The 112,638-nt window shown below is 70.1% G+C and carries 103 protein-coding genes (1 of these 103 running past the window's edge); 56 read left to right on the top strand and 47 right to left on the bottom strand.

All coding sequences use genetic code 11. From position 1 onward, the window contains the following. The 4 genes from nifN to fdxB all read left to right on the top strand — a co-directional run. A protein-coding gene (gene nifN, locus YU1_RS0112500) for a nitrogenase iron-molybdenum cofactor biosynthesis protein NifN (protein WP_029004366.1) crosses the window boundary here: on the top strand, positions 1-670 show its end. It extends 701 nt beyond the left edge of the window; only the last 670 of its 1,371 coding nucleotides appear in the window; its start codon lies beyond the left edge, outside the window; its stop codon occupies positions 668-670. 26 nt (positions 671-696) lie between these two features. Further along, positions 697-1,092, top strand: coding sequence for a nitrogen fixation protein NifX (gene nifX, locus YU1_RS0112495; RefSeq protein WP_029004365.1), 396 nt, complete (start codon positions 697-699; stop codon positions 1,090-1,092). A gap of 8 nt (positions 1,093-1,100) precedes the next feature. Further along, a complete protein-coding gene (locus tag YU1_RS0112490; RefSeq protein WP_029004364.1) occupies positions 1,101-1,565 on the top strand; it encodes a NifX-associated nitrogen fixation protein in 465 nt (154 codons plus the stop codon). A 340-nt stretch (positions 1,566-1,905) separates the two neighbouring features. After that, a complete protein-coding gene (fdxB, locus tag YU1_RS0112485) occupies positions 1,906-2,193 on the top strand; it encodes a ferredoxin III, nif-specific (protein WP_029004363.1) in 288 nt (95 codons plus the stop codon). Positions 2,194-2,214: 21 nt separating this feature from the next. Here the strand turns inward: fdxB and YU1_RS0112480 are convergent, their stop codons facing one another. Both YU1_RS0112480 and YU1_RS0112475 read right to left on the bottom strand, forming a co-directional pair. Then, positions 2,215-2,406 carry a hypothetical protein gene (locus YU1_RS0112480; RefSeq protein ID WP_029004362.1) on the bottom strand — a complete coding sequence of 64 codons (192 nt, stop codon included), beginning with the start codon at positions 2,404-2,406 and terminating at the stop codon, positions 2,215-2,217. A 26-nt stretch (positions 2,407-2,432) separates the two neighbouring features. Then, the gene (locus YU1_RS0112475; protein ID WP_156922102.1) at positions 2,433-3,368 is read right to left on the bottom strand and encodes a hypothetical protein; all 936 of its coding nucleotides are present in this window, start codon (positions 3,366-3,368) and stop codon (positions 2,433-2,435) included. 474 nt (positions 3,369-3,842) lie between these two features. Here YU1_RS0112475 and YU1_RS29220 point away from each other — a divergent pair, with 474 nt between their 5' ends. After that, complete coding sequence (locus YU1_RS29220; protein WP_198018911.1) at positions 3,843-4,676, top strand: DUF1217 domain-containing protein; 834 nt, start codon at positions 3,843-3,845, stop codon at positions 4,674-4,676. Positions 4,677-5,003: 327 nt separating this feature from the next. On the opposite strand, the gene YU1_RS34835 is transcribed toward YU1_RS29220, so the two are convergent. Next, positions 5,004-6,149, bottom strand: a complete 1,146-nt coding sequence (locus YU1_RS34835; RefSeq protein ID WP_342446992.1) for an NUDIX hydrolase — start codon at positions 6,147-6,149, stop codon at positions 5,004-5,006. Between the two features lie 324 nt (positions 6,150-6,473). Here YU1_RS34835 and egtB point away from each other — a divergent pair, with 324 nt between their 5' ends. Further along, the gene (egtB, locus tag YU1_RS0112460) at positions 6,474-7,799 is read left to right on the top strand and encodes an ergothioneine biosynthesis protein EgtB (protein WP_156922100.1); all 1,326 of its coding nucleotides are present in this window, start codon (positions 6,474-6,476) and stop codon (positions 7,797-7,799) included. Positions 7,800-7,816: 17 nt separating this feature from the next. Further along, complete coding sequence (gene egtD / locus YU1_RS0112455; protein WP_029004359.1) at positions 7,817-8,773, top strand: L-histidine N(alpha)-methyltransferase; 957 nt, start codon at positions 7,817-7,819, stop codon at positions 8,771-8,773. A 52-nt stretch (positions 8,774-8,825) separates the two neighbouring features. Here egtD and YU1_RS0112450 read toward each other — a convergent pair whose 3' ends face one another. After that, positions 8,826-10,025, bottom strand: a complete 1,200-nt coding sequence (locus YU1_RS0112450; protein ID WP_029004358.1) for a DUF1501 domain-containing protein — start codon at positions 10,023-10,025, stop codon at positions 8,826-8,828. Between the two features lie 27 nt (positions 10,026-10,052). Further along, entirely contained in the window at positions 10,053-11,603 is a 1,551-nt protein-coding gene (locus YU1_RS0112445; RefSeq protein ID WP_029004357.1) for a DUF1800 domain-containing protein, read from the bottom strand. Positions 11,604-11,832: 229 nt separating this feature from the next. On the opposite strand from YU1_RS0112445, the gene YU1_RS0112440 reads away from it, so the two are divergent. After that, positions 11,833-12,654, top strand: coding sequence for an alpha/beta fold hydrolase (locus tag YU1_RS0112440; RefSeq protein WP_051356798.1), 822 nt, complete (start codon positions 11,833-11,835; stop codon positions 12,652-12,654). A 52-nt stretch (positions 12,655-12,706) separates the two neighbouring features. Here the strand turns inward: YU1_RS0112440 and YU1_RS0112435 are convergent, their stop codons facing one another. Next, positions 12,707-13,669 (bottom strand): ring-cleaving dioxygenase, encoded by a 963-nt coding sequence (locus YU1_RS0112435; RefSeq protein ID WP_029004355.1) that lies wholly within the window; start codon positions 13,667-13,669, stop codon positions 12,707-12,709. A 335-nt stretch (positions 13,670-14,004) separates the two neighbouring features. Here YU1_RS0112435 and queE point away from each other — a divergent pair, with 335 nt between their 5' ends. Both queE and queD read left to right on the top strand, forming a co-directional pair. Then, entirely contained in the window at positions 14,005-14,643 is a 639-nt protein-coding gene (gene queE, locus YU1_RS0112430) for a 7-carboxy-7-deazaguanine synthase (protein WP_029004354.1), read from the top strand. A gap of 11 nt (positions 14,644-14,654) precedes the next feature. After that, positions 14,655-15,011, top strand: a complete 357-nt coding sequence (queD, locus tag YU1_RS0112425; RefSeq protein WP_029004353.1) for a 6-carboxytetrahydropterin synthase QueD — start codon at positions 14,655-14,657, stop codon at positions 15,009-15,011. Positions 15,012-15,137: 126 nt separating this feature from the next. On the opposite strand, the gene YU1_RS0112420 is transcribed toward queD, so the two are convergent. The 8 genes from YU1_RS0112420 to YU1_RS33435 all read right to left on the bottom strand — a co-directional run bounded on the left by YU1_RS0112420 (position 15,138) and on the right by YU1_RS33435 (position 21,622). Then, entirely contained in the window at positions 15,138-15,686 is a 549-nt protein-coding gene (locus tag YU1_RS0112420; protein WP_029004352.1) for an NADPH-dependent FMN reductase, read from the bottom strand. A gap of 92 nt (positions 15,687-15,778) precedes the next feature. Further along, positions 15,779-16,513, bottom strand: coding sequence for a hypothetical protein (locus YU1_RS0112415; protein ID WP_029004351.1), 735 nt, complete (start codon positions 16,511-16,513; stop codon positions 15,779-15,781). Continuing rightward, complete coding sequence (locus tag YU1_RS0112410) at positions 16,510-17,607, bottom strand: alkene reductase (RefSeq protein ID WP_029004350.1); 1,098 nt, start codon at positions 17,605-17,607, stop codon at positions 16,510-16,512. Before YU1_RS0112410 ends, YU1_RS0112415 begins: the two co-directional genes overlap by 4 nt. A 260-nt stretch (positions 17,608-17,867) precedes the next feature. Next, positions 17,868-18,764 carry a PhzF family phenazine biosynthesis protein gene (locus YU1_RS0112405; RefSeq protein ID WP_029004349.1) on the bottom strand — a complete coding sequence of 299 codons (897 nt, stop codon included), beginning with the start codon at positions 18,762-18,764 and terminating at the stop codon, positions 17,868-17,870. A gap of 49 nt (positions 18,765-18,813) precedes the next feature. After that, positions 18,814-19,662, bottom strand: coding sequence for a pyridoxal kinase PdxY (gene pdxY, locus YU1_RS0112400; RefSeq protein ID WP_029004348.1), 849 nt, complete (start codon positions 19,660-19,662; stop codon positions 18,814-18,816). 107 nt (positions 19,663-19,769) lie between these two features. After that, on the bottom strand, positions 19,770-20,552 hold the full coding sequence (locus tag YU1_RS0112395) for an SDR family NAD(P)-dependent oxidoreductase (protein WP_029004347.1): 783 nt from the start codon (positions 20,550-20,552) through the stop codon (positions 19,770-19,772). A 1-nt stretch (position 20,553) separates the two neighbouring features. Further along, on the bottom strand, positions 20,554-20,946 hold the full coding sequence (locus YU1_RS0112390) for a DUF2852 domain-containing protein (RefSeq protein WP_029004346.1): 393 nt from the start codon (positions 20,944-20,946) through the stop codon (positions 20,554-20,556). A gap of 85 nt (positions 20,947-21,031) precedes the next feature. After that, positions 21,032-21,622: a TetR/AcrR family transcriptional regulator gene (locus tag YU1_RS33435; RefSeq protein ID WP_051356796.1), complete on the bottom strand. Its 591-nt coding sequence runs from the start codon at positions 21,620-21,622 to the stop codon at positions 21,032-21,034. A 198-nt stretch (positions 21,623-21,820) separates the two neighbouring features. On the opposite strand from YU1_RS33435, the gene YU1_RS32660 reads away from it, so the two are divergent. From YU1_RS32660 to phnE (YU1_RS0112355), 6 genes are all read left to right on the top strand, one after another. Continuing rightward, positions 21,821-22,786 carry a polysaccharide deacetylase family protein gene (locus YU1_RS32660; protein ID WP_198018909.1) on the top strand — a complete coding sequence of 322 codons (966 nt, stop codon included), beginning with the start codon at positions 21,821-21,823 and terminating at the stop codon, positions 22,784-22,786. Between the two features lie 77 nt (positions 22,787-22,863). After that, the gene (locus YU1_RS0112375) at positions 22,864-24,117 is read left to right on the top strand and encodes an amidase (RefSeq protein ID WP_029004345.1); all 1,254 of its coding nucleotides are present in this window, start codon (positions 22,864-22,866) and stop codon (positions 24,115-24,117) included. Between the two features lie 1,123 nt (positions 24,118-25,240). Beyond that, positions 25,241-26,062 (top strand): phosphonate ABC transporter ATP-binding protein, encoded by an 822-nt coding sequence (gene phnC, locus YU1_RS0112370; protein ID WP_029004344.1) that lies wholly within the window; start codon positions 25,241-25,243, stop codon positions 26,060-26,062. 126 nt (positions 26,063-26,188) lie between these two features. Then, complete coding sequence (gene phnD / locus YU1_RS0112365) at positions 26,189-27,118, top strand: phosphonate ABC transporter substrate-binding protein (RefSeq protein WP_029004343.1); 930 nt, start codon at positions 26,189-26,191, stop codon at positions 27,116-27,118. A 53-nt stretch (positions 27,119-27,171) separates the two neighbouring features. Further along, positions 27,172-28,053: a phosphonate ABC transporter, permease protein PhnE gene (gene phnE / locus YU1_RS0112360; RefSeq protein ID WP_029004342.1), complete on the top strand. Its 882-nt coding sequence runs from the start codon at positions 27,172-27,174 to the stop codon at positions 28,051-28,053. 62 nt (positions 28,054-28,115) lie between these two features. Then, positions 28,116-28,934: a phosphonate ABC transporter, permease protein PhnE gene (gene phnE, locus YU1_RS0112355; protein WP_051356808.1), complete on the top strand. Its 819-nt coding sequence runs from the start codon at positions 28,116-28,118 to the stop codon at positions 28,932-28,934. Between the two features lie 76 nt (positions 28,935-29,010). Here phnE (YU1_RS0112355) and YU1_RS0112350 read toward each other — a convergent pair whose 3' ends face one another. Both YU1_RS0112350 and phnF read right to left on the bottom strand, forming a co-directional pair. Next, positions 29,011-29,619: a pyridoxamine 5'-phosphate oxidase family protein gene (locus tag YU1_RS0112350; protein WP_029004340.1), complete on the bottom strand. Its 609-nt coding sequence runs from the start codon at positions 29,617-29,619 to the stop codon at positions 29,011-29,013. 64 nt (positions 29,620-29,683) lie between these two features. After that, on the bottom strand, positions 29,684-30,448 hold the full coding sequence (phnF, locus tag YU1_RS0112345) for a phosphonate metabolism transcriptional regulator PhnF (RefSeq protein WP_084539832.1): 765 nt from the start codon (positions 30,446-30,448) through the stop codon (positions 29,684-29,686). Positions 30,449-30,601: 153 nt separating this feature from the next. Between phnF and phnG the strand changes: the two genes are divergently transcribed. From phnG to phnN, 9 genes are all read left to right on the top strand, one after another. Continuing rightward, a complete protein-coding gene (phnG, locus tag YU1_RS0112340) occupies positions 30,602-31,069 on the top strand; it encodes a phosphonate C-P lyase system protein PhnG (RefSeq protein ID WP_245263306.1) in 468 nt (155 codons plus the stop codon). Next, positions 31,069-31,662, top strand: coding sequence for a phosphonate C-P lyase system protein PhnH (gene phnH / locus YU1_RS0112335; RefSeq protein WP_029004337.1), 594 nt, complete (start codon positions 31,069-31,071; stop codon positions 31,660-31,662). Before phnG ends, phnH begins: the two co-directional genes overlap by 1 nt. 3 nt (positions 31,663-31,665) lie before the next feature. Further along, a complete protein-coding gene (locus tag YU1_RS0112330; protein ID WP_029004336.1) occupies positions 31,666-32,781 on the top strand; it encodes a carbon-phosphorus lyase complex subunit in 1,116 nt (371 codons plus the stop codon). 86 nt (positions 32,782-32,867) lie between these two features. Continuing rightward, complete coding sequence (locus YU1_RS0112325) at positions 32,868-33,746, top strand: alpha-D-ribose 1-methylphosphonate 5-phosphate C-P-lyase PhnJ (protein ID WP_029004335.1); 879 nt, start codon at positions 32,868-32,870, stop codon at positions 33,744-33,746. Next, positions 33,743-34,270 carry a GNAT family N-acetyltransferase gene (locus tag YU1_RS29200; protein WP_051356794.1) on the top strand — a complete coding sequence of 176 codons (528 nt, stop codon included), beginning with the start codon at positions 33,743-33,745 and terminating at the stop codon, positions 34,268-34,270. The genes YU1_RS0112325 and YU1_RS29200 overlap by 4 nt, the downstream gene beginning before the upstream one ends. A gap of 301 nt (positions 34,271-34,571) precedes the next feature. Further along, positions 34,572-35,351, top strand: a complete 780-nt coding sequence (gene phnK / locus YU1_RS0112315; RefSeq protein ID WP_029004334.1) for a phosphonate C-P lyase system protein PhnK — start codon at positions 34,572-34,574, stop codon at positions 35,349-35,351. Continuing rightward, positions 35,348-36,106, top strand: coding sequence for a phosphonate C-P lyase system protein PhnL (phnL, locus tag YU1_RS0112310; RefSeq protein ID WP_084539831.1), 759 nt, complete (start codon positions 35,348-35,350; stop codon positions 36,104-36,106). Before phnK ends, phnL begins: the two co-directional genes overlap by 4 nt. 23 nt (positions 36,107-36,129) lie before the next feature. Next, on the top strand, positions 36,130-37,284 hold the full coding sequence (locus YU1_RS0112305) for an alpha-D-ribose 1-methylphosphonate 5-triphosphate diphosphatase (protein ID WP_029004332.1): 1,155 nt from the start codon (positions 36,130-36,132) through the stop codon (positions 37,282-37,284). Next, a complete protein-coding gene (gene phnN / locus YU1_RS0112300) occupies positions 37,281-37,856 on the top strand; it encodes a phosphonate metabolism protein/1,5-bisphosphokinase (PRPP-forming) PhnN (protein ID WP_029004331.1) in 576 nt (191 codons plus the stop codon). The genes YU1_RS0112305 and phnN overlap by 4 nt, the downstream gene beginning before the upstream one ends. Before the next feature lie 344 nt (positions 37,857-38,200). Here phnN and sciP read toward each other — a convergent pair whose 3' ends face one another. The 4 genes from sciP to YU1_RS0112280 all read right to left on the bottom strand — a co-directional run bounded on the left by sciP (position 38,201) and on the right by YU1_RS0112280 (position 44,234). Next, entirely contained in the window at positions 38,201-38,476 is a 276-nt protein-coding gene (gene sciP, locus YU1_RS0112295) for a CtrA inhibitor SciP (protein WP_012169564.1), read from the bottom strand. A 767-nt stretch (positions 38,477-39,243) separates the two neighbouring features. Next, a complete protein-coding gene (gene glyS / locus YU1_RS0112290; protein ID WP_029004330.1) occupies positions 39,244-41,478 on the bottom strand; it encodes a glycine--tRNA ligase subunit beta in 2,235 nt (744 codons plus the stop codon). 122 nt (positions 41,479-41,600) lie between these two features. Then, positions 41,601-42,938 (bottom strand): MFS transporter, encoded by a 1,338-nt coding sequence (locus YU1_RS29195; protein ID WP_051356793.1) that lies wholly within the window; start codon positions 42,936-42,938, stop codon positions 41,601-41,603. 363 nt (positions 42,939-43,301) lie between these two features. Continuing rightward, on the bottom strand, positions 43,302-44,234 hold the full coding sequence (locus YU1_RS0112280) for a glycine--tRNA ligase subunit alpha (protein WP_029004329.1): 933 nt from the start codon (positions 44,232-44,234) through the stop codon (positions 43,302-43,304). A gap of 254 nt (positions 44,235-44,488) precedes the next feature. Between YU1_RS0112280 and YU1_RS0112275 the strand changes: the two genes are divergently transcribed. Continuing rightward, a complete protein-coding gene (locus YU1_RS0112275) occupies positions 44,489-44,893 on the top strand; it encodes a hypothetical protein (protein WP_029004328.1) in 405 nt (134 codons plus the stop codon). Positions 44,894-45,384: 491 nt separating this feature from the next. After that, complete coding sequence (locus YU1_RS29190) at positions 45,385-45,936, top strand: hypothetical protein (protein ID WP_051356792.1); 552 nt, start codon at positions 45,385-45,387, stop codon at positions 45,934-45,936. Positions 45,937-46,052: 116 nt separating this feature from the next. Here YU1_RS29190 and YU1_RS0112265 read toward each other — a convergent pair whose 3' ends face one another. Then, complete coding sequence (locus YU1_RS0112265) at positions 46,053-47,144, bottom strand: TRAP transporter substrate-binding protein (RefSeq protein WP_029004327.1); 1,092 nt, start codon at positions 47,142-47,144, stop codon at positions 46,053-46,055. A gap of 255 nt (positions 47,145-47,399) precedes the next feature. Here YU1_RS0112265 and YU1_RS0112260 point away from each other — a divergent pair, with 255 nt between their 5' ends. After that, complete coding sequence (locus YU1_RS0112260; protein ID WP_029004326.1) at positions 47,400-49,406, top strand: hypothetical protein; 2,007 nt, start codon at positions 47,400-47,402, stop codon at positions 49,404-49,406. Between the two features lie 6 nt (positions 49,407-49,412). Here YU1_RS0112260 and YU1_RS0112255 read toward each other — a convergent pair whose 3' ends face one another. From YU1_RS0112255 to YU1_RS0112245, 3 genes are all read right to left on the bottom strand, one after another. Next, positions 49,413-50,552 (bottom strand): Mrp/NBP35 family ATP-binding protein, encoded by a 1,140-nt coding sequence (locus YU1_RS0112255; RefSeq protein ID WP_035715133.1) that lies wholly within the window; start codon positions 50,550-50,552, stop codon positions 49,413-49,415. Between the two features lie 90 nt (positions 50,553-50,642). Then, entirely contained in the window at positions 50,643-51,350 is a 708-nt protein-coding gene (locus tag YU1_RS0112250) for a uracil-DNA glycosylase family protein (RefSeq protein ID WP_084539830.1), read from the bottom strand. Between the two features lie 72 nt (positions 51,351-51,422). Then, on the bottom strand, positions 51,423-52,040 hold the full coding sequence (locus YU1_RS0112245) for a glutathione S-transferase family protein (protein WP_029004323.1): 618 nt from the start codon (positions 52,038-52,040) through the stop codon (positions 51,423-51,425). Positions 52,041-52,261: 221 nt separating this feature from the next. Between YU1_RS0112245 and YU1_RS0112240 the strand changes: the two genes are divergently transcribed. Then, positions 52,262-53,320, top strand: coding sequence for a patatin-like phospholipase family protein (locus YU1_RS0112240; RefSeq protein ID WP_029004322.1), 1,059 nt, complete (start codon positions 52,262-52,264; stop codon positions 53,318-53,320). A 13-nt stretch (positions 53,321-53,333) separates the two neighbouring features. Here YU1_RS0112240 and YU1_RS0112235 read toward each other — a convergent pair whose 3' ends face one another. Then, entirely contained in the window at positions 53,334-55,073 is a 1,740-nt protein-coding gene (locus YU1_RS0112235; RefSeq protein WP_029004321.1) for a WcbI family polysaccharide biosynthesis putative acetyltransferase, read from the bottom strand. Positions 55,074-55,326: 253 nt separating this feature from the next. Between YU1_RS0112235 and YU1_RS29185 the strand changes: the two genes are divergently transcribed. The 3 genes from YU1_RS29185 to YU1_RS0112220 all read left to right on the top strand — a co-directional run bounded on the left by YU1_RS29185 (position 55,327) and on the right by YU1_RS0112220 (position 58,104). After that, positions 55,327-57,072: a fatty acyl-AMP ligase gene (locus YU1_RS29185; RefSeq protein WP_051356791.1), complete on the top strand. Its 1,746-nt coding sequence runs from the start codon at positions 55,327-55,329 to the stop codon at positions 57,070-57,072. A 35-nt stretch (positions 57,073-57,107) separates the two neighbouring features. Continuing rightward, complete coding sequence (locus tag YU1_RS0112225; RefSeq protein ID WP_035715130.1) at positions 57,108-57,350, top strand: acyl carrier protein; 243 nt, start codon at positions 57,108-57,110, stop codon at positions 57,348-57,350. Positions 57,351-57,552: 202 nt separating this feature from the next. Next, entirely contained in the window at positions 57,553-58,104 is a 552-nt protein-coding gene (locus YU1_RS0112220) for a hypothetical protein (RefSeq protein ID WP_029004319.1), read from the top strand. Positions 58,105-58,264: 160 nt separating this feature from the next. On the opposite strand, the gene YU1_RS0112215 is transcribed toward YU1_RS0112220, so the two are convergent. Beyond that, the gene (locus tag YU1_RS0112215; protein WP_029004318.1) at positions 58,265-58,828 is read right to left on the bottom strand and encodes a hypothetical protein; all 564 of its coding nucleotides are present in this window, start codon (positions 58,826-58,828) and stop codon (positions 58,265-58,267) included. Between the two features lie 302 nt (positions 58,829-59,130). Between YU1_RS0112215 and YU1_RS0112210 the strand changes: the two genes are divergently transcribed. Continuing rightward, positions 59,131-60,579, top strand: coding sequence for an MFS transporter (locus tag YU1_RS0112210; protein ID WP_035715127.1), 1,449 nt, complete (start codon positions 59,131-59,133; stop codon positions 60,577-60,579). A 6-nt stretch (positions 60,580-60,585) separates the two neighbouring features. On the opposite strand, the gene YU1_RS0112205 is transcribed toward YU1_RS0112210, so the two are convergent. The 4 genes from YU1_RS0112205 to YU1_RS0112190 form a co-directional block, all read right to left on the bottom strand. Continuing rightward, positions 60,586-61,308, bottom strand: a complete 723-nt coding sequence (locus tag YU1_RS0112205; RefSeq protein ID WP_029004316.1) for an RlmE family RNA methyltransferase — start codon at positions 61,306-61,308, stop codon at positions 60,586-60,588. Continuing rightward, on the bottom strand, positions 61,305-62,354 hold the full coding sequence (locus YU1_RS29180; RefSeq protein ID WP_051356806.1) for a Ppx/GppA phosphatase family protein: 1,050 nt from the start codon (positions 62,352-62,354) through the stop codon (positions 61,305-61,307). Before YU1_RS29180 ends, YU1_RS0112205 begins: the two co-directional genes overlap by 4 nt. 399 nt (positions 62,355-62,753) lie before the next feature. Beyond that, complete coding sequence (locus YU1_RS0112195) at positions 62,754-63,503, bottom strand: transaldolase family protein (protein ID WP_029004315.1); 750 nt, start codon at positions 63,501-63,503, stop codon at positions 62,754-62,756. Positions 63,504-63,546: 43 nt separating this feature from the next. Next, positions 63,547-64,368, bottom strand: a complete 822-nt coding sequence (locus YU1_RS0112190) for a chorismate mutase (RefSeq protein WP_029004314.1) — start codon at positions 64,366-64,368, stop codon at positions 63,547-63,549. Between the two features lie 169 nt (positions 64,369-64,537). Here YU1_RS0112190 and YU1_RS0112185 point away from each other — a divergent pair, with 169 nt between their 5' ends. Beyond that, the gene (locus YU1_RS0112185) at positions 64,538-64,891 is read left to right on the top strand and encodes a hypothetical protein (protein ID WP_029004313.1); all 354 of its coding nucleotides are present in this window, start codon (positions 64,538-64,540) and stop codon (positions 64,889-64,891) included. On the opposite strand, the gene pncB is transcribed toward YU1_RS0112185, so the two are convergent. Further along, on the bottom strand, positions 64,892-66,184 hold the full coding sequence (gene pncB / locus YU1_RS0112180) for a nicotinate phosphoribosyltransferase (RefSeq protein WP_029004312.1): 1,293 nt from the start codon (positions 66,182-66,184) through the stop codon (positions 64,892-64,894). A 138-nt stretch (positions 66,185-66,322) separates the two neighbouring features. On the opposite strand from pncB, the gene YU1_RS29175 reads away from it, so the two are divergent. The 6 genes from YU1_RS29175 to serA all read left to right on the top strand — a co-directional run bounded on the left by YU1_RS29175 (position 66,323) and on the right by serA (position 78,411). Next, complete coding sequence (locus YU1_RS29175; RefSeq protein ID WP_035715124.1) at positions 66,323-66,550, top strand: DUF2934 domain-containing protein; 228 nt, start codon at positions 66,323-66,325, stop codon at positions 66,548-66,550. A 200-nt stretch (positions 66,551-66,750) separates the two neighbouring features. Further along, positions 66,751-68,232, top strand: coding sequence for a sensor domain-containing diguanylate cyclase (locus YU1_RS29170; protein WP_051356790.1), 1,482 nt, complete (start codon positions 66,751-66,753; stop codon positions 68,230-68,232). Positions 68,233-68,672: 440 nt separating this feature from the next. Continuing rightward, complete coding sequence (locus YU1_RS0112165; protein ID WP_156922090.1) at positions 68,673-69,341, top strand: hypothetical protein; 669 nt, start codon at positions 68,673-68,675, stop codon at positions 69,339-69,341. Positions 69,342-69,444: 103 nt separating this feature from the next. Continuing rightward, entirely contained in the window at positions 69,445-70,542 is a 1,098-nt protein-coding gene (locus YU1_RS0112160; protein WP_029004310.1) for a helix-turn-helix domain-containing protein, read from the top strand. 261 nt (positions 70,543-70,803) lie between these two features. Beyond that, complete coding sequence (locus tag YU1_RS34735) at positions 70,804-76,896, top strand: autotransporter domain-containing protein (RefSeq protein WP_029004309.1); 6,093 nt, start codon at positions 70,804-70,806, stop codon at positions 76,894-76,896. 246 nt (positions 76,897-77,142) lie between these two features. Beyond that, positions 77,143-78,411, top strand: a complete 1,269-nt coding sequence (gene serA / locus YU1_RS0112150) for a phosphoglycerate dehydrogenase (RefSeq protein ID WP_051356789.1) — start codon at positions 77,143-77,145, stop codon at positions 78,409-78,411. Positions 78,412-78,476: 65 nt separating this feature from the next. Here serA and YU1_RS29155 read toward each other — a convergent pair whose 3' ends face one another. Beyond that, a complete protein-coding gene (locus YU1_RS29155; protein WP_051356788.1) occupies positions 78,477-79,157 on the bottom strand; it encodes a class I SAM-dependent methyltransferase in 681 nt (226 codons plus the stop codon). Positions 79,158-79,693: 536 nt separating this feature from the next. On the opposite strand from YU1_RS29155, the gene gcl reads away from it, so the two are divergent. From gcl to YU1_RS0112110, 7 genes are all read left to right on the top strand, one after another. Then, positions 79,694-81,469, top strand: a complete 1,776-nt coding sequence (gene gcl, locus YU1_RS0112140) for a glyoxylate carboligase (protein WP_029004307.1) — start codon at positions 79,694-79,696, stop codon at positions 81,467-81,469. A 144-nt stretch (positions 81,470-81,613) separates the two neighbouring features. After that, entirely contained in the window at positions 81,614-82,393 is a 780-nt protein-coding gene (gene hyi, locus YU1_RS0112135) for a hydroxypyruvate isomerase (protein ID WP_029004306.1), read from the top strand. A 92-nt stretch (positions 82,394-82,485) separates the two neighbouring features. After that, complete coding sequence (gene glxR / locus YU1_RS0112130; RefSeq protein WP_280790715.1) at positions 82,486-83,406, top strand: 2-hydroxy-3-oxopropionate reductase; 921 nt, start codon at positions 82,486-82,488, stop codon at positions 83,404-83,406. A gap of 165 nt (positions 83,407-83,571) precedes the next feature. Beyond that, the gene (pyk, locus tag YU1_RS0112125; RefSeq protein ID WP_029004304.1) at positions 83,572-85,047 is read left to right on the top strand and encodes a pyruvate kinase; all 1,476 of its coding nucleotides are present in this window, start codon (positions 83,572-83,574) and stop codon (positions 85,045-85,047) included. A 188-nt stretch (positions 85,048-85,235) separates the two neighbouring features. Further along, positions 85,236-85,709, top strand: coding sequence for a CYTH domain-containing protein (locus tag YU1_RS0112120; RefSeq protein ID WP_029004303.1), 474 nt, complete (start codon positions 85,236-85,238; stop codon positions 85,707-85,709). A 162-nt stretch (positions 85,710-85,871) separates the two neighbouring features. Beyond that, positions 85,872-86,912 (top strand): zinc-binding metallopeptidase family protein, encoded by a 1,041-nt coding sequence (locus YU1_RS0112115; RefSeq protein ID WP_029004302.1) that lies wholly within the window; start codon positions 85,872-85,874, stop codon positions 86,910-86,912. 263 nt (positions 86,913-87,175) lie between these two features. After that, positions 87,176-87,454 (top strand): hypothetical protein, encoded by a 279-nt coding sequence (locus tag YU1_RS0112110; RefSeq protein ID WP_029004301.1) that lies wholly within the window; start codon positions 87,176-87,178, stop codon positions 87,452-87,454. 246 nt (positions 87,455-87,700) lie between these two features. Here the strand turns inward: YU1_RS0112110 and YU1_RS0112105 are convergent, their stop codons facing one another. After that, positions 87,701-88,597, bottom strand: coding sequence for a uracil-DNA glycosylase (locus tag YU1_RS0112105; protein ID WP_029004300.1), 897 nt, complete (start codon positions 88,595-88,597; stop codon positions 87,701-87,703). 194 nt (positions 88,598-88,791) lie between these two features. Between YU1_RS0112105 and YU1_RS0112100 the strand changes: the two genes are divergently transcribed. After that, the gene (locus tag YU1_RS0112100; protein WP_029004299.1) at positions 88,792-90,462 is read left to right on the top strand and encodes an electron transfer flavoprotein-ubiquinone oxidoreductase; all 1,671 of its coding nucleotides are present in this window, start codon (positions 88,792-88,794) and stop codon (positions 90,460-90,462) included. A 71-nt stretch (positions 90,463-90,533) separates the two neighbouring features. Here the strand turns inward: YU1_RS0112100 and YU1_RS0112095 are convergent, their stop codons facing one another. After that, the gene (locus YU1_RS0112095) at positions 90,534-91,064 is read right to left on the bottom strand and encodes an adenine phosphoribosyltransferase (protein WP_156922104.1); all 531 of its coding nucleotides are present in this window, start codon (positions 91,062-91,064) and stop codon (positions 90,534-90,536) included. 214 nt (positions 91,065-91,278) lie between these two features. On the opposite strand from YU1_RS0112095, the gene YU1_RS0112090 reads away from it, so the two are divergent. Further along, the gene (locus tag YU1_RS0112090) at positions 91,279-91,680 is read left to right on the top strand and encodes a thioredoxin family protein (RefSeq protein WP_029004297.1); all 402 of its coding nucleotides are present in this window, start codon (positions 91,279-91,281) and stop codon (positions 91,678-91,680) included. 181 nt (positions 91,681-91,861) lie between these two features. Here the strand turns inward: YU1_RS0112090 and YU1_RS0112085 are convergent, their stop codons facing one another. The 3 genes from YU1_RS0112085 to petA are packed head-to-tail and all read right to left on the bottom strand — an operon-like array spanning position 91,862 to position 94,550. Then, the gene (locus YU1_RS0112085) at positions 91,862-92,692 is read right to left on the bottom strand and encodes a cytochrome c1 (protein WP_029004296.1); all 831 of its coding nucleotides are present in this window, start codon (positions 92,690-92,692) and stop codon (positions 91,862-91,864) included. Between the two features lie 23 nt (positions 92,693-92,715). Next, positions 92,716-93,987 (bottom strand): cytochrome b, encoded by a 1,272-nt coding sequence (locus YU1_RS0112080; protein WP_029004295.1) that lies wholly within the window; start codon positions 93,985-93,987, stop codon positions 92,716-92,718. Between the two features lie 38 nt (positions 93,988-94,025). After that, on the bottom strand, positions 94,026-94,550 hold the full coding sequence (gene petA, locus YU1_RS0112075) for a ubiquinol-cytochrome c reductase iron-sulfur subunit (protein WP_029004294.1): 525 nt from the start codon (positions 94,548-94,550) through the stop codon (positions 94,026-94,028). Between the two features lie 255 nt (positions 94,551-94,805). Between petA and YU1_RS0112070 the strand changes: the two genes are divergently transcribed. From YU1_RS0112070 to YU1_RS0112060, 3 genes are all read left to right on the top strand, one after another. Continuing rightward, complete coding sequence (locus tag YU1_RS0112070; protein WP_029004293.1) at positions 94,806-95,276, top strand: tRNA (cytidine(34)-2'-O)-methyltransferase; 471 nt, start codon at positions 94,806-94,808, stop codon at positions 95,274-95,276. Positions 95,277-95,337: 61 nt separating this feature from the next. Beyond that, positions 95,338-96,222 carry an oxygen-dependent coproporphyrinogen oxidase gene (hemF, locus tag YU1_RS0112065; protein WP_029004292.1) on the top strand — a complete coding sequence of 295 codons (885 nt, stop codon included), beginning with the start codon at positions 95,338-95,340 and terminating at the stop codon, positions 96,220-96,222. A gap of 71 nt (positions 96,223-96,293) precedes the next feature. Beyond that, positions 96,294-96,500 (top strand): YodC family protein, encoded by a 207-nt coding sequence (locus tag YU1_RS0112060; RefSeq protein WP_029004291.1) that lies wholly within the window; start codon positions 96,294-96,296, stop codon positions 96,498-96,500. Between the two features lie 15 nt (positions 96,501-96,515). Here the strand turns inward: YU1_RS0112060 and YU1_RS29150 are convergent, their stop codons facing one another. Genes YU1_RS29150 through YU1_RS0112040 form a run of 4 tightly spaced genes read right to left on the bottom strand, consistent with a single transcriptional unit; the run spans position 96,516 to position 99,356 of the window. Next, positions 96,516-97,769, bottom strand: a complete 1,254-nt coding sequence (locus tag YU1_RS29150) for a CCA tRNA nucleotidyltransferase (protein WP_035715117.1) — start codon at positions 97,767-97,769, stop codon at positions 96,516-96,518. After that, positions 97,766-98,026 carry a DUF6111 family protein gene (locus YU1_RS0112050; RefSeq protein ID WP_029004290.1) on the bottom strand — a complete coding sequence of 87 codons (261 nt, stop codon included), beginning with the start codon at positions 98,024-98,026 and terminating at the stop codon, positions 97,766-97,768. The genes YU1_RS29150 and YU1_RS0112050 overlap by 4 nt, the downstream gene beginning before the upstream one ends. After that, positions 98,026-98,706: a CoA pyrophosphatase gene (locus tag YU1_RS0112045; protein WP_051356787.1), complete on the bottom strand. Its 681-nt coding sequence runs from the start codon at positions 98,704-98,706 to the stop codon at positions 98,026-98,028. Before YU1_RS0112045 ends, YU1_RS0112050 begins: the two co-directional genes overlap by 1 nt. Then, a complete protein-coding gene (locus YU1_RS0112040; RefSeq protein ID WP_029004288.1) occupies positions 98,703-99,356 on the bottom strand; it encodes a DUF1285 domain-containing protein in 654 nt (217 codons plus the stop codon). Before YU1_RS0112040 ends, YU1_RS0112045 begins: the two co-directional genes overlap by 4 nt. 238 nt (positions 99,357-99,594) lie before the next feature. On the opposite strand from YU1_RS0112040, the gene YU1_RS0112035 reads away from it, so the two are divergent. From YU1_RS0112035 to YU1_RS0112020, 4 genes are all read left to right on the top strand, one after another. After that, positions 99,595-100,599, top strand: coding sequence for an AAA family ATPase (locus tag YU1_RS0112035; RefSeq protein ID WP_029004287.1), 1,005 nt, complete (start codon positions 99,595-99,597; stop codon positions 100,597-100,599). A 64-nt stretch (positions 100,600-100,663) separates the two neighbouring features. Continuing rightward, positions 100,664-101,569: a DUF58 domain-containing protein gene (locus tag YU1_RS0112030; protein ID WP_035715173.1), complete on the top strand. Its 906-nt coding sequence runs from the start codon at positions 100,664-100,666 to the stop codon at positions 101,567-101,569. A gap of 52 nt (positions 101,570-101,621) precedes the next feature. After that, complete coding sequence (locus tag YU1_RS0112025; protein WP_029004285.1) at positions 101,622-104,507, top strand: DUF4159 domain-containing protein; 2,886 nt, start codon at positions 101,622-101,624, stop codon at positions 104,505-104,507. A gap of 55 nt (positions 104,508-104,562) precedes the next feature. Continuing rightward, positions 104,563-106,629 (top strand): membrane protein, encoded by a 2,067-nt coding sequence (locus YU1_RS0112020; protein WP_029004284.1) that lies wholly within the window; start codon positions 104,563-104,565, stop codon positions 106,627-106,629. Between the two features lie 75 nt (positions 106,630-106,704). Here the strand turns inward: YU1_RS0112020 and YU1_RS0112015 are convergent, their stop codons facing one another. The 6 genes from YU1_RS0112015 to YU1_RS0111990 form a co-directional block, all read right to left on the bottom strand. After that, complete coding sequence (locus YU1_RS0112015; protein WP_035715114.1) at positions 106,705-107,034, bottom strand: DUF6968 family protein; 330 nt, start codon at positions 107,032-107,034, stop codon at positions 106,705-106,707. A gap of 36 nt (positions 107,035-107,070) precedes the next feature. Next, positions 107,071-107,400: a DUF6968 family protein gene (locus tag YU1_RS0112010; protein ID WP_029004282.1), complete on the bottom strand. Its 330-nt coding sequence runs from the start codon at positions 107,398-107,400 to the stop codon at positions 107,071-107,073. Between the two features lie 94 nt (positions 107,401-107,494). Further along, positions 107,495-109,438, bottom strand: coding sequence for an acyltransferase family protein (locus tag YU1_RS29145; RefSeq protein WP_051356786.1), 1,944 nt, complete (start codon positions 109,436-109,438; stop codon positions 107,495-107,497). Positions 109,439-109,710: 272 nt separating this feature from the next. Further along, positions 109,711-110,745 carry a TRAP transporter substrate-binding protein gene (locus tag YU1_RS0112000; RefSeq protein ID WP_051356785.1) on the bottom strand — a complete coding sequence of 345 codons (1,035 nt, stop codon included), beginning with the start codon at positions 110,743-110,745 and terminating at the stop codon, positions 109,711-109,713. 162 nt (positions 110,746-110,907) lie between these two features. Beyond that, positions 110,908-111,726 (bottom strand): ABC transporter permease subunit, encoded by an 819-nt coding sequence (locus tag YU1_RS0111995; protein ID WP_029004280.1) that lies wholly within the window; start codon positions 111,724-111,726, stop codon positions 110,908-110,910. Next, the gene (locus tag YU1_RS0111990) at positions 111,723-112,634 is read right to left on the bottom strand and encodes an ABC transporter permease subunit (protein WP_029004279.1); all 912 of its coding nucleotides are present in this window, start codon (positions 112,632-112,634) and stop codon (positions 111,723-111,725) included. Before YU1_RS0111990 ends, YU1_RS0111995 begins: the two co-directional genes overlap by 4 nt. Positions 112,635-112,638: the final 4 nt, after the last annotated feature.

Raw genomic sequence — 112,638 nt, 5'->3', positions numbered from 1 at the left:
CCAGGCGGCCTGGACCATCGCCATCGGCGCGCAGATGCGCCGCGCCGCCGAGGCCATGGAGAAGAAGGCCGGCGTGCCCTTCCGCCTGTTCGAGCGGCTGTGCGGGCTGGACGCCAATGACGAATTCCTGATGTTCCTCAGCACCATCTCCGGCCGCCCGGTGCCGCTGAAATACCGCCGCCAGCGCGGCCAGCTGGTGGACGCCATGCTGGACGCCCATTTCCACATCGGCGGCCGCAAGCTGGCCATCGGCGCCGAGCCGGACCTGCTGTTCGACCTGTCCTCCATGCTGCACGAGATGGGCGCGCATGTGATGGCCGCCGTCACCACCACCCATTCGCCAGTGCTGGCGCGGGTGGAGACCGGCGACGTGCTGATCGGCGACCTGGAGGATCTGGAGCGCCTCGCCAGGGAGAAGGACTGCGACCTGCTGGTGACGCACTCGCATGGCCGGCAGGCGGCGGAGCGGCTCGCCATCCCGTTCTACCGGGCGGGCATGCCCATGTTCGACCGCCTCGGCGCCGGGCACCAGCTCCAGGTGGGCTATCGCGGCACGCGCGACACCATCTTCACCATCGCCAACCTGCTGATCGCCGACCACGAGGACAATCACGACGCCACGCCCGACACCTGGCGGACCGACGGCGGGCACGCCGCCGCCGTCCACTGATCGGCCCCACCGGAAGGACGCTTGCCATGAAGATCGCCTTCGCCACCCAGGACCTGAAGCGCGTGGATGCCCATTTCGGCTGGGCCAAGAACATCGCCATCTATGAGATCAGCCCGGAAGGGCACCACTTCGTGGAAGCCATCCAGTTCGACGGCGACCTGAAGGAGGACGGCAACGAGGACAAGCTCGGGCCGAAGATCGACGCGATCAAGGATTGCGCCATCCTCTATGTGGCCGCCATCGGCGGCTCGGGCGCGGCGCGGGTGGTGGCCAACAACATCCACCCCATGAAGGTCAACCAGCCCGAGGAGATTTCCGATCTGCTCGGCAAGCTGGAAGACGTGCTGAAGGGCGCGCCCCCGCCCTGGCTGCGCAAGGCGCTGGCCAAGGGGCAGGAACGAACCTTCGAATTCGATGAGTGAGGACGACCATGGCCGAGACACTTGAACTGGAAGCCAACCCCGCCGAGGCGCCCTTCATCAAGGAATTGATCAAGGTCTGGCGCGCCCAGGACAGCCACGGCGCCTGGGAAAGCAAGAAGGACCTCGACCTGATCGAGCCCTACATCCTCGACAAGGAGAAGCGCCGCGCGCTGCCCATCGTCGGCGATCCCGACCCGGAGACCCTCTGGCGGCTGGAGCTCTATTACAACGCCATCTGCCTCTCCATCGAGAAGGCCACCGGCGTGATGATCTCGCCGATGATGAAGATGAGCCACGAGGGCTTCGGCCGCATGGTGCTCATCGGCGGCCGGCTGATCGTGGTGAACAAGCAGCTGCGCGACGTGCACCGCTTCGGCTTCGACAGCCTCGCCAAGCTGGCCGAGGAGGGCGCCAAGCAGGTGCAGGCCGGCATCGAGATGATCGAGAAGTTCGAGCCCGTCGCCCGCTATTGAGCGGGTGCGCGGCAGCCCCCTGCGCGCCAAAAGTCCTCTCCCGCTTGCGGGGGAGGGTTGGGTGGGGGCGACGGCCGCAGGCCGGCGGTGCTCCGCCCTAAGCATCCGGGGGCGCCCGGCGCGCACGGTTCCGCGCTGCCGCGCGGCCCCCACCCCAGCCCTCCCCCGCAAGCGGGAGAGGGAGCCCGCCGCGCGGGGCGGGAGGGGCGCATCTCTTCGCCCGGCCGGCGCCGGACGGCGGCAACGCCGCCGGGCGCGGAAAGCCCCCTCGCCCGCGGCCCCGGCCACCGGCTTCGATCCACCACAGGCGCGGCCGCCCGCCGCGCCGGAAAGGCAGCAGATGTCACAAGCCACCCGCGACGGCCGCGCCTGGGAGCCGGAATATCTCGTCGCCATCGACGAGAAGAAATGCATCGGCTGCGGCCGCTGCTACAAGGTCTGCGGCCGCGAGGTGATGACCCTGAAGGGCCTCACCGACGAGGGCACCTTCGTCGATCTGGACGATGACGATGACGACGAGGTGGAAAAGAAGATCATGGTGATGGCCGACACCGGCGCCTGCATCGGCTGCGGCGCCTGCGCCCGGGTCTGCCCCACCAACTGCCAGACCCACGCCGCCGGCGCCTGAACATCCTGACGCCGCCGCATGTCAGCGGACGGGAATGCGATGGACCGGACTGCCGATGGACCGGACTGCGACGGACAGGATGGCGGCGGGATCGCCGCCGCGCCGGGCGGTGATCGGCTCCGACGGATAAAATCCCAACAGTTGCAGGCCCAAGGCCTGCGCGGCCGGCGCCCCCGAGCGGACGCCGGCGGCCATATGGATATCGGGCGGCATCGGCCGCCCGCTCATCTGCGCCGCGCTCAGCCGCCGGTGCTCGTGCGGCCCGCGGCGGTGGTGTCGGCCTGCGAGAAGCGCATCAGCAGGTCATAGGCCTGGCGTGCCTCCAGCGTGCCGTCCTGCCCGTCAGCATCGCTGCCGGCAGCCTGCCCCACCGTCGTTCCGGTGGATCTGGTGGCGGACGCGGCGGTGCTGGTGCCGCCGGCATCGCCGTCGCCATCCGGGTCCTGCGCGCTGGACGCCGCGCTCGTGGCGCCGCCGGCGCCGCCATGGTGGTGGTGCCCGCCCACATGGGCGCCGCCGCCATCCAGCGCCGACTTGATGTCCTGTGCGAGGCTCTGCGCCGCGGTCTGCGCACCGGCGGTGTCGCCCGACTGCGTGGCGCTGATCAGCGCCTGGAGGTCATTCAGAAAGCCATCCTGCGTCCCCGTGCCCGAACTCCCCGCGCCCGACGTGGCCGCCTGCGTCGTCGAGGACGCGGCGGTGGACGACGACTGGAGCACGCCTTGCAGCGCGCTCGCGGCGCTCTGGACGCCGGCGGTGTCGTTCGACAGCGCCGAGGTCAGAAGGTTGTTGAGAGCCGACACGAACGGGCTCTCGGTCTGTCCGCCATCATTGAAGGAGACCGCCTGCGCCCCCGACGTCGCGCTTTGGCGATCCGTCTTGAGCTTCGAAAGCGCCGTCTGGGCCGTGGTGATGTCGCCGGCCTGAACCGCGGTGAGCACGCCCGCCAGATCGGACGACATGAGGCTCTTGTAGGGATTTCCAGCGGCCTGGAAGCCGGAGGAACCGCCCGATGCCCCCGTGGAGGCCTGCGTCAGCGCGCTCAGGCTCTGCTGGGCCGCGGAGACGTTGCCGGACTGAACATCCGCCTCAAGCGCCTTCTGTGCCTCCCGCCGTTGCTTGAGCATTTCCTGTATGGACGCGTTGGAGCTCGAACCGATGGCCGTGAGCGACATGCGCATTTACCTTGTGATGTGCGTCCGGAGCATTGGCAGATACATGACGCATCGTAATATTCGCTCTGCATACCGCGGGCGCTTGACGCGTCGGCTGGAGACTTGGGAGCAGAGCTTTCTCCAGGCTTGCTCTCCTCCTTTTGCCGGACAGCACATAGCCTTACCAATGGTGACCAATCTAACGGGAACATTACATGTTCGTAATGTAGACATTCATCGATCCGTGACACCTATTGATAATACGATAAATTTTCCTTCCGAAGGGGAATATGTCGTAGCGTAATTTAGACGCGCCTCACATCTTCGTGTTATTTTGTCTTAGCCTTGAAGGACATTTAAGTTACCTAACGTCTCTCATTCAATATATATATACATGCCGGATTTGGCGTATTTACGCTCCACTCCAAGCTCAGATTCATGCGACATTTCATGGAAACAGTCCGAAGCCGTCATCGGTCCGCGCGGGAGATGGGCATGTCCATTTATCTGGGGTCGACATTCGCGACCTACAATTACTACACGAAGAACAGCGCCGCAGCGCTGCAACAGGAAGCCGCCACGCCGGAGGTCTCCCGTGCCACGGCCTATTACGAGGCCAATATCGGCAGCGTGAAAACGGTCGACGACTTCGTCAACAACTACCAATTGTTCAACTATGCCATGACGGCCTACGGCCTCTCGGACATGGCCTATGCCAAGGCCTATATGAAGGAGGTGCTGAACAGCGATCTGTCCAGCACCTCCAGCTTCGCCAACCAGTTGGCGGACACCAAGTTCGCCACCTTCGCCAAGGCGTTCAGCAACCTCAACCCGAACGCATCGAGTTCCAGCTATACGCCCGCGACCACGCAGGAGGTGGTCAACAATTACGTGCAGCAATCGCTGCAGACCAGCGTCGGCCAGGATGACCAGGGCGTTCAGCTGGCGCTCTATTTCAAGGAAAATGCCGCCAACATCACAAGCACCTACCAAGTCCTTGGCGATGCGGCGATCTGGCAGGTCGTCCAGACCGTCTACGGCTTCCCCGCCAGCATGGGCAGCATGGACATCGCCACCCAGAAGGCCGAGGTGGACGCGAAATTCAACGTGGCCGACCTGCAGGACCCCACCAAGGTCGATCAGTTGCTGAACCGCTTCACCGCGGTGTGGGACGCGACCCAGAACAGCAGTTCCGATCCGATCCTCGCCCTTTTCGACGGCGGCAGCGTCTCCGGTTCGAACCCCGATCTGCAGTTGTTCGACACCACCAGCAGCAGCGTGTCCAGCGACGTGAGCGCCTCGCTCCTGAACCTTCCTTACGGCGGCTGAGCACCCCCCTGGCGCAGGCCGCCCGCCGCCGGTGACCAGCTCGCCGCGCGGGTAGCCGCTCCGCCGGCGTGGTCCGGCCGCGCCGCGGCGGCGCCGAAGGACCGGGCTTGCCGAAACGGGGGCCCGCCGCCGCGGAAAGCCGGGCCGGAAGGCCTGGAGGAACGTGTCTGTGGGGCCGCGCCCGCCAGCGCTCCCAGGCGCGGGACCGGGGACGGCGTCGCCGTGCCAGGGCGTTTCCCCGTTTCCCTGAAGCGGTGAAATTCTCTATCTGTTTGTTTTATCGCATTTTCTTCACGCGAATGGGACACCCCTTCGCTCGAAGACGCTCTAATGGCGCGTGGGGGGGAACGGCAGGCCCTGGGGCAGGTGGCGCGTGTCTTCCGCGCTCCAGCCGCCCTGGGCATCCTCGTCAGCCTCCAGCGGAACGGCCCGCTGCGCCTTGCCCTTGGGCGCCTTGGGCTTGGCCGTCTTGGCTTTCGCCTTCGCCGCCTTGGCCTTCGCCGTCTCGGGCTTGCCCTTGGCCTTGGTCTCCTCGGGCTTGCTCACTTTGGGCTTGGCAGCCTTGGCCTTGGCGGCCTTCGCTTTCGCGGCCACCTCGCCGGCCGTCTCCGGTCCGGCCGCCGGCAGGGCGTCGGTCTCCCCCTCGGCCCGTTCCGGCTCGGCCAACTCCGGCTTGACCAACTCCGGGTTGGCCGCCTTTGCCTTGGCGACCTTCGGGGCGGCGGCCTTGCCAGTGGCGACCTTGCCAGGGGCGGCCTTGCCCTTGGCCGCCTTCGCGCCGTCCGGCGGCTCGGCCGCCCCGTCGGCGCGCGCATATTTGTCGGCGCGCTTCGACGGCCCCTTGGGCGGGATCTTCAGCCGCCGCTTCGCCGCCTTCACCGGCGGGCCGTCGGCGTCGAAATCCATCGCCCCGGCCGCCGCCGGCGCCACGCCCGGCAAATTCTCGCCCGGCAGACCCTCGCCGTCCGCCGGCACCAGGCTCGGCGCCAGGCTGGGTGCCAGGGGCGCGCGGGAGCGCTTCTGGGCGAAGCGCTCGGCCATCATGGCGCCGAAGTCGAGGATCAATTGGCCGAGATCGGGCTCATGCACCGCCGCCGCCGCGCTCTCGATGGAGAACCAGAAGCCGAAGCGCTCCGAGCGCTCGGGCCATTTCTTCAGGTAGCGCTTCACCTTCAGCGGAAACACCATGACGTCACACGGCACCGTCTGGAGCGCGAGGCGCTTGTCATAGGCATAAAGACCCAGCGGCTCGCTGGAGATGCTGCCCAGCAGGCCGGCTTCCTCATAGGCCTCGCGCGCGGCCGCCTTGGCCGGGGTCAGGCCCTTCATCGGCCAGCCCTTCGGGATCACCCAGCGGCGCGTCTCGCGGGAGGTGATGAGGCGGATCTGCACTTCGCCGTCCTGCCGCTGGCGATAGGGAAGGGCCGCATATTGCATCCGGCGCATGGCGCGGGAATTGGGCACCGATTTCATGGCGCGCCTTTCGTGATTCGTCCGTTATATTAGAAGGGCGTGGGCGCGCTGCCAGCCCAAACCTCCGACACGCGGCAGCGATTGTGCACAAAAAATGGCCCCAGGGATGGGCCGAAGGACCGGGCCCGAGGATGGGCCCCAAGGAATGCGCCCGAAGGAATGCGCCCCGAGGAATACGCCTAAGGAACAAGCGTCAGCGTAACGCGTTGGTCCCCGCGTCCGTTCCCCCAATCCCGCCGGCCCCCTGCCGGCGACCCGCGGACACGGCCTGCGGCCGCCGCCGCGCCCCGCGCGCACCGCGCCGCCTGCCCAATGGAGAGGCACATGAACAGGCACATGACGAGCCACATGCCCCCCCATCTGGCGCCCCACATCCCCCCGTCCGACGCATCCCCGGAGCCGCCGCACGCCGCGCCGCGCGCGGCGCTGGGCGCCGCCTTCGCCGCCGTGCGCGCGGAGACCGAGCGCCGCGCCGCCCCGCTGTCGGCGGAGGAGCAGGTGATCCAGTCCATGCCCGACGCCAGCCCGGTGAAATGGCACCGCGCCCACACCACCTGGTTCTTCGAGCAGTTCGTGCTGGCCGAATATGCCCCCGGCTACGTGCCGTTCGACCCGCGCTTCGGCTTCCTGTTCAATTCCTATTACGTCGCCGCCGGCCCCCGGCACGAGCGGCCGAAGCGCGGGCTCATCACCCGCCCCAGCGTCGCGGAGGTGGGCGATTATCGCGCTCATGTGGACGCCGCCATGCGGCGGCTGATCGCGGAGGCGGACGCGGCGCTGTTCGCCGCCCTCGCCCCGGTGGTCGCCATCGGCCTCAACCACGAGCAGCAGCACCAGGAACTGATGCTCACCGACATCCTGCACGCCTTGGCGCAGAACCCGCTGCTGCCGGCCTACGACCCGGACTGGACCATGCCCGGCACCCGCCGCGCCAGCGGCATGGGCGAGATGCGCGCCATGCCCGAGGGCCTCCACCGCATCGGCCACGCGGGCGCGGGGTTCGCCTATGACAATGAAGGCCCCGCCCATCGCGTGCTCCTGCCCGCCACCCGCATCGCCCCGGCGCTGGTGACCAATGCCGACTGGATGGCCTTCATGGAGGCCGGCGGCTATCAGGACCCGCTTCTATGGCTTTCCGAAGGCTGGGCTGCCGTTGAGGCAGGCGGCTGGGAGGCGCCGCTCTACTGGCGCTGGCAAGATGGACGCGGGCAGGATGGACGTGGGCAAGGCGGGCGTGGGCAGGACGGCGGCTGGCACGCCTTCGGGCTCGCCGGGCTGAAGCCGGTGGACCCGCAGGCGCCGGTCTGCCACGTCAGCTATTACGAGGCCGACGCCTTCGCCCGCTTCGCCGGCCGCGCCCTGCCCACCGAGCAGGCGTTCGAGGTGGCGGCCCACCAGGGCCTGCTGGACGACGCCTTCGGCGTGGTCTGGCAATGGACCCGCAGCGCCTATGCCGCCTATCCCGGCTACCGCGCCGAGCCCGGCGCGCTGGGCGAATACAACGGCAAGTTCATGGTCAACCAGATGGTGCTGCGCGGCGCGGCGCTGGCGACGCCCGACGGCCATGCCCGCCTCACCTACCGCAACTTCTTCCACCCCCACCAGCGCTGGCAGTTCACCGGCCTGCGCCTCGCCGACGAGACCGCCTGACAACCGGGAGCCCCCGCATGCCCGACACCGCCCGCCGCGCCCCCCTCCCCCCGGCGCAGTCCCCGTTCGCCGCCGACCTCGCCGCCGGCCTCGCCGCCCGCCCCAAGCGCCTGGCGCCGAAATATTTCTACGATGCCGCCGGCTCGGCTTTGTTCGAGGAGATCACCCGCCAGAAGGAATATTATCCCACGCGGGCGGAGATGGAGATCCTGCGCGCCCATGCCGCCGAGATCGGCGCTTTGGTGCCGGAGGGGGCGGCGCTGGTGGAGTTCGGCAGCGGGTCGAGCGCCAAGGTGCGCCTGCTGCTGGACGCCATGCCGGGCCTTGCCGCTTATGTGCCGGTGGACATCTCCGGCGATTTCCTCACCCAGGCCGCGGCCGCGCTCAGGGCCGAGGCGCCGGGCCTCGCCGTGCTGCCGGTGGCGGCGGACTTCACCCAGCCGTTCGCTTTGCCGGAGGCGGTGCGCGGCCGCCCGCTGGTTGGCTTCTTCCCCGGCTCGACCATCGGCAATTTCGACCCGGACGCCGCCCGCGCCTTCCTCGCCCACGCCCGGCGAACGCTCGGCGCGGGATCGCGCTTCATCGTCGGGGTGGATCTGGTCAAGGACCCGCGCCTGCTGGATGCCGCCTATAATGACGCGGCCGGCGTCACCGCCCGCTTCAACCTCAATCTGCTGGCCCGCGCCAACCGCGAGCTCGCCACCGACTTCGACCTTGCCGCCTTCACCCACCGCGCGGTGTTCAACGCCCCGGCCCGCCGCATCGAGATGCATCTGGTGAGCCGCCGCGCCCAGGCCGTGCATCTCGCCGGCCGGGCCTTCCCGTTCGCGGCGGGCGAGAGCCTGCACACGGAATCCAGCTACAAATATACCCCGGACGGCTTCCGTGATCTCGCCGCCGCCGCCGGCTGGACGCCCGGGCGCCTGTGGACCGACGCCGCCGGCCTGTTCAGCGTGCACGTGCTGGCCGCCTGATCAGCAAGGGGGAGGGAGCACGGCCCTTCCCCCTCGCCCATACGGGCGGCGCTCACACCAGCGCCAGGTCCTGCGGGCGGGCGCCGGCGAAGACACGCTCCAGGCTCTCCGGCGTGAGGCCGTAGAGCCTCTGGAACAGCCCGCCCAGCAGGGCGCGATAGTCGGTCAGCACCGGATAGTCGCGGTTCTGGAACAGATGCGCCTGGTCCACCGCCACCTGCGGGCCGGCGATGCGCCCGCCGTGCACATTGCCGCCCAGCACCCAATAGACGCTGCCGTGGCCGTGGTCGGTGCCCTTGTTGCCGTTCTCGCGGAAGGTGCGGCCGAACTCGGACAGCACCACCACCACCGTGTCGTTCCACTTCGGGCCGATCTCCTCGACGAAGCCGGCGATGCCGCGCCCCAATTCGCTCAGCCGGTCGGCCAGATAGCCGCCCGCCGCGCCCTGGTTGACGTGGGTGTCCCAGCCGCCCACATCGACGAAGCCGAGGTTGAACTGCTCGCGCATCAGCCGGCCGATGCGCCGGGCGGAGAGTTCGAAGCCCTTGGGCGAGGCCGCGCCCCGGCTCGCCTCCATCATGTGCTCGCTCACGTCCTGATAGACCCGGTCGCGCACCCGGAAACCTTCCTCCACCGCCCCGGCCAGCGGCCCGCCGGCATACATGGAGGCGATGAGCCGCGCCTGCCGCGCGTCGATGCCCGGCTTGCCGACGCTGGCGATGGCGATATTGGGCACCGGATCACCGCCCTGGAAGGTCAGCGGCAATTGCTCGGTGAAGGCGATGGGCCGCACCCGCGTCAGCTCGCGCGCGAGGCGCGCCATGAAGCCGGAGCGGTAGTCGCGCGTGCCGGCGGCCTCCTGGCCCAGCTCGATGGTGTCCTGGGTCTCGAAATGGCTGCGCGTCAGGTCGTCTGTGCCGGCGAACGGCACGAAGGCCGCCTGCCCGCGCTGGAACAGCGGGTAGATGGTGTCCTTCAGCGCCGGGTGCAGGCCGTAGTCGGCGTCGAGCCGCACGGCGGACGTCGCCACCAGGGGATCGGGCCTGGCGATGGCCAGCGTCGACCGGCTCTCGTAATAGAAGCTGCTGCCGGTGGGGATGACCACATTGGCCGCGTCATAGGCCCCGCGCAGGAACACGACCAGCAGCGCCGCGTCCGCCTTGGGCGCAGCCCACACCCGCCCGGCCACGGTCATGGACGCCGTGCTGGACGCCGCCGCCGCCAGAGCGGTGATGAATGCCCGCCGATCGATGCCCATCCGCGTCTCCCTCGGTGCGGCTCAGCGCATGAATTCGGGCGAGGACAGGAACAGGGTGTTCCAGTCCTGCGGCGAGGTGGCTTCCTCCAGCGCCAGCCGCGTCGGCGCGGAGAGCCGCAGCCGGAGGCTGGAGAAATAGAGGCTGTTCTGGAGCAGCGGGAAGGCCGGCCGCTCCGCGCCCTCCCCGTCCGCCGGCTTGAACAGGCCGGCGGAATTGCCGCCGATCTGCCGGGCGATCTCGAAGCGCGTGGTCATCTGGCCGGAGGCGGTCCAGGCGGCGGAGGCGAGCGGATAGCCGTCCGGCGTCTGGTGGCCGTAGAGCCCCTCGCCCAGCCGGTTGAGCCAGTTCTGCACCGGCAGGGTGTTGGTGATCACCTTGTCATCATAGGCGAGGCGCACGGCGGAATAGACATAGCGCACCGGGTCCTTGAAGCGGGTGCCGAGCGCGCCCTCGAACTCCGGCGCGCGGATCATGGTGTCGAGCACGGCGGCGATGTCGCCGTCGCTGGCCTGGAAGGTCGCGGCCATGCGCGCCACCAGCGCCTCCGGCGGATCATCCGCCACGAAATAGGTGGCGATCCGGCGCGAGACGTGGCGCGCGGTGGCCGGCGCGTGGCTGAGGATGTCCAGCGCCTCCTCCACCTCGGCGAAGCCCCGGCCCTTGATGGCGTGGCCGAGGAACACCTTGTCGGAGAAATCGTGCCGCGCCGGGTTGAACTCGAACAGGCCGTCGCGCACCAGCAGCGGCTGCCACTCCGGCTTGAGCCTCGGCGCCTCGCCCTGGGTGGAAATGCCGACCCCGGTGAGGATGCGCGCCAGCGCCTCCACGTCCGCCTGGCTGTAGCCGGAGCCGACGCCGAGCGTGTGCAACTCCATGATCTCGCGGGCGTAATTCTCGTTGATGCGGCTGGCGGCATTGTCCGCATTGTCGAGATAGCGCAGCATCGCCGGGTGTCGGAGCGTCGCCTCCAGCAGGTCGCGGAAGCGGCCGAGCGCAGGGGGGCGGATGGCGGCGTCCTCATAGTCGCCCACCAGCAGGCGCAGGTTGCCCTTCCCCTGGTGGACGCTGAAATGGTTGAGCCAGAACCACGTCATCCGCCCGCGCAATTGGTCCGGCCCGTAGAGCGCCCTGAGGATGCTGGCGGCGGCCGCCTGCCGGGCGGCATCGCTCATGTCCGCCTGGAACGCCTTCTGGAGCGCGGCCTTCTCATCCGGGTCGGCCACCGGCTGCATGGCCAGCTCGCGCGCCCGGAAGGCGACGGCGCGGTCGAAGGCGGAGGTGTGGCTGATGGCGAGCGCGTCGATCTGCCGTTGCGCCGCCTCGGGCAGCGTAGGGACTGGGTGCAACTGCTCCTTCAGCCACGCCGCGCGGCCGAGCGCGCGAAACGCCGCCATGGCCGAGGGCGTGACGCCCCAGGTGAGGGCATCGACGAAGGCAACGTCGTGCGTCTCCCGCGCGGCAGCCTCGCCCGCCGGGGCGGCGGGCGGGGGGCCGCTGGTCGTGGCCGCGCCGGCGGGTCCGCAGAGGACCAGCAGGGCCAGCGCGAGCGTGGCAATTGAGCGACCGGCCATCGTCGGCTCCCTCTCGGCGAAGGCCGCAATGTGGGGCGCAAAACATGGAGAAGGTGTGGTCATGCCGGCCCGCGCGGGCGCGAAAGCCGGTTCCGCTGCGCCATCCCGCCGCCTGCCGTAGCGGCACCGCTACCGCCGTGCCGCCGCCCGCGCACTTGTCGGCGCGTGTCCCGCCGGGATATGCCGGGCGGACCGGCCACTCCGGCCGGCGCCGTGAGATGCCCCGCCCATGCGTCCGCTTGCCCCGTCCCCCGCCCCCGAGGCCTTCACGGCCGTCGTGCCGTCGCCCGGCGGGCGGCTGTTCGCGAAAGTGTGGGGCGCGGCGCCCGGCGCGGGGTTCGCGCGCACGCCCATCGTGCTGCTGCACGAATCCCTCGGCAGCGTGGAGGTGTGGCGGGAGTTCCCGGCGCAGCTGGCCGCCGCCACCGGCCGGCCGGTGGTCGCTTATGACCGGCTCGGCTTCGGCCGCTCCGATCCCTATCCCGGCGCCTTCCCGCCGGACTTCATCGCCCGCGAGGCGGGAGACGGGTTCGCGGCGCTGCGTCAGGCCCTGGGCATCGAGGACTTCATCGCCTTCGGCCACAGCGTGGGCGGGGGCATGGCGGTGGGCGTCGCCGCTGCCCATCCGCAGGCGTGCCGGGCGCTTATCACCCTGGCGGCGCAATCGTTCGTGGAGGAGGTGACGCGCGACGGCATCCGCGCCGCCAAGGCCGCCTTCGCCCAACCCGGCCAGATGGACAAGCTGGCGCGCTACCACGGCGAGAAGGCGGCGTTTGTGCTCTCCGCCTGGGTGGACAGCTGGCTGGCGCCAGGCTTCGACGGCTGGACGCTGGACGACGCCTTGCCGCGCATCAGCTGCCCGGTGCTGGTGCTGCATGGGGCGGACGACGAATACGCCTCGCCCGCCCAGCCCCGGCGCATCGCGGCGGGCGTGGCCGGCCCGGTGGCGCTGGACATCCTGCCCGGCTGCGGGCACGTGCCCCACCGCGAACATCCTGAACTGGTGCTCAGCAGCGTCACGGCCTTCCTGCGCGCGCATCTCCAGCCATAGAAGCCCCGCCGGGCGGACCCGGCGGAACGGAGCAGAGCGGCGGGCGGCAGCCTCAGAGCGGCTTCAGCCCGGCCTCGATTTCGCCGCGGCGGCCCTCCAGGAAGGGCGGCAGCGACAGGCGCTCGCCCAGGCTCGCCTGCGGCTCGTCGGCGGCAAAGCCCGGCGCGTCGGTGGCCAGCTCGAACAGCACGCCGCCCGGCTCGCGGAAATACAGGCTGCGGAAATAGAAGCGGTCCACCGGCCCGGAGGACGGCACGCCCAGTTCCCTCAGCCGCGCGTCCCAGGCCTCGTAATCGGCGAAGGTGGGCACGCGGAAGGCCACGTGATGCACCCCGCCCGCGCCCGGCCGCGCCGGGCCGGCCTTGGGGTCGACCCGCACGTGCAACTCGGCCGCCGGCCCGCCCGCGCCCATCTCATAGACATAAGTGGTGAGGCCGTCGGCGCCGGTGAAGCTGCGCACCTGGCGCATCTTCAGCAGCAGGGTCAGCACCGCGTCGGTGGGCTTCAGGTCCGGCACGCTCATGGTGATGGGGCCGAGGCCGCGGATCTGGTGTTCCGCCGGCACCGGGCTCCGCGCCCAGGGCACGCCGGGGCCCTGCCCGCCATCGGCCACGAGGCTGAGGCGCTGGCCTTCCCTGTCCTCCAGGTCGAGCGTCGGGCGGCCGTCGCGCAGGGCGATCTCGCCGTGACCGACGCCGAGGGCGGCGAGCCGCTCCTGCCAGTAGGCGAGCGCGGCCTCATCGCGCACCCTGAGGCCGGTGCGCGAAACGGTGTGGTTGCCGCGCCGCTCGCGGCCCACCGGCCAGTCGAAGAAGGTGATGTCGGTGCCGGGATTGCCCTCCCCGTCCGCATAGAACAGGTGGTAGGCGGAGGTGTCGTCCTGGTTCACCGTCTTCTTCACCAGCCGCATGCCCAGCGTGTCGGTGTAGAACTTGTGATTGTACGACGCATCGGCGGATACGGCGGTCAAATGGTGCAGGCCGGTCAGGGTGAGGTCGAGATCAAGGGTCGCCATGTGTCAGTCCTCGGGGCGGTTCAGATGGCGTGTCGCATGGTGTGTGGCATGAGGGGTCATGCGCAGATCCATGGCGCGCCATCGGCCGGGCGATATCCCCATGGGAGCGTCCCGGCTGCGATGAACAGACAGGTAAGCCGCCCTCACCTTGCATGGAAGACAGGAGTGATGGCGCCACGGCAATCCGGCATTGCGTGAATGCAAGGGTTGCGGGGGCCGGCCCCGGCCGATGCCACACGGTGTCGCAAATGGGAAAGTCCGGGGAATGCGTGTCGCATGGCCGGCCGCATCGGCATCCCTTGCCGGGGCGCCCGCCCGCCGCTAGAGCCTTGGCCATGTCTTACGCGGTGAAAGAGATGTTCAAGACCCTCCAGGGCGAAGGCGCCCAGGCGGGACGGGCGGCGGTGTTCTGCCGCTTCGCCGGATGCAACCTGTGGTCGGGCCGCGAGGCTGACCGGGCGGACGCCGTCTGCCGCTTCTGCGACACCGATTTCATCGGCATGGACGGCGAGGGCGGCGGGCGCTTCGCAACCGCCGGAGAGCTGGCGGGGGCGATCGCCGCCACCTGGGGCGACAGGAGCGCGGGCGGGCGGCCCTATGTGGTGTTCACCGGCGGAGAACCCTTGCTGCAACTGGATTCAGAGCTGATCGCGGCGGTCCACGCCGAGGGCTTCGAGATCGCCATCGAGACCAACGGCACCCTGCCGACGCCGGAGGGGATCGACTGGATCTGCGTCAGCCCGAAGGCGGATGCGGCTTTGGTGCAGACGCGCGGCAGCGAGCTGAAGCTGGTCTATCCCCAGCCCGCCCTGCCGCCGGAAGCGGTGGCCGGTCTCAGCTTCGCCCACTTCTTCCTGCAACCCATGGATGGTCCGGCGCGGGGCGAGAATACACGGGCGGCGGTGGCCTATTGCCTGGCCCATCCGCAATGGCGCCTGAGCCTGCAAACCCATAAGATCATTGGCATTCCATAGAGCATGCGCCCATGAAGATCGTCCAGGCCTTCACCTTCGAAGCCGCCCACCGCCTGCCCAACGTGCCGCAGACGCACCGCTGCTTCCGCATGCACGGCCACTCCTACCGGGTGGAGCTGGTGCTGGAAGGGGCGGTGGATCCCCATACCGGCTTCGTCGTCGATTTCTTCGATGTGGAGGCGGCGTTCGGCCCGGTGCTGAAGCGGCTCGACCATTATTGCCTGAACGAGATCGAGGGGCTGGAGAACCCCACGGCCGAGCATATCGCGCTGTGGATCTGGCAGCGCACCAAGCCGCTGCTGCCCCTCCTCGCCACCGTGCGGGTATTCGAGACCCCGCTGTCCTGGGCCGAGTACGCGGGCGGCTGAGCGGCCGGCTTGCTCAAGCTGAGGGCCGCTGAGCGGCCCGGGCCACCCGTTTCTGAGGGCCGCGGACGGCCCTCAGAAACGGCCTGAGGATAACGTGGTTAACGACCTGTTTCCAAGAGCTTGACCTCAGCTCTTGAAGCTCTCCGTAAACGCCGCGAAGGCCTTCAGCTGGCCGGCGATGAAGCCGCGGGTCGCCTCGTCGGTGAGGGTGCCGTCGGTCACCAGGGTCTGGGCCCGGCCGACCATCACCTCCGGCACGTTGAACACGCGGGCGTCCAGGAACACCAGGATCTGGCGCAGGTGGTACTGCGCCCGCGCGCCGCCGAACACGCCCATGGAGGCGGACTGGATCAGCACCGCCTTCTGCGCCATCGGCTTGGAAGGGAAGCGCGACACCCAGTCGATGGCGTTCTTCAGCCCGCCGGGCACGGAGTAATTGTATTCCGGCGTCACGATGATCAGCCCGTCGGCCTTGGCGATGCGGGCGGCGGTGTCCTCCACCACGGCCGGGAAGCCCTGCTCCTGGAGGTCCGCGTCATAGATCGGGAACCCGGCGACGGACGGCAGCACGTCGAAGCTCATGCCCTCCGGCGCCAGTTCCGGCAGCGCCCGCGCCACCGCCGCATTGTAGGAGCCCTTGCGCACGCTCCCCACCCAGACCGCCCATGTGGCCATGACACTTGCTCCTTCTTGCTGTGGCCGGCTGTCCCGGCACGTCATGGTAGTGCGCCCGCGCCGCCGGCCCAATGGTGATCCTTGGCCCGGCCCTACCCCGCCCGCGCCGCCCAGAGGTGGTGCATGTAGGTGGCGGCGAACGGCATCACGTCCGGGCCGATGTCGGCAGCGCCGCGCACCACATGGATGTCGATCAGTTCCGGATCGGCCTGGCCGGCCAGCGTGCCGCGCACCCGCGCCGCCACCTGCTCGGTGGCGTCCCGCGTCACCAGCCGGCGCAGCACCGCCACCCGGCGGCCGTCGCGCACCAGCGTCCAGCCGGCATCGTGCGCCATGTCGGCCATGGTGAGGCCGGTCTCCTCGGTCAGCTCGCGCCGCACGCTGGCCTCGAAATCCACCGCGCCGTCCGGCGTCACGTCGGAGAGGTCGGGCGTGCCGCAGGGAAAGTAGATGCGCCCGGCGGCGGCGGTCCAGGGCGCCATGACACCCAGCAGGAAGCCGCCGTCCGCGCCCTCCAGGGCCGCCGCCCCGAAGGCGTTGTAGACGTTGAAATCCGGCGACCAGCCATGGTCGCGCCACCACAGGAAGCTGGCGAAATCCACCTCGATGAAGCGGCCGGAGAGCACCTCGCCGTCAAGCGCCAGATGGCGCATGACCAGCACGCGGCCGTTGAAGATCTGCGGCGTCGCCGCCTGCCGCCGGGCGAAATGGGCGTCGATGGCGGGGCGGTGCGCCTCCGCCTCCGTCCAGATCCCCGGCTCGACCCGAAGGTCGAGCCGGGAGACCGGATGGACGGACGCGGCTTCCGCCGGGTCCGCCACGCTCACGCGGCGGTGCCGAGCTTGGGATAGTCGGTATAGCCCTTGGCGCCGCCGCCATAGAGCGTGTCGCGGTCCAGTTCGTTGAGCGGCGCGTTGCGGCGCAGGCGCTCCACCAGGTCCGGATTGGCGATGAACGGCCGGCCGAAGGCGACGAGGTCGGCCTTGCCGGCGGCGAGCACCTGGTCGGCCAGCGCCCGGTCATAGCCGTTGTTGGTCATCCAGGTGCCGGAGAAGCGCCGGCGCAGGGCGTCGAAGTCGAAGTCCGGCGCCACGTCGCGCGGGCCGCCGGTGGCGCCTTCGATGACGTGGATATAGACCGGCTTCAGCGCGTCCAGTTTCTCCACCACATAGTTGAACAGCGCCTGCGGGTTGCTGTCGGTGAGGTCGTTGGCCGGGGTGACGGGGGAGATGCGGAGGCCGACGCGCTTGGCGCCCACCTCGTCGATCACCGCCGCCATCACCTCCAGCAGCAGCCGGGCGCGGTTCTCGATGGAGCCGCCATAGGCGTCGGTGCGCTTGTTGGCGCCGTCGCGCAGGAACTGGTCCAGCAGGTAGCCATTGGCCGCATGCACCTCGATGCCGTCGAAGCCGGCCGCGATGGTGTTGGCGGCGGCCTGGCGATAGGCGGCGACGATGCCGGGCAGCTCGGACAGCTCCAGCGCGCGCGGCTCGGACACGTCGGTGAAGCTGTTGTTCACGAACGTCTTGGTGTTGGCGCGGATGGCGGAGGGGGCGACGGGGGCCTTGCCGCCGGGCTGGAGCGAGGTGTGGGAGATGCGGCCCACGTGCCAGGCCTGGAGGAAGATGCGCCCGCCGGCGGCATGCACCGCGTCGGTGACGGCCTTCCAGCCGGCGATCTGCTCGGGCGAATGGATGCCGGGCGTGTCCTGGTAGCCCTGGCCTTCCGGCATGATCTGGCTGGCTTCCGAGATCAGCAGGCCGGCGCTGGCGCGCTGGGCGTAATATTCCGCCGTCAGGGCGGAGGCGACATTGCCCGGCGCCGCGCGGTTGCGCGTCAGCGGCGCCATGACGATGCGGTTGGGCAGGGTGAGGTCGCCGAGGCGGTACGGATCGAACAGGGACGCCGTGCGTTCAGTCATGGACAGGCCTTTCGGGAGCGGCGGGCGCGGCGGACGGGATGCGACGAACAGGCGCCAACAGACACGCGCCAAAGCGTCCACCCGCGCGCCGGCTGGTGGGGATGTGACCCTCACATAGGCCGGGGCCCGCCAAGTCCAAGATGGGCCGGCGCGAAAAACAGTGTTCGCACCTGCGAAAAAATGGCCTGCCGCAAAGGCATGGGCATGACCGGACACAGCGGCGCGTCCGCCCCTGCCCGGCTCCCCGGCACCGCGCCGGCTCAAACGTGCAGCACGCCCTCGGCGATCACCACCGCCGCGCCGCCGATGGTGGCCTGGGTGACCTTGCCGTCCTTCACCGTGAAGCCGAGGTTGATGCGGCTCGGCCGGCCCATCTCGAAGCCCTGGTCGATGCGCACCCGGTGCTTGGCGTCCACCCGCGCCTCCGCGTCCATCAGCACCGCCGGGAAGGCGGCGGCGGCGGCGCCGGTAGCCGGATCCTCCTCCGAGCCGATGCCGGGGGAGAACATGCGGGCGCGGAAGTCGGCGTCGCCTTCCTCGTCCAGCGTGTAGAGATACATCGCCTCGCCGAAGGCGCCGAGGCTGCGGATGAAGGCGCTCTCGTCCGGCCGGGCGCGGGCGAGCGCGGTGAGGTTGGCCAGCGGCACGAACAGGAACGGCACACCGGCAGACGCCACCACCGGGCGGTGGGCGTCGAAGCCGATGTCCTCCAGGCTCAGCGACAGCGCGTCGGCGCATTCCCGGCGCGAGACCTCCGCCTCCTCCAGCACGCTCTGGCGCGGCACGATGAAGGTGGCCGCGCCCTTGCGCGAGCCGGCGCCCTGGGTGGACACCTCGCAGCGCAGGATGCCGACGGTCTCCTCGATCAGCAGCGTGCCCGAGTCCCGCTTGCCCTCCAGCGCCAGGGCCACCGCCGCCCCCACGGTGGGGTGGCCGGCGAACGGCAGCTCGTGGGCGGTGGTGAAGATGCGCAGCCGGGCCTGGTTGGCCGGATCGCGCGGCGGCAGCACGAACACGGTCTCCGAGAGGTTGAACTCGCGGGTGATGTGGTGCATCGCCGCCTCGTCCAGCCCCTGCGAATCCAGCACCACGGCCAGGGGATTGCCGCCCAGCGGGCGCTCGGTGAAGACGTCGAGGATCACGTAGCGGCGGGGCATAAGCGGGTGTCCGGCGGTTGCAGGCGGCGGCGAGTGCGTGATCTTGGCCTTAAATGGCCTCCGCCGTGAAGACGTGACTGGGCCGGACGAACTCATCCTGCGCCGCCACCAACAACAATTCGCGCGCGCCGGCCAGATGCGTGCGCGACAGCAGGCCGTAGATGGAGGACGCCGCCGCCCCCAGCGCCAGCGCCGTGCTGCCGGAGCGCTTCCAATGGAAGAAGAACAGCGCCGCTATGGCGTCGCCGGCGCCGTTGAGGCTGACGTCGAGGCGCGGGGTGCGCACGAGGTAGCGCCCGTCCGGCCCCGAGGCCATCAGGTCCAGCGACTGCTCGGGGGTCTCCTGGGTGGCGAGGCTGGTCACCAGGATCACCTTGGGGCCGGTGGCGTGCAGCACGTCGCAGGCGAGCGTCGCCTCCGCCCGCGTCCCGGTGGGGCGGCCGGACAGCAGTTCCAGCTCGAACTGGTTGGGGGTGATGACGTCGGCGGCGGGCACCGCCTGCTCGCGCATGAACTCCGGGATGCCGGGGCGCACGAACACGCCGCGCCCCACGTCGCCGATCACCGGGTCGCAACAATAGTCCGCGCGGGGATTGGCGGCGCGCACCTTGGCCACCGCGCCGAGGATGGCCGCGCCGATGTCGGCCGAGCCCATGTAGCCGGACAGCACGCCGTCGCAGCGGGCGAGCTGGCCGCGCTCGGCGATGCCGTCCACCAGATCGCCGATCACCGCCGCGTCGAACACCTGGCCGCGCCAGGAGCCGTAGCCGGTGTGGTTGGAGAACTGCACCGTGTGGATCGGCCACACCTCCACGCCCAGCCGCTGGAGCGGGAAGACGGCGGAGGCATTTCCCACATGCCCGTAGGCCACGTGGGACTGGATCGAGAGGATGTTCATGGGCGGGCCGCAGGCGGAGGACGTGTCTGCGCCCGTTACCGCGCGGCGCCGCCCAGCACAAATGGAATCTGCTGATGGTTCAGCCGCGTGCCGCTGATGGGCCGCGCTCAGGCCGGGGCCACCTCGCTCAGCTCCCGCCTTGAGATCAGCGCCACGATGCGCCGGGGGGTGAAGCGGATGGCGAACAGCATGAGGCGGTTGACGCGGCCGACCACCACCACGCTCCGGCCCGCCTGGAGCGCGTCATAGCCGATCCGCGCCACCTCGCCCGCCTGCGCCACCGGCCCGCGGAACACCCGCGTGCCGCCCATGCTGGCGCGGGCGGCGAAGCGTGTGTGGGTGGGGCCGGGGCAGAGCGCGGTGACGGTGACGCCGGAGCCGCGCGTCTCCTCCGCCAGCGCCTCGGAGAAGGACAGCACATAGGCCTTGGTGGCCGCATAGACGGCGGCGAACGGGCCGGGGGCGAAGCTGGCGGTGGAGCCGACGTTGAGGATGCGGCCGGTGCTGCGCTCCAGCATGCCCGGCAGCACTGCCTTGGCCAGCATGGTCAAAGCGGTGACATTGGTGGCGATCATCGCCGCCTCCTCCGCCGGGCTGGTGCGGGCGAACGGGCCGTAGCCACCAAAGCCGGCATTGTTGACCAGCACGTCCGGCGCCAGGTGGGCGGCGCGGGCGCAGACCTCCTCCAGCCCGTCCGGGTCGGCGAGATCGACCGGATGGGTCTCGATGGCCACCCCCGGCACCTCCGCCCTGAGCCGCGCGGCGGCGCTCTCCAGCCGCTCGCGGTCGCGCGAGACCAGCACCAGGCGGTGGCCGTCGCGGGCGAGCAGCAGGGCCAGTTCATAGCCGATGCCGGTGCTGGCGCCGGTGACGAGCGCGCAGGGCCGCATGTCAGGCTCCTGGCCGAGGCTGCGCCGCACGCCGGGCGATAAAGGCATCGAACTCCTCCCGATCCTTGGCCCGTTTCAGGTCGTAGAGGAAGTCCTCGAACGCGCCCTGCTCCGCCGCCAGCCGTCGCCGCTCCTCTTCGAGACGGCGGATTTCGTCCGCCTTGTACGCCTCGAATGCGACGTTTCCGGTATCGCGGGACAGCGGGCCGAAGCGCAAGGCGACCGGGCGGGCCGACGCCCGGTCCCGCACCTTCTTGTAGATCAGCATGGCGAGGCCCAGCGGCCAGAAGACGATGAAGCCCAGCACCATGGCGGCGATCTCCCAGCCCCTCCAGGGCTGGCGATCGCCCATGCGACAGGCGGAACCCTGGAAGGAGAAAGAGCAGCGGCTCATGGCAGCACCTCATATGTGAATGTAATTAACATTTACATTCAACATCGGCCGCGTGTCAATGCGGGCTATGGTCGGCGGGCGATGATCAGCCGGCGCCGGCGCCCGTGAGGATCGCCAGCACGCCGGCGTGCAAGGCGGCGCGGGCCTCGGCGGCCTCCAGATGACCGGAGGCGGCCAGCGTCGCCGCCCCGTGCGCCAGCGCCCAGATGGCGAGGATGCTCTCCTGCGGCAGGTCCGGCCCGCCACCCGCATCGCGCGCCGCCGCCACCAGCAGGTCGAAGGCACGCCCGCCCGACGGCGTCGCCGGCTTGCCGCCCGGCGGGCAGGCGGTGAACATGGCGCCGTAGAGCCCCGGCTCGCGGCGGGCGAAGTCCAGATAGGCATCGCCCACGCGCATGAAGGCCGCCGTCGGGTCCGGCGCGCCGCCGCCGAAGGCGCCCGCAAGCTGGTCAGCGAACAGCGCGAAGCCGCGCTCGGCCAGCGCCGCCATCAGCGCGTCGCGATCCTTGAAATGGCGATACGGCGCGGAGGGCGAGACGCCGGCCCGCCGCGAGGCCTCCGCCAGCGTCACCCCCGCCGGGCCGCCGGCCGCCACGAGGTCGCGCGCCGCGTCCAGCAGCGCGTCCTTGAGGTGTCCGTGGTGATATCCCCGCCGCGCGGGGGAAGGCTCGCTCATGCCTGTTCCATAGCGCAACGCCGCGCAAATGCCACCGAAGGCACGGCAGACCCGCATCCGGCGCGCACCTTCCCCAGCGCCGGAGCCCATGCGGGCGCCGGCGGATCGCCGCGCCGGGCGCAAAGCGCTTGCGGCGCCGGCGCCGGCGTGCCACTCCCGGCTCAGCCCGTTGCTTCGCCTCGCTCGAACGTTGTGCCCGTGCCCGCTTCCCGCATCCTCCCCGCTTTCGCCGCCGCCCTCGCCCTCTGTGCCGCGGGGCCGCTCGCCGCCGCGCCCGCCTGCTATGCCCCCGGCGCGCTCCGCGCCGTGCCGGGCGAGGAGAAGGTGCAGCCCCACACCACCACCGGCAACACCTTGACCGAGCGCGCCCTGCCGGCCCCACAGCCGGTGCCGGCCGGCCTCTCCGGCTCCATCCGCCGGGTGACCCTGCCGCCGGGCGTGAAGATGGTGGCCCTGACCTTCGACCTGTGCGAGGCCTCCAGCGAGGTCTCCGGCTATGACGGCGCGCTGGTGGACTACCTGCGCGACCAGGATGCCCCGGCCACCTTCTTCGCCGGCGGCAAATGGATGATCAGCCATCCCGAGCGCGCCTCGCAACTGATCGCCGACCCGCGCTTCGAGGTGGGCAACCACACCTGGTCGCACGCCAACATGACGGTGACCACGGGGGCCGCCATGGAGCGGCAGGTGGAGGATACGGACATCGCCTTCGCCACCCGCCGCGCCGGGGCCCAGGCGGCGGGCTGCGCGGTGCCCGGCGTGCCCGAGCGCACCCATCTGTTCCGCTTTCCGTATGGCTCATGCTCGGCGCAGTCGCTCGGCTATGTGAACGAGACCGGGCACCTCGCCATCCAGTGGGATGTGGATTCGGGCGATCCGGCCTTCCTCGGCGCCAAGCTGATGGCCGACACCATGCTGCGCATGATCAAGCCCGGCTCCATCGTGCTGATGCACGCCAACGGGCGCGGCAAGCATACGGCGGAAGCGCTCCACATCCTCATTCCCGCGCTGAAGGCCAAGGGCTACCAGCTGGTCACGGTCAGCCAGCTGCTCGCCGCCGGCACGCCGGTGATCGCCGGCACCTGCTATTCCGAGCGCCCCGGTGATACCAAGGTCTATGACGATGCGGCCCGCAACGGCCGCCGTATCCTGCCGGTCCAATGATTCTGCCCGTCCAATGATTCTGCCTGTCCGCTGATCCTGCCCGCCCAGCAAGCCCGCCCTCAGGAAAGCCGCCGCCCATGCTTCTCGCCCGCGACCTGTTCGAAGACATCCGCGCCGAACGCCTCTCGCCCCGCGACGTGGTGGAGCTGTGCGCGCTGGCCATCGCCGAGCAGGAGGCCGACGTGGGCGCCTTCGCCGCGCTGGATCTGGACGGCGCCCGCGCGGCCGCCGCCGCGCCCGGCCTCGCCGCCCGCCCGCTGGCCGGCCTGCCGGTGGGCATCAAGGACATTCTCGACACCGCCGACCTGCCCACCGCCTATGGCTCGGAGGCCTACGCCGGAAACCAGCCGCGCACCGACGCCGCCGTGGTGCGGCAGGTGAAGCGGGCCGGCGGCCTCGTGCTCGGCAAGACCACCACCACCGAATTCGCCTTCCTGAAGCCCACCGCCACGCGCAATCCCCGCCGCCTCGGCCACACGCCGGGCGGCTCCTCGGCCGGCTCGGCGGCGGCGGTGGCCGCCGGCATGCTGCCGCTGGCGCTCGGCACCCAGACCGGCGGCTCGGTGCTGCGCCCGGCCTCGTTCTGCGGCGTCACCGGCTACAAGCCCACCTTCCGCCTGCTGCCCACGGTGGGCATGAAGATCTTCTCCTGGCATCTCGACACCGTGGGCCTGTTCGGCGCCCGGGTGGCGGACGTGGCGTTCGGCGCCGGCGCCATCACCGGGCGCGACCTCGACCTCGTGGATACCGACCTGACCCCGCCGCGCTTCGCCTTGGTGCGCACCGCCCGCGCGCATCTGGCCGATGCCGGCGCCCATGCGGCGCTGGAGGCCGCCGGACGCGCCGCCGCGGCCGCAGGCGCCGAAGTGCGCGAGCTGGACCTGCCGGCCGAGATCGAGGCGGCGGACGCCGTGCACGCCATCATCCAGGATTACGAGGGCGCCGTCTCGCTGGCCGACGATTACGATCGCGGCTTCCTCTCGCCGCTGCTCGCCGGGCACCTGACGGCCGCCGCCGCCATCCGCCCGGACGCCTATGACGCCGCGCGCCGCACCGCCAAGCGGGCGCGCCAGCGCATGGGCGACCTGTTCGCCGATTATGACGCGCTCATCACCTTCGCCGCGCCGGGCGAGGCGCCGGAGGGCTACGGCTCCACCGGCTCGGCGGTCTTCAACCGGCTGTGGACGCTGATGGGCTGCCCTTGCGTCTCCGTGCCCGGCCTGACGGGCCCCAAGGGCCTGCCCATCGGCATCCAGGTGGTGGGCCGCTTCGGCCGCGACCACCGCACGCTGGCCGCCGCCGCCGTCCTGGAGCGGGCCATCGCCGCCTGAGCGGACCGGACGCGCCAGCGTTTCACGCCGGACCGCGTTTGCGGCCAAGTGGATACCGCATCGCACAGAAGCGGCATGTTGCGGCGCCAATAGCGCGACCCGCACCGCAGCATCAATACTTGTTTTTATTTGCGCAACGCTTTGCTAAGCTTTCCCTGGGGAGGTCGCCCAGACGGGCTTGAGACACGTGGAGCCAAGAATCCTGACGCAGTCCTCGCCGCGACGGTTGCCTTCGAGACCGCACCTCGAAGCCCCACATCGCCTGGCGGACTGGAAACGGGACCGGCCGCAGCTTCGAGTTCGACCGCGACGATAAAATAAAACGCACGCGCGGCAGGGAACGACCCCGCGGCGCCGGAGAGCCCCAAGCCTCTCCGGCGCCCGCCTCCCCCTTCATGATCAAACGCGGAGCCGATTCGGCCGGGATGCCGGCGCCCCACCGCCCGCGCCCATTGCCCGTGCCCCACCGCCCGCGCAGCTTGCGGCCCCCACCCCTCGCGCCCCACTCATCAATATGGCGTCGCGGCAGTCCGCTGCGGCCTGACGCGCGACGTCGCGGCCGCGCGCACCCGAAAGCCCTCTCCCGCCTGCGGGGAAGGTTGGGTGGAGGCGACCCCGGCGGCGACCGCAGCGGAGGGCGACGACCGTCCACGCTGCCCTCACCTCATCGCTCCCCGCGCTGCGCGCGGCCCCCACCCCGGCCCTCCCCCACTGCGTGGGAGAGGGAGGCCCCGGCCGCCCGCGCGAACACGGCCGCAGCGGCCCCGCGAAACGCGCGCCTCGTCGCCCCCGTCCCGTCACACCTCGCGTCCCCGGCACGATGCGCAACGCCTCGGCCGGCGTGCCGCAAAAGCCCTCTCCCGCCTGCGGGGGAGGGTTGGGTGGGGGCGACGGCCGCAGGCCGGCGGCGAGGCGCGCGCGGCGTTGCGTGACGGCGCGCGGGCGGTGCGCGGAAGCGGCGGGCCGGCTTCATGACACCGTCGCGACGGGGCGTCACATTCCCCTGTCGCATCCCCGGAAAACCCAGCCTTGCGTCATATGGCCAAAGGCGGCGGCGACCGTCACATGATTGTAGTGCGATGCCCGTAAGTGGGGGGCTCCTGTCCCCCAGCGGAGCGACGCAATGCTCGTGATCGACGGACTGACATGCCGGTTTGGCAGCAAGGCCGCCGTCTCGGACGTGAACCTTGAGATCGGGCAAGGCGCCTTCATCGGCGTCATCGGCCGCTCCGGCGCGGGCAAGTCCACCCTGCTGCGGATGGTCAACCGCCTCCAGGATTCCAGCGCCGGCCGCATCCTGTTCGAGGGCAGCGACGTCACCGCCCTGAAGGGCCGCGAGCTGCGCCTGTGGCGCGCCCGCGCCGCCATGATCTTCCAGCAGTTCAACCTGGTCGGCCGGCTCGACGTGCTCACCAACGTGCTGATGGGCCGCCTCTCCACCATGGCCGGCTGGCGCGCCATGTCCAAGAGCTGGAGCCAGGAGGACAAGGCCGTCGCCCTCTCCGCGCTGGAGCAGTTCGACATCGCCAACCTTGCCGCGCAGCGCGCCGACAGCCTGTCCGGCGGACAGCAGCAGCGCGTGGCCATCGCCCGCGCTTTGGTGCAGGAGCCGCGGCTGATCCTGGCCGACGAGCCGATCGCCTCGCTCGACCCGCGCAACACCAAGGTGGTGATGGATGCGCTGCTGCGCATCAACAAGCATTTCGGCATCACCGTGATGTGCAACCTGCATTCCCTGGAGCTGGCCCGCACCTATTGCGACCGGCTGGTGGGCATGGCGGGCGGCAAGGTGGTGTTCGACGGCGCGCCCTCAGCGCTCACCCCCGCCGTCGCCCGCGACCTCTACGGCCTGGAGGCCGGCGAGGTCATGGACCTGGAAGCCCCGGTGGCGGCGGGCGGGCATGCCCCCGCAGCCCTGCCGGCCACCGCCGCCCCGCCGCGGTGAGGATGGTCCGGCCGTAGCGCCGGGCGCGTGCGTATCCCCATTCCTTGTGCGTTCCCTGCCCGCAGCCGCGGGCCGGCGGCGCGCGAGGCCATATGCCTTGAAGCCTTGATGCCGAAGGAGAAGTCCATGCTCACCCGTCGCAGCCTGATCGCGGCCGCCGCCGCTTTGACCCTTACCGCCGGCGCCGCCCACGCGCAGGAGTGGAAGAAGCAGTATCCCGAGCTCACCTTCGCGGTGATCCCGGCCGAGAACGCCTCCGCCACCAACGACATCTACACCCCGTTCGCCGACTATCTCTCCAAGGAGCTGGGCGTTCCGGTGAAGCTGCGCATCGCCAATGACTATGCGGCGGTGATCGAGGCCCAGCGCACCGGCAGCGCGCAGATCGCCTTCTACGGCCCGGCGTCCTACGCCCGCGCCATCCTCACCGGCGTGAAGGTGGAGCCGCTGGTGGTGCAGCGCCACAACACCGGCCTCACCGGCTATTATTCGGTGGTGTGGGTGAAGGCGGACAGCCCGTACAAGACCCTGGCCGACCTGAAGGGCAAGACCATCGCTTTGGTGGACCCCAACTCCACCTCCGGCAACCAGGCGCCGCGCTACTTCCTGAACAAGGAAGGCTATTCGGTCGATTCCTACTTCGGCAAGAGCGTCTATGCCGGCAGCCATGACAACGCCGTCCTCGCGGTGGCCCAGGGCACGGCGGACGCCGCCGCCAACGCCTGGAACTCCGAGACCGACAGCTACCTCACCCGCCTCGCCGCCCGCGGCCTGCTGAAGTCCGCCGACGGCAAGCCGCTGAACCAGGCCGACTTCCGCATCGTCTACAAGTCGGACCTCATCCCCGAGGGGCCGTTCGCCGTGCTCGCCTCGCTGCCCGAGGACCTGAAGAAGCAGATCGCCCAGGCCTTCCTCGACGCCCCGAAGAAGGACAAGGCCGCCTTCGACAAGCTGTCCGGCGGCAAGGACATCGAGTTCTCGCCGATCACCGCCAAGGACTATGAAGGCATCATCGGCATGGTGAAGTATAACGACGACCAGCGGAAGCGCTCCTGATCGCAAGGACCGGCGGGGGCCACGCGCCCCCGCCCGTTCGCGCCGCGCCCTCCATGTCCGCCACCGTCCCGACCCTGCCGCCGGCCCAGGCCGAGGCGCTCGCCGCGTCCTATGACGCCGCCACCGCCACCCGCCGCCTGCGCGGCCTCGCCGTCGCCGTCGTGGTGGCCGGCCTCATGCTGTTCGCCGGCTGGTTCGCCGAGGTGCGGCCCGCCGCCTTCGCCAACATCGCCAATTTCAGCGACTACCTGGCCAAGACCATCCCGTCCATCTCGGCGCAGACGCCGCGCGCCGACATCGTCGCCTGGTACTGGGACCTGAAGACCTGGTCGCGGCTGCTCGGCGAGACGCTGCTGATGGCCTATCTCGGCACGCTGCTCGGCGCCATCGGCGGCTTCGCCTTGTGCTTCCTCGCCTCGGCCAATCTGGTGCGCAACCCGGTGCTGCGCTTCGCCGTGCGGCGCTATCTGGAATTCTGCCGCACCGTGCCGGACGTGGTGTTCGCGCTGATCTTCGTCTTCGCCTTCGGCCTCGGCCCGGTGCCGGGCGTGCTGGCGCTCGCCATCCACACCACCGGCGCGCTGGGCAAATTGTTCGCCGAGGTGGTGGAGAATATCGACATGAAGCCGGTGGAGGGCCTCACCGCCACCGGCGCCACCTGGATGCAGCGGGTGCGCTTCGGCGTGCTGCCGCAGGTGCTGTCCAACTTCGCCTCCTACGGCCTGCTGCGCTTCGAGATCAACGTGCGCGGCGCCGGCGTGCTGGGCTTCGTCGGCGCCGGCGGCATCGGCCAGGAGTTCCTCACCGCCATCCGCAATTTCTACTACACCGACGTCAGCGCCATCCTGCTGATGATCATCGCCACGGTGATCACCATCGACCTCGTCACCGAGCGCATCCGCCACCGCCTGCTCTCCTTGGACCAGCGCCCGTGAGCCCCTCCCCGTCTCCCTCCGTCCTCGCGCCGCGCCCGGTGCTCGCCACCGACGCCGCCGCCATGCGCGCGCGCTATCCGGACGCCTTCCGCAGCCATCCGGCGCGGCGCGCCCGCGCCTTCGCGCTCCTCGCCGCGCTGCTGGCGATGGCGGTGTTCGCCGCCTGGGCGCTCGACTTCAACCCGCGCCGCATCTGGATGGGGCTGGACCGGCTCGGCCTGTTCGTCTCGCTGCTGTTCCCGCCGGACGCGGGCGGGCGCATGCCGGCCTTCCTGAAGGCGCTGGGCGAGACCCTGGCGATCGCCTTCCTCGGCACGCTCACGGCGGCGCTGGTGGCCTTCCCGGTCGCCTTCCTCGCCGCCAAGAACGTGGTGCCCAACGTCTTCGTCCACTTCTCGCTGCGCCGGGTGTTCGACGTGTCGCGCTCGGTGGACACGCTGATCTGGGCGCTGATGTGGATCAACGTGGTCGGCCTCGGCCCGTTTGCCGGGGCGCTGGCCATCGCCTGCTCGGACTTCGGCGCCTTCGGCAAATTGTTCTCCGAGGCCATCGAGGCCGCCGACCGCAAGCCGGCCGAGGGCATCCTCGCCGCCGGCGGCAGCGGCGTGCACCGGGTGCGCTTCGCGCTGCTGCCGCAGGTGCTGCCGGTGATGGCGAGCCAGGTGCTCTATTTCTTCGAATCCAACACCCGCTCGGCCACCATCATCGGCATCGTCGGGGCGGGCGGCATCGGCGGCTATCTCACCGAATTCATCCGCACCCTGCAAATGCAGGAGGTGTGCGTGATCATCATCATGATCCTGCTGACGGTGGCGGCGATCGACTTCGTGTCCTCGCGCCTGCGCTTCGCCATCATCGGCCGCAAGGTCGCCTCGGCCTGAGGCGGCGCGGCGGGCGGCGGCCTGAGCCGCCGCTCACGAGGCAGGCGGCGCGCCCGCCTCGGGCCATGGCGTCCGTTCAGTACATGGCTTCCTTGAAGCGGGCGAGCATGGCCTCCTGGCTCTCCGCCTCGGCAAGGCCGATCTGGTCGCGCAGCATCTCGCCCAGGGTCGGCAGCACCGAGCGCTCCACCTGCACGTCCGGGTTCCACAGGCCCGAGCGCATGAACGCCTTGGCGCAGTGCAGATAGGCCTCGCGCACGGTGATGCGCAGCACCGAGGTGGGCAGCTTGCCGCCGACCGCGAAGCGCGCCCGCAAGTCCGCGTCCACGCGGATCTCCGCCGTGCCGTTGACGCGCAGCGTCTCGTCCACGCCGGGGATGAGGAAGATCAGGCCGACGCCGGGATGCTCCAGGATGTTGCTGAGGCTGTCCAGGCGGTTGTTGCCCGGCCGGTCCGGCAGCAGCAGGGTGGTGTCGTCCTCGATCCCGACGAAGCCGGGATGGTCGCCGCGCGGCGTCACGTCCAGCGCCCCGGCGGCGCTGGAGGTGGCCAGCATCACGAAGGGCGAGAGGCCGATGAAGCTCATGCAATGCCGGTCGAGCCGGGCCAGGACCTTCTGCGCCGCCCGGCTGGACACCGGCTTGTAGTGGGTGCGCAACTGGTCGAGGGTCTCGATGCGGCTCATGGCGTCCTCTCTCGGCGGCTGGGGGGCGGGCGGCCCGGGGCGATGGCGTTCGGGGCGGTAAGGTTCAGGGCTTGATGATCAGCTGCACGCGGTCGGCGGCGAAGCTGGAGCGGCCCCATTGCAGGGGCACGCCGGCCACGTCCACGTCCACGCGCTCCACCACCATGACAGAGCGGCCGGCGGCAAGCGAGAGCAGCTCGCGCTCGCGCTCGTCCGCCGGGCGCGCGCCGAGGCGGGTCTCCTTGCGGCGGAAGTCGATGATGCCCAGCGTCGAGAGCGCCCGCGTCAGCGAGCCGGTGGCGGCATAGACGAGGTCGAGGTCCTGGCAGCGCGCCTGCACGAACCAGGCGGTGCCGCAGGAGATCGGCACCCCGTCCGCCTCGTGCATGGTGTCGATGCGCAGCACCGGCGTGCCGGGCGGCACGCACAGCTCGCGCGCCACCTCGGGCGAGGCCGTCTCCACCTGCGAGCCGAGAAAGCGGCCGTGCGGCTCGCGCCCGCTGGCCAGCACGATCTCGGAGAAGCGCGTGCGCGGGCCGATGGGATAGCGCAGCGGCGGCTCCTTGACGAAGGTGCCGCGCCCGGCGGTGGCCTCCACCAGCCCCCGCTCGGCCAGCACCGAGAGGGCCCGGCGCACGGTGTGGCGGTTGACGCCGAAGCGCTCCGCCAGTTCCGCCTCCACCGGCAGGCGCGCGCCCGCGCGGCGCTGGCCGGAGGCGATCTCGCCCTCCAGCGTCTCGGCGATCTGCTTCCACAACGCCACGCCGCTGCCCCGGCGTAGATCGCCGGGCTCCTGCGCCGTCATCACGCCGTGATCGACGTCGTCCATGGTCCCGTCACCCGGATTTCCGTCGCGCTGGTCGATGCTGTCCCGGCCTTGCAAGCGAACCCCCTTCTGCCCGTCCCACCCGCTTGCACAATTGTATAGACTTTTATACAAATGCTGTCCATATCCCCAGCGCGGATAGGGAGACACGCAGGCATGTCGGTGGAAGACGGTGCCCCGCAGGGGGATCAGGCCCTGCGCCAGGCGATGATGGCCACGCTGGCGCGCGCCACGGCCGAGGAACTGAAGGCGGCGGTGGAGCGCTTCAAGCCGCTGCCGCCGATCCATGACCTGCGCCCGGCGGAAGTCGGCCTTGCCATGGTGCGCGGGCGCATCGGCGGCGACGGCGACGCCTTCAACGTCGGCGAGGCCACCGTCACCCGCGCCGCCGTGCGCATCGAGGGCGGGCCTACCGGCGTCTCCTACCTGCTCGGGCGCGACCCGGTGCGCGCCCGCGCCGCTGCCATCCTGGACGCGCTCTGGCAGGACGCCGCCCTGCGCGGCGCGGTGGAGGAGGCGCTGGCCGGCGTGCGCCGCCGCCTCGTGGCCGAGGCCCTGGTGGCGCAGGAGAAGACCCAGGCCACCAAGGTCAATTTCTTCACCATGGTCCGCGGAGAAGACTGATGCCCGCCCTTGCCCTCGGCTTCGCCGATCCGGTGCGCGACTCGCAGGCGGCGTTCAAGGCGCTGATGTGGGCCATGGCCCAGCCCGGCGACGTGGTGCCGCTCGACACCCGCCTCGCGCCGCCCGCCCCGCTCACCCCGGAGATGGCGGCGAGCGCCCTGGCGCTGATCGACTACGAGACCCCGGTCTGGCTCGACCCGGCGCTCGCCGCCGCGCCGGAGACGGCCGATTTCCTGCGCTTCCACACCGGCGCGCCCCTGACCGGCGACCCCGCCGCCGCCCGCTTCGCTCTGGTGGCGGACCCGGCGGCCCTGCCCGCCTTCGACAGCTTCGCCCAGGGCGAGCCGGACTATCCCGACCGCTCCACCACGCTGATCCTGGCGGTGGAGCGCTTCGATGCCGCCCCGCTGGTGCTGGAGGGGCCGGGCATCAAGGGCTGGCGCGGCTTCGGCGCCCATCCTTTGCCGGCCGATTTCGCCGCCCGCCTCGCCGCCAACCGGGCGCTGTTCCCGCTCGGGCTCGACCTCATCCTCACCGCGCCCGGCGCCGTCGCGGCCTTGCCGCGCTCCGTGCGCCTCCAAGACGAGGGCTGATCCATGTATGTGGCCGTCAAGGGTGGCGAGACCGCCATCCGCAATGCCCATGCCCTGCTGGCCGAGACCCGGCGCGGCGACCCCGCCGTGCCGGAGATCGGCATCGACCAGATCGCCGGCCAGCTCACCCTGGCGGTGGACCGGGTGATGAGCGAAGGCTCACTCTATGACCGGCCGCTGGCCGCGCTGGCCATCAAGCAGGCGCGCGGCGACCTGATCGAGGCCATCTTCCTGGTGCGCGCCTTCCGCACCACGCTGCCGCGCTTCGGCTACTGCCTGCCGGTGGACACGGCGCGGATGCGGGTGGAGCGGCGCATCTCCGCCACCTACAAGGACATGCCCGGCGGGCAGGTGCTCGGCCCCACCTTCGACTACACCCACCGCCTGCTGGACCCCAGCCTCGCCGGCGGCGGCGCAGCCCCGGCGGAGCCCGCGCGCGCGCCGCTGCCGGACGACGCCGGCGCCGGCATCGCCGCCATGCCCCGCGTCACCGACATCCTGGACGGAGAGGGGCTGATCGAGCCCGCCCCGGCCAGCGGCGAGGACCCGCGCGACCTGACCCGCGAGCCCTTGAGCTTTCCCGCCGACCGCCCCTTGCGCCTGCAGAACCTGGCGCGCGGCGACGAGGGCTTCCTGCTGGCGCTCGGCTATTCCACCCAGCGCGGCTATGCCCGCACCCATCCCTTCGTCGGCGAGGTGCGCTTCGGCGAGGTGGAGGTGGAATTGTTCGTGGAGGAGCTGGGCTTTGCCGTGCCGCTCGGCGCGGTCTCCGTCACCGAATGCCAGATGGTCAACCAGTTCAAGGGCTCGGCCGAGGTGCCACCGCAATTCACCCGCGGCTACGGCTTCGCCTTCGGCCAGAGCGAGCGCAAGGCCATGTCCATGGCCCTGGTGGACCGGGCGCTGCGCTTCGCCGAACTGGGCGAGGAGAAGAGCGCCCCGGCGCAGGACGAGGAATTCGTCCTCTCCCATTCCGACAATGTGCAGGCCACCGGCTTCGTGGAGCATCTGAAGCTGCCCCACTACGTGGATTTCCAGGCCGAGCTGGAGCTGGTGCGCCGCATGCGCGCCGAGCACGGGGACGCCTTGCCCCAGACCACCCAGGAGGCGGCGGAATGAACGCCCAGACCCCGACCCCGCAGGCCGAGAGCCGGCAGGCCGAAGCCCGTCAAGCCGAAACCCGGCAGGCGAAGACCCCGGCGGGCATGCCGGCCATCACCTACAATTTCGCCTATCTGGACGAGCAGACCAAGAGGATGATCCGCCGGGCCATCCTCAAAGCCATCGCCATTCCCGGCTATCAGGTGCCGTTCGCCAGCCGCGAGATGCCCATGCCCTATGGCTGGGGCACCGGCGGCGTGCAGGTGACCGCCGCCATCCTCGGCCCCGACGATGTGCTGAAAGTGATCGACCAGGGCTCGGACGACACCACCAATGCGGTGGCCATCCGCGGCTTCTTCGAGACCACCGCCGGGGTGGCCACCACCACCCGCACGCAGGACGCCACAATCATCCAGACCCGCCACCGCATCCCGGAGGGCGCGCTCCAGGCCGGGCAGGTGCTGGTCTATCAGGTGCCGATCCCCGAGCCGCTGCGCTTCCTGGAGCCGCGCGAGACCGAGACCCGCAAGCTGCACGGCCTCGCCGACTACGGCCTGATGCATGTGAAGCTCTATGAGGACATCGCCCGCCACGGCCACATCGCCACCACCTATGCCTATCCGGTGGAGGTGGCGGGGCGCTATGTGATGGACCCCTCGCCCATCCCCAAGTTCGACAATCCGAAGATGGACGACAGCCCGGCGCTGCAATTGTTCGGCGCGGGGCGCGAGAAGCGCATCTACGCCATCCCGCCCCACACCAAAGTGGTGCCGCTGGATTTCGAGGACCATCCCTTCCGCGTGCAGCATTTCGCCAAGCCCTGCGCGCTCTGCGGCGCCCATGGCGTCTATCTGGACGAGGTGATCCTGGATGATCGCGGCGGGCGCATGTTCGTGTGCTCGGACACCGATTACTGCAACACCCGGCAGGCCGAGGGCCACACCGGCGAGATGAGCGCCCCCGCGCCGGAGGCTGCGGAATGAGCCCGCTTGCGACAAGCGCGATCACCATGCGCCCGGCCACCGAGGACGACCTGCCCGCCGTGCTCGCCCTCTATGCCCAGCCGGGCATGGACGACGGCAAGACCTTGCCCATGGCCGAGGCCAGGGCGCTGTTCGCCCGCTTCGCGCGCTATCCCGACTATGTGCTCTACGTGGCCGAAGATGCGGGCGCCGTGGTCGGCACTTTGGCCCTGCTCATCATGGACAATCTCGGCCATCTCGGCGCGCCCTCCGCCATCGTCGAGGACGTGGTGGTGGACCCCGCCCGCCAGGGTGGCGGGGTGGGCGGCGTGATGATGCGCTTCGCCATGCGGAAGGCGGCGGAGAAGGGCTGCTACAAGCTGGTCCTCTCCTCCAACGCCAAGCGCGTGCGGGCGCACGAATTCTACGAGAAGCTCGGCTTCCGCCGCCACGGCGTGAGCCTGCACGTGGACCTCACCCCCGCCGGCGAGGCGATGCCCGAACCCTCGCCCATCGCCCCCCTGTCCACCGAGGCCGCGCAATGACCGGCGATGCCTGCCCCATCGTCGGAGGGCTCCCCGCCTCGGGCCGGCACCCCACAAAAAGCCCGCCTCCCTTGCGGGCGAGCTACGCCAAAAGCCCTCCCCCCTTGCGGGGGAGGGTTGGGAGGGGGGTGACGCGCGTGCCGCTTGCGAGCCTGCCGGGCATGGCCCGCTCCGCGCTCCCCCCGTCCACCCAATGGAGAGGGCTCCACCCCTCTCCCCAGCCCTCCCCCGCAAGGGGGGAGGGGGGCCGTGCCGCCGTGGACGAGGCGATCCTTCCAACTCTTGCCGTCGAGGCCGCGCAATGACCGGCGATGCTCCCCTTCTGGTGGCCGACAAGCTGACGCGCTATTACGGCGCGCGCCTGGGCTGCCGCGACGTCTCCCTCACCCTGCACCCCGGCGAGGTGCTGGCCATCGTCGGCGAGAGCGGCTCGGGCAAGTCCACGCTGCTCGGCCTCCTGTCCACCGAGCTTGCGCCCAGCGCCGGGCGCGTCAGCTACCGCATGCGCGACGGCGAGATGCGCGACCTGGCGGATCTCTCGGAAGGCGAGCGGCGCCTGCTGCTGCGCACCGACTGGGGCTTCGTGCGCCAGCATGCGGAGCAGGGCCTGCGCATGGCGGTCTCCGCCGGCGGCAATGTGGGCGAGCGGCTGATGGCGGTGGGCTGGCGCAACTATGCCGGCATCCGCGAGGAGGCCATCGACTGGCTCGGCCGCGTCGAGATCCAGGCCGACCGCATCGACGACGATCCCCGCGCCTTCTCCGGCGGCATGCGCCAGCGCCTGCAGATCGCCCGCAACCTCGTCACCCGCCCGCGCCTCGTGTTCATGGACGAGCCCACCGGCGGCCTCGACGTCTCGGTGCAGGCGCGCCTGCTGGACCTGATCCGCTCGCTGGTGGCCGACCTCGGCCTCGCAGTGGTCATCGTCACCCATGACCTCGCGGTGGCCCGCCTGCTCTCCCACCGCATCATGGTGATGAAGGACGGCGCGGTGATCGAGGAGGGCCTCACCGACCAGGTGCTCGACGATCCGCGCGAGCCCTATACCCAGCTCCTCGTCTCCTCGGTGCTTGCCGCATGACGCTCCACACCTCCCCCGCCGCCGGCGCCCCCGTTCCAGCCCCCCTGCTGCCTCCGGGCACGCTCTTGCGCGTGGAAAACCTCGCCAAGGCCTTCACCCTGCACCTGCGCGGCGGCACCCGCCTGCCGGTGGTGGAGGGCGCCACGCTGGAGGTGCGCGCCGGCACCTGCGTCGCGCTCGGCGGCCCGTCCGGCGCCGGCAAGAGCTCCATCCTCAAGATGGTCTATGGCAACTACCGCACCGACGCCGGCGCCATCTGGCTGGCGGACGACGACGGCGCGGTGGACGTGGCCCATGCCGCGCCCCGCCGCATGCTGGACCTGCGCCGCCGCCGCATCGGCTATGTCAGCCAGTTCCTGCGCGTCATCCCCCGCGTCGCCGCCCTCGACGTGGTGGCCGAACCGCTGATCGCGGAAGGCACCGCGCCGGAGCAGGCGCGCGAGACGGCGAAAGCCCTGCTGGCCCGGCTCAACCTGCCGGAGCGCTTGTGGGGCCTGCCGCCGGCCACCTTCTCCGGCGGCGAGCAGCAGCGGGTCAACGTGGCGCGCGGCTTCATCGCCAGCCAGCCCTTGCTGCTGCTGGACGAGCCCACCGCCTCGCTGGACGCGGTGAACCGCCAGGTGGTCATCGACCTCATCGCCGAGAAGAAGGCCGGCGGCACCGGCCTGCTCGGCATCTTCCACGACGCCGACACCCGCGAGGCGGTGGCGGACGCGGTGGTGGACGTCTCCGCCTTCGCCCGCCGCGCCCAGTGAGCCATCGTTCAGGAGCATCGCTTATGCCCGAGAGTGCCCCCGCCGAACAGGTCTTCGCCAATGCCCGCATCGTCCTCGCCGACGGCGAGATGACCGGCCACGTCCATGTCTCCGGCGGCGTGATCCGCGCCGTGGACACCGGCGCCGTGCCGGCGGGCGCGCAGGACCTGGAGGGCGACTACCTCATCCCCGGCCTCGTCGAGCTGCACACCGACCATGTGGAGGGCCATCTCGCCCCCCGGCCCAAGGTGCGCTGGAACCCGCTCTCGGCCGTGCTGGCCTATGACGCGCAGATCGCCACCTCGGGCATCACCACGGTGTTCGATTCGCTGCGGGTGTGGCCCGACAAGCGCGCCGTGGGCATGGACGGCGACGCCCCGGTGCTGCTGGAGGCGTTCGCCGCCGCCCGCGCGGCGGGCGCGCTGCGCGCCGACCATCGCGTGCACCTGCGCTGCGAGGTGGCCACCGACACGGTGGTGGAGGACACCGCCGCCATCCTCGCCGCCCACGAGGTGCATCTGATCTCGCTGATGGACCACACGCCGGGCCAGCGGCAGTTCGCCAGCACCGAGCATTTCCGCTCCTATTACAAGAAGAAGAGCGGGATTTCCGACGACGAGCTGGACGTCATCGTCGCCACCCGGCTGGACTATCACACCCGCCTCTCCCGGCCGAACCGGCAGGGGCTGGTGGCGCTGGCCCATCCGCGCGGCATCGTGCTGGCGAGCCATGACGACGCCACCCCCGAGCACGTGGCGGAGGCCATCGGCGACGGCCTCGCCATCGCCGAATTCCCCACCACTTTGGAGGCCGCCCGGCTCTCCCACGAGGCCGGCATCCGCGTGCTGATGGGCGCGCCGAACTTGGTGCGCGGCGGCTCGCACACCGGCAACGCCTCGGCCGAGGATCTGGCCCGGCGCGGCCTGCTGGACATATTGTCCTCGGACTATGTGCCCGCGAGCCTGCTGTGGGCGCCGTTCGACCTCGTGCGCCGCGTGCCCGCCATCCCGCTTGCCGCCGCCTTGCGCCTCGTCACCAAGAATCCGGCGGACGCGGCCAAGCTCACCGATCGCGGCGAGATCGCCCCCGGCAAGCGAGCGGACCTGGTGCGGGTGCGCCTCGCCGGCGAGGTGCCGGTGGCCCGCGCGGTGTGGCGCGAAGGCGCGCGCGTGGCATGACCGTGCCGCCGCCCTACGGCCCCGGCGCTTTGGTCCTGGTGGTGGGGCCGTCCGGCGCCGGCAAGGACACGCTGATGGCCGCCGCTGCGCATCTGCTCAATGGCGGCGTGCACGTGGCGCGCCGCCTCGTCACCCGCACCGACACCACCGGCGAGGACCATGTGCCGGTGAGCGAGGCGGCCTATGGCGCGGCGCTGGCCGCCGGCCTCTACCCGCTGGCGTGGCGCGCCCATGGGCTGGGCTATGCGCTCGGGCCGGAGGTGGCGGCGGCGCTCGCGGCCGGGCAGGTGGTGCTGGCCAACGGCTCGCGCGCCACCCTGCCGGAGGCGCGGCAGAGGTTCGCCCGGCTGTTCGTGGTGCATGTCACCGCGCCGCCGGAGGTGCTGGCGGAGCGCCTCGCCGCGCGCGGCCGCGAGAGCGCGGCGGAGGTGCGCGCGCGGCTCGCCCGCGCGCCCGACGCGGCGCTCGACGCGGATCTGGAAATCATGAACGTGGGCCCCGTGGCCGAAGGCGCCGCCCGCCTCGCGGATTTCGTGCGGCATGTGGGGGCCGCCGCGCCGTCCGTGGCCTGAGCGGCCGGCCGGCGCGCCCGTGCGCCGCCGATGTACCGCCACTCCCTCTCCCGCTTGCGGGGGAGGGCCGGGGTGGGGGCCGCGCGCCAGCGCGGAACGGCCGGGATCAGATTGTGCTTGAATAGGCGGCCAGCGCCGCGTCGCGCATCGCAACCCATGTACCGCCGGCCTGCGGCCGGCGCCCCCACCCAACCCTCCCCCGCACGCGGGAGAGGGCTTTTCGCGCGCGTCGCGAAGCGAGCGGTATTAATGAGCAATTGCGTATCAGGCGCGGTCCCGCGCCGCTTCGACCCGGCGTCAAGGCAAGGCTCCGCGAGCGGGGCTCGCGGGGCGTCAGGCCGGGATCACTGGCGATAGTGCTGGATGCGCGTGGTGCGCAGGCCGGGCAGGCCGTGGCGGTCGATGGAGGCCTGCCAGGACAGGAACTCGTCCACCGTCAGCGTGTAGCGCTTGCAGGCCTCTTCCAGGCTGATCAGGCCGCCGCGCACGGCGGCGACCACCTCCGCCTTGCGGCGGATGACCCAGCGGCGCGTATCCGGCGGCGGCAGGTCCGCAATCGTCAACGGACTTCCGTCCGGCCCGATAACGTATTTGACTCTGGGCCGATAGGCATCGGTCATCGTTACGCTCACCCGTTACTGCCCCACTGTTGGCGTAACCGTGACAGGTGGCGATGAAGATTTCCCTAAAGGACAATTGGAATATGTTATTTACTTCTCTTAACGGAAGCTGAAATAACCACGCAAATCTTCCGTTCTTGATCAACATCTTCTGCAACCGGCAGGGGCCGCGCGCAACGACGCAAGCTGTTCGTATCGCTTGGTTTTCGCCCTCGATGGGCACAGGCCGCCCGGTTGTGGGCCCGCATCTGTTCTTCACCTGTGTTAAGAAACACTTGCGCAGCATCGCCGGAGAATCGGCCGGCCCACGCGCCCGCGCAGAAGAAACCTCGACGCTGGCGAAATCGCCGCACCATCGGCGCGCCGCACAGGCCCGGCCGGCGGCGGCGCACGCGCGACTGAACGGGCGCGCCAGACCCCCTCCCCCCTTGCGGGGGAGGGTTGGGGAGGGGGGTGAAACGGCCGGGGACGGGAGCGCGATCGGATGGGCGCACAGGCCCGGTGCCGCCGCCGCGCACAGGCCCAAGCGGGCGCGGTCGGCGCGCGCGTCACCCCCCTCCCTGCCCTCCCCCGCAAGGGGGGAGGTGCCTGCGCGGGTTCTGCGCGGTCGCGCGAGACGGCAGGCGTGCGACAACAAAAAACCGCCCGGACCATCGTCCAGGCGGCGTCACATCATGATCGGCCCCAAGAATGCGGCCCCAGAAACCCAGCCCCCAAGAGCGCTCCCCAAGAGCACGCCCCCAGGGAACCCGGCGCAGCCCCCGCCCCTACCCCTCGATGCGGTCGAAGTCGGCGATGCCGCGCGTGGCGGAGCGGATCTCGTCCAGCAGCTTCAGGCGGTTGACGCGCAGCGCCGGCTCCGGCGCGTTCACCGTCACCGCGTCGAAGAAGGCGTCCACCGGCCCGCGCAGGTGCGACAGCGAGCCCATGGCCGCCGCATAGTCCTCGCGGCCCACCGCGTCCGCCACCTGCCGCTTCACCGTCTCGATGGCGGCGGCCAGATGCTCCTCGGCCGGCTCCTTCAGCAGCTTGGCTTCGGCCGGGCCGGCGAAGATGAGGCCGTCCTTCTTCTCCTCGATGCGCAGGATGTTCACCGCGCGGCGATAGCCGGCCAGAAGGATGCGGCCGTCCTCGCTGTCGAGGAAGGCGGCCAGCGCCTCCACCCGGCGCACCACCAGCAGCAGGTCGTCCTGGCCCGGCAGCGCGAACACCGCGTCCACCAGGTCGTGGCGGGCGCCGCGGTCGCGCAGATGCACCTTCAGCCGGTCGGCGAAGAAGGACATGAGGTCGGCGGCCAGATCCCCGGAGATGGTCAGCCCCTCGATGCGCTCGGGGCTTTCCACGTCGGCGTCCGCCGGCAAATTGGCGAGGCGCTTGGCGAGGCCCTGGAGGATGTCGCTCACCACCTTGTCGGCAAGGCTCTCCAGGCGCGAGACGTCCTGCGGATGGGTCTCGTAATGCTCCTCGCCCAGGATCGGCCGGGTGGCGCTCACCAGCAGCGGGCGCAGCGGCAGGCGCAGATTGTTGTCGAGGATGATGCGGATGACGCCCAGCGCCGCGCGGCGCAGCGCATAGGGGTCCTTGGAGCCGGTGGGCTTCTCGTCGATGGCCCAGAAGCCGACCAGGGTGTCGAGCTTGTCGGCCAGCGCCACGGCGATGGAGACCGGCGCGGTCGGCACGCGGTCGGAGGGGCCCTGCGGCTTGTAGTGCTCCTCGCTGGCGGCGGCGACCTCGGCCGGCAGGTTCTCGTGCCGGGCGTAATAGCGGCCCATCAGGCCCTGAAGCTCGGGGAATTCGCCCACCACCTCGGTCAGCAGGTCGGCCTTGGCGAGCCGCGCCGCCTGCCCGGCCAGTTCCGGATCGGCGCCCACCAGCGGGGCGATCTCGCGGGCCAGCGCGACGATGCGGTTGATGCGCGCGCCCTGCGAGCCCAGCTTCTCATGGAAGGTGATCTGGTCGAACTTGCCGAGCCGGTCCGCCATGGGGGTGCGGCGGTCGGTGTCCCAGAAGAACTTGGCGTCGGACAGGCGGGCGCGGATGACGCGCTCGTTGCCGGCCACGATGGCCGCGCCGCCATCGGTGGCGGCGATGTTGGAGATGAGCACGAAGCGGTTGGCGAGGCGCCCGGTGCGCGGGTCGCGCAGCACGAAGCACTTCTGGTTGGCGCGGATGGTGGCGCGGATCACCTCGTCCGGAATGTCGAGGAAGCGCTCCTCGAACGTGCCCATGAGCGTGACCGGCCATTCCACCAGGCCCGCCACCTCGTCCAGCAGCGCCTCGTCCTCCACCAGCTCCAGCCCGTGCACCAAGGCGAGGTCCTTGGCGTCGTTGAGGATGATGGCCTTGCGGCGGTCGCGGTCGGCGACCACCTTGGCCGCCTCCAGCTTGGCCATCCAGTCCTCCAGGCGGCGCACCCGGATCGGCTCGGGCGCGAGGAAGCGGTGGCCGCGCGTCACGTCGCCGGAGACGATGCCCTCCACCTCGAAGCGCACCACCTCGGGGTCTTCCACATCGGTGCCGAAGGTGCAGACGATGGCATGCAGCGGGCGCACCCAGCGCAGCGTGCCGGTGCCCCAGCGCATGGACTTCGGCCAGGGGAAGGCGCGGATGATCTCCGGCACGATGTCGGCGATGACCTGCGTGGTCGCCTTGCCGGGCCGCTCGATGACGGCGACGTAGAACTCGCCCTTCTTGGGGTCGCTCTCGATCTTCGCCTGATCGATGGAGGCAAGGCCCGAGGCTTTCAGGAAGCCCTGGATGGCGCCGTCGGGGGCGCCCACGCGCGGGCCCTTGCGCTCCTCGCGGCTGTCCGCCTGCCGGCCGGGCAGGCCGTGCACGGCGAGCGCGAGGCGGCGCGGCGTCACGAAGGCCTTGGCGCCCTCATAGAGCAGGCCGCGCTCCACCAGCGCGTCGGTGACGAGCTTGCGCAGCGTGTCGGCCGCCTGCGCCTGCATCCGGGCGGGGATTTCTTCGGAGAACAGTTCAAGGAGCAGATCGGGCATGGGATCGCGCGGCGCTGGGCCCCGGTTCGAGAGGATCGTGTCCGGCCCGTGCTAGAGCTTTTCGGCCGCCGCGTCGAGACATGGGCGGCGATCTTGCCCCCGCGCCGTCGCCGCGGCCGCCGTCAATCCAGCACCTGCCGGGCCTTGTCGGTGACGGTGAGGGCGGCGGCCAGCGAGATCAGCGCCACCACGATGAGATAGATCGCCGGGCCCATATCGTCGTCGAGCCGGTTCACCAGATAGACCGCCACCATGGGCGCGGTGCCGCCGATCAGCCCCAGGGCGATGTTGTAGCCCACCGACATGGCCGAGCAGCGGGTGGCGCGCCGGAACATCTCCACCAGGATCGCAGGCATGGGCGCGCAATAGGCGGCGGTGAGCACGGCGAAGCCGGCCTGGGCCAGCATCACCTGCCCCGCCTGCCCGCTGCTGAGCATGGCGAACAGCGGCCAGGAGAACAGCGCGAAGCCGGCCAGCGAGCCCACCAGCAGCACCTTGCGCCCGAGCATGTCGGACAGGGCCGCGCACAGCGGGCTCAGCACCAGCAGCAGCACCATGCTGGCGGTGTTGATCTGCAATGCCATGCGCTCGGGCAGCCGGTCCACCTGCTGCATGTAGGTGGCGAGATAGACGAACAGCATGTAGAAGCCCGCGCCCAGCATGGCGTTGAGCACCGCCGCGCGCAGGATGTTGCGCCCGTCGGTGGCGAAGGCCACCACCAGCGGCGCCTCGGCCAGGGGCGCGGCGGGCGCCGCGTCGAAGGCGGCGGTGCGGCGCAGCAGCAGGGTGGCGAGCCCGAGCACGATGCCGAGCAGGAAGGGCACGCGCCAGCCCCAGGCCACCATGTCCGCCTCGGGCATCAGGCTGGCGACCAGCGCCGCCACGGCGGAGCCGAGCAGGATGCCCGCGGTCGCCCCCATGCTGGAGAAGCCGGTGATGAAGCCGCGCCAGCGCGGCGGGCTCTGCTCGGCCAGGAAGATGGCCGAGGTGGTGTATTCGCCGCCGATGGACAGGCCCTGGAGCAGCCGCAGCACCAGCAGCAGGGCGGGCGCCAGGATGCCGATGGCGGCATAGGTGGGCAGCAGGCCGATGGCGACGGTGGAGACGCACATCAGCGCAACCGAGAGCAGCAGCGCCGCCCGCCGGCCGTAGCGGTCGCCCACATGGCCGAAGACGATGCCGCCCAGCGGGCGCATGAGGAAGGAGGCGGCGAAGATGCCGAAGGCCGAGATCAGGCCGACGAAGCTGTCGCCGGCGGGGAAGAAATTCTTGGCGAACACCGCGGCCAGATAGCCGCAGGCCGCAAAATCATACCACTCCAGCATGTTGCCGAGGGCGCCGGCCAGGATCACGCGGGGCGGAAGGGCGGGCCGCGCGGCTCCGCCCGGGGTATCCGCGCCGCCGGGGGCATCCGCCCCGCCGCGCCCGGGGGCGGCGTCCACCGTGAGCGCCCCGGTCATGGGCGCGGGCTCCCGGGGCGCGGGTCCATCGCCCGCAGGGCGGTCGCCCGTGGGCCCGTCAGCCGCCGGCCGGTCACCCGCCGGCCCCTCACCCGCTTTGCCCGCCTCGTCGCCATGATGTGCCCCCGCTTCGCCCGGCCGTCCCCGGCGCCCGCCTGCCGGCTCCGGTCATGGGACAGGATGTTGCATCACGGGCAGTCGCAGGACACCGTAGCGCAAGACCGCTGTCGCAAGACAGGGTGTCGCAAGTGGGGAATTGCGCGTCGATGGGCAGCGTGGCGCGCCCTCCGCGCCCCTCGCCGTCCCGCCCCCGCCGCGTCGCAAGACACGGTGTCGCAAATGGGGAAATGCGCGGCGATGCGCTCAGGCGGTCGCGCCGCCCGCCTCGGTCTTCAGCCAGGCCGCGCCGCAGGCCTTGGCCAGCTCGCGGACCCTGAGGATATAGCTCTGCCGCTCGGTGACCGAGATCACCCCGCGGGCATCCAGCAAATTGAAGACGTGGGAGGCCTTGATGCACTGGTCATAGGCCGGCTGCGCCATCAGGTGCCGCTCGCCGGCATCACCAGCGGCGAGATACTTGGCGCAGGCAGACTCCGCCATGCGGAACTGCTCCAGCAGCATGTCGGTGTCGGCATGCTCGAAGTTGTGGCGCGAGTATTCCTTCTCGGCCTGCAGGAAGACATCGCCATAGGTGACCTTCTCGGCGCCATCTCGACCATTGAAATTCAGGTCGTAGACGTTCTCCACGCCCTGCACATACATGGCAAGACGCTCCAGGCCATAGGTCAGTTCTCCCGAGACCGGGGAACATTCAAAGCCCGCCACCTGCTGGAAGTAAGTGAACTGCGAGACCTCCATGCCGTCGCACCAGCACTCCCAGCCGAGCCCCCAGGCGCCCAGGGTCGGGCTCTCCCAGTCGTCCTCGACGAAGCGCACGTCATGCAGCCGGGTATCGATGCCGATGGCATCCAGCGACTGGAGATAGAGCTCCTGGAGGTTGGCCGGGGACGGCTTCAGGATCACCTGGAACTGGTAATAATGCTGGAGCCGGTTGGGGTTCTCGCCATAGCGCCCGTCCTTGGGCCGGCGGGAGGGCTGCACATAGGCCGCCTTCCAGTGCCTCGGCCCCAGCGCCCGCAGCGTGGTCGCCGGATGAAAGGTGCCCGCCCCCACTTCCATGTCATAGGGCTGGAGAACCACGCAGCCCTGGCCGGCCCAGAAGGCCTGGAGGGTCAGCAGCAGGCCCTGGAACGAGCGGTCGGGCCGCATATGGGGCGGAAGGGCGGGATCGATCATGAGCGCTTCAGGTCAGCGGCGCCGCCGCAGGCGTGGCCGATCCGCCCCTGCCGACGCCGCCATGCGGGACGGGATGCGCCCCTCGCGGGAGCGCGGTCGGACACTAGAGGGCGCCCGGACGCAATTCAAGCAGGCTCGGGGCCGGGCCCGTCCGGTTCCCGCAAAGTGCCTGTTTTCGCTTCCCATTTGTGTGAATGAACCAACTCCCGCAAGGACAGTTGTGGCTCAGGAGGGACATCAGAAGGAGCTTCCACATGCGCAAACTCACGCTCGCCACCGCCGCCCTGCTGGCCGTTTCCACCATCGGCGCCTCCGCCCAGAGCGGCCTCTCCACCCAGGACCCGCACCAGGGCCCGGCCGAGGAGGGCGGCCGCACCCAGGCGACGCCGGGCGCCAGTTCCACCACCGGCGTGACCCCGCGCGACGGCGCCTCCACGCCCACCGCGCGCAGCGGCATCAGCAGCCAGGACACCCACAAGGGCGCCGCCCAGGAAGGCGGCCGCACCCAGGCGACGCCGGGCGCCAGCTCCAGCGGCGGCAGCACCATGGACACCACCGGCAGCATCACCCCGCGCAGCGGCCTCTCTTCGCAGGACGCCAACCAGGGCCCCGCCCAGGAGGGCGGCCGGACCCAGGCGACGCCGGGCGCCACCCGCTGAGGGCAGGCCGCTCCCCCCGAGCGGACCCGGCCACGGCCCATCCCCGGCCGCATCGCCAAGAACCCCGGAGCGCCCTGCGCTCCGGGGTTTTTCTTGCCGCGCGCGGCAGGCGCCGCCCGCGGCAAAACATATCAAGCTATAAGATCGCGCCGGGCAGAATAGAGCCGGCCTGCCGCCCCGTCATGACGTATTTTGGTACCGCATTCAATTGTCATGACTTGGGGGCAATATTGCCTTATGCCGCCGAAACTTGGTAACGTGCGGCAACCAATAAGGCTACGAGCCATGATACAGCGTCATATTGTTATTTACGGATCCTTTTGCCTCGGCCCGCTGGTCGCCCCCGCCGCGCCCCCGCCTGATCGACACCGGGATCACGCCCGCCGGATGCCCGCAAGGCGCCCTCCCGCCTCCAAGCCTCGCCTGCCCCAAGTCCCCGCGCCGCCCGTCCCTTTGCGCCGCCGCCCCCGGCGCCCCTCAAGGAGTGCAACGTGCCGTTCGCCACGCGCCGCGGAACCCACGCCGCCGCACCATTTCGCACGCTTCTCCCGATCGCCGCCTGCCTGCTCCTGCTCCCCACCGGAACCACCCCCGCCTGGCCCCAGGCGGCCGGCGCGCCCGCCGCGAGCGCGGATGCGGTGAACGCCCAGGAGGCGACCGCGCTGCTGCGCCGCGCCGGCCGGCAGTGGGCGAACGGCAAGAAGGAGGATGCCGTCTTCTGGTTCTATGCGGGGCAATTGCGGTTCCGCGCCTTTCTCGCCGCCCATCCCGACCTCGACCCCTCGGGCGCCCCGGCGCTGTTCGCCTCGCTGATGGAAAGCCTGGGGCAGCCGATCAACGCATATGCCTTCGGCGACATCTCGGCGCTGATCCGCACCATCGACAAGGTGCTGACCTGGGACGAGGCCAATCCCGAGCCCGGCCTGCCGCCGGCCGCGCGGCAGAGTGCCCGCGCCGGCCTGATCGAGCTGCGCGACAAGGTTCGCATCGAGGCCGCCGCCATCCGCGCCGAGCGCGAGGCCAAGGGCCTGGAGAATCGCTAGAGCCGAGGGCGCGGCCGCGCCCTTTGCGCCGGTGCCGGACACGAAAAGGCCGGCGGGGATGAAGCCATCCGCGCCGGCCGGTTCGTCAACTGGATACTGCTTGGCAGGGCCTTAGATCAGCCGCGGGTGCGGGCGCGCACCATATAGTCGTCGTAAGTATATTCGACGATCTGCCACCACAGATATTCTTCGTTGCGGAACGCCTTGGCGTTGTCGTGCACCTTCTTGAAATCGGGGTTCTTGGCGCCGATTTCCTCATAGAGCTCCTGGGCCGCCTTGTAGCTGGCGTCCATCATCTCGTTCGGGAAGCGGCGGAGCTGGGCGCCCGCCTTCACCAGCCGCTGCACCGCCGCCGGGTTCTTGGCGTCGTAATTGGCCAGCATGTCGCCATTGGCCTGGGCCGCCGCCGCGCGCAGCACCGACTGATAGGACTTCGGCAGCTCGTTCCACTTTTCCTGGTTGTAGAAGAAGGTCAGCGAGGCGCAGCCCTCCCACCAGCCGGGATAATAATAGTACTGCGCCACCTTCTGCAGGCCGAGCTTCTCGTCGTCATAGGGGCCGACCCATTCGGCGGCGTCGATGGTGCCCTTCTCCAGCGCCGGATAGATGTCGCCGCCGGCGAGCTGCTGCGGCACCACGCCGAGCTTGGCGAGGATCTGCCCGGCGATGCCGGCGATGCGCATCTTCAGGCCCTGAAGATCCTGCACGGTCTTGATTTCCTTGCGGAACCAGCCGCCCATCTGGCCGCCGGTATTGCCGCCCGGCAGCATGTAGACGCCGTACTTCTTGTAGAAGTCATTCAGCAGATCGAGACCGCCGCCATGGTAGAACCAGGCGTTGATCTGGCGCGCATTGAGGCCGAACGGGAAGGCCGAGCCGAAGGCGAAGGTCGGGTCCTTGCCGACATAGTAATAAGACGCCGTATGGCACATCTCGACGGTCTTGTTCTGGGTCGCGTCGAGGGCCTGGAGGCCGGGAACGATCTCGCCGGCGGCGAACACCTGGATCTGGAACTTGCCGTCCGTGGCGTCGGACACCGTCTTGGCCATCAGTTCGGCGGCGCCGTAGATGGTGTCGAGCGACTTCGGGAAGGAGGAGGTGCACCGCCACTTCACCTCGGGCGCGGACTGCGCGATCGCCGGCATGGCGACGGCGGTGGACGCGGCGACACCAGCACCGGCGGAGGCAAGAAACTCACGGCGTTTCATGGATCGGGCTCCCTACGAAATATTCTTGTGCGCCAAGACGCCTATCCGGTCTTTGACGCCGGGTCATCATCGACTTTCTTCTAGGGCCTTTTCGCGGCGGATGGAATTGCGGCCGAGCGAAAATCTCGTGGCCTCCGGCGTTCGCGCGCCCCGCCGCGACCGGGAATTCCCTTGCGCGCCCGATCGCCCCGCCGCTAGAGCACGTCCCAACTCTCGCACGGTGGGGTGCTGTGCAGATCCTTGAAGGTCAGATCAATGGACGGCGCAGCAGCCGGGCCCGCGCGCGGGCCTCGGGGGGTCACGATCATTTTTGCCCTGGTGGCGCTGTGCATCGTCATCACCACGGCCTTCGCACCGATCAGCATCCAGCCCAACGGCGCCTTTGACGACGGCCTGTTCATCACGCTGGGCCGGCGCTTCGCCTATGGCAACTGGTTCGGCACCTATTCCCACCTGACCCTGCACAAGGGCAACGGCTACTCGGTCTTCCTCGCCCTCGCCTCCTGGCTCGGCCTGCCGGTCACGCTCGCCCACGGCCTGTTCCAGGCAGCCGCCTGCACCACCTTCGCCGCCGTCGTCGGGCGCATCGGCGGCTCCTGGCGCCTCGCCGTGGCGGTTCTGCTCGCCCTCGCCATGGTCCCCGTGCTCGGCACCACGGCGGCGCTGCGGGTGCTGCGGGACGCGATCTATTCCGGCCAGACGCTGCTCGTCCTTTCCGCCGTCCTCTGGCTGCTGCATCGCAGCCGCGAGGCGGGCACGCCGGGCCGTGGGCTGCTGGCTGGCATCCTGCTCGCCTGGATGTGGCTGACGCGGGAGGAAGGTGTCTGGATCCTGCCCGCCATCTTCCTCCTGGTGCTGGGCTATCCGCTGCCGCGCCCCGCCGACGGCGCGCCCTGGCGCGCACGGGTGAAGGGCGTCCTGCTCGCGACCCTGTGGCTGGCCGTGGGTTTCGCGCTGGTGGACGTCGCCTATCGCGCCGCCAACCGCCTTGCCTACGGCACCTGGACCACGGTGGCGATCAAGGAAGCCTCCTTCGAGCGCGCCCTCGGCGCGCTCTACTCGGTGGAGGACGGCGAGACGGTGCCCTATGTGCCGGTCTCGCGGGCGACCCGCCAGCGCATCTATGCCGTCAGCCCGGCGTTCGCAGCCCTGAAGCCGTTCATCGACCCGCCGGGGCCGCCGATCTGGACCAATGGCTGTCCGTTCTACGCCACCGGCTGCAATGACATCGCCGGCGGCTGGTTCCACGTGACCTTCCTGTTCGCGGTGCGCGGCCTCGGCAGCCATGGCACGCTGGAAGAAGCCAAGGCCTATTACGCCCGTGTGGCGGACGAGGTGGAGGCGGCCTGCGCGGACGGGCGCCTCACCTGCCGCCGCACGCTCCACAACGCCATCCCGCGCCTCGCGCCGGACCTGGTCGAGACTCTGCCCGCCCGCATCCTCGCCATGCTGGGCCGGGTGACGCTGGCGCAGGCCGGCAGCGTGTTCGCCGCGCCCAGCACGGGCACCGCGCCGGAGATCGCCGAAGCCCTGATCTTCCTCAACGCCCCGCCGCATGTGCCGAGCGCCGAGCGGCCGCAGGCGGTGGTGGTCGAGGCCCAGTTCACGGGAGCGGGCACCGCCCCGATCGAGGTGCGGATGCTTGGGGACGCGGGCGCGGCGCTGCCCACGCAGGTGGAGCGGCTGCCGCCGCCCGAGGGCCGCCCGACGCCGCCGCCGCCCGGAGAGCAGTTGATCCGGGTGACCACCGCCTGCGCCTTGCCGGCCTGCGAGCTGGAGGTGACGCAGGACGGGGCGACGCTGGCCCGCGTCCGGCTCTGGGATCTCGTCACCATCGGGGCGCGGTTCCCCACGCATATGGGCACGTTCCGCATCACCAAGCTGATCGCCGACGGCGTGAACCTGATCGGCGACGTGCGCCTGCGCGCCTCGCATCTGGTCCGCAGCATGCTGGTGGCGGCGGTTCCCTACATCCTCCCGCCGCTGGCGGTAGCGGGCCTCGTCGCCGGCCTTGCCGGGCTGGCGATGGCGGCAATGGCCCGGCAGTTGCCGCCGACGCTGCTGGTCGCGCTCGCGCTCGGCGCCTCGGTGGCGGCGCGGGTGGCGATCTTCGTCATCGGCGACGCCGCCGGGCTGCCGGTGAACGAAGCCTATATCGCCCCGGCCAATTTCCTGTGCGCCGCGGCCGCCGTGCTGGCCCTGCACGGCGCCTGGAGCGCCGCGCAGGCCTTGCGCGCGCGGCGCTCCAGGCTCATGCGATAACGATGCTCACTCGATGACGATGCGCGGCGCCGGGCGCGCCGCCGTCCCGCCATGGCTGAGCGCGGCCTTCACCTTCTCGGCCACCGCCCGGTAGTCCGCCGCCTGCGGGCTGTCGGGGTCCGACACCAGGATCGGGATGCCGGCGTCCGACATCTCGCGGATGCGCATGTGCAGCGGGATCTCGCCCAGGAAGGGCACGCCCTCCTTCTCCGCCTCGGCCCGCGCCCCGCCATGGCCGAAGATGTCGGACCGGCCGCCGCAATGCGGGCAGATGAAGGTGGCCATGTTCTCGACGATGCCGAGGATGGGCACGTTCACCCGCTTGAACATGGCGATGCCGCGCCGGGCATCGATCAGCGCCAGGTCCTGCGGCGTCGAGACGATCACCGCGCCAGCGAGATTGACCTGCTGGGCCATGGTCAGCTGGGCGTCGCCGGTGCCGGGGGGCATGTCCACCACCAGCACGTCGAGCGGCCCCCATTTCACCTCCCGCAGCATCTGCGTGAGCGCGGACATGACCATCGGCCCGCGCCAGATCATGGGGGTGTCTTCCTCCACCATGAAGCCGATGGACATGAGCTGGAGGCCGAAATTCTCCAGCGGCAGCATGGTGCGGCCGTCGATCACCTCCGGCTTGCCGTGCACGCCGGCGATGCGCGGCACGGACGGGCCGTAGATGTCCGCGTCCAGCAGCCCGACCTTGAGGCCGAGGTCGCGCAGCGCCAGCGCCAGGTTGATGGAGACGGTGGACTTGCCCACCCCGCCCTTGCCGGAGGCCACCGCGATGATGGCGGCGACGCCGGGCACCTCGATGCCGCCACTCTTGGCGGCGCCGTGGCTATGGCCGTGGCCGTGGGCGGGAGCCGCGGCCGGCGGCGGGGCCGGCCGGGCGCCGGCCTTGCGCTCGGCGGTAAGCGCCACCAGCGCCGAGGCGACGCCGGGCATGGCACGCACCGCATTCTCCGCCTCGGCCCGCACGCTTTCCCAGGCCCGCGCCTGCGCCGCGTCCACGGTCACCGCCAGATAGACCTTGCCGCTGGTGACCACGATGCCCGACAGCGCCGGCGAGACCGAAAGGGCCACGCCCTCCGGCGTGCGCACGGAGGCGAGCGCCGCGCGCACCATGTCTTCGGTAACCTCGGCCATCGCACCTTCTCCCAGAACCTTCGGCGCACGGCGCCATCTTTGAATCTCTCTATGCCACGCGCGGACGCGGAAGAAACCCCACCCCATGGCTCAGGCTCCAATGGCGCGTGCGATATCCGCGCGCAGTTCCGGAAGCAGGTCGTTCTCGAACCAGGGATTGCGCTTCAGCCAGCCGGTGTTGCGCCAGGAGGGATGCGGCAGCGCGTAGACCTTCGGCGTGGACGCCGCGCCCCGCACCTGCCGCCAGTTGGCCACCGTCTCGGTCAGGCTGGCGCCGATCTGCGCCGCCCGCCCCAGACGCCGCAGGTGGTAGAGCTGCGCCGGCCGGCCGATGGCCAGGATCAGGTCGAACGCCGGCAGCGCGGCGAACAGCCGGTCATGCCAGGCCGGCGCGCATTCCCGGCGCGGCGGCAGGTCGCCGCCCGCCGCGTCCTGGCCCGGAAAGCAGAAGCCCATGGGCACGATGGCGATGCGCGCGGTGTCATAGAACACCTCCCGCGTCACCCCCATCCATTGGCGCAGGCGGTCGCCGGAGGCATCATTGAAGGTGAGGCCGGTCAGGTGGACCCTGGTGCCGGGCGCCTGGCTCGCCACCAGGATGCGCGCGGTGGAAGCGGCGCGCAGCACCGGGCGCGGCGCATGCGGCAGCGGCGCGCCGCGCGGCGCGTCCTGGCAGATCCGGCAGGCGCGGATGTCGGCGAGGAGCCGGCCGAGCGGGGTCGCCCCCGGCTCCGGCTCCCGCTCGGGAAAGAGCGCCTCGTCCAGGACAGCCGCCGCCCGGCTGTGATCGTCCGCCATTCACCGCCTCGTCATGCCGGCAGCCCCGCCGCCCCGCCCCATATAGGAAGCGCGTCGCGGCGGCGCATCCCTTCAGGCGCCGGCGGCCGCCGCCGGCCGGGCGGAGACCGCGGACCGCCAGCGGGCCAAATGGGTGAGCGTCTCCGGCGCCGTGATCCGCGCCGCGCGCATGAAATCGATGGCGACGATGGCGGTGATGTCGGCCACGGTGAAGCGATCGAGGGCGAGGAATTCGCGCCCGGCCAGTTCGCCATCGAGGAAGGCCAGGAAATCCAGCACCTTGGCCTTGTTGGCCTCGCCCCAGTCCTTGACCTGCGGCACCTCGCGCTCGGCCATCGCCGGGTGGACATGGCGGAAGGCGAACTGCACCGCCTGCATCAGTTCGATCTCGGCGCGGCGCTGCCACATCTCCACCAGCGCGATTTCCCGCGCGCCGGCGCCGAACAGGTTGGGCTCGGGCTGGACCGCCTCGAAATAGCGGCAGATGGCGATGCTCTCGGTGATCGCGGTGCCGTCGTCCAGCACCAGCGCCGGCACGGTGCGGCGCGGGCTGATGGCCTTGAAATCGTCTTCCCAGTGCGCCTTGGCGCCGATGTCGACCATCTGGGTCGGAACCTCGATGCCCTTCTCCGCCAGGAAGAACTGCACGCGGCGGGGATTGGGCGAGCGGGCGGACAGATAGAGCAGCATGAGCTTGGCGTCTCCTCGTGTTTTGCCGCGACAGACCATGCCCCGCCACGCCGCGTCAAGGCGTCCGGGTCAGGGCATGGGCCATGACGCGCCGGGCTGCGACCGGGGGTGTGGATGCGCGGTATCCCTGTCGCTCCGGGCCCGGTCCGGCTAAGCTGACGTCCACCGGAATGAGACAGGGGTTGCCGCCGATGATACCTAGCCGACGCCATTTCCTGGGCATGAGCGCCGGCCTTTCGGCCGCTTCCCTGCTGCCGTCATCCGCCGACGCGCAAGCCGCCTGCACCACCCCGTCCGAGCAGGAGGCGCTGGCCACTTCGATCTCGGACAGCCTGTTTGGCGGGGACGGGCTGGCCCGGCCGGCGCCGCTCACCCCCACCGTGTCCAACCTCGCCGTCGGACGCGACCGCGCCTTGGTGCTGGGCGGGGGCGGCGAATATTACGTCGCCTGGTATTGCGGCTTCTTCCACGGCCTGCTGGAGCTGGGCATCGATCCCAACCTTGCCGAAATGGTCGTCGGGACCTCGGCCGGCGCCTATATTGGCTCGTCGCTGACCTCGGGCCATTTCCAGCGGCTGCGGACGGAATTCGACATCTTCGGCTATGTCCCCGGGCTGTTCGCCAAGCTGGCGCCGGTGTCCACCACGAACGCCAGCCAGACCCGCGCGCGGGAAATCAATTTCCGCGTCAAGGACGGCAGCCCGGCCTCGATCAAGGCCATCGGGCATGCGGCGCTCGCCGCCGACAACCGGCTGAACGGCAACGGCGTCGACCGCCTCGCCTGGCTGCTGACCGGCGACAGCCGCACCGACTGGCCGGTGGCGAAAATGTTCACCACTGCCAATGACTGCTACACCGGCGAACGGCTGGTCATCGGGCAGGTGGCGGCGCGCAAGAACGACATTCCCCTGGCGCACGCTGCGGCGGCCAGTTCGTCCCTGCCGGGCGAGATCGGCCCCACCCTGCTCGGCCAGCGCTTCTGCATGGATGGCGGCATTGCCCGGACCTGGGCCCACACGGATGTGGTCGCCGGCGCGAAGCGGGCCCTGGTGGTCACCCTGACCAACGGCTACGAGGGCAGCCTGCTGAGCGGCATCCCGCATGACGTCTATAAGGAAATCTCCGCTTTGGAGGCCACCGGCACGAAGGCCCTGCTGATCATCGCCGGCACGCCGCCGGGCGTAAACCTGCTCGATCCAAAGCAGATCGAGCCCGCGCTCAAGGCCGGCTACGCGCGGGCCAAGGTGGAAGCCCCCGCGATCCGGGCGTTCTGGGCCTGAAAAGGCCCGGCGCTCAGCCGTAATAGGCGATGTATTTGCGGAAATAGTCTTCCCAGGTCACCTTCTCGCCGCGCACCAGATAGCCGGTCCCCGTCCCCGCCCAGGTCACGCCGAGCGCGTCCGCCACCTTGGGATGGACGGGGATCTGCAAGCTGCGCAGCGAATCCAGCGGTCCGGGGAACCAGAACATCTGCCGCACTCCCAGTTCCCGGGCGATGGACTTCATCAGCATCGCCAGGATGGCGCCGTTGGGATGGGCGGTGGTATAGAACACCTGCTTCCTGCGGAAGTTCTCCAGGATGTAGGCGCCCATGCCGGCCGGGAACTTCTCGTCCATGGCGATGAGGCGCTTTTCCTCGAAGGCGTGCAGGCGCTTCGGGTCGATGACCCCCTTCACGTCGAGGCCGCGATAGGCGGCAAAGCGCGCCTCCGGGTCCGGGATCTCCTTGCGCAGCCGCGCCAGCAGCCCGTCGAAATAGGTGAATTCGAAGTTCGGGAAATCCTTGTTGCGCGCCACCTTGTCGTCCGGCCCGTTGAAAGCATCGAACGGCCAGAGCGAGGCAAAGCGCACGCAAGGATAGCGCAGCGTCGGCAGGTCGTCCGGCACATGCGCGCGCAGCGGATACTGCTCCCACTCCTTGATGTCCTGGATCAGCAGGAGGTCGCATTCCTCGATGTCGCGGCGGCCCTGCTCGTGCAGGTTCGCGGGCAGCTCCATGAAGTGGTGCTTGACCGAGAAGCGCTTGGAGAAGCCGGGATTTTCCCGGAAGGCGCGAGCCACGAGGCTGCCCTGGCAATTGCCGAAGATGAGGATCTTCTTGCGCGTGGAGGCGCCGCGCGGGCTGGGCGCCAGAACCACGCCCTGCGCCGGGCCGGTGCCGGCGGGCAGGTGCACGATGTCCAGCGCCGACAGCGTCAGCCGGGCGTTGCGGAAGTGCCGGACGCCGATGTCGATCTTCTGCGGCAGGCCGGAATCCAGGCTGGCGTCGGGCGGCACCTCGAACAGGAAGCCGCCCCGCCCGCCGGAGAGATCGGCGCCGCTGAAGGTCTCGGTGCCCAGCACATGGCCGTCGCGGGTGCGCACGGTAATCTCCAGCGCCGGGTCCGCCGGCCGCGCCACCGCGCCCGCCGTGCAGCCGATCTCCAGCCGGTGGAGGCCCGCCGGCAGGAACAGCGGCGACCAGGAGCGCCAGAACTTCAGCCCGCTGACCGACAGCGGCGAGAGCCGCGCCGCGCCGGAGACGGGCAGCAGGCGCAGCCGCCCGAGCATCCGCCAGCGCATGGGCGAAGCCGCCTCCCCCTCCGCCGCGGCGCGCAGCGTCAGCCCGGTGAGCGTGAAGCGCGCGGTGCCGAATCCGGTGAAACGGAACTCGAACGGCGCATCCGCCCCGCTCTCGATGGACAAAGCGGGCGGCACCTCGAACACCAGGGTGCGATCGCCGGCGCGCAGTTCCTCATGGGTGAAATCCCGCCATGCCCGCAGCATGCGGTTCTGCGCGATCACCTCCACGCCCAGCATGGGATGGCCGCCTTGCAGCGGGCGCGGGAAATCGCCGTCGAAGGACAGGCAGTAGCGGCCGGCGGGCAGCCGCAGGAACGGGCCGTACAGGAACAGCCGCACCGGCACGAGCAGGTCCTGCGCCACCGCGCCGTCCGGCCTGCGGCGGCCCGGCAGGCGCACCTCCATGGTGGAGAGGATGTCGCGCGGCGTGGAAAAGTCCGGCGTCGCGAGGGGCTCGTCGTCCACCGCCATCAGGCCGGTCCCGCCCCATCGCCGGGGATGTTTGATACGTTCATGATCGATCGGCTAGAATGGAGACATACGGCGCAACGGGTGGGATACACGCTGTAATGCAATCAGGTTTTCCGCGCGGCCGGGATCGTACCGGACGGTGGCTGCTTTTCAAGCACACGCCCGATCGTGCCTCGCGGTGCCTCCATGTCCCCATTTGCGGAGAACGGCCGTGCCCGCGCGCAGACGCGGCGGACGACGGCGGACGAGAACCATGACGCCTCCCCTCTCGCTGGTGGACATGCTCCGCCGCCAAGCCCAGAGCCGCCCCGATGCCCGGGCGCTCGTTTTCTCCTCCGGCAAGCCCGAGGTCGAGCCGGAGCTGTCCTATGGCGGGCTCCAGGCCCAGGCGGCCACGCTGGCGCGCCGGATCGCCGCCGAGACGAGACCCGGCGACCGCGCGCTGCTGATCTTCCCCTCGGGGCTGGAGTTCGTCGTCGCCTATTTCGCCTGCCTCATGGCCGGCGTCATCGCCGTGCCGCTGATGCCGCCGCGCCGCAACGCGACGCAGGACGCCAGCGCCGCCATCATGGCCGACTGCACGCCGCGCATCGCGCTCAGCCCCGCCGGCGAGGGCGAGGACCCGCGCGGCACCCTGCGCCAGCGCCTCGCCGACGCGGGCATCCGCCATCTCACCGTCGCTTTGTCGCCGGATGCGGCGGATGACGCCCCCGACCGGGCGGTGGCCGGGGATGACCTCGCCTTCCTGCAATATACCTCCGGCTCCACCTCGACGCCGAAGGGGGTGATGGTCAGCCACGGCAACCTCGTCGCCAATCTGGAGATGATGCGCCAGCGGTTCGGCAACCACGCCGGCTCCACCCATGTGAGCTGGATTCCGCTCTATCACGACCTCGGCCTCATCCTGAACCTGTTGCAGCCGCTCTACGTGGGCGCCACCTGCGTGCTCATGATGCCGTCTGGCTTCATGCACCGGCCGCTCAACTGGCTGCGGAATATCGCCCGCTTCCGGGCCGAGGTCGCGGCGGCGCCGAACTTCGCCTACCATCTGTGCGTCGACCGCTTCCGGCCCGACCAGATGGAGGGCATCGACCTCTCCTGCTGGACCCTGGCGGTGAACGGCGCCGAGCCGGTGCGCGCCGCCACCATGGCCCGCTTCGCGGAAACCTTCGCGCCCTACGGCTTCGATGCCCGCACCCTGCACCCCACCTACGGCCTCGCTGAAGCCACCCTGGTGGTGAGCTCGGCGCCGCGCGGCAGCGGCGTGAGCGTGCGCGAGGTGAGCGCCAAGGCGTTGCAGGACCGGCGCATCGCCCCGCCGGAGAACGACAGGGACCGGCAGGCGATCGTCGGCTGCGGCCCGGCCATGCCGGGCGTCACCCTCGCCATCGTCGACCCGCAGACCCTGCGCCGGGCCCAGCCGGGCGTCATCGGCGAGATCTGGGTCGGGGGCGCCAGCGTCGCCGGCGGCTATTGGCACCGGCCGGAGGAGAGCGAGGCCACCTTCCGCGCCCGCATCGCCGGCGAGGAGGGGGCCGGCGCCTTCCTGCGCACCGGCGACCTCGGCCACCTCGACCCGGACGGCGAGCTGTTCATCGCCGGCCGGGTGAAGGACGTGCTCATCATCCGCGGCGTGAACCATTATCCGCAGGACATCGAGGCCACCGTGGCCGACGCCCATCCCGCGCTCCGCCGCGACTATGGCGCGGTGTTCGCCGTCATCGCCGAGGACGGCACCGAGCAGGTGGTGCTGGTGCAGGAGGTGGAGCGCACCCAGCGCCACGCCTTCGTCGAAGCGGAAGTGTTCGCCGCCGTCCGCGCGGCGGTGGTGAACAATCACGAGGTGGCGCTGGCGAAGATCGTGCTGATCCGTCCCGGCACCATCCCCAAGACCACCAGCGGCAAGATCCAGCGCGGCCGCACCCGCCAGCAATGGCTGGACGGCACGCTCGAAGTGTGGGATTCCCGCTCCGCCGAGCCGGCCCTGCCGGCTGTCTGACCAGCGCCCAGCGGGCCGCACTGCGTGGATTGTTCATGCCCTCCCTGGTCGAAATTCAGGACTATTGCCGCGAGCGGCTCGCCGCGACGCTGGACATCGCGCCGGCCGACATCGCGCCCGGCACCAGCTTCGCCAGCCTCGGGCTCGATTCGGCCATGGCGGTGCATTTCGTGCTCGAGATCGAGGAATGGCTCGGCGTCGAGCTCTATCCGTCCGTGACCGAAGACCATCCGACGCTTGAGGCCTTCTGCGCCTATGCGGCCTCGCTGAAGGCCTGAGCGCGCGCCGCGCATTTCCGCCGCGAGCTTCCGCAGAGAGCGTGCCCGAAACCCGCCCGTGCGCGGCCGGAACCCAAGCATCACGTGGCCGGCGGATGGATACACTTTGTTTGGAGACAAGCGCTACACTTGGTCTCGCCATAATTTGAACCTACCCCGCCACGCCGCCTGTCACAGGGTCGGAACCGGACGGAGCCATTACATGGAAAGTGCCCGCGTTCACCTCTACCAGTTCGCCACGGGGGCCCAATGGGCACCGGGCGACAGCGTGGAGGCCTACCTGCGGCAACTGATGGACATCGACATGGGGCTCACGCCCCGCGCCGATCGCATTGCCGCCTTGACCGTTTTCCTCGACGAGGCCTTCCAGCTCGCCCATTCCCTCGGCTGGACCGGGAACGTGCGCGAAGCGCCGCAGATGTTCGCTTTGCCGGGCCTGCCGGCCGAGGAACAGATCTACATGGTGGCCTGGGAGCAGGACGACGGCGTCGCCTTCGCCGCCGCGCCCTACCCGCTGCCCTGGCTGGAGGCCAAGGCCACCCGCTTTACCGACAGCAGCCGGGCCGTGCCCGCCGCCGCCCGCCTGGAGGAGCGCGCAACCGCCCCTTTTGAGCCTGCTCCTCCCGCGGCCCGTCCGCGCGAGGAGGACCTCGACCCGTTTGAGGAATTCGTGCGCCGGGGCGAGGAAGCCACCCGCCTGTCGCGGGAAGGTGGCGAGGAAGAGCGCGAGGCCCCCTCGCGCCGCTTTTTCTAGAGCGCGATCCGATCAGATTGAATCAATCTGATCGGTGAATCGCCCTCTAACACTTTGATAGAGCACACGCCGGGCCCGCGCGCCGGCGGAACAGTTCTGCCCACACAGGAACGGCCCGCCCGGTTGACCGCGCGGGCCGTTGTCATTCCGGCGCCGCGCCTCAGGGCTGCGATTGAAGCCGGGGGCGCTGGATCGCGCCGCCCACGCCCGGCCGCGCGCCCACCACGCGCAGCGCCGCCCGGCGGCGCGCCGTCATCCACCGGCCACCCTGACCGTCGGGCCCCGCGTCGCCGACGACGAAGCCTGCCGCCACCAGTTGGGCGGACAGGCGGGGAATGCCGCTTTGCCCCGCCTCGGCATGGTGCAGGAACAGCCAGCCGCGCTCGCGCAGCATGAAGCGCGCCCGCGCCACCAGCCGCTCCAGATCCACCCCGCACGGCGCATCCTCGGCGATGAGGACATCGGCCACGCCATGGGCGACGCAATCCAGGTTGCGCGGGGCGCAGCCCACATTGCAGAAACCCGCCCGCCACAAGGCCAGAGCCAGGGACAGGCTGTCCCGGCCGAGCACCAGGATATGCTCCTGCGCCTGGATGCGGGCGCGCGCGGCCCGCTCCAGCAGCGGGCCCACCCGTTCTTCCCGGTCGCCGGCCGGGCTGCGTTCGGGAGGTTCCGTGCGCGCCGATTCGGCATCCGCACGGTCGAAGTTCAAAGCGAGGGGCATGACGCCTCCATGGGAAACGGCGGGACGTTGCCGTGCCGCCCGACGCCACCAAGGATGGGAATACCGGCATAAACCCTCCATCGGGAAGGCGGACACCCGCCGTAAAGGCCCTGTAAGGCCCCTGCCGTGACGACAAGCGACCGATCCGCGCCGACCGGCGGGGATACCGCCCGAACGAGCATTCGCACGAATTCGGCGGGCGTCCCCTGGAGCAAGCCGCCGTCCCGGTCTAGATGGGGACTCGCAGGCCCTTCTCTTCCCCCAGATCGGCTTTCGACGCGTCGCATCGAACCGGAGCGCGCATGCCCGCGACCGCAATCCCCCGCCACGTCCTCATTCCGCTCATCGTGGCGTGCGCCTTGTTCATGGAGCAGGTGGATTCCACCGTCATCTCCACCTCGCTCCCCGCCATCGCCGCCTCGCTGCATGACGATCCGGTGGCGCTGAAGCTGGCGCTCACCTCCTATCTGCTGAGCTTGGCGGTGTTCATCCCCGCCTCCGGCTGGGCGGCGGACCGATTCGGCGCGCGCACCGTGTTCCGCTCCGCCATCGTCATCTTCACGCTGGGCTCGATCCTGTGCGGCCTGTCCACCAGCCTCCTGGACTTCGTGCTCTACCGCATCATCCAGGGCATGGGCGGGGCGATGATGGTGCCGGTGGGGCGCCTCGTCATCCTGCGCAGCGTGCCGAAGTCCGAACTGGTTCAGGCGCTCGCCTGGCTCACCATTCCCGCGCTGCTCGGCCCGGTGATGGGCCCGCCGCTGGGCGGCTTCATCACCACCTATTTCGACTGGCGGCTGATCTTCTTCATCAACGTGCCCATCGGCGTGCTCGGCATCGTGCTGGCCACGCGCTTCATCGAGAACGTGCGCGAGGAGGACGTGCCGCCGCTGGACCTGCACGGCCTCGTGCTGTCCGGCATCGGCCTGTCCGGGCTGGTCTTCGGCCTCGCGGTGATGGGCCAGAAGCTGGTGCCCTATTGGGCGGCGGCGGGCATCACCGCCGTCGGCATCGTGGCGCTGATCTTCTACGTGCGCCATGCCCGGCACACGCCGCGCGCGGTGCTCGACCTGACCCTGCTGCGCATCCCCACCTTCCGCGCCGGCGTGGTGGGCGGCTCGCTGTTCCGCATCGGCGTCGGCGCCATGCCGTTCGCCCTGCCGCTGATGCTTCAGCTCACCTTCGGCCTGTCGCCCTTCGCCTCGGGCCTTTTGACCTTCGCCTCCTCCGCCGGGGCGCTGGTGATGAAGACCACCGCCGCGCCGATCCTGCGGCGCTTCGGCTTCTGGCGCGTCCTGGTGTTCAATTCCGTGCTGTCCGCCGGCTTCATCGCCGCCAACGCGCTGTTCACGCCGCAGACGCCGCACGTGGCCATCGTCGGGGTGCTGCTGATGGGCGGCTTCTTCCGCTCGCTGGAATTCACCGCCATCAACGCCATTTCCTACGCCGACGTCTCGCAGCACGAGATGAGCCGCGCCACCTCCTTCGTCAGCGTGGCCCAGCAGGTGTCCATCTCGCTCGGCGTGGCGCTGGCCGGCATGGTGCTGGAGGCCATGCGCAGCATCCGCCACGAAACCGTGCTGGAACTGGCCGACTTCACCCCCGCCTTCCTCATCGTGGCGGGGGTCAGCGCGCTGTCGGTGTTCAGCTTCATGCGCCTGCCGCGCGACGCGGGGGCGGAGCTGTCCGGCCAGAAGCCGAAGGGCAGCACCCTGCCCGACCCGCGCGGCGAGGTGCATCCCGGCTCGTGAGGCGCCTCAAGCCTCGTCGTCGCTGTGCTCGGCCGGGCCGGCCTGGCCGCGGAAGCCGGTAGCGACGAGGTAGAGCTCGGCGGAATCCGCCCGGCTCGCCGCCGGCTTCAGATGCCGCACGGTGGTGTAGTCGCGCTTGAGGTCGGCCAGCAGCGTGCCCTCGGTGCCGCCCTGGAACACCTTGGCGATGAAGCCGCCGCCCGGCGCCAGCACCTGGCGGGCGAAGTCCGCCGCCAGTTCCACCAACGCGATGATCTTCAGGTGATCGGTCTTCTTGTGGCCGGTGGTATTGGCCGCCATGTCGGACATGACGAGGTCCGCCTGCCCGTTCAGCATGGCCAGAAGCTGTTCCGGCGCCTTGGGGGCGAGGAAGTCCATCTGGGCGAAGGTGACGCCGTGCACGGCGTCCATCTCCAGCAGATCGATGGCGACGATCTTGCCCTGCCCCTCCTCCACGCCGATCTTCTTGGCCGCCACCTGGCTCCAGCCGCCGGGTGCCGCACCGAGATCGACGATGCGCATGCCCCGGCGCAGGATGTGCAGCTTCTCGTCCATCTCGATCAGCTTGAAGGCGGCGCGCGAGCGCCAGCCCTCCCGCCGCGCCCGGGCCACATAAGGATCGTTGAGCTGCCGCTGCAGCCATTTCTGCGACGAACTGGTGCGGCTGCGCGCGTTCTTCACGCGCACCTTCAGGGGGCGCGCGTCCGGGCCGCGGGGGGAAGAGGTCAAGAACAATGCTCCGAGACAGAAGAAGATGGGCCGCGATGCCGCTTCCAGACGCCGTCGGCGCGCATGAGCTGCACCAGCATGCCCTCGCGCAGGCCACGGTCGGCGACGCGCAGCCGGTCGGTGGGGAAGGCTTCGCGCACCGCCTCCATGATGGCGCACCCCGCCAGGACGAGGTCGGCGCGCTGAGCGCCGATGCAGGGGTTGGACACCCGCTCCTCGAACGACATGTCCATGAGGCGGTCCACCACCTCGGAAATGTCGCGCGCATGCAGCCAGGCGCCGTCCACGCGCGTGCGGTCGTAGCGGTCGAGGCCGAGATGGATGCCGGCCACCGTCGTCACCGTGCCGGAGGTGCCGAGCAGGTGCATGCGCCCGGGCTGGCGCAGGCCCCAGCTCTGCCGCACCCCCTCCAGCATCTGGGTAACCTCGCCCACCATGGCCTCGAACAACTCGTGGGAGACCTTCACCCCGCCGTGCCGCTCGGCCAGCGAGACGACGCCTACCGGCAGCGAGGCCCAGGAACGGATGCGGGCGCGGGGCGGGCCGTCGTCGCCCGCCGAGCGGCGGCCGAGCCACACCACCTCGGTGGAGCCGCCGCCGATGTCGAACAGGATGGCGCCGTCGCAGGTGGGGTCCACCAAAGGCGCGCAGCCGGCGGCGGCGAGCCCCGCCTCGGTGCGCCGGTCCACCACTTCCAGCACGAGGCCGGTGCGCTCCTCGACGGTGGAGCAGAACTCCTCGCCATTGGCGGCGGCCCGGCACGCCTCGGTGGCGATCACCCGCATGCGCCGGATGCCCCTGGCGCTGATCTTGCTGGCGCAGACCTCAAGCGCGCCCACGGCGCGGCCCATGGCGGCGGGGCTGAGCCGGCCGGAGGCGCCGAGCCCTTCCCCCAGGCGCACGATGCGCGAGAAGGCGTCCACGACGCGGAAATTGCGCGCCGTGGGCCGGGCCACCAGCAGGCGGCAGTTGTTGGTGCCGAGATCGAGCGCGGCATAGAGGCCGTCGCCGCACGCGGCGGTGCCGCCGCGCGCATCCGCGCACACCTCCGGCGCTCCGGGCCGCGCCCGGGCATCGGTGGCGATACGGTCGGTGGCGATACCCTCGGTGGCTATGCCGCCGGCTCCGATAGGGCCGGCTCCGCTTTGGCCGGCCTCGGCGTGGCTGGCTCCGCCGCAGTCGATCGTCGCGCGCTCCGTGCGCGCGCAATCGGTCGTGACGCGATCCGTCGGCACCCCATCCGGTACCGCCCGCTCTCCGCAGGGCGGCACCGGCGAGGGCCGGTGCGTCTCGTCCCTCATTTCAATCCCCTCGCGGCGCGGCGTCGGCTGGGCCGGACACCGCGCGCCTGTGTCCATGTTGCGGGGAGTGTAACACCGGCAAGTCGGTGTGCAATACGCGTGACGCGTATGCGGACGTAAGGGAATGCCTGCCGCCGCGCCGCCTCACTCGGCGGCGGCGCGCCCGGTCAGGTCCAGGGTCAGGCCCGCGGCCAGTGCGTCGCTGCGGAACGCCTTGACCGCATCGAGGGACAGTTCGTCCGCCGTCTTGGTGCCGAGCGCCGGCAGTTTCTTCAGCACGTCCGCCGGGGCGGTGATGATGTGGACGCCCATGCGGTCCGCCTCGATCACGTTCCACACCTCGCGGGTGGACGCCCAGATCACCTCCACATTGGCGGTGGCGCGGGACAGGGCGACCGCCTTGGACACCGCCGGCACATAGTCGATGCCGAGGTCGGCGAGCCGACCGGCGAACACGGAGATGATGGACGGCGCGCCACCGGCCAGCGCCGCGACGCCCTCTTCCACCTGCCGCTCGGAGAAGACGGCGGTGAGGTTCACCTTCACTCCGTCCTGCACCAGGTCGCGGACCATGGGCAGCAGGGATTCGTTCTTCGTGGTGGTGATGGGCAGCTTCACGTGCACATGGGCGCCCCAGGTGGCGATCACGCGGGCCTGGGCGCGGATTTCCGGCAGGTCGTCGGAGAACACCTCGAACGAGATGTGCCGGTCCGGCACGGCGGCCACGAGATCGCGGGCATAAGCCTCGTAGTCCGTGACGCCCGCCTTGCGCAGCAGAGACGGATTGGTGGTGAAGCCGGCGATGTGAGGCTGCTTGGCCATCTCGACGATCTGCGCCTTGTCGGCGCCGTCGGTGAACAGCTTCACGTTCAAATCGGCCAGTGACACGGACATTCCACTTCCTCCAGGCATTTGCCGTCTATGTTTTTCCGCCAGCCTACTGCTGCGCGGACCTCTTGTCGTCAGGCGCCGCCGGGAACACCAGCGGCCGCGCGTAGAGCCCGATGGGCTCCGCCGCCGACGGCAGCGCCATCCCCTTGGCGAACGCCCATAATTTCTGGCTGCTGCCGGTGCCCAGCAGGACGGCGCCGGTGGGGTCCGCGTCCAGCGGCAGGCGCGCCACGGTGATGTCGTCGCCGGATGGGTCGATCTCCTGCCGCGCCAGGATGAGGGCGGCGGGCGCGTCCTTCTCCCGCCGGGCGAACGGCGCGGCGGCCACCACCTGGACGCCCTCGGGCAGGCGCTGCCACCATGCCCCGTCAAGGCCCAGCACCGCCGCGTCGGCGCGATGCTCCGCCAGGGCGGACAGGGCCGCCTCAGGCGAGCCCACCGCGACACGGGAGGGCTGGGCACCGAAATAATCCTGCGCCAGCAGCACCACCGCGGCATCGCCGTCATCCACCACGGCGATGGTGAAATCCGGCTTCTGCTGCAGGATGGAGCCGGCGATGATCGCGGTCCAGATGCGCAGGATGGTGGCGGGGGGCTGCAAGCCGGGCTCCGCCGCGAGCTTGCGGATCAGCGCCGCCTGCCGGCCCGGCCGGAATACCGCGGCATTGCTCCCGGCGGCCTTGCCGCGCCCCACTTCGGCGACGATGGCCGCGCGCTCGTTCAGGAGCCGCAGCAGATCGCGGTCCACGCGGTCGATCTCGCTCCGCAGCACCTCCAGCGGGCGCGGAGGATCGCTTTCCGCCGCACCGGCGCGCAGGCCCGTCAGGCAGACGAGCAGCACCACCGCCGGCAGGGTCCGCAGGTCCATGGCAGCTCTCCGAAACTAGGGCGGGGCGCACCATGGCCCACGCCGGATTAAGACATCGTTCACCACGGGCCAGGGTCGCGGCGCTCCGGCTCGCCGCGGCAAGAATACGGAAAGCCTGCCGGCCCCATCCTGGCCCCGACCCAAGAAAATCCGGTGACGAGGCGGAATCATGTCGCAACTGATCGAGCGGATGGCCCGCGCGGCCCATGTCGCGGCGCAAGACCGCTATCCCCTGCTGGAATCCTGGGAGGCGCTCGCACCGGAGCGGCGCGCCTACCAGCGGCACCTGGCCGCCTACGCGCTCGGCGCCCTCACCGGCAAGGACCTGATGGATCTGGTGGCGGGCCTCGGCGACACGGTGGTGCTGCCCGCCCGCCCCGACGCCTGGGCGCTGGCCGAGTTGCAGGAGGCGGCGCTGAACGACGACGGCTCCCGGCAGGACGCGCAGCGCCGCTATCATTCCCTCCTCGCCACCGCGACCGCGCCGCGCGCGCAGGCCCGGCGCGACGACGCCGGCGCCTGATCACACCAGGACGCGCCGCTCCGCCTGCCGGCCGACGCCGAACACCCGGCGGTAGCGCTCCAGTTCCTCCGGCGGCCCCATGGCCTTGGTGGGATTGTCGGACAGCTTCACCGCCGGCCGGCCGTTGGCGGAAATCACCTTGCAGACGATGGAGATGGGGTCGAGCACCCCGTCCGGGGCCAGGCCGCGGAAATCATTGGTCAGCAGCGTGCCCCAGCCGAAGCCGAGGCGCATCCGGCCGCGGAAGCGGGTGTTGATGCGCGCCACCTCGTCTGCATCGAGCCCGTCCGAGAAGATGGCGAGCTTCTGCGTCGGGTCCTGGCCGCGCGCCTGCCACCAGGCGATGGCTTCCTCGCCGCCCTCGATGGGATCCTTGCTGTCGATGCGGATGCCGGTCCATTGCGCCACCCAGTCTGGCGCGTCGGCGAGGAAGCCGGCGGTGCCGTAGGTGTCGGGCAGGATGATGCGCAGGTTGCCGTCATATTCCTGCTGCCAGTCTGCCAGCACCCGATAGGGCGCCTCCCGCAGGTCCGCATCGGTGGTGGCGAGCGCGGCATAGACCATGGGCAGCTCATGGGCGTTGGTGCCGGTGGCCTCCACCTCGCGCCGCATGGCGATGAGGCAGTTGGAGGTGCCGAGGAAGGTCGGCCCGAGGCCCTCGCTCAGCGCCTGCACGCACCAGTCCTGCCACAGGAAGCCGTGGCGCCGCCGGGTGCCGAAGTCCGCGAGGTTGACCGGCCCGAGGCTCTTGATGAACTCGATCTTCTCCCACACCCGCGTCATGGCGCGGGCATAGAGGATCTGCAGCTCGAACTTGCCGAGCCCCTTCAGCACGGCGCGCGAGCGCAGTTCGTTGATGATGGCGAGGGCGGGGATTTCCCACATGGTGGTCTCGACCCACGGCCCCTCGAAGACGAGCTCATACTGCCCGTCCCGCTTCTCCAGATGGTAGGCGGGAAAGCGGAAGCGCTCGAGCCAGGCCACGTAGTCCGGCGAGAACATCTGGCGCTTGCCGTAGAACATGTTGCCGCGCAGCCAGGTGGATTCCCCGCGCGAGAGCGACAGCGAGCGCACATGGTCCAGTTGCTCGCGCAGCGCGCCCTCGTCGATGATGTCGGCGATGCGCACGCGGCTGGTGCGGTTGTGGATGCCGAACGACACCTGCACGGCCGGGTGACGACGGAAGATCATCTGCCCCATGAGCAGCTTGTAGAAATCCGTATCCAGCACCGAGCGGACGATCGGGTCGATCTTCCAAGTGTGGTTGTAGACGCGGGTGGCGATGTCGGTCATGGCGGCCCTCGGGTACGCCTCAGCCTCCTATACCATTCCCGGCCGCAAAGGGAGGTCGACGCCCAAGGCCCAGCCGTGCCGGGAACCGGCGCGCGAACCGGCGGGTTGATGTCAGCCAGCCGAACGGGAGAGGCGCGCATGACGCGGATCGATGACCGCGTCCGGGAACGGGCGCATCGCATCTGGGAGGAGGAAGGCCGGCCCGCGGGGCGGGCCGATCTGCACTGGGCCATGGCCCGCCAGAGCGTGGCACTGGAGGAGAGCGACCGGCTCGCCCACGCCCCCTGCCCCAAGGCCGACGGAACGGAAACGCCCCGCATCCAGGAACGTCTGCGTGAGAAGGACCAGGCGCCCAACGCCCGGTAACCGGCTAACAGCCTGACGTTGCACAATTTCCCTCGCCTGCACGCAACCGAGGGGATACCCTTTCTGCTGCACTGCGACAGTGCGCCGCACGCGCGCAGGTTGATTGCAAGCAATTATGTTGGCGCGCGGTGGGGGAGCGTAACGGTCGACCGGCAACGGACGTCCGGCGGAGGCCGCATGTCATTTCGCTGGAAGACCCAATGCCGCAGGCCACCACCATGTCCCCACCCAGCCCGAGTGCCGAGCGCTGGGCCCAGCGCCTGCGCGCCTTCCAGGCGCTGATCGCCAACAGTACCGGCGATCTGGAGCAGCAATTCGCCGATTTCCTGCGCATGGCGGCCGCCCAGTTCGAGCTGGAGAACGGCGTCATCCTGCGCGTCGAGGACGGGATCTTCACCGTGCTCGCCGCCTGCGGCTTCGCCACCGATGATCGCATCCGGGTGGGCAACAGCTTTCCCATCACCGCCAGCTTCGCCCGGACGGTGGCCGTCAGCGGGAAGAACCTCGCCTCCCACCACGTGAGCCGCGACCCGGTCCTGCGCGACCATCCCTTCTACGGCCTGAACCGTCCCGAAGTGTATCTCGGCTCGCCCGTCCTGTTCGGCAGACGCCTGTTCGGCGTGATCGCCATGATGGGACCGGACCCGCGCGCGCAGCCATTCTCGCCGGCGGAAATCGCCCTCCTGGACCTGATGGGCCAGACGCTGGGCGGCATCATGGAGCGCGATCGCCTGGAGCGCGAGCGGCGCATCGCCGACCGCGCCCGGCGCGAGGCCAATGCCATGCTGCGCACCGCGTTCGATTTCGCTCCCATCGGCATGGCGCTGGTGGGCACCCAGGGCCAGTGGCTGCGGGTCAACCGGGCGCTGTGCCATCTGGTGGGCTATACGGAGGAGGAATTGCTGGCGCGCGACTTCCAGAGCGTGACCCATCCGGACGACCTGCATAACGACCTGGAGCAGCTCGGCGCGGTGCTGTCCGGCGCGATCGCGCAATACAGCATGGAGAAGCGCTATATCCACAAGGATGGGCACAGCATCTGGGCGCAGCTCAGCGTGGCGCTGGTGCGCGAAGCCGACGGCACGCCGCGCTGTTTCGTGTCGCAGATCCTGGGCATCGACGCGCAGAAGACGCTGATCGCGGCGCTCGAACGGCAGGGGGAGGAACTGCGGACGGCCAATGACAAGCTGAAGCAGCTCGCCTCCGTGGATCCGCTGACGCACATCCTCAATCGCCGCGCCCTGCGCCAGCAACTGGACGCGCTGAAGCAGGAAGCCGAGACCACCGGCCAGCCGCTGGCCTTCCTGATGGCCGACGTGGATCATTTCAAGGCCTATAACGACGCCCATGGCCACATGGAAGGCGACAAGGCCCTGCGCATCATCGCCCGCAAAATCACCGAGGCGACGCGCGCCAGCGACGTGGTGGGCCGCTTCGGCGGCGAGGAATTCCTCGTCGTCCTGCCCGGCACCGACGCCGAGGGCGCGGTGATCATCGCCGAGCGCATCCGTGCCTCCATCGCCACGTGCCAGGAGATGCGCGCGCCACTGACGGTGAGCATCGGCGTGCACATTCTCGCGGCGCCATTCGGCCATCGCGCCATCAACCAGGCGATCGCGCAGGCCGACGCGGCGCTCTACGGCGCCAAGCACGCCGGCCGCGACCGGGTGGAGGTCGGCTGACGCCTCGGGCAACCTCCCGCGGCCCGGGCCTCGCGCCGCCCCGCCAGCGCGCCCCCTCATACGCAAGATGACCCGCCGCGCATCACGACACCGGGAACGCGTCTGGTTTGCGCCTGATAAAAACCGACTAGACGGTTTGCTTTTTGAAAAATCCGATGCTACGGTCACGGCGAAATCGGTGACGCGGACGAAGCGCGGGGCAGGCCAACGGGCTCTCCCGCACACCGCGTGACCACGGAACGGGCAATGACGGCGCATCTCGCGCCGGCATGACTGAGGTACAGGTTGCCGCCCCCGCCCTTGCCTCAGCCTGAACCGCCCCGTCGCCGGCCTCGGCGGCGGGGCGGGCTCGGGGCGGCGTGCCCGACGCCAGGACCCGAGAGCCGCACGCCGCGGCGTCATTTCTGTTCGATGCGCAGATGGAGACCACGATGCACCACATGCCGCGTTTCATGCGGGGATGGTCCGCCCGCCTGAAGCCTTCCGCCCGCCTGAAGACCATGGGGCTGCGGGCCGGCGTGAGCGCTTCCCTCACCGTGGGCGCGATGGCCTTCGCCCAGTTGCATCCGGTGGAGGTGGAACCCGTGCGGCCCCTGCTCGCCGCCGCGCCCATCCCGGGCATCACCACGGAATCCGATCTGTTCAAGATCGAGCTGCCGGCCCCCTCGGAACGCCGGGCGGCGGATGCCGACGCCCCGGCCCCACGCCCCAAGGCCCGGCCGAGATCCGCCGCCACGAGCCTCGCCGGCGCGAGTCCGGCGAAGTCCGCCGACGCCGCCCCGCTGCCCGCCGGCGTGGAGCGCTTCGACCGTTGCCTCAAGTCCTGCGATACCCGCGACCCGGTCATCCTGGCCGCCTGGTCTCCCGCTCCGGCACCACCCGCCCGATCCCCAGTGGTGACGCCGCCTTTGCCCGGCCCGCCGCCGTCCGCGACCCGCGCGCCGCTGCACGGCGTCTCGCTCGACGGCGCCATGTCCATGGTGGCCGGCGGGGGACAGCACGTGATCGATGGCGGACGGCAGGTGATCGACGGCGCATGGACCACCGCCGGGACCACGTTCGATGCCGTGAAATCGACCATGCTGGAGGCCCTCGGCCCGAGCCGCTAGGCGCGCGCCGGCGGCGTCCGGATCTCGCACAACGGCGTTGCAAAGCGGAGCTTTAGGTTTAACTCTTGCCGCCGGGGGATTGATCCATGAGCCGCCGTCCAGCATGAGCCTGGCTCCGCCACGCGCCGACCCGCAGGAGCCGTTGCGCTTCCGGAGCGCCGATTTCGCCACGCCTGAGCTTGCCGCCGAACGATTCCGCGCGCTGACGGCGGAGCTCTGCGACGTGATCATCTATGGCGACGTGACCGATTTTCACGTCGCCTCGGCGACGCTGCATCTCAGCGGCGCGCTCCTTCTGGAATCGCGCACCAGCGCGCTGCGCTATGATCGTACCGCGCAACACGTGGCGCGCGGCATCGACCATTTCCAGGTGGTGATGTATCTCGCCGGCGGCGCCGAATTCGTCGTGCGCGACCGGACCTTCCTCCAACGGGCCGGCGACATCTGCATCATCGACATGAGCCGCCCCAGCCTGACCCGCGAGATGCAGGCCCAGGACGGCGCGACCCATGTGGTCAGCTTCGTGCTGCCGCGCCTGCTGCTGACCCCGCTGACGACCACCGAGACCGGCCCCACGGTGCGCATCCTGCCCCGCGAGACGCCCTACGGCCGGATGCTCGGGGACTATATGCTGGCGGTGCGGCGGTGCGCCGCCGAGCTGACCCACGGCGAGAGCCAGGCCGTCGTCCAGTCGCTGGCGCTCCTGGTCGCCAGCGCCATCGACGGCATCCCCGACACCGAGCATGCCGAGGACAGCCTGTCGCAGGACGCCCTGCGCGCCCGCATCAAGCTGCACATCGACGCCAATCTCGGCGTGGGTTCGCTCGGGATCGAGTCGCTGTGCCGCGAGTTCGGCCTGTCGCGGACCGGGCTCTACCGGCTGCTCGCCCCGCAGAGCCCGGCCGGCTACATCCAGCAGCGCCGGTTGCACCGGGCCTTCGCCATGCTGATCTCACCGGCCTTTCGGGCGTGGCGGATCATCGACATCGCGCTGGAATGCCAATTCAGCTCGGACGCCACCTTTATCCGTGCCTTCCGCCGGCAGTTCGGCCTCTCGCCCGGCGAGGCGCGCCGGCTCTCTGAGCAAAGGGTGCCCGGTGCCCCGCCCGGCAGTGGAAAAGCCCTGCCGGAGCCGGACGCGGAAGCGTCCCGCTGGATCGCGCAACTGACCGGAACCATGCTCGCCGCCGGCCCCACATAGCGTCTCGTCGCCGCGCCTGAGACGATCGGCATGCCGGCCTGCGACGGCGGGCAAAGTCCCGCCTCGCCCGGCTTGGTACACGCCTTGTGGGGGTGCACCGCACCCTGTGGGGATTTGCGCCGTTTTCCGCCGATCGGACACGACTGGGCCAGCGGGGTTCCGCGCGGCTCCGTCAGCTCGCGGCCGTGGGAGGCGGCGCGACGTGGGGGTCGCGTGCACATGCAAGCCGGAGCTTCACCGCTGTCGAATGGCCCGGGCCGGGTGCTGCGGCCCCGTCCTGCCCTCCTGCTGCTGCTCGCCGGGTTGCTGTCCTCCACCTCGGCCCTGGCCCAGACGACCGGCGGCGCGGGCGGAGCCAATCCTTACGGCGGAGCGGGCGGCGCGGGCGGCACCGGCTACACCGGCATGTCCGGCGGGGTCGGGGCGACCGACTTCGCCGAAAGCGGAGCCGGCGGCGGCGGCGGCGGCGCGGGCGGTGGAACCGGCGGCAAGGGCGGCGGCAACGCCGGGGGAGCGGGAGGCGCGGCCGGCGCCGACGGCAGCGACGGAACCGGCAGGACTGGCGGCGGCGGCGGTGGGGGCGGCCTGAACGGAAACGTCTCGACCTCCCTCTCCAACAGTGGCGTGCTGAATGGCGGCGCCGGCGGCAACGGCGGCAACCAGGACATCACCGCCACCGGGGTGAACAGCGGCAGCGGCGGCGGCGGCGGTGCCGGCGGCTATGGAGCCGTGGCAACGGCAAGCTCCGGCAGCAATTTCGGCAGCATCCAGGGCGGCCTCGGCGGCAACGGGGGCATCGGCAACACGGGTGGCACGGGCGGTGGCGGGGGCGGCGGCGTCTATTTCCTGGGCACCGGCGTAGTTTTTATAAATACGGCCGGCAGCGCGGTGACGGGCGGCGACGGCGGAACCGGCGGCGGCGGCGGTTATGCCGTCGGCATGGGCGTGGGGGGGACCGGCGCGGGCGGGATCGGGGGAATCGGTGGAAGCGGCGGGGTCGGGGTGCTCCTGGGAGGCACCGCCCAATCCATATCCAACGCGAGCAGTGCTTCCATCCGCGGCGGCGCAGGCGGCGCGGGCGGCGACGCACTCTTGACCGGCTTAGGGGGAAGCGGCGGGACGGGGGGAAGCGGCGTCCTGATTTCCGCCGTGGGAGCAGCGGGCGGCTCCCTGGGCAATGCCGGAACCATCCAGGGCGGCAATGGCGGTGTCGGGGGCGCCGGAGCCATCAGTCCACAGGTTGGTACCGGCGGTAACGGCGGTGCCGGCGGCATCGGCGTCGATGCCTCCCTGGCGGGCCTTTACACCCTCATCAATTCGGGCCGCATCTCCGGGGGCAACGGGGGCGCCGGCGGGGCGGGCGTGCTCCAGCCGGACGGCACGCCGGGCGCCGGCGGTGTCGGTGTCAGCGGCAACAATCTCGATCTGACGAACAGCGGCACCATCACCGGCGGCCTGTCGGGCGACGGCCTGACCCGCGCGAACGCGGTCCAGCTGACCGGCAGCAGCATCCTGCGCCTCCAGGCCGGCTATGCCTTCGTCGGCAATGTGGTCGGCGCGGGCACGGGTACCCTGGTTCTGACAGGAACCACCGCCGCCAGCTTCAACACCTCCGGCATCGGCACGCAATATACCGGCTTCGCCAGCTTCCAGAAGCTCGGCACGGGCACATGGACGCTGACCGGCACGACGGCCGCGGTGACGCCGTGGACCATCAGCCAGGGCACCCTGCTGGTCTCCGCGGCCGCCAGCCTGGGCGCGGGCACCGGCAGCCTGGCCTTCGATGGCGGAACCTTGCGATACGGCGCAGCCTTCGACCTGGCGAGCACGCGCACCGTCACGCTCGGCACCGGCGGCGGCACCCTCGACACCCAGTCCTTCACCGCGACCATCGGCGCGGTGATCGACGGCGCCGGCGCCCTGACGAAGACCGGCACGGGCACGCTCATCCTGACCGGCGGCAACACCTATTCCGGCGGCACGACCCTCTCGCAGGGCACCCTACAAATCGGCAATGGCGGAACGAGTGGAACCCTCACCGGCGCCGTGGCCAACGCCGGAGCCCTGGTGTTCAACCGCAGCGACACGGCCACCTTCACGGGTGCCGTCACCGGATCTGGCTCCGTTTCGCAGATCGGCACAGGAACGCTGATCCTGACCGGCGCCAACAGCCATTCCGGCGGCACGACGATCTCCGGCGGTACTTTGCAGATCGGCAATGGCGGCACGACCGGGGCCCTCGCCGGCGACATCGTGAACAATGCCGCGCTCAGCTTCAATCGTTCCGACACCTACAGCTTCGGCGGCACCATTTCGGGCACCGGGACGCTCAGCCAGATCGGCACCGGCACCACGGTCCTGACCGGGAGCAACACCTATTCCGGCGGGACGTCCCTCGCCGCCGGCACCCTGTCCGTCTCTTCCGACGCCAATCTGGGCGCGGCCGTGGGCGCCCTCGTCTTTTCCGGCGGAACCTTGCAGGCCACCGCGAACCTCTCCACCGCGCGCACAATCACGGTGGGCGCCGCGGGCGGCGGCTTCAGCATCGACGCCAGCCACACCCTGACCGCGACCGGCCCCCTGTCCGGCACCGGCGCCCTCGCCAAGGCGGGCAGCGGCACGCTCATCCTCGCCGGCACTGGCAGCGGCTTCACCGGCGCCCTCGACGTGACCGCAGGCACGGCCCTGGTGAACGGCGCCATCGGCGGCGCGGCCAGCGTGAGTTCCGGCGCCACCCTGGGCGGCCAGGGCACCATCGCCGGCGCGGTCAATGTGGCCGCCGGCGGCATCCTCTCCGGCAGCAGCGGCGGTACGCTGACCATGGGCGCGCTGGTCCTCGATGCCGCTTCCAACGTGAACGTGGCCCTGGGAACGCCTTCGTCCACGGCCCTGTTCAACGTGCTCGGCGACCTGACCCTCGCCGGCACCCTGAACGTCTCCGACGCCGGTGGCTTCGGGGCGGGCAGCTATCGCCTGTTCGACTATGGCGGAACCCTCACCAATCTGGGTCTCGCCATCGGCTCGGCACCCGTGGGCGTCCCGCTGGCCGACCTCCAGGTGCAGACCTCCGTAGCCCATCAGGTGAACCTGCTCTCCTCGGTCGGCGTGACCCTGCAATTCTGGAACGGCGGCACCACCAGCCCGGACGGCACCATCTATGGCGGCACCGGCACCTGGAGCACGACCGGCCAGAACTGGACCGACGCCACCGGCGCTCTGCCCGGCCCCATGCAGCCCCAGCCCGGATTTGCCATTTTCCAGGGCGGCGCGGGCACCATCACCGTGGACAATACGCCCGGGCAGGTGACGGTCACCGGCATGCAGTTCCAGACCTCGGGCTATGTGGTGACGGGAGGCGCGCTCGCGCTCGCCGATCCCTCCGGCACCGCCATCGTCAGGGTCGGTGACGGCAGCCTCGCCGGCGCCTCAACCGTGGCGGAGATCGATGCCCCGCTCATCGGCACCAACGGCCTCAACAAGACCGACTACGGCACGCTGCGACTGGGCGGCGTCAACGGCTATACCGGGCTGACCACCATCTCTCAGGGCACGCTGGCGCTGGTCGGCGCCGGCGACATCTCCGCATCGAGCGGCCTCCTCGCCAACGGCACCTTCGACATCTCCGGCATCTCCGGTGCCGGCGCGACCGTCCAGACCCTCTCCGGCACCGGCGCCGTGGCCCTCGGCGACAAGGTGCTCACCCTGGCCGGCGCCGCCGGCACCTTCTTCGGCAACCTGACCGGCACCGGCGGGCTGACCATCGCCGCCGGCAACGAAACCCTGGCCGGCAACAACAGCTATTCCGGGACCACCACCATCGCGGCGGGCGCGACGCTGGTGGCCGGCTCCAGCGGGGCACTGTCCGCCGGCTCCGGCTTTGCGGTCGACGGCACGCTGCAACTCAGCGGGTCGTATTCCAATACGGTGCGCTCGCTCTCCGGCGCCGGCACCGTCACCGTTGCGTCGGGCAGCGCCGTCCTCACCATCGCCCCCGCCTCCGGCGAGACCGCCACCTTTGCCGGCACCCTCACCAACGCCGCCGGCCAGAGCCTGGCGCTGGCGGTGAACGGCGCGGGCACGCAGATCCTCACCGGCACCAACAGCTACACCGGCGGCACCACTATCGCGTCGGGCACCCTTCAGCTGGGCAATGGCGGCACCTCCGGCACCATCCAGGGCGACGTGCTGGACAACGGCATCCTGGCGTTCAACCGCTCCGACACCGTCCAGTTCGCCAGCGCCATCTCAGGCACCGGCGCGGTTCGCCAGATGGGCACGGGCACCACGGTGCTCACCGGCACAAGCAGCTACAGCGGCGGCACCGTCATCTCCTCCGGCACGCTGCAGGTCGGCAATGGCGGCGCGTCCGGCGCGATCCAGGGCAACGTGACCGACAACGGCGTGCTGGCCTTCAACCTGTCCAGCAATCTGACCCTGGCCGGCGCCATCTCCGGCACCGGCGCGGTGGTGCAGATGGGCAGCGGCAGCACCACGCTGAGCGGCGCCAACAGCTATGGCGGCGGCACCACGGTGTCGGCCGGCACGCTGGTCCTCGGCAGTTCCAGGGCGGCCGGGACCGGCCTGATCTCGCTCGCTTCCGGGACGACGCTGGGCTTCGTCGACGGCATCAACGTCGCCAACCCGCTGGCGATCTCGGGCACCGTGACCCTCGCGCTCGCCTCGGGCAACGCCACGGAGAGCGGCACCATCACCGGCGCCGGCGCCCTCGCCTTCTCCGGCGCCGGCGTCATCGCCCTCACCGGCAATGCCTCGGCCTTCGCCGGCACCACCAGCATCACCTCCGGCAAGCTCGTGGTAGGCGACGACAGCCAGCCCAACGTGGTGCTGGGGGGCACCGTCACCGTGGGCAGCGGCGGCACGCTGGGCGGCTTCGGCACCGTGGGCTCGCTCACGGTCGGGGCCGGCGGCACCGTGACGCCGGGCAATTCCATCGGCACGCTGCATGTGGCCGGCGATGCGACATTCGCGGCAGGATCGACCTATCAGGTGGAGATCACGCCGGCCGGCCGGTCCGACCTTCTCAGCGTCTCCGGCACCGCCACCCTCGGCGGCGCCGCGGTGGGCGTGGAGAAGGCGGCGGGCAGCTATCTGCCGGGCACGCGCTATACCATCCTCACCGCTGCCGGCGGTGTCTCCGGCACGTTCGCGCAGCCGACCCAGAACCTGCCCTTTGTGGACCTGCTGCTGGCCTATGACGCCACCGACGTCTATCTGGACGTCGCCCGCAACCAGACAAGCTTTCTCTCGGCCGGCACTACCCCCAACCAGATCGCCACCGCTGCGGCGGTGGAGGCGCTCGGCGCATCCAACGCGCTCTACGGCGTGGTCGCGGGGCAAACCAGCGTGGCCGGGGCGCGGCTGGCCTTCAATGCGCTCTCCGGCGAACTCTACGCCAGCACGGCCACCGTGCTGATGAACGACAGCCGCCTCCTGCGCAACGCGGTTCTCGATCGCCTGCAGGACGAGGGGGCGGCGGCTCCCGGCGCCCAGATCGCGGGCGTGGCCGGTACCGGCAATGCCTTCTGGGCCCAAGCCTTCGGCTCCTGGGGCGACACCTCCGGCAACGGCAACGCCTCGGCCCTCCAACGCAATACGGACGGCCTGTTCGTCGGCTATGACGGCACCCTGGGCGATGCATGGCGGGTCGGTTTCGCCGGCGGCTACAGTTCCAGCACGTTTTCAGTGGATGCCCTATCGTCATCGGGCTCCAGCGACAATTACCACTTGGCGGTCTACGGCGCCGGGACCTTCGGCGCGCTGAAACTGAAGGCGGGCGGCGCCTTCACCTGGAGCGACATCTCCAGCCAGCGCACCATCGCCTTTCCCGGCCTGCTCCAGGCGGCGCAGGCGGATTATTCGGCCCAGACCGGCCAGGTGTTCGGCGAGATCGGCTACCGGCTCGCCGCCGGCCCCGGCACGTTCGAACCCTACGCAGGGCTCGCCTATGTGAACGTCTCCGGCGACAGTTTCCAGGAGACCGGCGGCAGCGCGGCGCTGCGGGGCCTCGGCCAGGATCAGTCGGTCACCTATGCCACCCTCGGCCTGCATACGTCCGGTGCCGTCCCGCTATTCGGCATGGCGGCGATGCTCAAGGGCACGCTCGGCTGGGAGCACGCCTTCGGCGACGTCGATCCCCAGGCCCTTCTGGCGTTCGCCGGCGGAGCGCCGTTCGCCATCTCAGGCGTCCCCATCGCCCGGGATGCGGCACTGGTGGAAGCGGGCTTCGACGTGGCGCTGACCGCCAATGCCACCCTCGGCCTGTATTATAACGGCACGCTGGCCGGCAGCGCCCAGGACAACATGGTCAAAGGCAGCTTCAGCCTGCGTTTCTGAGGGGCGCCGCAGGGGACATTCCCGCAGACACCGTTGCGCAGCCGTGCTTTCCGAAGGGTCGGGCGGACGGCGACGCCTGCGGGTTCGGGCTGGGGCAATGTGCCCGAGCTAGACGTCGGCACCAAAAGCGGTAAGTTCTCGCCCGCCCGCGGATCCCCCCTTTTCGCGGGCGAAGGACCAGCCGTGCCAGCCGCTCCCCGTTTCCCGGGGGTTGCGGTTGTTTGCCATCTGAAGGACGCCGAGATCGTGCAGGACAGCCATTCTCATTCGCCGCAACTCTCGCTGGCCAAGGACAAGATCCGGGTGCTGCTGCTCGAAGGCGTGAACGACAGCGCTGTGCAGATGATGACGGATGCCGGCTACACCAACGTCACGCGCCTGCCCAAGGCCCTCGACGGCGACGCCCTGAAGGACGCCATCAAGGGCGTGCACATCCTCGGCATCCGCTCGCGCACGCACATCACCGCCGATGTCCTGGAAGCCGCCGACCGGCTGATCGCCATCGGCTGCTTCAGCGTGGGCACCAACCAGGTGGATATCGATGCGGTGCGTGGATATGGCATCCCCGTCTTCAACGCCCCCTTCTCCAACACCCGCAGCGTCGCCGAACTGGTGATCGGCGAGATCGTCATGCTGCTGCGCCGCATTCCCGCGCGCTCCCATGCGGCGCATGAGGGGCGCTGGGACAAGTCCGCCAACGACAGCCACGAGGTGCGCGGCAAGACGCTGGGCATCGTCGGCTACGGCAACATCGGCTCGCAGCTCTCCAACCTGGCCGAGGCCATGGGCATGCGGGTGATCTTCTACGATCACACCGACAAGCTGCGGCACGGCAACACGGAATCCACCTCCAACCTGCACGACCTGCTGGCGCAGAGCGACGTGGTGAGCCTGCACGTGCCGGAAACTCCGGCGACCCACGGCATGATCGGCCGCGATGAGTTCGCTGCCATGAAGCAGGGCGCCTATTTCATCAACAACAGCCGCGGCACCGTGGTCGACCTGGACGCGCTCGCCGAGGCCCTGCGCGCCGGCAAGCTCCGCGGCGCCGCCGTGGACGTGTTCCCGGTGGAGCCCGGCTCCAACAGCGAGCGCTTCGTCTCCCCGCTCCAGGGCCTGGACAACGTCATCCTGACCCCGCACATCGGCGGCTCCACCGAGGAGGCGCAGGAGCGCATCGGCGCCGAGGTGGCACGCAAACTGGTGGATTATAGCGACACCGGCTCGACCATGGGCGCGGTCAACTTCCCGCAGGTACAGTTGCCGGCGCGCCCCTTGGGGACGCGGTTCATCCAGGTCCAGCGCAACGTGCCGGGCATGCTCGGGCGGCTGAACGAGGTGCTGGCCCGCCATTCGGTCAACATCGCCGCGCAATATTACGAGACCTATGCCGACATGGGCTATGTGGTGCTCGATGCCGATGCCTCGGCGGCGGATACCCAGGCGGTGCTGGCCGACATCCGCGCGCTGGAAGGCACCATCCGCGCCCGCCTGCTCTACGAATACAAGATCTGAGCCGGCCTCATCGATGCAGCGGCCCCGTCTCCACCCGGAGACGGGGCCGCTTTCGCATCATGCGATCACTTGTGCGCGTGGAACACCCCACGGCAGGTCGCCCGCCCATCGATCAACCCGTAACCGAAGGTGTCGAAGACATCGACCCTGCCGAAGCCGAGGTCTTTCAGGGCTTTGACCATGAACGCCTCATTCGGGGCGAACTTCGCGGTGACCCTTTCGCCTCCGATGCCGCCAAAATACGACATGGCGGGGACATTCAGGAAATTCAGGTCGAGCAGCGTCTCGACGATCAGCGTCTCCTTGGTGACCGCCGCGAGATTGGGAAGCACTCTGATCGGATCGGGGAGGTGGTAGAACACGCCTAGAAACAGGACGACATCGAACGTCCCGACGGTGTCGACGCTGATCTCCTCGACGGAGATCTCCTTCTCTTCGACCTTTGACCCGAGAGCCCGCTTGGCGAGATCGAAGCCCGGCTTGCCGTTCGGCCCGGGACCATTCCAGCAGAAGTAATCCGTCGCCAAGACCCGCGATGCGCCGCGCCGTTCGGCTTCGAAGGAGAACGCGCCGTTCCACGCGCCGATATCCATCACACTCTTGCCCGCGAAGCTTGCCGGGAGGCCGCACTGGGCGGCCTTCTCAACCGACTGGTCAAGGCCCGGGGTGACGATGCCATGTCCAAGATCGATCCGGTGAAACCACTCGACCTTTGCCATTTCAGCTTTGATGCTCTCGGCGTCCATGAAGCCCCCAGTTTGATGTAAACGCGCGACAATCGGGATCCGCTTTTCAGGGGCCCGGCGCCATATCAGCCATGCACCTGAAGCCTTGCCTTTGGCTGGTGTAGGACAATGGCCATGCCCATACCAGCCTCCCGCTCCGGTGAAAAACGAACGCGTCTGCGGCGCTCCTCAAGCTAAGCGCCTTCGGCCGTGCGGCAGGTGCCTTTGCCGCGATTTCAGCCCCCCGGCCCGCCGCGATGTTCGCTCCGACCGAGGGTCGCTCAGCCCGCAACGGACGGGCCTGCTCCACCAGCTTCCGCCCCCGTTGCGGGCCGGGGCCGCAATTGGCCCGGACGGACCGCGGTCGCCGCTTTCCCGAGCCATCCCGCCACCTCCGGAGCTGACGATCCGGCCCCGCACCATCCCGCATCGCAGCAAGATTATTTCCACGAAGGCATCAATGTGATGCCGTTTCTTGCCATAGAAGCGCGGCACCCCTAGGCGTATGCAATATACGAAAGTCCAATAACGTAACCCTCAAGGGTGGAGGAAACGCCATGGCCCGCATGCGTGCCGTCGATGCTGCCGTTCGCGTCCTGGAGAAGGAGGGCATCACCTGCGCCTTCGGTGTTCCCGGCGCGGCAATCAATCCATTCTATTCCGCCATGAAGGCGCGCGGCTCGATCCGCCACGTGCTGGCCCGCCACGTGGAGGGCGCCTCGCACATGGCCGAGGGCTATACCCGCGCCGTGGCCGGCAACATCGGCGTGTGCATCGGTACCTCGGGGCCCGCCGGCACCGACATGATCACCGGCCTCTATTCCGCCCAGGCGGATTCGATCCCGATCCTGTGCATCACCGGCCAGGCGCCCCGCGCCCGTCTTTACAAGGAAGACTTCCAGGCGGTGGACATCGAATCCATCTCCAAGCCGGTCACCAAATGGTCGGTCACCGTGCGCGAGCCCGCGCTGGTGCCCATGGTGTTCCAGCAGGCGTTCCACGTCATGCGCTCGGGCCGCCCCGGCCCGGTGCTGATCGACCTGCCCATCGACGTGCAGATGGCCGAGATCGAGTTCGACGAGGACACCTACGCTGCGCTGCCGGTCTACAAGCCCAAGGCCACCCGCGCGCAGGCGGAAAAGGCCATCGCCATGCTGGCGGCGACTGAGCGTCCGCTCATCGTCTCCGGCGGCGGCATCATCAATGCGAACGCCTCCGACCTGCTGGTGGAATTCGCCGAACTGACCGGCGTGCCGGTCATCCCCACCCTGATGGGCTGGGGCAGCATCCCCGACGACCACCCGCTGATGGCCGGCATGTGCGGGTTGCAGACCTCGCACCGCTACGGCAACGCGACCATGCTGGCGTCCGACTTCGTGTTCGGCATCGGCAACCGCTGGGCCAACCGCCACACCGGCTCGGTGGAGGTCTACACCAAGGGCCGCACCTTCGTGCATGTGGACATCGAGCCGACCCAGATCGGCCGCGTCTTCGGGCCCGATTTCGGCATCGTCTCCGATGCGGGCGCAGCGCTTGAGCTGTTCATCGCGGTCGCCCGCGAGTGGAAGGCCGCCGGCAAGCTGCCGGACTGGTCGAAGTGGGCCCAGGAGTGCCTCGGCCGCAAGCAGACCATGCAGCGCAAGTCGCATTTCGACAACGTGCCGCTGAAGCCGCAGCGGGTCTATGAGGAGATGAACGAGGCCCTCGGCCGTGACGTCACCTACGTCACCACCATCGGCCTGTCGCAGATCGCCGGCGCGCAGTTTCTCAAGGTCTACAATCCGCGCAACTGGATCAATTGCGGCCAGGCCGGCCCGCTCGGCTGGACGCTGCCGGCGGCGCTCGGTGTGCGCGCCGCCCGGCCCGATGCGAAGATCGTCGCCCTTTCCGGCGATTACGACTTCCAGTTCCTCATCGAGGAACTGGCGGTGGGCGCCCAGCACAAGCTGCCGTACCTGCACGTGGTGGTGAACAACTCCTATCTCGGGCTGATCCGCCAGGCGCAGCGCGGCTTCGAGATGGATTTCGAGGTCTCGCTCTCCTTCGACAACATCAATTCGGACGAGATCGGCGCCTATGGCGTGGACCATGTGGCGGTGGCCGAGGGCCTCGGCTGCAAGGCCATCCGCGTGCGCACCCCGAACGAGTTCAAGGACGCCTTCGCCTCGGCCGAGAAACTGATGGCCGAGCATCAGGTGCCGGTGGTAATCGAATTCATCCTGGAGCGTGTGACCAACATCGCCATGGGGGTGGAGATCGACAAGGTGAACGAGTTCGAGGAGATCCTCGACCTGCCGCTGGCGTCCGTCCGCGCCGTGGAGCCGGCCGAATAGGCGGACCAGGACGCCCTCTTCCCGTCATATCGCTGCCGCTGGCCGGAAGGCCGGCGGCAGGCGCCTTCCCAGACCTTCCACCAAGACCGAAAGCGGCCGAACAGCAAGGCCGCAACAGCCAAGGCTCAGCCAGCGGAGAGGTGAATGCCCAAGTTCGCAGCCAATCTGACCATGCTCTGGAACGAGATCGACTTCCTGGACCGCTTCGCCAAGGCGGCGGAAGCCGGGTTCAAGGGCGTCGAATACCTGTTCCCCTATGCCTATCCCAAGGAAGACCTGGCCGAGCGCCTGCACAAGCACGGCCTGACGCAGGTGCTGCACAACCTGCCGGCCGGAGACTGGGCCAAGGGCGAACGCGGCATCGCCACGCTGCCGGACCGCGTGGGCGAGTTCCAGGACAGCGTGGGCCTGGGCATCGAGTATGCGAAGGCCCTGGGCACCAAGACGGTGAACATCCTCGCCGGCCTCACCCCCAAGGACGTGCCGGCGGAGAAGGTCTACGAAACCCTGGCGTCGAACCTGAAGTTCGCCGCCGCCGAGATGAAGAAGGCCGGCATCCCGCTGGTGGTCGAGGCCATCAACAGCCGCGACATCCCCGGCTTCTACCTCAACACCACCAAGCAGACGCTGGCGCTGCTGGACGACGTGGGGCCGGACGACATCTTCTTCCAGTACGACATCTACCACATGCAGATCATGGAGGGCGATCTCGTCCCCACCATCCGCGCCAACATCGCCCGCATCAAGCACATCCAGCTGGCCGACAATCCCGGCCGCGGCGAGCCTGGCACCGGCGAGATCAACTATCCCTTCATCTTCAAGGCCATCGACGAGGCCGGCTACACCGGCTGGATCGGCGCCGAATACAAGCCGAAGACTTCCACCGACGAGGGCATCGGCTGGTTCGCCCCCTACAAGGGGTGAGGTCCCAGGCCGGGTCCGGGAGGGGGGACGCCGACGGGGCCGGCCCGGAACCGCCATCCGGGATTTTCCATGAGAACCGTGCCGCCCGCCCCATCCGGCGACGGCACGCAACGACATATCGGGAGCATCGCGCAATGAACGTGGGTTTCATCGGGCTCGGCATCATGGGCACTCCCATGGCCGGCCATCTCATCGCCGCAGGCCACACGCTGTTCGTCTTTGACGTGGTCAAGGTGCCCGCCGAACTGACGGACAAGGGCGCCACCGCCGTCGCCTCCTCCGCCGAGGTGGCGAAGAATGCCGACGTCATCATCCTCATGGTGCCGGACACGCCGCACGTGGACGCGGCCCTGTTCGGCCCCGGCGGCGTGGCCGAGGGCCTCTCGGCCGGCAAGATCGTGGTGGACATGAGCTCCATCTCGCCGGTGGAGACGAAGACGTTCGCCGAGAAGATCAACGCGCTCGGCTGCGACTATCTGGACGCCCCGGTGTCCGGCGGCGACGTGGGCGCCAAGGCCGCCTCCCTCACCATCATGGTCGGCGGCCCGGAGGCCGCCTTCGAGAAGGTGAAGCCGCTGTTCGAGAAGATGGGCAAGAACATCACCCTCGTCGGCGGCAATGGCGACGGCCAGACCACCAAGGTCGCCAACCAGATCATCGTCGCGCTGACCATCGAGGCGGTGAGCGAGGCGCTGCTGTTCGCCTCCAAGGCGGGCGCCGACCCGGCCAAGGTGCGCCAGGCGCTGATGGGCGGCTTTGCCTCCTCGCGCATCCTGGAAGTGCATGGCGAGCGCATGGTGAAGCGCAATTTCGATCCGGGATTCCGCATCGAGCTGCACCAGAAGGACCTGAACCTCGCGCTGTCCTCGGCCCGGGCGCTGAAGGTGGCCCTGCCCAATACCGCCACCGCGCAGGAGCTGTTCAACGCGGTGGCCGCGCGCGGCGGCTCCAAGCTGGACCACTCAGCCATGGTCAAGGCGCTGGAGCTGCTGGCGGACCACGACATCGCCTGACATCCGGGCGACCGGCGGAACCGGGTCCACCCGGTTCCGCCGGATCCCTCCGCCGTCACGCCGTCACGCAACAGGTGTATGCTGCCGAGGCACGCCGCACGGCCCTGCCCGCGGCGCACACAAGGAAAGCGGACGCGCCAGGCGGCCGCAGGGGGAGATACGGCCATGCCGCAGAAGCGCAACCGCGCCACCAAGATCGTCGCCACCGTCGGCCCCGCATCCAATACGCCGGAAAAGCTGAAGCAGCTGTTCCTTGCCGGCGTTGATGTGTTCCGGCTCAATTTCAGCCACGGCACCCAGGCCGACCACGGCACGGTGCTCGCGCACATCCGCCGCCTTGAGGAAGAGGTGGGGCGCCCCATCGGCGTGATCGCCGACCTGCAAGGCCCCAAGCTGCGCATCGGCCGCTTCGCCGACGGCGCCATCACCTTCGGTCCCGGCAAGCGCCTGCGCTTCGACGCCGACGTGGACAGGCTGGGCGATGCCGACCGCGTGCCGATCCCCCATCCCGACATCATCGAGGCGCTCACCATCGGCTCGACCGTGCTGTGCGACGACGGCAAGGTGCGCCTGAAGGTGGTGGAGAAGGGCGCCGGCTGGCTGGATGCGGAGGTGGTCAGCGGCACGCGCCTGTCCAACAACAAGGGCTTCAACATCCCCGACGTGGTGCTGCCGCTCTCGCCCTTGACCGAGAAGGACCGCGCCGACCTCGCCTTCGCGGTGGAGAAGGGCGTGGAGTGGATCGCCCTGTCCTTCGTGCAGCGGCCGGAGGACATCCACGAGGCCCGCGCGCTCATCCAGGGCCGCGCGGCGGTGATGCTGAAGATGGAGAAGCCCGCCGCGGTGGAGCATCTCACCGAGCTGGTGGAATTGTCCGATGCCATCATGGTGGCGCGCGGCGACCTCGGCGTGGAGCTGTCCCTGCCGGAGCTGCCGGCCATCCAGAAGCGGATGATCGCCGAATCCCGCCGCCAGGGACGGCCGGTGATCGTCGCCACGCAGATGCTGGAGAGCATGATCAGCGCCCCGGTGCCGACCCGCGCGGAGGTCTCCGACGTGGCCACCGCCGTCTATGAGGGCACCGACTGCGTGATGCTCTCCGCCGAGAGCGCGGCCGGCCAGTATCCGGTGGAGGCGGTGTCCTTCATGGACGACATTATCCGCCACGTGGAGCGCGACCCCGGTTACCGCCAGGTGCTGGATGCCACCCAGGCGGAATGGGGCAAGACCATCGGCGACGCCGTCACCAAGGCCGCCTACCAGACGGCGCTGGCGGTCGATGCCGCCGCCATCGTCGCCTATACGCTATCCGGCACCACCGGCCTGCGCGCGGCGCGCGAGCGCCCGCCGGTGCCCATCCTTGGCATCACCACCCGGCTGGAAACCGCCCGCCGCCTCGCCTTGTCCTACGGCGTGCACGCGGTGCATGTGGCGGAGGACATCCACTCGTTTGGCGAGATGGTGGACCGGGCGGTGCAGGTGGCGGTGGAGCAGGGCCTCGCGGCGCCGGGCGACCGTCTCGCCATCACCGCCGGCGTGCCGTTCGCCAAGCCCGGCACCACTAATATCCTGCGGGTGACCACCATCGGCGACACCACGCCCCCCAGCAAGCACGACGTGGACGCCACAACCACGGCGTAGCACGCACGCCCCGTCACGACCCGAGATGGTAGAGGCCGGCGCTACAAGCCGGCCTCGCGCCATCTGCCGCAAGGGAATGCGACGATTTGTTAGGGATTTTGTGCCCGCGCCAGCCATGATGCGGCTGGCGCGGACCGCGATTATAAGGGAAGATGAAGATCAATCCTTCATCTCGGCGAGCGTACGTCATGGCGGTGGAAGTGGAGCGCAAGTTCCTCGTGACGTCGGACGGCTGGCGCGCGAATGCCCACGGCTCCTGCTTCTGCCAGGGCTATATCGATACCTCCGACGACACGACGGTACGCATCCGCATCGCCGGCGAGCGCGCCTTCATCACGGTGAAGGGCCCCTCGCAGGGCATGTCCCGGGCGGAGTTCGAGTATCCCATTCCGCTCGCGGACGCCAAGGTGATGCTGCGCGACCTCTGCCGCCAGCCGCTGATCGAGAAGATGCGCTACGACGTGCCCTATGGTGGCAAGCTCTGGAGCGTCGACGTGTTCGGCGCGGAGAACAGCGGCCTCGTGGTGGCCGAGGTGGAGCTGGACCACCCCGCCGAGCATGTCCCGCTGCCGCCCTGGGTGGGTGAAGAAGTGACCGAGGACCCGCGCTACCGCAATTCCGCCCTCGTCTCCGCGCCGATGCTGAACGGGGCGGCCTCCTAGAGCCGATCGACGCGGCGCCCGGCCCGGCGGAAGCCCCGCTCATCGCCGACCGCGCCCCGATGGCGGACGTTTCCGGCCTTCCCCCCCATCAGGCAACCTTTACCGCCGCCCGGGGTTCATGTCGGTGCGCAGCCGCAGCGGCTTTGAGGGCGAGACCGATCCATGAAACTGTTCCAGTGCCAGAATTGCGGCAATGCCGTGCATTTCGATAACACCACCTGCATGAGCTGCGGCATGGCGCTCGGCTATCTGCCGGAACGAGCCGAGCTCTCCGCCCTGGCGGCGGACGGCCCGGCCTGGCGACCGCTGGCCGACCCGGACAGGACCTACATCTCCTGCGACAACGCCGCTTATGACGCCTGCAACTGGCTCATCCCCGCGGACGCCGGACGTACCTTATGCGAGGCGTGCCGCCACAACCGCACGGTGCCCGATCTCAGCGTGCCGGAAAACCTCGCCAACTGGCGCAAGCTGGAAGGCGCCAAGCACCATCTGTTCTATTCCCTGCTGCGCTGGCGCCTGCCCGCCCCGGACCGCGCCGAGGACCCGGCGCACGGTTTGGCCTTCGACTTCCTGGTCGACGGCGCCGCCCCGGTGCTGACCGGGCATGACGACGGCCTCATCACCATCAATCTCGCCGAGGCGGACGATGCCGAGCGGGAGAAGCGCCGCACCTCCATGAGCGAGCCCTACCGCACCCTTCTCGGCCATTTCCGGCACGAGGTCGGGCACTATTACTGGGACGTCCTGGTGCGCGACGGCGGCCGGCTGGATGCGTTCCGCGCGCTGTTCGGCGACGAGCAGGCGGACTATGGCGCAGCGCTCCAGGCGCATTACGACAACGGCCCGCCGGCGGACTGGCAGAACGCCTTCATCTCCTCTTATGCAACTGCTCATCCCTGGGAGGACTTCGCCGAGACCTTCGCGCACTACCTGCACATGGTGGACGCGCTGGAGACCGCTGGCGCCTTCGGCCTGCGCCTGCGCCCCCGCATCCCCGGCGCCGACGAACTGCGGGCCGAGGTGGACTTCTCCCCGTATCGCGCGGATGGGGTCACGGAACTGGTGGACGCCTTCGTTCCGCTGACAGTGGCGATCAACGCCATCAACCGGAGCATGGGCCAGCCGGACCTCTATCCGTTCGTACTCAACACGCCGGCGATCGCCAAACTGAAGTTCATCCACGAACTTGTTCATCGTTAGTTAAAAGTATCCAATTCATTTGAAGTCATACAATTTGATACATTTTTAAATATTCATCTCAGCGTTCACCCGGTTACCAACCGGAAACCGCGTATCAAAATGCCCACACTGCCGCGCGACGACGCATAACGATTTTGTTACATCGCTGCGCACGGGCTCGTTACTTGCGATTTGGCCCCGGCTACATAAATTCCCGTCTCGAGGAAGCGGAGCAATGACGCTTCGCCCCGCCCGATCCAACGGGCCGGACAGGAGAGACAACCATGAGCACCCTCACCACCAAGCTGCTTGCCGCCACCCTGATCGCCGCCGGCCTCGCCGGTGCGACCTCTTCGGCCTTCGCGGACGAATACATCACCGCGAAGAACAAGGAATTCTACGCCGTGGCCGCGGGCCAGCAGGACAGCCAGGCCAAGCTGCCCGCGAATGCCGCCCCGATGAGCAATGAGAACTCCTTCAACGCTCCGGCCGGCAGCCTGGCGCCCGCCACCGGCCCGTTCTCCGACCAGGCCCCCCACTCCGGCCCGTCGCAGAACGGCTGAAGCCACACGGCCTCTTGAGGCGGCGCACGCGCACCCGCGCCGCGCCCAGATGCCCGAGCCCTGAACAGGGCGCGGGCAAGACCCGGTACCGACGCGATCCCCCCCGCGCGTCGGCGCCGGGTCTTTTTGTTGATCAGAAGAACAGCGGAGAGTGGCCCCATGCCCGTGGCCCGTCCGCCGGGCCGCCGCCCTCGCCCGCCGAAAGGCGCGTCCTGCCGCTGCGGGCTTCCGGCCGCGACACGCGGCTCAGCCGGCGGCCTCACCCTTCAGCAGGGCCTCGACGGCCAGAAGATCCCGCCAGGCGTAGCGCTTGCCCAGCGGCGTGCGCAGCAGGTAGGCCGGATGGAAGGTGGCGATGGCCTTGATGGTCCGGCTGCCGGTGTCATAGGGCACGATCCGGCCGCGGGCCTTGGTGATGCCGTCGGTGATGCCCAGCAGCGCCTGCGCCGACGGCCCGCCGAGGCACACCAGCACGTCCGGATTGGCGAGTTCCACCTGCCGGCGGATGAACGGCAGGCAGATCGCGGTCTCCTGCGGCGTCGGCGTGCGGTTGCCTGGCGGCCGCCAGGGAATGACGTTGGCGATGTAGGCCGTGGTCCGGTCAAGGCCGATGGCCGCCAGCATCAGATCCAGCAGCCGCCCGGAGCGCCCGACGAACGGCAGGCCCTGCACATCCTCGTCCCGTCCCGGCGCCTCGCCCACGAACATCACCTTGGCCTGCGGGTTGCCGTCCGCGAACACCAGCCGGGTGGCGGTGCGCTTCAGGGGGCAGCCGTCGAACGCCTCCAGCATCCCGCGTAACTCGTCCAGCGATGCCGCCGTATGGGCTGCGTCGCGCGCCGCCATCACCGCCACGTCCGGCGGCTGGGCGGACACCTGCATTCCCGCTCCGGACGGCGCGTGGCCGGCGCCGACGGACGGAGCCGGCCGGGACGGCGCAGGCCGCGTGCCGGCAGTGGGCGAATCAGTCCCCTGCCCCCGGGGTGCGTCCGCCATGACGGCGGCGGATGGCCGGCGCGCCGATGCGGCCGCCGCGCTCTCGGCGAAGCGGTCCACGGCCACCTCGTCGAGGGCCACGTCCACCCCGGCCTCCGCATAGAAGGCGAGGATGTCGGCAAAATGTTTGTGTACGAATGAGTTCATCGGCTTTCCGGACCAGCGGCGCGATCCTACACCAGACCTGCGCCACGCCGAAACCGTTGTGCGGGAATGTCCCGCCCCGGCGGGGGTGCGGCTGAAAGCGAATTGTCTTCGGCTGGCATCCGTGGAACAACTCCAACCTTCGCGGGCGTGCCGTCACGGCACCGCGGCATAAGAATCGGGAGAGGGCGAAAACCATGAGCGAGGCGGAACTGCCGGAACGGGAAGGGATGGACTACGACGTGGTGGTCGTTGGCGCCGGTCCCGCAGGCCTCGCCACCGCCATCCGCCTCCGGCAGCTCGCGCAGGAGCGCGGCGAGGACCTGTCGGTGGTCGTCGTGGAAAAGGGTTCCGAGGCCGGCGCCCACATCCTCTCCGGCGCGGTGGTGGACCCCGTCGGCCTCGACGCTTTGCTGCCCGGCTGGCGCGAGGAGAGCGACGCGCCGCTCGTCACCCCGGTCACCGAGGATCATTTCTATCTGCTCGGCCCCGCCGGCGGCGCCCGCCTGCCGAACTTCGCCATGCCGCCGCTGATGAGCAACCACGGCAATTTCATCGGCTCGCTGGGCAATGTGGTGCGCTGGCTGGCGCAGAAGGCCGAGGCGGCCGGCGTGGAGATCTACCCGGGCTTTGCCGCCTCCGAAGTGCTCTATGACGATGCCGGCGCGGTGCGCGGCATCGCCACCGGCGACATGGGCGTCGACCGCGAGGGCAACCCCAAGGGCGAATTCACCCGCGGCATGGAACTGCGCGGCCGCTACACAGTGTTCGCCGAGGGCGCGCGCGGCCATCTCACCAAGCGCCTCATCGCCCGGTTCGGCCTCGATGCCGGCCGTGAGCCGCCCAAGTTTGGCATCGGCCTCAAGGAATTGTGGAAGGTGGCGCCGGAGAAGCACCGGCCGGGGCTGGTGCAGCATGCCTTCGGCTGGCCGCTGGATGGCAAGACCGGCGGCGGCGCCTTCCTCTACCACATGGAAGACTGCCAGGTGATGGTGGGCTTCGTGCTCCACCTCAACTACCAGAACCCCTATCTCTCGCCGTTTGACGAGTTCCAGCGGTTCAAGACCCACCCCATGTTCCGCGACACGTTCGAGGGCGGCAAGCGCATCTCCTACGGCGCCCGCGCCATCACCGAGGGCGGCTACCAGAGCGTCCCCCGCCTCACCTTCCCCGGCGGTGTGCTGGTGGGCTGCGCGGCCGGCTTCGTCAACGTGCCGCGCATCAAGGGCAGCCACAACGCCATGCTCTCCGGCATGCTGGCGGCCGAGCACCTGGCGGACGCGCTCATCGCCGGCCGCTCGCATGACGAAGTGGTGAGCTATGAGGCCGCTTGGCGCACCTCCCACGTGGGCCGTGACCTGCACAAGGTGCGCAACGTGAAGCCGCTGTGGTCGCGCTTCGGCACCTTCATCGGCATCCCGCTCGGCGCGCTGGACATGTGGACCAACACGCTCGGCTTCTCCTTCTTCGGCACGCTCAAGCACGGCAAGACCGACGCGCAGAGCCTGAAGCCGGCGGCGAATTTCAAGCCCATCGCCTATCCCAGGCCGGACGGCGTGCTGACCTTCGACAAGCTGTCCTCGGTGTTCATCTCGAACACCAATCACGAGGAGGACCAGCCCATCCACCTCAAGGTGCGGGACCTGGACTTGCAGAAGCGCTCGGAGCACGACGTCTTTGCCGGCCCGTCCAACCGCTATTGCCCGGCGGGCGTTTATGAATGGGTCGAGGAGGCGAGCGGGCCGCGCTTCCAGATCAACGCGCAGAACTGCGTCCACTGCAAGACGTGCGACATCAAGGACCCGAACCAGAATATCGACTGGACGGCGCCGGAAGGCGGCGGCGGGCCGAACTATCCCAATATGTGAGAATCTCTCCGCGCGGGACCGAAGGGCGGCCGGAAGGCCGCCCTTTTGCATTCGGCAGGGACGGAGCCGCCTCAGTGGCCGGCGAAGGCCATCAGCGTGCGCACCGGCACGCCCATGGCGCGCAGCTTCTCCGCGCCGCCGAGGTCCGGCAGGTCGACGATGAAGCAGGCGGCCACCACCTGCGCGCCGATCTGGCGCAGCAGCTTCACCGCCCCTTCCGCCGTGCCGCCGGTGGCGATGAGGTCGTCCACCAGGATGACGCGCTCGCCGGGGCTCACCGCGTCCACATGCATCTCCATCTCGTCCTGGCCGTATTCCAGCGCATAGGCCATCCGCACGGTCTGGTGCGGCAGCTTGCCTTTCTTGCGGATCGGCACGAAGCCGGCCGAGAGCTGGTGCGCCACCGCCCCGCCGACGATGAAGCCGCGCGCCTCGATGCCCGCCACCTTGTCGATCTTCGCTCCCGCCCAGGGCTGCACCAGTTCGTCCACCGTGCGGCGGAACGCCCGGGCATCGCCCAGCAGCGTGGTGATGTCGCGAAACATCACGCCGGGCTTGGGATAGTCGGGAATGGTGCGGACCACGGTTGCGAGGTCGAGCATGGACGACGTCATGGTGGAGGTCTCTGGACTGAAGTCTGGGGGCTGGGGCCGCGCGGCACCGCGAATCTCACCCTGCCGCCTAACATCGTTTCGCCCGACGCACAAAGGGGAGATGCGCAATCGCCGCTCCAGCTTCGTGTGATCTGATGGCATGCTGACCCATGAGAAGCGGGGGACGAACCACTTATACCCTGCGCCCACCCGGAACGCCGCCATGCCTCTGCTGACCCGTCGTCGCTTCGCGACCCTGGCCCTGTGCACCGCCGCCGCGGCCGCGGTGCGCCCGGCGTTCGCCGCGCCGACCATGGAGCCTTATTCCGAGGCAGCCTACGAAGCGGCGACCAAGCGGGACGCGCCGGTCTATCTGCATGTCTACGCCCCCTGGTGCCTGCAATGCCATGAGCAGGACGTCGTCCTCCAGCGCTTGATGACCAAGCAGAAATACGCCGCCGCCACCTTCCTGCGTGTGTCCTACGACACCCAGGAAAAGGTCGCGGAGGCCCTGAACGTCCCGCGCGCGACCCTCATCGCCTATCGCCGCGACCGCGAAACCGGGCGGGTTTCCGGAAGCGCCGCGCAGGCGGACCTGGAGAAGGTCCTGAATTCCGCCCTCTGACCGAACCGGCAACGAGACCGCCCCGGACGCCCGGACGGGATCGGGGCGCCATCGCTCGACCGCACCGGCACCATCCGCCCGCGCCAACAAAAAGGGCCCCCGAAGGGGCCCGTTCCGTGGGGTGCCGCGGCACCCGCTTGTCCTGCCCGGCACCAAAGCCCCGGCGGAGGAAACGCCGGCATCAATGCGCGACGTTCTTCCAGACCTTCTTCTTGGTGAAGTACAGCAGCCCCGACAGCACGATCAGGAAGACGAACACCTGGAAGCCGATGCGCTTGCGCGTATCCAGGTACGGCTCGGCTGCCCACATCAGGAAGGCCGCCACGTCGCGGGAATACTGGTCGAGCGTGGCCGGCGTGCCGTCGGTATATTCCACCTGCCCGTCGCTCAGCGGCTTGGGCATGGCGATCTGGTGGCCGGGGAAATACTTGTTGTAGTTCAGGCCCGCCTGGACGGTGACGCCTTCCGGCGCCTCCACATAGCCGTTCAGCAGCGCGTGGATATAGTCCACGCCGCCTTCCTGATACTGGGTGAAGGCATCGGTGATGAAGCCGGGGAAGCCCACGTGCGAGGCGCGGGCCTTGGCGATCACCGAAAGGTCCGGCGGCAGCGCACCGCCATTGGCCACCCGCGCCGCCGGGTCGTTCGGGAACGGCGCCGGCCAGTGGTCGGACAGGCGGCCGGGGCGTTGGAACATCTCGCCCTGGTCGTTCGGCCCGTCGGTGATCTGGTATTCCGACGCCACCGCCTTGGCCTGGGCCTCGGTGAAGTGCGGCCCGCCCTCCTGGGCGAGGTTGCGGAAATACAGGTAGTTGGCCGAGTGGCACGAGGCGCAGACCTCACGGAACACCTTGAAGCCGCGCTGAAGCTGCGCGGTGTCATAGGTGCCGAAGGGCCCGGCGAAGGACCAGGATTCCCGGTGCGGGAGATCGTCGTGTCCCTCGGCCGCGAAGGCCGGCGCGCCGAACAAAAGGGCCAGCGCGGCGGCGCCGAGGAGAATGGTCTTTTTCATCGTCTGTCTCTCCGCCTGCTTGCTCAGCCCTTGGTCTGCGGGGCGGATGCCCCGGCGACGACCGTTGCGCCTCCCTTGGCCAGCACCGCGTCCGCGATGGAGGCCGGCAGGGGCTTCGGGCGCTCGATGAAGCCGAGCACAGGCAGGATGATGATGAAGTGGACGAAGTAGTACGCCGTCAGGATGCGCGAGGCGATGACGTAGCCCCCTTCGGCCGGCTGCGAGCCGAGATAGCCGAGGCCGACCGCGACGATGCCGAAGATCCAGAAGAACTGACGGTAGAGCGGCCGGTACCGGGCCGAGCGCACCTTGGAGGTGTCCAGCCAGGGCAGGAAGAGCAGCACCACGATGGCGCCGAACATGCAGATCACGCCGCCGAGCTTGTCCGGGATGGAGCGCAGGATGGCGTAGAACGGCAGGAAGTACCATTCGGGCACGATGTGCGCCGGGGTGGAGAGCGGGTTGGCCGGAATATAGTTGTCCGGGTGACCCATGTAGTTCGGGGCGTAGAAGATGAACCAGGAGAAGAACAGCAGGAACACCACCATGGCGAAGGTGTCCTTGATGGTCGCATAGGGCGTGAAGGGCACCGTGTCCTTGGCGATGCTCTTGACGTCGATGCCGTCCGGATTGTTCTGGCCCACGTGGTGCAGCGCCCAGATGTGCAGGATCACCACGCCGGCGATCATGAAAGGCAGCAGGTAGTGGAGGGCGAAGAAACGGTTGAGCGTGGGATCGCCCACCGAATAGCCGCCCCACAGCCACTGCACGATGGTCTCGCCGATATAGGGGATGGCCGAGAACAGGTTGGTGATGACGGTGGCGCCCCAGTAGGACATCTGGCCCCACGGCAGCACGTAGCCCATGAAGGCGGTGGCCATCATCAGGATGTAGATGATCACGCCGAGGATCCACAGCACTTCGCGCGGGGCCTTGTAGGAACCGTAATAGAGGCCGCGGAAGATGTGGATGTAGACGGCGATGAAGAACATCGAGGCGCCGTTGGCGTGGATGTAGCGGATCATCCAGCCGAAATCGACGTCGCGCATGATGTGCTCGACGCGGGCGAAAGACACCGGCGCATAGGCCGTGTAGTGCATGGCCAGCACCACGCCCGAGACGATCTGCACCACCAGCATGAGGGTGAGGATCGCGCCGAAGGTCCAGAAATAATTCAGGTTCTTGGGAACCGGATAGGCGATAGCGCTGGAATGCACCAAGCCAACGAGGGGCAGCCGGCTTTCGAACCAGCGCGCCACCTTGTTCTTCGGCTGGTAGGTGGAGTGTCCTTCCATGGGGCCAACCTTTTTTATGAACGTGCGACGCGCGCGCGTCAGCCGATCGTGATCTTGGTATCGGAATTGAAGGCGTAGGGCGGCACGGCGAGGTTCAGCGGCGCGGGTCCGACGCGCACGCGGCCGGACGAATCGTATTGCGATCCGTGGCAGGGGCAGAACCAGCCGTCATAATTGCCCTGGTGGCCGAGGGGCACGCAACCGAGATGGGTGCAGATGCCGACCACCACCAGCCAGTTGTCGTGGCCCTTCTTGACCCGGTCCTGGTCGAGCTGCGGGTCGGGGAGCTGGCTCAGCTGCACCGCGCGGGCCGCCTCGATGTCCTTCGGTGCCCGGTTAAAGATGAAGATCGGCTTGCCGCGCCACTGGGTGGTGATGATCTGGCCTTCCTGGATCGGCGACAGATCCACCTCGGTGGTGGAGAGCGCCAGGACGGACGCGTCCGGCTGCAGCTGCGCGACGAAGGGCCAAATCATGCCGGCGACGCCGACCGCGCCGACCGCGCCGGTCGCGATGTACAGGAAATCCCGTCGGGTCGTCTGGGTCGTCTCCGTATGTGCCACGGCGCTCTTCCTCAATATTTGTTCGTTCTCACCTTCGCAGGCGCAGTAAAAATCTGCGAGAAGCCCTGAAAGCTTTCGCAGTTGCGAACGACGCGAGATGTCGCAGGCACACCCCGCCCGACGAAAGGGAAGCTGCACCTTCAAGTGTCTCTAATTACACCGTCCCCGCACCGTGTCCAGATCACGGCCATGCGGCACGCCGTCCTGGGTTCGCCATATTTGCGCCCGAAGTCGGCCTCCAACCTAGGCTGCCCCATGATCCTCGCCCTCTACTGCCCGGATATCGCTCAGAATACCGGCACGTGCCTGCGCACCGGCGCCTGCCTCGGCGTGCCCGTCCACATCATCGAGCCGGCCGGCTTTCCGGTCAGCGCCCCCGCCTTCCGGCGCGCCGGCATGGACTATCTCGATGCCGTGGACTGGCGCCGCCACGCCTCGTTCGCGGCCTTCGAGGCCTGGCGGGCGGCGGAAGGGCGGCGGCTGGTGCTGTTCACCACCCGGGGCGCCACGCCCTTGCCGGCCTTCCGCTTCGCGCCCGGCGACGTGCTGCTGTTCGGCCGCGAGAGCGCCGGCGTGCCCGAGGAGGTGCATGCGGCGGCGACCGCCCGGGTGAAGATCCCGCTGCGGCCGGGCATGCGCTCGCTCAATGTCGCGGTCTCCGCCGCCATGGCGCTGGGCGAGGCCCTGCGGCAGACGGACGGCTTTCCTGGCGATCCCGCGCCCTGAACCGCCCTTTGCCCCGTGCCGCCGGGCAAGGTAGAACGCCGCTCCGCCAGGGAGAGCGCCAATGACAGAAACCGACCTCGATGCCCGCAAGAGCGCGGCCAGCGCCTGGTTCCAGGACCTGCAGGGTCGCATCATGGCCGCCTTCGAGGCGCTGGAGGACGCGGCGCCGGCGGCGCTCTATCCCGGCGCGGCGGGCCGGTTCGAGCGCTCGCCCTGGGACCGCACCGACCATACCGGCGCGCCGGGCGGCGGCGGCACCATGGGCCTGATGCGCGGCCGCCTGTTCGAGAAGGTGGGAGTGCATACGTCCACCGTGTTCGGCGAATTCGCCCCGGAATTCCGCGGCCAGATCCCGGGCGCTGCGGAAGACCCGCGCTTCTGGGCCTCCGGCCTCTCACTGATCGCCCACATGCACAATCCCCATGTGCCGGCGGTGCACATGAACACCCGCTTCGTGGTGACCACCAAGAGCTGGTTCGGCGGCGGGGCGGACCTGACCCCGGTGCTGGAGCGGCGGCGCACCCAGGAAGACCCGGACACGCTCGCCTTCCACGCTGCCTTCGCCCGCGCCTGCGGCGCCCATCCGGTGGCCGATTACGAGCGCTACAAGGCGTGGTGCGACGAGTATTTCTTCCTCAAGCACCGCAACGAGATGCGCGGCGTCGGCGGCATCTTCTACGACTGGCTGGACAGCGGCGATTTTCCCGCCGATTTCGCCTTCACCCGCGAGGTGGGCACGAGCTTCCTCGACATCTATCCCCGCCTCGTACGCGCCAACATGGCCACGCCCTGGACCGCCGAGGAGCGCGAGGAGCAACTGGTGCGGCGCGGGCGCTATGTGGAGTTCAACCTGCTCTACGACCGCGGCACCATCTTCGGCCTCAAGACCGGGGGCAATGTCGCCGCCATCCTGTCTTCCATGCCGCCGGTGGTGAAATGGCCTTGAGGCGCGCCCCTTTGCTGTGATGGCACTGTCATGCAAGATCGCTAGGCGGGTGTGCCAACAGGAGAACCGCCATGGCCTTCGCCCCCGGAGACATTGTCCAGCTTAAGTCCGGCAGCCCCGCCCTCACCGTCATCTCCGATGCGGGGGAGATGGTGGAGGTGGTTTGGTATGCGGATGAATTCGGCGAGTTCCGCACCCAGTCGCTCAGCGCCCTCGCGCTCGAAGTCCTCGAAATCCCCGATTTCGAAGAGGATGAAGAGGAAGAAGACGAGGACTGACCCCTCGCCCGGACGTCAGGCGCGCCGCGCCCGATCGTCCGGCCCGGCATCGATCGCCGCGCGCGCCAGCGCGTCGATCACCTCGGCGTCGGCCGGAAAATCCGCGGCGATCCAGGCCGCTTTCGCCCGCGCCAGCGCCGCCCCGAGAGCGGGGCCCGGCTTCAGTCCGCGCGCCATCAGGTCGGCGGCGGTCAGCGGAAAGTCCGGCGGCACCCAGGCCGCGCACAAGTCCGCCAGCGGCGCGGGATCGCCGCCCCGCCGCGCGGCGGCAATCAGCAACTGATCGAGGAAGGCCTCGCGCCCGAGCGCATACATGGCGCGGCGCGCCTCCGCCGGCGGCAGGCCGGGGGCGATCGCGGACGGCGGCGCCAGGGCGGCCAGCCGCGCGTATTCCGCATTGGCGAGCCGCAGCCGGACGCGCAGGCGCTCGGCATCCTCCGAGATGCGCACCGCCAGCACGCCCAGCCGCCGGATGGGTGCAGGCTTGAGGCCGAGCCCGGCTTCGAGCGCGGCGAGCCGGGCAAAACCCGGCAGGTCCGCCACCCCGCCGAGGATGCGGCCCAGCAGGCCCGCATCGCTCATTTCCACCAGCGTCGCAGCGGCGCCTGCCGCGACCAGCAGCTTCATCACTTCCGCCCGCACCCGCTCGCGCGACAGCCGGTCGAAACCGGCGCGCAGCCGCACGCAGGCGCCGAGCGCCGGCGGATCGACCGGGCCCACGCCATAGGCCGCATGGAAGCGGAACAGCCGCAGGATGCGCAGGTGGTCCTCGCGGATGCGCGCCTCCGGATCGCCGATGAAGCGCACCCGCCGCGCCAGCAGATCCGGCAGCCCGTCCAGCGGGTCGTAGAGGCACCCCTGCGCATCGGCATAGAGCGCGTTGAGGGTGAAATCCCGCCGCGCCGCGTCGTGCGCCCAGTCACGGCCGAAGCGCACCACCGCGTGGCGGCCGTCGGTCTCCACGTCCTCGCGCAGGCTCGTCACCTCGAACGGCACGCCCTGGCTGATCACCGTGACGGTACCGTGGGCCAGGCCGGTGGGCACGGTCTTCAGGCCGGCGGCCTCGGCGCGGCGCACCACCTCTTCCGGCCGGCAGGTGCCGGCGAGGTCCACCTCGGACACCGGCACGCCCAGTAGCGCGTTGCGCACCGCGCCGCCGACGATGCGGGTCTCCTCCCCCGCCCCGTTCAGCGCCGCCAGCACCGCGCGCAGCGCCGGCGCCTTGAGCCATGGGGCATCGGCGATGTCCCGCCCCGCCACCGCGCTCACTGGTAGCGGCCCGGCACGAACACGCCGTCCTTCATCTGCGCGGGCACATAGGTGCTGCCGGGCGGTGCGCCGCGATCCCATTCGAACACATAGAGCCCGGCCGCCACCAGCAGCACCGCCGCCACCGCGCAGGTGGCGATCGCCCGCGGCGACCAGTGCTCCGGCACCATGGAGCCGCGCAGGGCCAGGAGAATCAGCCCATAGGCCACGAACGGCGAGAGGAAGAGCGCGGCCTCGATGAGGATGGTGCGGAGCATCAGGCGTACACCCGCTCATAGAGGTTGCGGATGAGCCCGGCGGTGACCCCCCAGATGAAATGCTGCTCGTAGGGCATGGCGAAGAAGTGCCGCAGCACGCCGTCGCGGACCAGCGACTGGCGCTGGTGGTTGCCCGGCGACATGAGGAAGGCCAGCGGCACCTCGAACGCCTCCTGCACCTCCGCTTCGTTGATGGTCAGCGCATAGTCGGGCGCCACCAGCCCCACCACCGGCACGATCCAGAAATTGGTGCTGGAGAGATAGCCGTCCAGGAAGCCCAGCGGCCGGATCAGATCGGCCGCGAGGCCCACCTCCTCCCGCGCCTCTCGCAGGGCGGCGGCCGCCTCGTCCGCGTCGCCCGGGTCCATGCGGCCGCCGGGAAAGGCGATCTGGCCGGCATGGTGGGAGAGCGTGGTGGCGCGCAGCGTCAACAGCACGGTCGGCTCCGGCCGGGCCACCACCGGCACCAGCACCGCCGCCGGGCGGGGCGGCTGCTCGGGCACGGGCACGTGGCCGGAGATGGCATGGTCGCCGTTCAGCACGGTGTGATCGAGCGGCGCGTAGGGCGCGGGCGGGACGCGGGACAGCCGGGCGGCGGCGCGCGCCAGGAAGTCGTCGAGCGCGGACGGCAAGGGTTCAGCCTGGGGCAAAGGGTCGGTCTGGGGCAAGGGAGCGGTCATCGGGCTGCAAGATCGAGGGCGTCGGCGGGCATCATGGGATAGAAGGCAGCTCCCGACGCCACCCCGAACATAGGGATGCCGTCGCAGCTTCGCACCTCCGCCCGCTCCACCAGATCGAGGAAGACCGAGCGGGTCAGAAGCGCCTCCAGCCCCCGCCGCACGTGCAGATAGGGCTTCAGCTCCCCCGCGCCGGCGCCGGGGGCGAAACGCAGGTCGTGGCCCGGCCCGCAGCGCACCAGGTCATCCATATTGGTGCGGAACACCAGAATGGGGCCCTCCCCGCCACCTTCCGCAGCGGCATCAACCGCCATCTCCACCGCCAGGAAGGGCGCGTCGTCCACAGTGATGCCGATCTTTTCCACCGGCGTCTTCAGCACGTAGCGCTCGCCCTCGCGGGTCAGGACAGAGGCGAACAGCCGGGTCAGCGCCGGGCGGCCGATGGGGGTGCCCATGTAGAACCAGGTGCCGTCGGCGGCGATGCGCATGTCCATGTCGCCGCAATCGGGCGGGTCCCAGTTCTCCACCGGGGCCGGCCCCCGCCCGCCGGTGGCCTTCACCGCCGCCATGAGCGCCTCCAGGCGGCCCGGCGCCGCGCCGGCGCTCGATTCCGGCGCCCTGCCCTGCCCCTGCGGCGGGTTCTGCTCAGCCATGCTGTCCTCGGTTCCTCGCGATGACGTGAGGTGGTTCCCACCGCGATGCAAAACGGATCACTCGACGCGGCGCCAACATATCGTAAGCTGGTCGTTCCGGCAGGATGCAGCCAGGGGAGGAATTCCTGTGGCCGCGCCGCCGGTTCCGGGCCCGGCCCGAATTGCCGCATTCCAGGCAGGTTCGGGCCTCGTCTCGCCGTGTTTCGCGGCGAGGCTCCCGGCGAAGCGGAGATACGGCATGTCGGCACCGAGCGAAACCTTCGACCTGGACCAGATGATCATCCGCAATGCGGAGACCGCGGCGGCCCATGTGCGGGCCGCGCGCGCGGCGATCTCATCGGTGATCTTCGGCCAGGAGACGGTGGTCGATCAGGCGCTGGTGACCATCCTGTCCGGCGGCCATGCCCTGCTGGTGGGCGTTCCAGGCCTCGCCAAGACCAAGCTGGTGGAGACCATGGGCACGGTGCTCGGCCTCGATGCCCGCCGCGTCCAGTTCACCCCCGACCTCATGCCGTCCGACATCCTGGGCGCCGAGGTGCTGGAGGAGAGCGCCGGCGGCAAGCGCGCCTTCCGCTTCATCCGCGGCCCGGTGTTCGCGCAATTGCTGATGGCGGACGAGATCAACCGCGCCTCGCCGCGCACCCAGTCGGCCCTGCTCCAGGCGATGCAGGAGTATCACGTCACCGTGGCCGGCGAGCGGCACGATCTGCCCAAGCCCTTCCATGTGCTCGCCACCCAGAATCCGCTGGAGCAGGAAGGCACCTATCCCCTGCCCGAAGCCCAGCTCGACCGCTTCATCATGGAAATCGACGTGGACTATCCCGACCGGGACGCGGAGCGCCGCATCCTGTTCGACACCACGGGCGCGGAGGAAACCAAGCCCCGCGCCGCCATGAGCGTCGAGGACCTGATGGCCGCCCAGCGCCTCGTCCGCCGCCTCCCGGTGGGCGAATCGGTGGTGGAGGCCATCCTGACCCTGGTGCGCTCCGCCCGCCCCGGCACCGGCGAGAGCGAGGAGCAGCGCTTCATCTCCTGGGGTCCCGGCCCGCGCGCCTCGCAGGCGCTGATGCTGGCGGTGCGCGCCCGTGCCCTGCTGGACGGACGCTACGCGCCCTCCCTGGACGACGTGGTGGCGCTGGCCGAGCCGGTGCTGAAGCACCGCATGGCGCTCTCCTTCGCCGCCCGCGCGGAAGGCGAGACCGTGCCGCGTGTCATCCGCCGCCTCGCCGCGAAGCTGGGCTGAGGCGCCGCGCGTGGCGTTGCGCCCCAAGGATATCCCGCAGACGCCGGACGGCGCCGCCATCGGCATGGCGCGCCTCTCCCACGAGGCGACCGTGCTGGCCGCCGCCATGCCGCGCCTGGTGCTGGAGGCGCGCCGCATCGCCGCCTCGGTGCAGCACGGCGTGCACGGCCGCCGCCGGGCGGGTTCGGGCGAGAATTTCTGGCAATACCGCCGCTTCACCGACGGCGAGCCCGCCAACCGCGTGGACTGGCGCCGCTCGGCCCGCGACGATCATCTCTATGTGCGCGAGCGCGAATGGGAGGCCGCCCACACGGTGTGGATCTGGCCGGACCTGTCCGCCTCCATGGACTATGCCTCGCCCAAGCTGGAAACCAAGCGGTTCCGGGCGCTGGTCGTCGCCTTCGCCTTGGCCGAGCTGCTGGTGAAGGGCGGCGAGCGCGTGGGCATGCCGGACATCCTGCGCCCCACCGCCAGCCGCCGCATCGTCGAGCGCATGGCGGAAGCGGTGCTGCTCGCGCCGTCCCTGCCCGGCAGCCTGCCGCCCGCCTTCAACCCCTCGCCGCTGTCCGAGATCGTCCTGCTGGGCGATTTCTGGAGCCCCACCGCCGAGGTCGCAGCGCGCATCGACACGCTGGCCGGACGCGGCGCGCACGGCCATGTGGTGCAGATCGTCGATCCGGCGGAGGAGACCTTCCCCTTCTCCGGCCGCGTCGCCTTCCGCGAGCCGGAAGGGGGGGCGGAGATCACGGTCGGCCGGGCCGAGACCTGGCGCGCCGATTACGAGGCGCGCGTCGCCGCCCACCGGGCGGCCATCCGCGCCGCCGGCGCCCGCATGGGCTGGAGCTTCCAGGTTCACCGCACCGACCGGCCGGCGAGCGAGCTGCTGCTGGCCCTGCATATGCGGATGGGCGCGGGCGGCATGGGGAGCGGCGCTCCAACGGCCGGCCCTGCGGCGGAGGACGTGGCATGAGCACGCGCAACGTTCCGGTTTCCGGCACTGACCGGCGGAGGATCTCTCCCGCATGATGGGCCTGCCCCTCAGCTTCGCCTCCCCGCTGCTGCTCACCGCCTTGCTGGCGCTGCCGGCGCTGTGGTTCCTGCTGCGCGTGGTGCCGCCGCGCCCGCGCGAGATTTCCTTCCCGCCCACCCGCCTGCTGTTCGACATCAAGCCGAAGGAGGAGACGCCCGCGCGCACCCCGTGGTGGCTGACGCTGCTGCGCCTGCTGCTGGCCGCGCTCGTCATCCTCGCCGCCGCCGGGCCGATCTGGAATCCCCCCGCCGCCGCCCCCGCCTCCAGCGGCCCGCTGGTGATGGTGATCGACCAGGGCTGGCCCGCCGCCTCCAGCTGGGCGCAACGCATGGCCACCGCCGGCGGCCTGATCGACGAAGCCGCCGCCAATGGCCGCGGCGTCGCGCTCATCCCCACCGGCGACGTGCCGAAGGACGCCACCCTGCTGCTGCCCGCCCAGGCGCGCGACAAGCTGCGCTCGCTCGCGCCGGTGCCGTGGGCGCCGGCCCGCAAGGACGCGCTGGCGCTGGCGGCGAAGATCATGGACAGCCAGGGCGAGGCCGGCCTCGTCTATGTGAGCGACGGCGTCGACCTCGCCACCGACCCGGACCTTGCCGCCGGCCTCGCGGCGCAGAAGGGCCGCCGGCCGCCTCTGGTGGTGACCGGCGGCGTCGCCTCGCCGCTGGCGCTCGCGGCGCCGGAGAATGCGGCGGGCGGGCTGACCGTGAAAGTGCTGCGCCCCGACGACGCCGGCCCCCGCGCCGGCCGGGTGGAAGCGCGCGACCTGCGCGGCCTCGCCCTCGGGGAAGCCGCCTTCACCTTCGCCCCCGGCAGCCGGGAGACAGTGGCCAGCTTCGATCTGCCGGTGGACATCCGCAACGAGGTGGCGCGGCTGGAGATCGTCGCCGAGCGCTCGGCGGGCGCGGTGCAACTGCTGGACAAGCGTTGGCGGCGGCGCACCGTGGGCGTGGTTTCCGGCGCTTCCTCCGATACCGGCCAGCCGCTGCTGGCGCCGACCTATTATCTCTCCCGCGCCCTCGGCCCGTTCGCCGACGTGCGCATGGGCGACGGCGGCGCGCCGACCGAGAACATCAACCGCTTCCTGGAACAGCACGTCCCGGTCATCGTGCTGACCGACGTGGGCACGGTGCCGCCCGCCACCCGCGCCCGGCTGGCGCGGTTCGTGGAGGACGGCGGCGTGCTCATCCGCTTCGCCGGGCCGCGCCTCGCCAATGCGCAGGACGACCTCCTGCCGGTGCGCCTGCGCCGGGGCGGGCGCACGCTCGGCGGCTCACTGTCCTGGGAGACTCCGCAGGCGCTGGGCAGCCTCAGCCCCTCCGGGCCATTCCGCGACGTGAAGCTGCCGAACGACGTGATCGTGAACCGCCAGGTGCTGGCCGAGCCGGACGGCGCCCTGGGCGAGCGCACCTGGGCGGCGCTGGCCGACGGCACGCCGCTGGTGACCGGAGCCCCGCGCGGCAAGGGCATGGTGGTGCTGTTCCACGTCACCGCCGACACAAGCTGGTCTAACCTGCCGCTTTCGGGCACATTCGTGGACATGTTGCGCCGGGTGATCGCTCTCGCCGATGCCGCCGCCGCCACCGATGAGGGACGGACCGACGCCAATGGCGCGCGCGCCGCGACCACCCAGGCGGGCTCGACCCAAGCGGCCACGAGCCAGTCGGCCACGACCCAGGCTGCCACGACCCAGGCTGCCACCGTGGCGCCGAGCCGGCTGCTGGACGGCTATGGCGCCTTCCGCCCCGCCGGCCCCACCGCGCGGCCCGTGCCCGCCAGTTTCGCCGGCCGCGCCAGCGCCGAGCACCCGCCGGGCTTCTACGGCCCGCCCGATGCCCTGCTGGCGGTGAATGCGCTGCTGCCGGACGACACGCTGAAACCCCTCGACCTGTCCGCGCTCGGCGCCAGCGCCGCGCCGCTGCGCGAGAGCGAGCCGCACGACCTGCGCGGCCTCGTGCTGCTGGCCGGCATGGCGCTGCTGCTGCTCGACGCCCTCGCCGTGCTGCTGCTGGCCGGCGGGCTGAAGCGCATCGGCCGCCGCCCGGCCGCCGCCGCGCTGCTGCTGGCGGCCCTGGCGCTCGGCGCGGCGGGGCCGTTGGTGCCGGCGCCGGCACGCGCCGACGCCGCCTCGGACTTCGCGGTGAAGGCCACCGCGCAGACCCGCCTCGCCTATGTGGCCACCGGCGACGCGCAGGTGGACGACATCAGCCGCGCCGGGCTGGACGGGCTCACCACCTTCCTCGCCCAGCGCACCGCCTTGCAGGCGGGCGAGCCCATGGCCGTGGACATCGCCAAGGACGAGCTGTCCTTCTTCCCGCTGCTCTACTGGCCGATCCTCGCCAACTCCCCGGTGCCGCCGCCGGCGGTGCTGGCGCGCATCGACGCCTTCATGAAGCAGGGCGGCACCGTGGTGTTCGACACCCGCGACGCGCTGGAGACGCCGCAGGGTGGCAACGGGCCGCTCTCGCCCGCCGGGGCGCGGCTGCGCGAGATCCTCTCCGGCCTCGACATTCCCGAGCTGGAGCCGGTGCCGCGCGATCACGTGCTCACCAAGGCCTTCTACCTGCTCAGGGATTTTCCCGGCCGCTTCACCGGCGGCACCACCTGGGTGGAGGCCCTGCCGGCCGCCCGCGACGGCGAGGACCGCCCGGCGCGCGCCGGCGACGGCGTCTCGCCCGTGATCATCACCGGCAATGACCTCGCCGGCGCCTGGGCGGTGGGGCCGAACGGCGAGCCGCTGCTGCCGCTCTCCCCCGGCGAGCCGCGCCAGCGGGAGATGGCCTTCCGCTCCGGCGCCAACATGGTGATGTACGTGCTGACCGGGAACTACAAGGCGGACCAGGTGCACGTGCCCGCGCTGCTGGAGCGCCTCGGCCAATGATCGTCCGCTCCCGTCCCGCCGACCGCCGCATCGTCCCGGCCCGCGAAAGGCGTCCATGACCTACGGCCTCGCATTCGCGCCCTTCCTTCCCTGGCCGCTGCTCGGCGCCGTGGCGCTGGTGGCGCTGGTGCTGGCGGCCCTGCTGGTCGTCTCGCGCACGCGCGGCGCGGTGATCCGCGCCCTGGCGCTGGTGGTGGGCCTCCTGGCGCTCGCCAATCCCTCGCTGACGCGGGAGGAGCGCGAGCCCCTGTCCTCCGTGGTGGCGGTGGTGGTGGACAAGAGCGCCAGCCAGAATTTCGGCGACCGCACCGCCCAGGCGGAGGCCGCCCGCGCCGCCCTGGACGAGCGCCTGAAGCGCATTCCGGGCCTGGAGATCCGCACCATCGAAGCGGATGCCCGCGACGGCGAGACCGACGGCACGCGCCTGTTTTCCGCTCTGTCGGCGGGCCTTGCCGACGTGCCGCCGGAACGGGTGGCCGGCGCCGTGATGATCACCGACGGGCGGGTGCACGACGTGCCCGAGCAGGCGGCGGCGCTGGGCTTTTCCGCCCCGGTCCACGGCCTCATCACCGGCCGCGCCGGCGAGCGCGACCGGCGCGTGGCGCTGGAGCGGGCGCCGCGCTTCGGCATCGTCGGCCAGCGCCAGACGCTGACCTTCCGCGTCACCGACGAGGGCGCTCCCGCCGGCGCGCGGGTCGGCGTGACCGTGCGCCGCGACGGCGAGGTGATCGCCAATCCCGTCGTCACCACCGGCCGCTCCACGCAGGTGGAGGTGGAGATCGCCCATGCCGGGCCGAACATCGTCGAGGTGGAGGTGCCCCCGCTGGAGGGCGAGCTGACCCCCATCAACAATCGCGCCGCCGTCTCCATCGACGGGGTGCGCGACAAGCTGCGGGTGCTGCTGGTCTCCGGCGAGCCGAACGTGGGCGAGCGCACCTGGCGCAACCTCTTGAAGAGCGACGCCAACGTGGACCTCGTCCACTTCACCATCCTGCGCCCGCCGGAGAAGCAGGACGGCACGCCGATCAACGAGCTCTCGCTGATCGCCTTCCCCACGCGCGAGCTGTTCCAGACCAAGATCCGCGACTTCGACCTGATCATCTTCGACCGCTACTCGCAGCAGGGCGTGCTGCCGCAGGTCTATTTCGACAATATCGTGCGCTATGTGCGCGCCGGCGGCGCGCTGCTGGTGGCGGCGGGGACCGACTTCGTCGATACCGGCTCGCTCTACAACACGCCGCTGGAGGAAATCCTGCCCGCCGCGCCCACCGGCCAGACCACGGAAGCGCCCTATGTGGCGCGGCTCACCGACCCCGGCAAGCGCCACCCGGTGACGCGCGGCCTGCCCGGCGCGGAGAGCGACCCGCCGCACTGGAGCCGCTTCTTCCGCGTGGTGGACGCGGACGCCCGCTCCGGCGTCACCGTGCTCGGCGCCCCCGGCGACAAGCCGGTGCTGCAGCTGGACCGGGTCGGCCAGGGCCGGGTGGCGCTGCTGCTGTCGGACCATTTCTGGCTGTGGGCGCGCGGCTATGACGGCGGCGGGCCCTATATCGACCTGCTGCGCCGCCTCTCGCACTGGCTGATGAAGGAGCCGGACCTGGAGGAGGAGCGCCTGAAGCTCTCCACCTCGGGCCGCGACCTCGTGGTCGAGCGCCAGACCATGGGCGACACGGTGCCGACGGCGCAGGTGACGACGCCCTCCGGCGCGGTGCGCACCCTCACCCTGAAGGAGGCCGAGCCCGGCCTGTGGCGGGCGACGACGCCGGCCGACGAACTCGGCCTGTGGCGGGCGGTGAACGGGCAACTGACAGCGCTCACCAACATCGGCCCGCTGAACCCGAAGGAATTCGCCGAGGTGACCAGCACGAAGGACTGGCTCACCCCCATCGCGGCGGCCACCGGCGGCGGGCTGTGGCGCCTCGCCGACCTCAACGGCACGGTGCCGCGCGTGGTGGCGGTCTCCTCCGGCGAGCGCCTGGCCGGCGAGGACTGGCTGGGCCTGCGCACCCGCGACGTCTCGGTGGTGCGCGGCATCGGCCTGTTCCCGCTGTTCGCCGGCCTGTCCGGGCTGCTCCTGCTGCTGGGCGTGATCACCGCGGCCTGGGTGCGCGAGGGGCGGTGACCTCCGCCGGGATCGTCGCGGCGGCCGCGGCTGTCGTCGGCGCGCGCCGCATGGCGGCGGGATCAGATCCGATGTTCAGAGATATTTGCGGTCATCGCCAATCAGCATGTCGCGCATCATGCCGGTGACGGGAAATCCGTACCCTTCCCAATCCGGCTGAAAGTGCAGTTGGCCGGCTGCGTGGTAATTGCTGGCATAAATGTCGGCCGCGATCATCTGCATGGCCATGAGCAGCGCCTGCACGGCATCAAAGCCCCGGGAGGACATGGTTCGCCGCCCCTCCGGCCAGTCGGTCTCATAGCGACAACTCCAGGACGTGCCGGAGAATTCGGGCGCATAGATGCGGATCGGCACCTCCACGGTGCCGGTGGGCAACGTCAGCGTCAGGATGCGGCTTGCGATCATACAGACCCTCGATAGGGACGGTGGAGCGGCGAAACGTCAGAAATACGTGGCGTCGTCACCGATGAGCATGCCGCGCAGACTGGGCGGCAGGGGAAAGCCGTAGCCTTTCCCTTGCCCCGGAAAGAAGATGTCCCCGTCCGCATGGTAATCGCTTGTGTAGAGATGGATGCCTACTATCTGCAACGCGAGATAGAACGCCTGGATGGCATCATGGCCGTAGGCATCCACCGCCTGGGTGCCCTCCGGCCAGCCGATCTCGGTGCGGCAGGCCCAGGCGCCCTCGCTCTCCCTTGGCGCATGGACGCGGACCGGCAGATCAACATCGCCGTCCTGCGTTCGCAGCTTCAGCAGACGGCTTGCGATCATGGCGCCCCTCGCCCCGGATGGCGCTGAAGCTTAACTATGTTCCCGATTTGTTCAAGCGACATCCTTCGCTGCCCAAAGCGCCTCGCCTCACCGCTCAGATCGCCGCCGGCCGCGTCGGGCGTGTCGCCCGCTCGATCCCCGCCTTCAGCTCCGGCACCAGGAACAGCGAGCCCGGCGCGTTGAGATGGCCGGCGTCGATGAAGCCGAGGCCGCCGTCCGCCACTACCGGGCGGCACAGCGCGTCGTCGCAGAAGGCGGCGCGCGGCAGCACCAGTTCCACCCCCGGCACCTCCCCCGCGATCCGCGTCAGGGCCGCCTCCACCGGCGCCGCATTGGCTTCGGCCAGTTGGGTGGGCAGGAAGCAGGGCGTCTCGTCGAGGCCGAGGAAGCGTTTGCGCAGCACGCAGCGCGCGCCCCGCCCATCGACGAAATCCGGCGGCGGGCCGATGAGCACCACCCCCTTGCCCGCCTGCCGCAGCTGCGCCACCGCGTCCTTCAGCCCGGCCATGGCCGGGGCCAGAGCGGGGCCGGAGGGCCACAGGCCGCCGATGACCACCAGCTTCACGTTCGGGTCGGCGACGAAGCCGGCCAGAGCGGCGGCGCGGAACCGCTCGCAATCCTGCGCCTCCAGCGAGCCGCCCGAGGACGCCGAGGCCTGCGGCGCGCAGCCGGCCTTGGTCACCTGCACCAGCCCGCGCCGGCCGGCGCGGGCGATGGCGTCGAGCGCGGGCGCATGGTGGTTGGCGAAGGAATCCCCCCACAAGGCGATCAGCGGCGCATCGGGCGCGAGATCGCCGAAGCGGCAGCGCGTCCCGGCCGGCGCGAGGCCCGGCCCTTGCAGGCAGTCCTGGGTGCCCGGCCATGTCCGCTTGAGCGCGGCCTCCGCCGCCAGATAGTCCGCCCCCGCGCGCTGCGGCATCCCGCCGGTCTGCGCCAGCAGCAGGCCGATGCCGGCCAGCGCCGAGAGCGTGAGCGCGCCGAACTTGATGCTGTGCCATTCCGCGCTCGGCGCCGCCGGGCCGTGCCGGCGGAACGGCATCTCGACGAAGCGCCAGGACAGGACGGAGACGAGCACCGCCGCCCCCACCAGCGCCACGCCCGCCGCCAGCCCGGGATCATGCCCGGCGTGGAACTTGTAGAGGGCGAGGATCGGCCAGTGCCAGAGGTAGAGCGAATAGGAGATCAGCCCGACGGCCACCAGCGGCGCGAGGCCGAGCAGCCGGCCGGCGAGCGTGGCGCGCCCCTCCTCCCCGGCCCAGATCAGCAGCAGCGCGCCGCCGGCCGGCAGCAGGGCCGACAGGCCGGGGAACACCGTCGTGCGGTCAAACAGAACGAGCGCCGCGCCGATCAGCCCGAGGCCGGCAAGGCCCATGGCCTCAAGCAGCAGGCGGCCGCGCACCTTGGGCACGAGGCCCAGCGCCAGCACCCCGCCCAGCAGCAGCTCCCAGGCGCGGGAGGTGAAATTGTAGAAGGCGTTGTTGGGCCGCAGCAGCGCGTTCTTGCTCGCAAGGTAAAGCGAGGCGATGAGCAGGGTCCAGATGATGAGGCCGCGCCAGCGCGCCAGCCGCCGGTGGAACAGGCCGATCAGCGCCAGCGGCCAGATCAGATAGAATTGCTCCTCCACCGCCAGCGACCAGGTGTGCAGCAGAAGCTGTTCCTCCGCGCCGGGGGCGAAATAGCCCGCCGTGGCGAGGAAATGCCGGTTGGCGAGGAAGACCGAGGCGAACTCCAGCGCCCGCCCGAACGGCTCCAGCATCAGCGGCGGCAGGGTGGCCACGGCCACCAACGCGGTCGCCAGCGTCACCGCCGCATAGGCCGGCACGATGCGGCGGATGCGGCGGTCGTAGAAGGTGAGGAAGCTGAAGCGCCCGAGCGCCATCTCCCGCGCGATGATCGAGGTGATGAGATAGCCGGAGATGACGAAGAAGATGTCGACGCCCACATAGCCGCCGGGCACCAGCCGCGGGTCGGCGTGATAGAGCACCACCGGGACGACGGCGAGCGCGCGCAGACCGCTGATGTCCGCTCGGTATTTCATGCGGGGGGTGAAATCCTGGGCGGGCGGACCGGCGGCGCAGCCGGACCGCACGAGGGAGACGACGGATGGGTCGAAAGCCCAAAGCCGATCGCCCCCGGGATTGCCACGCAATCCGGAGCCTCACGGGATCTGATCCCTTCCCACCACGGCGACGTGTTTTAGAGAAGAAGCCGCCGCCCGTCACCCCTGCACCTCCCCGCCGCCCCGCCGCACCATGGTGCAGCGCAGCGTCAAGGCGGGGGCCGCGCCGGCGGAGGCCGGCGCGGCGGGTTTCACTGCCCGGCGGGCTTGGCCGCGCCCAGCACCGCCGCGGCCTCAGGGCCGGCGGCGGCGCGCCATTCGGCGATGGAGGTGGCGGCGGCCGCGCGCAGCGCCGCCATCACCTCGGCCGGCGGCGCCTCGTCGATGGCCACCGCATTCTCGCGCATGCGCTTGTAATTGGCTTCCACCCGGCCGGTCATGGCCTGCCACTGCTCGGCCGTGGTCTGCGCGCCGGCGCGCAGCACCGCCGCCTGGGTGGCGCCGTCGAGCGCGTTCCAGGCCGTGAGCGACACCGTACCGAAGCTCAGCGGCACCGCATAGGTGATCTGCGAGAAGTTGGGCAGGTATTCCCACAGCTTGCGGCCCGCGCCGCCGTCGCCGGAGGACAGCACGGCATTGTACTCGCCGCTTTTCAGCTTCGGCATCAGATCGGCGAACGACACCACAGCGGCGCGCTCCGAGGTGGCGGAAAACAGGCTGGCGCTGGTGGCGTCATAGGTGCGGATCTTCAGCGCCTTCAGCGCCGCCGGGCTGTTCACCGGGGCGGCGGACCAGATGCCGCTGGGCGGCCAGGGCGTGACGAACAGCAGCTTCTGGCCGCGCTTGGCGAACTCGGCCTCATAGAGCGGCTTCGCCGCCTCGTAGAGCGCCTGCGCCTCCTGCGCCGAGGCGGTGACGAACGGCAGCGACGAGAGCAGGAACAGCGGCCCGTCCTCCGCCAGCGCGCCGCCGAAGCTGTCGGCCATGGCGTAGCGCCCCTCGCTCACCGCCTTGAGCTGCTCGCGCGAGCGCAGCCCAGACTTCGCGTCCGGAATCACGGTGATGGCGAGCTTGCCGCCGGTCTCCCGCGCCACGGCGGCGGCAAAGCCGGCATCCGCCTGCCCGGGGATGGCGGAAGCGGGATATTCGTCGATCAGCTCCCACACCACCGGCGCCGGCGCGGCCGGCGCGGGTGCGGCGGACTGGGCGAAAGCGGAAAAGGCGGGCAGCAGTGCAAGGCAAAACGGCAGCAGGCCGCCGGAGGCGGCACGGACAAACGAAGGCATGAGCAAGTCCTGGCAGGATGTACAAGGGAGGGGGACGGAACAGACGCCGGAACAGGGCTCTTGTGCCCCGCCCACGGTCTTTTTATGCAAGTTCTGCGCCGAACAACCGCGCCGGGGATACTTGAGCTTCACTGGGACCGGCTGCCCGGCTCTCCCGGCGCGCTACCCCCGCGCGGCGATCTGCTCGGCGCGGCGGCGCATCTTCTCCTGGCGCTTGGCGAGAACGGAGGCCAGCAGCACCACCACGGCGACGATGCCGATGAGAATGGTGCAGATGGCGTTGATCTCCGGCGTCACGCCGAGGCGCACCTGCGAATAGATGCGCATGGGCAAGGTGGTGGCGCCGGGCCCGGTGGTGAAGCTGGCGATGACGAGGTCATCCATGGACAAGGTGAAGGCCAGCATGAAGCCGGACAGCACCGCCGGCAGGATCAGCGGCAGGGTGATGACGAAGAAGGTCTTCAGCGGCGTGCAACCGAGATCGAGCGCCGCCTCCTCCAGCGTGCGGTCGAAGGTGATGAGGCGCGACTGCACCACCACCGCGACGAAGCACATGGTGAAGGTGATGTGGGCGAGCGTGATGGTCCAGAAGCCGCGCTCCATGCCCACCGCCACGAACAGCAGCAGCAGCGACAGGCCGGTGATGACTTCCGGCATCACCAATGGCGCATAGGTCATGCCCGAGAACATCGTGCGGCCGAAGAAGCGCCCGTAGCGGGTGAGCGCGATGGCCGCCAGCGTGCCGAGCACCGTGGCGGCCAGCGAGGACAGGAAGGCCACGCGCAGCGTCACCCACAGGGCGTCCAGAAGCTGGTCGTTCTCCAGCAGGGCGGCATACCACTGGGTGGAGAAGCCGGCCCACACGGTGACGAGCCGCGAGGCGTTGAAGGAATAGAGCACCAGCAGCAGGATGGGGATGTAGAGGAAGGCGAATCCCAGCACCAGCGAGGTGACGTTGAACCAGGAAAGGGACCTGTTCATCGGCCGGCCTCCAGCTGGCGCGCCTGGATGTTCTGGTAGATGACGATGGGCACCACCAGCAGCACCAGCAGCAGCACCGCCACCGCCGAGGAGGCGGTCCAGGAGCGGTTGACGGTGAACTCGGTCCACAGCGACTTGCCGATCATCAGCGTGTCGGAGCCGCCCAGCAGGTCCGGAATCACGAACTCGCCCACCGCCGGGATGAAGCAGAGCAGCGCGCCCGCCGCCACGCCCGGCAGGGAGAGCGGGAAGGTGACGGTCCAGAACGCCTTGAACGGCGTACAGCCGAGGTCTTCCGCCGCCTCCAGCAGGGTGCCGTCCAGCTTCTCCAGCGCCGAATAGAGCGGCAGCACCATGAAGGGCAAATAGGAATAGACGATGCCGATATAGACCGCGAGATCGGTGTTGAGGATCTCCAGCGGCTGGTCGATGAGGCCGAGGGCGGCGAGCCCCTGGTTGAGGAAGCCCTCCGGCGAGAGAATGCCGATCCAGGCATAGACGCGGATCAGGAACGAGGTCCAGAACGGCAGGATCACCAGCATCAGCAGCATGGGCTGGAGGCCCTTGGGCGCCCGCGCCATGGCATAGGCGATGGGATAGCCGATCAGCAGCAGGAGCGCGGTGGAGACGCCGGCGATGACCAGGCTGGAGCCGTAGGCGGCGATGAACTCATTGTCCCAGCTCAGCACATAGCCGTAATTGGCCAGCGAGAGCTGGGACAGGAAGTCCCTGAACCCGGCCCAGCCGCCGGCGATGTCGAACACCGGGCTGTAGGGCGGCTGGGCGATCACGTCCTGCGACAGGGAGATCTTCAGCACGATGAGGAACGGCACCAGGAACAGCGCCAGCAGCCACAGATAGGGCACGGCGATCACCAGCAGCCGGCCGCGTCCCTTTTCTCCCGCCATGGCC

The organism is Azorhizobium doebereinerae UFLA1-100 (genome assembly GCF_000473085.1).
Lineage (GTDB): Bacteria > Pseudomonadota > Alphaproteobacteria > Rhizobiales > Xanthobacteraceae > Azorhizobium > Azorhizobium doebereinerae.
This window is presented reverse-complemented; position numbering and strand designations above follow the sequence as displayed.

Bases quoted from the DNA above. Each gene is read 5' to 3' on its own strand.
- YU1_RS0112040 (WP_029004288.1), bottom strand. From the start codon at position 99,356: ATGGCTGAGCAGAACCCGCCGCAGGGGCAGGGCAGGGCGCCGGAATCG.
- YU1_RS0112490 (WP_029004364.1), top strand. From the start codon at position 1,101: ATGGCCGAGACACTTGAACTGGAAGCCAACCCCGCCGAGGCGCCCTTC.
- YU1_RS0112435 (WP_029004355.1), bottom strand. From the start codon at position 13,669: ATGGCGACCCTTGATCTCGACCTCACCCTGACCGGCCTGCACCATTTG.
- hemF (WP_029004292.1), top strand. From the start codon at position 95,338: ATGACAGAAACCGACCTCGATGCCCGCAAGAGCGCGGCCAGCGCCTGG.
- YU1_RS0112420 (WP_029004352.1), bottom strand. From the start codon at position 15,686: ATGGCCACATGGGCGGTCTGGGTGGGGAGCGTGCGCAAGGGCTCCTAC.
- glyS (WP_029004330.1), bottom strand. From the start codon at position 41,478: ATGCCCGATCTGCTCCTTGAACTGTTCTCCGAAGAAATCCCCGCCCGG.
- gcl (WP_029004307.1), top strand. From the start codon at position 79,694: ATGGCCCGCATGCGTGCCGTCGATGCTGCCGTTCGCGTCCTGGAGAAG.
- hyi (WP_029004306.1), top strand. From the start codon at position 81,614: ATGCCCAAGTTCGCAGCCAATCTGACCATGCTCTGGAACGAGATCGAC.
- YU1_RS0112160 (WP_029004310.1), top strand. From the start codon at position 69,445: ATGAGCCTGGCTCCGCCACGCGCCGACCCGCAGGAGCCGTTGCGCTTC.
- YU1_RS0112015 (WP_035715114.1), bottom strand. From the start codon at position 107,034: ATGATCGCAAGCCGCATCCTGACGCTGACGTTGCCCACCGGCACCGTG.
- sciP (WP_012169564.1), bottom strand. From the start codon at position 38,476: ATGACCGATGCCTATCGGCCCAGAGTCAAATACGTTATCGGGCCGGAC.
- phnE (WP_029004342.1), top strand. From the start codon at position 27,172: ATGTCCGCCACCGTCCCGACCCTGCCGCCGGCCCAGGCCGAGGCGCTC.
- YU1_RS0112120 (WP_029004303.1), top strand. From the start codon at position 85,236: ATGGCGGTGGAAGTGGAGCGCAAGTTCCTCGTGACGTCGGACGGCTGG.
- YU1_RS0112225 (WP_035715130.1), top strand. From the start codon at position 57,108: ATGCCCTCCCTGGTCGAAATTCAGGACTATTGCCGCGAGCGGCTCGCC.
- YU1_RS0112060 (WP_029004291.1), top strand. From the start codon at position 96,294: ATGGCCTTCGCCCCCGGAGACATTGTCCAGCTTAAGTCCGGCAGCCCC.
- YU1_RS0112445 (WP_029004357.1), bottom strand. From the start codon at position 11,603: ATGGCCGGTCGCTCAATTGCCACGCTCGCGCTGGCCCTGCTGGTCCTC.
- queD (WP_029004353.1), top strand. From the start codon at position 14,655: ATGAAGATCGTCCAGGCCTTCACCTTCGAAGCCGCCCACCGCCTGCCC.
- YU1_RS0112190 (WP_029004314.1), bottom strand. From the start codon at position 64,368: ATGGACCTGCGGACCCTGCCGGCGGTGGTGCTGCTCGTCTGCCTGACG.
- YU1_RS29145 (WP_051356786.1), bottom strand. From the start codon at position 109,438: ATGAAATACCGAGCGGACATCAGCGGTCTGCGCGCGCTCGCCGTCGTC.
- pdxY (WP_029004348.1), bottom strand. From the start codon at position 19,662: ATGAACATCCTCTCGATCCAGTCCCACGTGGCCTACGGGCATGTGGGA.
- YU1_RS0112440 (WP_051356798.1), top strand. From the start codon at position 11,833: ATGCGTCCGCTTGCCCCGTCCCCCGCCCCCGAGGCCTTCACGGCCGTC.
- YU1_RS0112105 (WP_029004300.1), bottom strand. From the start codon at position 88,597: ATGAACTCATTCGTACACAAACATTTTGCCGACATCCTCGCCTTCTAT.
- YU1_RS0111995 (WP_029004280.1), bottom strand. From the start codon at position 111,726: ATGAACAGGTCCCTTTCCTGGTTCAACGTCACCTCGCTGGTGCTGGGA.
- YU1_RS0112235 (WP_029004321.1), bottom strand. From the start codon at position 55,073: ATGGCGGTGGACGACGAGCCCCTCGCGACGCCGGACTTTTCCACGCCG.
- YU1_RS0112410 (WP_029004350.1), bottom strand. From the start codon at position 17,607: ATGACTGAACGCACGGCGTCCCTGTTCGATCCGTACCGCCTCGGCGAC.
- YU1_RS0112405 (WP_029004349.1), bottom strand. From the start codon at position 18,764: ATGCCCCGCCGCTACGTGATCCTCGACGTCTTCACCGAGCGCCCGCTG.
- YU1_RS0112085 (WP_029004296.1), bottom strand. From the start codon at position 92,692: ATGAAAAAGACCATTCTCCTCGGCGCCGCCGCGCTGGCCCTTTTGTTC.
- phnH (WP_029004337.1), top strand. From the start codon at position 31,069: ATGCCCGCCCTTGCCCTCGGCTTCGCCGATCCGGTGCGCGACTCGCAG.
- nifX (WP_029004365.1), top strand. From the start codon at position 697: ATGAAGATCGCCTTCGCCACCCAGGACCTGAAGCGCGTGGATGCCCAT.
- YU1_RS0112110 (WP_029004301.1), top strand. From the start codon at position 87,176: ATGAGCACCCTCACCACCAAGCTGCTTGCCGCCACCCTGATCGCCGCC.
- pyk (WP_029004304.1), top strand. From the start codon at position 83,572: ATGCCGCAGAAGCGCAACCGCGCCACCAAGATCGTCGCCACCGTCGGC.
- YU1_RS0112100 (WP_029004299.1), top strand. From the start codon at position 88,792: ATGAGCGAGGCGGAACTGCCGGAACGGGAAGGGATGGACTACGACGTG.
- YU1_RS33435 (WP_051356796.1), bottom strand. From the start codon at position 21,622: ATGAGCGAGCCTTCCCCCGCGCGGCGGGGATATCACCACGGACACCTC.
- YU1_RS0112325 (WP_029004335.1), top strand. From the start codon at position 32,868: ATGCCGGCCATCACCTACAATTTCGCCTATCTGGACGAGCAGACCAAG.
- YU1_RS29170 (WP_051356790.1), top strand. From the start codon at position 66,751: ATGCCGCAGGCCACCACCATGTCCCCACCCAGCCCGAGTGCCGAGCGC.
- phnE (WP_051356808.1), top strand. From the start codon at position 28,116: ATGCGCGCGCGCTATCCGGACGCCTTCCGCAGCCATCCGGCGCGGCGC.
- YU1_RS0112220 (WP_029004319.1), top strand. From the start codon at position 57,553: ATGGAAAGTGCCCGCGTTCACCTCTACCAGTTCGCCACGGGGGCCCAA.
- pncB (WP_029004312.1), bottom strand. From the start codon at position 66,184: ATGACCGACATCGCCACCCGCGTCTACAACCACACTTGGAAGATCGAC.
- YU1_RS0112095 (WP_156922104.1), bottom strand. From the start codon at position 91,064: ATGCTCGACCTCGCAACCGTGGTCCGCACCATTCCCGACTATCCCAAG.
- phnC (WP_029004344.1), top strand. From the start codon at position 25,241: ATGCTCGTGATCGACGGACTGACATGCCGGTTTGGCAGCAAGGCCGCC.
- YU1_RS0112250 (WP_084539830.1), bottom strand. From the start codon at position 51,350: ATGGCGGACGATCACAGCCGGGCGGCGGCTGTCCTGGACGAGGCGCTC.
- YU1_RS0112265 (WP_029004327.1), bottom strand. From the start codon at position 47,144: ATGAAACGCCGTGAGTTTCTTGCCTCCGCCGGTGCTGGTGTCGCCGCG.
- YU1_RS34835 (WP_342446992.1), bottom strand. From the start codon at position 6,149: ATGAAATCGGTGCCCAATTCCCGCGCCATGCGCCGGATGCAATATGCG.
- YU1_RS0112480 (WP_029004362.1), bottom strand. From the start codon at position 2,406: ATGCCGCCCGATATCCATATGGCCGCCGGCGTCCGCTCGGGGGCGCCG.
- phnL (WP_084539831.1), top strand. From the start codon at position 35,348: ATGACGCTCCACACCTCCCCCGCCGCCGGCGCCCCCGTTCCAGCCCCC.
- YU1_RS0112070 (WP_029004293.1), top strand. From the start codon at position 94,806: ATGATCCTCGCCCTCTACTGCCCGGATATCGCTCAGAATACCGGCACG.
- YU1_RS0112080 (WP_029004295.1), bottom strand. From the start codon at position 93,987: ATGGAAGGACACTCCACCTACCAGCCGAAGAACAAGGTGGCGCGCTGG.
- YU1_RS29200 (WP_051356794.1), top strand. From the start codon at position 33,743: ATGAGCCCGCTTGCGACAAGCGCGATCACCATGCGCCCGGCCACCGAG.
- YU1_RS29175 (WP_035715124.1), top strand. From the start codon at position 66,323: ATGACGCGGATCGATGACCGCGTCCGGGAACGGGCGCATCGCATCTGG.
- YU1_RS0112275 (WP_029004328.1), top strand. From the start codon at position 44,489: ATGCGCAAACTCACGCTCGCCACCGCCGCCCTGCTGGCCGTTTCCACC.
- YU1_RS29220 (WP_198018911.1), top strand. From the start codon at position 3,843: ATGTCCATTTATCTGGGGTCGACATTCGCGACCTACAATTACTACACG.
- YU1_RS0112350 (WP_029004340.1), bottom strand. From the start codon at position 29,619: ATGAGCCGCATCGAGACCCTCGACCAGTTGCGCACCCACTACAAGCCG.
- egtD (WP_029004359.1), top strand. From the start codon at position 7,817: ATGCCCGACACCGCCCGCCGCGCCCCCCTCCCCCCGGCGCAGTCCCCG.
- YU1_RS0112115 (WP_029004302.1), top strand. From the start codon at position 85,872: ATGAAACTGTTCCAGTGCCAGAATTGCGGCAATGCCGTGCATTTCGAT.
- YU1_RS0112195 (WP_029004315.1), bottom strand. From the start codon at position 63,503: ATGTCCGTGTCACTGGCCGATTTGAACGTGAAGCTGTTCACCGACGGC.
- YU1_RS0112245 (WP_029004323.1), bottom strand. From the start codon at position 52,040: ATGCTGCTCTATCTGTCCGCCCGCTCGCCCAATCCCCGCCGCGTGCAG.
- YU1_RS0112025 (WP_029004285.1), top strand. From the start codon at position 101,622: ATGATGGGCCTGCCCCTCAGCTTCGCCTCCCCGCTGCTGCTCACCGCC.
- egtB (WP_156922100.1), top strand. From the start codon at position 6,474: ATGAACAGGCACATGACGAGCCACATGCCCCCCCATCTGGCGCCCCAC.
- YU1_RS0111990 (WP_029004279.1), bottom strand. From the start codon at position 112,634: ATGGCGGGAGAAAAGGGACGCGGCCGGCTGCTGGTGATCGCCGTGCCC.
- YU1_RS0112090 (WP_029004297.1), top strand. From the start codon at position 91,279: ATGCCTCTGCTGACCCGTCGTCGCTTCGCGACCCTGGCCCTGTGCACC.
- YU1_RS0112165 (WP_156922090.1), top strand. From the start codon at position 68,673: ATGCCGCGTTTCATGCGGGGATGGTCCGCCCGCCTGAAGCCTTCCGCC.
- queE (WP_029004354.1), top strand. From the start codon at position 14,005: ATGTCTTACGCGGTGAAAGAGATGTTCAAGACCCTCCAGGGCGAAGGC.
- phnK (WP_029004334.1), top strand. From the start codon at position 34,572: ATGACCGGCGATGCTCCCCTTCTGGTGGCCGACAAGCTGACGCGCTAT.
- YU1_RS0112260 (WP_029004326.1), top strand. From the start codon at position 47,400: ATGGACGGCGCAGCAGCCGGGCCCGCGCGCGGGCCTCGGGGGGTCACG.
- YU1_RS0112000 (WP_051356785.1), bottom strand. From the start codon at position 110,745: ATGCCTTCGTTTGTCCGTGCCGCCTCCGGCGGCCTGCTGCCGTTTTGC.
- YU1_RS0112210 (WP_035715127.1), top strand. From the start codon at position 59,131: ATGCCCGCGACCGCAATCCCCCGCCACGTCCTCATTCCGCTCATCGTG.
- phnF (WP_084539832.1), bottom strand. From the start codon at position 30,448: ATGGACGACGTCGATCACGGCGTGATGACGGCGCAGGAGCCCGGCGAT.
- phnD (WP_029004343.1), top strand. From the start codon at position 26,189: ATGCTCACCCGTCGCAGCCTGATCGCGGCCGCCGCCGCTTTGACCCTT.
- YU1_RS0112045 (WP_051356787.1), bottom strand. From the start codon at position 98,706: ATGACCGCTCCCTTGCCCCAGACCGACCCTTTGCCCCAGGCTGAACCC.
- YU1_RS0112030 (WP_035715173.1), top strand. From the start codon at position 100,664: ATGGCGCGCCTCTCCCACGAGGCGACCGTGCTGGCCGCCGCCATGCCG.
- YU1_RS0112475 (WP_156922102.1), bottom strand. From the start codon at position 3,368: ATGTCGCTCACGGCCATCGGTTCGAGCTCCAACGCGTCCATACAGGAA.
- YU1_RS0112255 (WP_035715133.1), bottom strand. From the start codon at position 50,552: ATGGCCGAGGTTACCGAAGACATGGTGCGCGCGGCGCTCGCCTCCGTG.
- YU1_RS0112280 (WP_029004329.1), bottom strand. From the start codon at position 44,234: ATGATCGATCCCGCCCTTCCGCCCCATATGCGGCCCGACCGCTCGTTC.
- YU1_RS0112215 (WP_029004318.1), bottom strand. From the start codon at position 58,828: ATGCCCCTCGCTTTGAACTTCGACCGTGCGGATGCCGAATCGGCGCGC.
- YU1_RS0112020 (WP_029004284.1), top strand. From the start codon at position 104,563: ATGACCTACGGCCTCGCATTCGCGCCCTTCCTTCCCTGGCCGCTGCTC.
- YU1_RS0112375 (WP_029004345.1), top strand. From the start codon at position 22,864: ATGCTTCTCGCCCGCGACCTGTTCGAAGACATCCGCGCCGAACGCCTC.
- fdxB (WP_029004363.1), top strand. From the start codon at position 1,906: ATGTCACAAGCCACCCGCGACGGCCGCGCCTGGGAGCCGGAATATCTC.
- YU1_RS29195 (WP_051356793.1), bottom strand. From the start codon at position 42,938: ATGACCGGGGCGCTCACGGTGGACGCCGCCCCCGGGCGCGGCGGGGCG.
- phnG (WP_245263306.1), top strand. From the start codon at position 30,602: ATGTCGGTGGAAGACGGTGCCCCGCAGGGGGATCAGGCCCTGCGCCAG.
- YU1_RS0112185 (WP_029004313.1), top strand. From the start codon at position 64,538: ATGTCGCAACTGATCGAGCGGATGGCCCGCGCGGCCCATGTCGCGGCG.
- YU1_RS0112240 (WP_029004322.1), top strand. From the start codon at position 52,262: ATGAGCGCCGGCCTTTCGGCCGCTTCCCTGCTGCCGTCATCCGCCGAC.
- YU1_RS0112305 (WP_029004332.1), top strand. From the start codon at position 36,130: ATGCCCGAGAGTGCCCCCGCCGAACAGGTCTTCGCCAATGCCCGCATC.
- YU1_RS0112035 (WP_029004287.1), top strand. From the start codon at position 99,595: ATGTCGGCACCGAGCGAAACCTTCGACCTGGACCAGATGATCATCCGC.
- YU1_RS29185 (WP_051356791.1), top strand. From the start codon at position 55,327: ATGACGCCTCCCCTCTCGCTGGTGGACATGCTCCGCCGCCAAGCCCAG.
- YU1_RS0112395 (WP_029004347.1), bottom strand. From the start codon at position 20,552: ATGCGGCCCTGCGCGCTCGTCACCGGCGCCAGCACCGGCATCGGCTAT.
- YU1_RS29155 (WP_051356788.1), bottom strand. From the start codon at position 79,157: ATGGACGCCGAGAGCATCAAAGCTGAAATGGCAAAGGTCGAGTGGTTT.
- phnN (WP_029004331.1), top strand. From the start codon at position 37,281: ATGACCGTGCCGCCGCCCTACGGCCCCGGCGCTTTGGTCCTGGTGGTG.
- YU1_RS0112390 (WP_029004346.1), bottom strand. From the start codon at position 20,946: ATGAGCCGCTGCTCTTTCTCCTTCCAGGGTTCCGCCTGTCGCATGGGC.
- YU1_RS0112050 (WP_029004290.1), bottom strand. From the start codon at position 98,026: ATGCTCCGCACCATCCTCATCGAGGCCGCGCTCTTCCTCTCGCCGTTC.
- YU1_RS0112330 (WP_029004336.1), top strand. From the start codon at position 31,666: ATGTATGTGGCCGTCAAGGGTGGCGAGACCGCCATCCGCAATGCCCAT.
- YU1_RS0112010 (WP_029004282.1), bottom strand. From the start codon at position 107,400: ATGATCGCAAGCCGTCTGCTGAAGCTGCGAACGCAGGACGGCGATGTT.